97 protein-coding genes and 2 pseudogenes (2 of these 99 only partly in view) are annotated in these 115343 nt (G+C 41.1%); 17 read left to right on the top strand and 82 right to left on the bottom strand.

The window, feature by feature from the left end; all coding sequences use genetic code 11:
• Both BN997_RS03165 and BN997_RS22400 read left to right on the top strand, forming a co-directional pair.
• A protein-coding gene (locus tag BN997_RS03165) for a DUF2922 domain-containing protein (RefSeq protein ID WP_042529620.1) crosses the window boundary here: on the top strand, nucleotides 1-203 show its 3' portion. 10 nt of this gene lie to the left of the window's left edge; 203 of the gene's 213 nt are visible here — the last part of the coding sequence; its start codon lies beyond the left edge, outside the window; its stop codon occupies nucleotides 201-203.
• A 137-nt stretch (nucleotides 204-340) separates the two neighbouring features.
• On the top strand, nucleotides 341-481 hold the full coding sequence (locus tag BN997_RS22400) for a YvrJ family protein (protein WP_084612819.1): 141 nt from the start codon (nucleotides 341-343) through the stop codon (nucleotides 479-481).
• A gap of 72 nt (nucleotides 482-553) precedes the next feature.
• Here the strand turns inward: BN997_RS22400 and BN997_RS22065 are convergent, their stop codons facing one another.
• From BN997_RS22065 to BN997_RS03150, 3 genes are all read right to left on the bottom strand, one after another.
• A complete protein-coding gene (locus BN997_RS22065; RefSeq protein WP_052484876.1) occupies nucleotides 554-3313 on the bottom strand; it encodes an N-acetylmuramoyl-L-alanine amidase in 2760 nt (919 codons plus the stop codon).
• 489 nt (nucleotides 3314-3802) lie between these two features.
• Nucleotides 3803-4525, bottom strand: a complete 723-nt coding sequence (locus BN997_RS03155) for a GntR family transcriptional regulator (protein WP_042529617.1) — start codon at nucleotides 4523-4525, stop codon at nucleotides 3803-3805.
• Between the two features lie 114 nt (nucleotides 4526-4639).
• Nucleotides 4640-6319, bottom strand: a complete 1680-nt coding sequence (locus BN997_RS03150; RefSeq protein WP_042529615.1) for a YheC/YheD family protein — start codon at nucleotides 6317-6319, stop codon at nucleotides 4640-4642.
• Nucleotides 6320-6762: 443 nt separating this feature from the next.
• Here BN997_RS03150 and BN997_RS03145 point away from each other — a divergent pair, with 443 nt between their 5' ends.
• From BN997_RS03145 to BN997_RS03120, 5 genes and pseudogenes are all read left to right on the top strand, one after another.
• On the top strand, nucleotides 6763-7137 hold the full coding sequence (locus BN997_RS03145; protein ID WP_042529612.1) for a hypothetical protein: 375 nt from the start codon (nucleotides 6763-6765) through the stop codon (nucleotides 7135-7137).
• 27 nt (nucleotides 7138-7164) lie between these two features.
• Nucleotides 7165-8321, top strand: a pseudogene (locus tag BN997_RS23045) (IS3 family transposase).
• Between the two features lie 131 nt (nucleotides 8322-8452).
• Entirely contained in the window at nucleotides 8453-9157 is a 705-nt protein-coding gene (locus BN997_RS03130) for a YheC/YheD family protein (RefSeq protein WP_084612817.1), read from the top strand.
• A 153-nt stretch (nucleotides 9158-9310) separates the two neighbouring features.
• Nucleotides 9311-10087 (top strand): YheC/YheD family protein, encoded by a 777-nt coding sequence (locus BN997_RS22060; protein ID WP_052484874.1) that lies wholly within the window; start codon nucleotides 9311-9313, stop codon nucleotides 10085-10087.
• 37 nt (nucleotides 10088-10124) lie between these two features.
• Nucleotides 10125-11150, top strand: coding sequence for a YheC/YheD family protein (locus BN997_RS03120; protein WP_042529607.1), 1026 nt, complete (start codon nucleotides 10125-10127; stop codon nucleotides 11148-11150).
• Nucleotides 11151-11365: 215 nt separating this feature from the next.
• On the opposite strand, the gene BN997_RS03115 is transcribed toward BN997_RS03120, so the two are convergent.
• The 12 genes from BN997_RS03115 to galU all read right to left on the bottom strand — a co-directional run bounded on the left by BN997_RS03115 (nucleotide 11366) and on the right by galU (nucleotide 28266).
• Nucleotides 11366-13015 (bottom strand): acylphosphatase, encoded by a 1650-nt coding sequence (locus BN997_RS03115; protein ID WP_042529606.1) that lies wholly within the window; start codon nucleotides 13013-13015, stop codon nucleotides 11366-11368.
• A gap of 35 nt (nucleotides 13016-13050) precedes the next feature.
• Nucleotides 13051-14673, bottom strand: a complete 1623-nt coding sequence (locus BN997_RS03110) for an acylphosphatase (protein WP_042529604.1) — start codon at nucleotides 14671-14673, stop codon at nucleotides 13051-13053.
• A gap of 44 nt (nucleotides 14674-14717) precedes the next feature.
• Nucleotides 14718-16052 (bottom strand): ATP-grasp fold amidoligase family protein, encoded by a 1335-nt coding sequence (locus tag BN997_RS03105; protein ID WP_244882325.1) that lies wholly within the window; start codon nucleotides 16050-16052, stop codon nucleotides 14718-14720.
• On the bottom strand, nucleotides 16039-18171 hold the full coding sequence (locus BN997_RS03100; RefSeq protein WP_084612816.1) for a glycosyltransferase family A protein: 2133 nt from the start codon (nucleotides 18169-18171) through the stop codon (nucleotides 16039-16041). Before BN997_RS03100 ends, BN997_RS03105 begins: the two co-directional genes overlap by 14 nt.
• Complete coding sequence (locus BN997_RS03095; protein ID WP_042529600.1) at nucleotides 18152-20107, bottom strand: glycosyltransferase family 2 protein; 1956 nt, start codon at nucleotides 20105-20107, stop codon at nucleotides 18152-18154. The genes BN997_RS03100 and BN997_RS03095 overlap by 20 nt, the downstream gene beginning before the upstream one ends.
• 310 nt (nucleotides 20108-20417) lie before the next feature.
• Nucleotides 20418-22037, bottom strand: coding sequence for an ABC transporter ATP-binding protein (locus tag BN997_RS03090; protein ID WP_042529597.1), 1620 nt, complete (start codon nucleotides 22035-22037; stop codon nucleotides 20418-20420).
• Between the two features lie 155 nt (nucleotides 22038-22192).
• The gene (locus BN997_RS03085; protein WP_042529596.1) at nucleotides 22193-22969 is read right to left on the bottom strand and encodes an ABC transporter permease; all 777 of its coding nucleotides are present in this window, start codon (nucleotides 22967-22969) and stop codon (nucleotides 22193-22195) included.
• Between the two features lie 439 nt (nucleotides 22970-23408).
• Nucleotides 23409-24194, bottom strand: coding sequence for a glycosyltransferase (locus BN997_RS03080; protein WP_042529594.1), 786 nt, complete (start codon nucleotides 24192-24194; stop codon nucleotides 23409-23411).
• Between the two features lie 15 nt (nucleotides 24195-24209).
• Nucleotides 24210-25334: a glycosyltransferase gene (locus tag BN997_RS03075; RefSeq protein ID WP_042529592.1), complete on the bottom strand. Its 1125-nt coding sequence runs from the start codon at nucleotides 25332-25334 to the stop codon at nucleotides 24210-24212.
• Nucleotides 25335-25365: 31 nt separating this feature from the next.
• Entirely contained in the window at nucleotides 25366-26490 is a 1125-nt protein-coding gene (locus BN997_RS03070; protein WP_042529590.1) for a glycosyltransferase, read from the bottom strand.
• A gap of 560 nt (nucleotides 26491-27050) precedes the next feature.
• Nucleotides 27051-27179, bottom strand: coding sequence for a hypothetical protein (locus tag BN997_RS23655; RefSeq protein ID WP_264299304.1), 129 nt, complete (start codon nucleotides 27177-27179; stop codon nucleotides 27051-27053).
• A gap of 208 nt (nucleotides 27180-27387) precedes the next feature.
• The gene (gene galU / locus BN997_RS03065) at nucleotides 27388-28266 is read right to left on the bottom strand and encodes a UTP--glucose-1-phosphate uridylyltransferase GalU (protein WP_042529587.1); all 879 of its coding nucleotides are present in this window, start codon (nucleotides 28264-28266) and stop codon (nucleotides 27388-27390) included.
• A 151-nt stretch (nucleotides 28267-28417) separates the two neighbouring features.
• On the opposite strand from galU, the gene BN997_RS03060 reads away from it, so the two are divergent.
• On the top strand, nucleotides 28418-29728 hold the full coding sequence (locus BN997_RS03060; RefSeq protein WP_042529585.1) for a nucleotide sugar dehydrogenase: 1311 nt from the start codon (nucleotides 28418-28420) through the stop codon (nucleotides 29726-29728).
• 45 nt (nucleotides 29729-29773) lie between these two features.
• On the opposite strand, the gene BN997_RS03055 is transcribed toward BN997_RS03060, so the two are convergent.
• On the bottom strand, nucleotides 29774-30883 hold the full coding sequence (locus tag BN997_RS03055; RefSeq protein ID WP_042529583.1) for a glycosyltransferase family 4 protein: 1110 nt from the start codon (nucleotides 30881-30883) through the stop codon (nucleotides 29774-29776).
• Between the two features lie 388 nt (nucleotides 30884-31271).
• On the opposite strand from BN997_RS03055, the gene BN997_RS03050 reads away from it, so the two are divergent.
• The 3 genes from BN997_RS03050 (at nucleotide 31272) to BN997_RS03040 (ending at nucleotide 33138) form a co-directional block, all read left to right on the top strand.
• Nucleotides 31272-31685, top strand: a complete 414-nt coding sequence (locus tag BN997_RS03050) for a hypothetical protein (RefSeq protein WP_042529581.1) — start codon at nucleotides 31272-31274, stop codon at nucleotides 31683-31685.
• A 159-nt stretch (nucleotides 31686-31844) separates the two neighbouring features.
• A complete protein-coding gene (locus tag BN997_RS03045; RefSeq protein WP_042529579.1) occupies nucleotides 31845-32597 on the top strand; it encodes a threonine/serine exporter family protein in 753 nt (250 codons plus the stop codon).
• 97 nt (nucleotides 32598-32694) lie between these two features.
• On the top strand, nucleotides 32695-33138 hold the full coding sequence (locus tag BN997_RS03040) for a threonine/serine exporter family protein (RefSeq protein WP_042529577.1): 444 nt from the start codon (nucleotides 32695-32697) through the stop codon (nucleotides 33136-33138).
• Nucleotides 33139-33273: 135 nt separating this feature from the next.
• On the opposite strand, the gene BN997_RS03035 is transcribed toward BN997_RS03040, so the two are convergent.
• The gene (locus BN997_RS03035; RefSeq protein WP_244882324.1) at nucleotides 33274-34182 is read right to left on the bottom strand and encodes an Rpn family recombination-promoting nuclease/putative transposase; all 909 of its coding nucleotides are present in this window, start codon (nucleotides 34180-34182) and stop codon (nucleotides 33274-33276) included.
• Between the two features lie 489 nt (nucleotides 34183-34671).
• Here BN997_RS03035 and zwf point away from each other — a divergent pair, with 489 nt between their 5' ends.
• Nucleotides 34672-36147 carry a glucose-6-phosphate dehydrogenase gene (gene zwf / locus BN997_RS03030; protein ID WP_042529575.1) on the top strand — a complete coding sequence of 492 codons (1476 nt, stop codon included), beginning with the start codon at nucleotides 34672-34674 and terminating at the stop codon, nucleotides 36145-36147.
• Nucleotides 36148-36211: 64 nt separating this feature from the next.
• Here the strand turns inward: zwf and BN997_RS03025 are convergent, their stop codons facing one another.
• The 3 genes from BN997_RS03025 to BN997_RS03015 all read right to left on the bottom strand — a co-directional run bounded on the left by BN997_RS03025 (nucleotide 36212) and on the right by BN997_RS03015 (nucleotide 40620).
• Entirely contained in the window at nucleotides 36212-36505 is a 294-nt protein-coding gene (locus tag BN997_RS03025) for a hypothetical protein (RefSeq protein WP_042529572.1), read from the bottom strand.
• 173 nt (nucleotides 36506-36678) lie between these two features.
• Nucleotides 36679-39750, bottom strand: a complete 3072-nt coding sequence (locus tag BN997_RS03020) for an efflux RND transporter permease subunit (RefSeq protein ID WP_256705200.1) — start codon at nucleotides 39748-39750, stop codon at nucleotides 36679-36681.
• A gap of 3 nt (nucleotides 39751-39753) precedes the next feature.
• Entirely contained in the window at nucleotides 39754-40620 is an 867-nt protein-coding gene (locus BN997_RS03015; RefSeq protein ID WP_042529570.1) for an efflux RND transporter periplasmic adaptor subunit, read from the bottom strand.
• A 713-nt stretch (nucleotides 40621-41333) separates the two neighbouring features.
• Between BN997_RS03015 and BN997_RS03010 the strand changes: the two genes are divergently transcribed.
• The 3 genes from BN997_RS03010 to BN997_RS03000 all read left to right on the top strand — a co-directional run bounded on the left by BN997_RS03010 (nucleotide 41334) and on the right by BN997_RS03000 (nucleotide 44538).
• Nucleotides 41334-42329 (top strand): ABC transporter substrate-binding protein, encoded by a 996-nt coding sequence (locus BN997_RS03010; protein WP_042529569.1) that lies wholly within the window; start codon nucleotides 41334-41336, stop codon nucleotides 42327-42329.
• A gap of 143 nt (nucleotides 42330-42472) precedes the next feature.
• Complete coding sequence (locus BN997_RS03005; protein ID WP_042535688.1) at nucleotides 42473-43330, top strand: ABC transporter permease; 858 nt, start codon at nucleotides 42473-42475, stop codon at nucleotides 43328-43330.
• Nucleotides 43330-44538 (top strand): quaternary amine ABC transporter ATP-binding protein, encoded by a 1209-nt coding sequence (locus BN997_RS03000; RefSeq protein ID WP_042529566.1) that lies wholly within the window; start codon nucleotides 43330-43332, stop codon nucleotides 44536-44538. The genes BN997_RS03005 and BN997_RS03000 overlap by 1 nt, the downstream gene beginning before the upstream one ends.
• Nucleotides 44539-44689: 151 nt before the next feature.
• Here BN997_RS03000 and BN997_RS02995 read toward each other — a convergent pair whose 3' ends face one another.
• The 42 genes from BN997_RS02995 to BN997_RS02785 all read right to left on the bottom strand — a co-directional run bounded on the left by BN997_RS02995 (nucleotide 44690) and on the right by BN997_RS02785 (nucleotide 89983).
• The gene (locus BN997_RS02995) at nucleotides 44690-44914 is read right to left on the bottom strand and encodes a hypothetical protein (protein WP_042529564.1); all 225 of its coding nucleotides are present in this window, start codon (nucleotides 44912-44914) and stop codon (nucleotides 44690-44692) included.
• A 122-nt stretch (nucleotides 44915-45036) separates the two neighbouring features.
• The gene (fabZ, locus tag BN997_RS02990) at nucleotides 45037-45456 is read right to left on the bottom strand and encodes a 3-hydroxyacyl-ACP dehydratase FabZ (RefSeq protein WP_042529562.1); all 420 of its coding nucleotides are present in this window, start codon (nucleotides 45454-45456) and stop codon (nucleotides 45037-45039) included.
• 678 nt (nucleotides 45457-46134) lie between these two features.
• Nucleotides 46135-46464 carry a DNA-directed RNA polymerase subunit beta gene (locus BN997_RS02985; RefSeq protein ID WP_042529560.1) on the bottom strand — a complete coding sequence of 110 codons (330 nt, stop codon included), beginning with the start codon at nucleotides 46462-46464 and terminating at the stop codon, nucleotides 46135-46137.
• Nucleotides 46465-46563: 99 nt separating this feature from the next.
• Entirely contained in the window at nucleotides 46564-47382 is an 819-nt protein-coding gene (locus BN997_RS02980; RefSeq protein ID WP_042529558.1) for a flagellar hook-basal body protein, read from the bottom strand.
• 13 nt (nucleotides 47383-47395) lie between these two features.
• Complete coding sequence (locus BN997_RS02975; protein WP_042529556.1) at nucleotides 47396-48202, bottom strand: flagellar hook-basal body protein; 807 nt, start codon at nucleotides 48200-48202, stop codon at nucleotides 47396-47398.
• An 83-nt stretch (nucleotides 48203-48285) separates the two neighbouring features.
• Nucleotides 48286-49287, bottom strand: coding sequence for a rod shape-determining protein (locus BN997_RS02970; RefSeq protein ID WP_042529553.1), 1002 nt, complete (start codon nucleotides 49285-49287; stop codon nucleotides 48286-48288).
• 251 nt (nucleotides 49288-49538) lie between these two features.
• On the bottom strand, nucleotides 49539-51104 hold the full coding sequence (locus tag BN997_RS02965; protein ID WP_042529551.1) for an ROK family protein: 1566 nt from the start codon (nucleotides 51102-51104) through the stop codon (nucleotides 49539-49541).
• Nucleotides 51104-52198, bottom strand: coding sequence for a DUF917 domain-containing protein (locus BN997_RS02960; RefSeq protein ID WP_042529549.1), 1095 nt, complete (start codon nucleotides 52196-52198; stop codon nucleotides 51104-51106). Before BN997_RS02960 ends, BN997_RS02965 begins: the two co-directional genes overlap by 1 nt.
• A gap of 43 nt (nucleotides 52199-52241) precedes the next feature.
• Nucleotides 52242-53528, bottom strand: coding sequence for a purine-cytosine permease family protein (locus tag BN997_RS02955; protein WP_042529547.1), 1287 nt, complete (start codon nucleotides 53526-53528; stop codon nucleotides 52242-52244).
• 901 nt (nucleotides 53529-54429) lie between these two features.
• A complete protein-coding gene (locus tag BN997_RS23650) occupies nucleotides 54430-54552 on the bottom strand; it encodes a hypothetical protein (RefSeq protein WP_256705208.1) in 123 nt (40 codons plus the stop codon).
• Between the two features lie 40 nt (nucleotides 54553-54592).
• A complete protein-coding gene (locus tag BN997_RS02945; protein WP_042529543.1) occupies nucleotides 54593-55180 on the bottom strand; it encodes a TetR/AcrR family transcriptional regulator in 588 nt (195 codons plus the stop codon).
• 210 nt (nucleotides 55181-55390) lie between these two features.
• The gene (gene spoIIID, locus BN997_RS02940; protein ID WP_042529541.1) at nucleotides 55391-55720 is read right to left on the bottom strand and encodes a sporulation transcriptional regulator SpoIIID; all 330 of its coding nucleotides are present in this window, start codon (nucleotides 55718-55720) and stop codon (nucleotides 55391-55393) included.
• Between the two features lie 500 nt (nucleotides 55721-56220).
• Nucleotides 56221-57087, bottom strand: a complete 867-nt coding sequence (locus BN997_RS02935; RefSeq protein ID WP_042529539.1) for a stage II sporulation protein SpoIIQ — start codon at nucleotides 57085-57087, stop codon at nucleotides 56221-56223.
• 271 nt (nucleotides 57088-57358) lie between these two features.
• Nucleotides 57359-58579, bottom strand: coding sequence for a stage II sporulation protein D (spoIID, locus tag BN997_RS02930; RefSeq protein ID WP_244882323.1), 1221 nt, complete (start codon nucleotides 58577-58579; stop codon nucleotides 57359-57361).
• Between the two features lie 572 nt (nucleotides 58580-59151).
• Entirely contained in the window at nucleotides 59152-60183 is a 1032-nt protein-coding gene (locus tag BN997_RS02925; RefSeq protein ID WP_042529536.1) for an ABC transporter ATP-binding protein, read from the bottom strand.
• A 4-nt stretch (nucleotides 60184-60187) separates the two neighbouring features.
• Complete coding sequence (locus BN997_RS02920; RefSeq protein WP_042529533.1) at nucleotides 60188-61123, bottom strand: C40 family peptidase; 936 nt, start codon at nucleotides 61121-61123, stop codon at nucleotides 60188-60190.
• A 1-nt stretch (nucleotide 61124) separates the two neighbouring features.
• Entirely contained in the window at nucleotides 61125-62246 is a 1122-nt protein-coding gene (locus BN997_RS02915) for a mandelate racemase/muconate lactonizing enzyme family protein (RefSeq protein WP_042529531.1), read from the bottom strand.
• A gap of 39 nt (nucleotides 62247-62285) precedes the next feature.
• Nucleotides 62286-63200 (bottom strand): S66 peptidase family protein, encoded by a 915-nt coding sequence (locus BN997_RS02910; protein ID WP_042529529.1) that lies wholly within the window; start codon nucleotides 63198-63200, stop codon nucleotides 62286-62288.
• Between the two features lie 165 nt (nucleotides 63201-63365).
• Complete coding sequence (locus BN997_RS02905) at nucleotides 63366-65057, bottom strand: peptide ABC transporter substrate-binding protein (RefSeq protein ID WP_042529527.1); 1692 nt, start codon at nucleotides 65055-65057, stop codon at nucleotides 63366-63368.
• A gap of 15 nt (nucleotides 65058-65072) precedes the next feature.
• On the bottom strand, nucleotides 65073-66077 hold the full coding sequence (locus BN997_RS02900; protein ID WP_042529525.1) for an ABC transporter ATP-binding protein: 1005 nt from the start codon (nucleotides 66075-66077) through the stop codon (nucleotides 65073-65075).
• A 9-nt stretch (nucleotides 66078-66086) separates the two neighbouring features.
• Nucleotides 66087-67043 carry an ABC transporter permease gene (locus BN997_RS02895; RefSeq protein ID WP_042529522.1) on the bottom strand — a complete coding sequence of 319 codons (957 nt, stop codon included), beginning with the start codon at nucleotides 67041-67043 and terminating at the stop codon, nucleotides 66087-66089.
• Nucleotides 67040-67978, bottom strand: coding sequence for an ABC transporter permease (locus tag BN997_RS02890; RefSeq protein WP_042529520.1), 939 nt, complete (start codon nucleotides 67976-67978; stop codon nucleotides 67040-67042). The genes BN997_RS02895 and BN997_RS02890 overlap by 4 nt, the downstream gene beginning before the upstream one ends.
• A gap of 160 nt (nucleotides 67979-68138) precedes the next feature.
• Nucleotides 68139-68963: a M55 family metallopeptidase gene (locus BN997_RS02885; RefSeq protein WP_042529518.1), complete on the bottom strand. Its 825-nt coding sequence runs from the start codon at nucleotides 68961-68963 to the stop codon at nucleotides 68139-68141.
• Nucleotides 68964-69619: 656 nt separating this feature from the next.
• Nucleotides 69620-70894, bottom strand: a complete 1275-nt coding sequence (gene ltrA, locus BN997_RS02880; RefSeq protein ID WP_042528596.1) for a group II intron reverse transcriptase/maturase — start codon at nucleotides 70892-70894, stop codon at nucleotides 69620-69622.
• A gap of 571 nt (nucleotides 70895-71465) precedes the next feature.
• Nucleotides 71466-72797, bottom strand: a complete 1332-nt coding sequence (murA, locus tag BN997_RS02875; protein ID WP_042529516.1) for a UDP-N-acetylglucosamine 1-carboxyvinyltransferase — start codon at nucleotides 72795-72797, stop codon at nucleotides 71466-71468.
• Nucleotides 72798-72833: 36 nt separating this feature from the next.
• Nucleotides 72834-73631 (bottom strand): YwmB family TATA-box binding protein, encoded by a 798-nt coding sequence (locus BN997_RS02870; RefSeq protein ID WP_052484873.1) that lies wholly within the window; start codon nucleotides 73629-73631, stop codon nucleotides 72834-72836.
• Between the two features lie 48 nt (nucleotides 73632-73679).
• Entirely contained in the window at nucleotides 73680-73931 is a 252-nt protein-coding gene (locus BN997_RS02865) for a DUF1146 family protein (RefSeq protein WP_042529514.1), read from the bottom strand.
• 465 nt (nucleotides 73932-74396) lie between these two features.
• Nucleotides 74397-74795: a F0F1 ATP synthase subunit epsilon gene (locus BN997_RS02860; RefSeq protein WP_042529512.1), complete on the bottom strand. Its 399-nt coding sequence runs from the start codon at nucleotides 74793-74795 to the stop codon at nucleotides 74397-74399.
• Between the two features lie 82 nt (nucleotides 74796-74877).
• A complete protein-coding gene (atpD, locus tag BN997_RS02855; RefSeq protein ID WP_042529510.1) occupies nucleotides 74878-76275 on the bottom strand; it encodes a F0F1 ATP synthase subunit beta in 1398 nt (465 codons plus the stop codon).
• A 33-nt stretch (nucleotides 76276-76308) separates the two neighbouring features.
• Nucleotides 76309-77169 carry an ATP synthase F1 subunit gamma gene (gene atpG / locus BN997_RS02850; RefSeq protein ID WP_042535684.1) on the bottom strand — a complete coding sequence of 287 codons (861 nt, stop codon included), beginning with the start codon at nucleotides 77167-77169 and terminating at the stop codon, nucleotides 76309-76311.
• Between the two features lie 80 nt (nucleotides 77170-77249).
• Complete coding sequence (atpA, locus tag BN997_RS02845) at nucleotides 77250-78761, bottom strand: F0F1 ATP synthase subunit alpha (RefSeq protein ID WP_042529508.1); 1512 nt, start codon at nucleotides 78759-78761, stop codon at nucleotides 77250-77252.
• Between the two features lie 18 nt (nucleotides 78762-78779).
• On the bottom strand, nucleotides 78780-79325 hold the full coding sequence (locus tag BN997_RS02840) for a F0F1 ATP synthase subunit delta (RefSeq protein ID WP_042529506.1): 546 nt from the start codon (nucleotides 79323-79325) through the stop codon (nucleotides 78780-78782).
• Entirely contained in the window at nucleotides 79322-79849 is a 528-nt protein-coding gene (locus BN997_RS02835; protein WP_042529504.1) for a F0F1 ATP synthase subunit B, read from the bottom strand. The genes BN997_RS02840 and BN997_RS02835 overlap by 4 nt, the downstream gene beginning before the upstream one ends.
• 189 nt (nucleotides 79850-80038) lie before the next feature.
• A complete protein-coding gene (atpE, locus tag BN997_RS02830; RefSeq protein ID WP_040978261.1) occupies nucleotides 80039-80251 on the bottom strand; it encodes a F0F1 ATP synthase subunit C in 213 nt (70 codons plus the stop codon).
• 46 nt (nucleotides 80252-80297) lie between these two features.
• Entirely contained in the window at nucleotides 80298-81020 is a 723-nt protein-coding gene (gene atpB, locus BN997_RS02825; protein ID WP_042529502.1) for a F0F1 ATP synthase subunit A, read from the bottom strand.
• Nucleotides 81021-81066: 46 nt separating this feature from the next.
• Complete coding sequence (locus tag BN997_RS02820; protein WP_042529500.1) at nucleotides 81067-81465, bottom strand: ATP synthase subunit I; 399 nt, start codon at nucleotides 81463-81465, stop codon at nucleotides 81067-81069.
• Between the two features lie 906 nt (nucleotides 81466-82371).
• Nucleotides 82372-84591, bottom strand: a complete 2220-nt coding sequence (locus BN997_RS02810; protein ID WP_042529496.1) for a S8 family serine peptidase — start codon at nucleotides 84589-84591, stop codon at nucleotides 82372-82374.
• A 170-nt stretch (nucleotides 84592-84761) separates the two neighbouring features.
• On the bottom strand, nucleotides 84762-85391 hold the full coding sequence (upp, locus tag BN997_RS02805) for a uracil phosphoribosyltransferase (protein WP_042529494.1): 630 nt from the start codon (nucleotides 85389-85391) through the stop codon (nucleotides 84762-84764).
• 444 nt (nucleotides 85392-85835) lie between these two features.
• Complete coding sequence (gene glyA, locus BN997_RS02800; protein WP_042535682.1) at nucleotides 85836-87071, bottom strand: serine hydroxymethyltransferase; 1236 nt, start codon at nucleotides 87069-87071, stop codon at nucleotides 85836-85838.
• 70 nt (nucleotides 87072-87141) lie between these two features.
• Nucleotides 87142-87690, bottom strand: coding sequence for a TIGR01440 family protein (locus tag BN997_RS02795; RefSeq protein WP_042529492.1), 549 nt, complete (start codon nucleotides 87688-87690; stop codon nucleotides 87142-87144).
• A gap of 91 nt (nucleotides 87691-87781) precedes the next feature.
• Nucleotides 87782-89164 carry a methyl-accepting chemotaxis protein gene (locus BN997_RS02790; protein ID WP_042535680.1) on the bottom strand — a complete coding sequence of 461 codons (1383 nt, stop codon included), beginning with the start codon at nucleotides 89162-89164 and terminating at the stop codon, nucleotides 87782-87784.
• A gap of 219 nt (nucleotides 89165-89383) precedes the next feature.
• Complete coding sequence (locus BN997_RS02785) at nucleotides 89384-89983, bottom strand: low molecular weight protein arginine phosphatase (RefSeq protein ID WP_042529490.1); 600 nt, start codon at nucleotides 89981-89983, stop codon at nucleotides 89384-89386.
• A gap of 269 nt (nucleotides 89984-90252) precedes the next feature.
• On the opposite strand from BN997_RS02785, the gene BN997_RS02780 reads away from it, so the two are divergent.
• Nucleotides 90253-91719, top strand: a complete 1467-nt coding sequence (locus tag BN997_RS02780; protein WP_042529488.1) for an alpha-amylase — start codon at nucleotides 90253-90255, stop codon at nucleotides 91717-91719.
• A gap of 191 nt (nucleotides 91720-91910) precedes the next feature.
• Here BN997_RS02780 and BN997_RS02775 read toward each other — a convergent pair whose 3' ends face one another.
• From BN997_RS02775 to BN997_RS02740, 8 genes are all read right to left on the bottom strand, one after another.
• Complete coding sequence (locus BN997_RS02775) at nucleotides 91911-92459, bottom strand: manganese efflux pump MntP (RefSeq protein WP_042529486.1); 549 nt, start codon at nucleotides 92457-92459, stop codon at nucleotides 91911-91913.
• 115 nt (nucleotides 92460-92574) lie between these two features.
• Nucleotides 92575-93603 (bottom strand): L-threonylcarbamoyladenylate synthase, encoded by a 1029-nt coding sequence (locus BN997_RS02770; protein WP_042529484.1) that lies wholly within the window; start codon nucleotides 93601-93603, stop codon nucleotides 92575-92577.
• A gap of 474 nt (nucleotides 93604-94077) precedes the next feature.
• Entirely contained in the window at nucleotides 94078-94479 is a 402-nt protein-coding gene (locus tag BN997_RS02765; protein WP_042529482.1) for a hypothetical protein, read from the bottom strand.
• A 76-nt stretch (nucleotides 94480-94555) separates the two neighbouring features.
• Nucleotides 94556-95149 carry a stage II sporulation protein R gene (gene spoIIR, locus BN997_RS02760; protein ID WP_042529480.1) on the bottom strand — a complete coding sequence of 198 codons (594 nt, stop codon included), beginning with the start codon at nucleotides 95147-95149 and terminating at the stop codon, nucleotides 94556-94558.
• A gap of 126 nt (nucleotides 95150-95275) precedes the next feature.
• Complete coding sequence (prmC, locus tag BN997_RS02755) at nucleotides 95276-96139, bottom strand: peptide chain release factor N(5)-glutamine methyltransferase (protein ID WP_042529478.1); 864 nt, start codon at nucleotides 96137-96139, stop codon at nucleotides 95276-95278.
• A gap of 3 nt (nucleotides 96140-96142) precedes the next feature.
• Complete coding sequence (prfA, locus tag BN997_RS02750) at nucleotides 96143-97213, bottom strand: peptide chain release factor 1 (RefSeq protein WP_042529476.1); 1071 nt, start codon at nucleotides 97211-97213, stop codon at nucleotides 96143-96145.
• A 257-nt stretch (nucleotides 97214-97470) separates the two neighbouring features.
• Nucleotides 97471-97725 (bottom strand): hypothetical protein, encoded by a 255-nt coding sequence (locus tag BN997_RS02745; protein ID WP_042529474.1) that lies wholly within the window; start codon nucleotides 97723-97725, stop codon nucleotides 97471-97473.
• A 320-nt stretch (nucleotides 97726-98045) separates the two neighbouring features.
• Entirely contained in the window at nucleotides 98046-98456 is a 411-nt protein-coding gene (locus tag BN997_RS02740) for a hypothetical protein (RefSeq protein WP_042529472.1), read from the bottom strand.
• Between the two features lie 135 nt (nucleotides 98457-98591).
• On the opposite strand from BN997_RS02740, the pseudogene BN997_RS02735 reads away from it, so the two are divergent.
• A pseudogene (locus tag BN997_RS02735) lies at nucleotides 98592-99647 on the top strand (RNA-guided endonuclease InsQ/TnpB family protein); the annotation flags it as partial.
• Between the two features lie 385 nt (nucleotides 99648-100032).
• Here BN997_RS02735 and BN997_RS02730 read toward each other — a convergent pair.
• The 12 genes from BN997_RS02730 to BN997_RS02670 all read right to left on the bottom strand — a co-directional run.
• Nucleotides 100033-100656 (bottom strand): thymidine kinase, encoded by a 624-nt coding sequence (locus BN997_RS02730; RefSeq protein WP_042529470.1) that lies wholly within the window; start codon nucleotides 100654-100656, stop codon nucleotides 100033-100035.
• 222 nt (nucleotides 100657-100878) lie between these two features.
• Complete coding sequence (locus BN997_RS02725) at nucleotides 100879-101124, bottom strand: type B 50S ribosomal protein L31 (protein WP_042529468.1); 246 nt, start codon at nucleotides 101122-101124, stop codon at nucleotides 100879-100881.
• 162 nt (nucleotides 101125-101286) lie between these two features.
• Nucleotides 101287-102570: a transcription termination factor Rho gene (gene rho / locus BN997_RS02720; RefSeq protein WP_042529466.1), complete on the bottom strand. Its 1284-nt coding sequence runs from the start codon at nucleotides 102568-102570 to the stop codon at nucleotides 101287-101289.
• Nucleotides 102571-103618: 1048 nt separating this feature from the next.
• Nucleotides 103619-104905 carry a UDP-N-acetylglucosamine 1-carboxyvinyltransferase gene (locus BN997_RS02715; protein ID WP_042529464.1) on the bottom strand — a complete coding sequence of 429 codons (1287 nt, stop codon included), beginning with the start codon at nucleotides 104903-104905 and terminating at the stop codon, nucleotides 103619-103621.
• Between the two features lie 112 nt (nucleotides 104906-105017).
• On the bottom strand, nucleotides 105018-105659 hold the full coding sequence (gene fsa, locus BN997_RS02710) for a fructose-6-phosphate aldolase (protein ID WP_042529462.1): 642 nt from the start codon (nucleotides 105657-105659) through the stop codon (nucleotides 105018-105020).
• 131 nt (nucleotides 105660-105790) lie between these two features.
• Nucleotides 105791-106645, bottom strand: coding sequence for a class II fructose-1,6-bisphosphate aldolase (gene fba, locus BN997_RS02705; RefSeq protein WP_042529460.1), 855 nt, complete (start codon nucleotides 106643-106645; stop codon nucleotides 105791-105793).
• 102 nt (nucleotides 106646-106747) lie between these two features.
• A complete protein-coding gene (locus BN997_RS02700) occupies nucleotides 106748-107113 on the bottom strand; it encodes a response regulator (RefSeq protein WP_042529458.1) in 366 nt (121 codons plus the stop codon).
• 566 nt (nucleotides 107114-107679) lie between these two features.
• Entirely contained in the window at nucleotides 107680-109284 is a 1605-nt protein-coding gene (locus tag BN997_RS02695) for a CTP synthase (RefSeq protein ID WP_042529456.1), read from the bottom strand.
• Between the two features lie 441 nt (nucleotides 109285-109725).
• Nucleotides 109726-110232 (bottom strand): DNA-directed RNA polymerase subunit delta, encoded by a 507-nt coding sequence (gene rpoE / locus BN997_RS02685; RefSeq protein WP_306432762.1) that lies wholly within the window; start codon nucleotides 110230-110232, stop codon nucleotides 109726-109728.
• 740 nt (nucleotides 110233-110972) lie between these two features.
• The gene (gene icmF, locus BN997_RS02680) at nucleotides 110973-114203 is read right to left on the bottom strand and encodes a fused isobutyryl-CoA mutase/GTPase IcmF (RefSeq protein WP_042529449.1); all 3231 of its coding nucleotides are present in this window, start codon (nucleotides 114201-114203) and stop codon (nucleotides 110973-110975) included.
• A 59-nt stretch (nucleotides 114204-114262) separates the two neighbouring features.
• On the bottom strand, nucleotides 114263-114868 hold the full coding sequence (locus BN997_RS02675) for a TetR/AcrR family transcriptional regulator (protein ID WP_042529447.1): 606 nt from the start codon (nucleotides 114866-114868) through the stop codon (nucleotides 114263-114265).
• 32 nt (nucleotides 114869-114900) lie between these two features.
• On the bottom strand, nucleotides 114901-115343 hold the end of the coding sequence (locus BN997_RS02670; RefSeq protein ID WP_042529445.1) for an acyl-CoA dehydrogenase. It continues 697 nt past the right edge of the window; the window shows 443 of its 1140 coding nt (coding positions 698-1140); the start codon falls outside the window, past its right edge; the stop codon is at nucleotides 114901-114903.

Below are 115343 nucleotides of genomic sequence, written 5' to 3'. Positions count from 1 at the left end.
TTGAATTGAAATTTGTAAATGAAGAAGGCCGTGTGGTAACCTACACACTCGATCATCCTGTGGAACCAGCAGATCCAGCAGCTGTTCAGCAAGCAATGGATACCATTCTTCAGCAGGATGCCCTGTATTCCGCAAGCGGCGGATTAACTGAAATCCACAGTGCCCGTATCGTGGAACGTATTGTGGAAGATATTGAATTATAATCCTTTTATCGTAACAAGACTTTGGCCCGTGAGGAGAGTATCCTCACGGCATTGTCTTTTATTCTAGAAAATTCTTCTGTTTTTCGTCTGAAAGCTTGTTCTTAAAATTTATTTAAAAATCAAAGGTGGTGAATACGATGGAGGCATGGATTTCTCTATTAACCGATATTGGGTTTCCTGCTGCGGTAACCTTCTACTTGTTACACCGGGTTGAAGGAAAACTGAATCAGTTGATTGAGTCCATCTACTCGATTTCTATTCCAAAACGATTACACTAAAAAAAGAGGATTTTCCACTGATTTAACAGTGGAAAATCCTCTTTTTTATTATTCTTGGAAAAATGCTGTTTCTTATCTTCTTTTCAGATTATAAGATTGTGCAATGGCATCTGCTGTATATTGTGCCAGCTGCTTTTTATAGCTGTCACTTTTCAGCAATGCGTTTTCTGTGAAATTATCGATAAACAGGTATTCAATAAGAATCGCCGGCATATCTGTGTTCCGCAGAACATTAAAGTTCGCTGACTTTTGTCCTCTGTCGGAAACATTTAAACGGGAAGAAATATACGAATGAATGTCATTTTGTCTATTTCTTGTTTCCTGAGAAACGCCCCCATTGTAGATATACGATTCAAATCCGCCTGTTGACCCATTAAAGGCGTTGTTATGGAAACTCACAAAATAATCAGCACCCCATCTATTCGCATGGTTTGCCCGTTCGGTTAATTCAACAAAAACATCTGATCTTCTCGACATTTCTACTTCAACACCCTGATACTTACTCGTAAGTATCCGCTCTGTTTCCAGTGCAATGTCCAATACAACGTCTTTCTCATTTAATCCATAACCTTGGCCGCCTGGATCATGCGCTCCATGGCCTGGATCAAGAAAGATTTTTACATTAGTTAATTTTTTTACTTCTTGGTCAATTTTAATTAATGTAATCTCATCAGCAATCCCGCTTTGAGCTAACCCATTATCTTTTTGGAATGCTTTAACAGCATTTGCTGTTTGAACACCATAAAAATTATTTGGATTTGGTAAGTTTAGATATCCTAATCTTTTCAAATTCTCTTTTAATTGTTTAGAAGACGCATTACTCTTTCCACTTTGAAGCGAACTGTTTAGCACTTCTTCTATCTTCGCTAAGGTTGCTTGATCTGCTATGCCATTTACGGTTAGACCAAACTGTCTTTGGAAATTTTGGACGCCTCTTTCCGTTTGTACTCCAAAATAGTTATTTGGATTTGGAAAGGATGTAAATCCTAAACGATTTAGGTCTTCTTTTAGATTTTTTACTTCTTCCGTGCTTGTTCCTTTTTGCGGAACTTTATTCACCTCGGTTTTTATTTTATCCAAAGTGACTTCATCTGCAATTCCGCTTTGGGCTAATCCATTATCTTTTTGGAATGCTTTGACTGCATTTGCTGTTTGAACACCATAGAAATTATTCGGATTGGCCAAATTTAAATAACCTAAGCTTTTCAAATTCTCTTTTAACTCTTTTGAAGAGGCATTACTTTTCCCACTTTGCAGCGGACTATTTAACACTTCTTCTATTTTTGCTAGAGTTGCTTGATCTGCCATGCCATTTACGGTTAAACCAAATTGTTTTTGAAATTCCCGGACACCTTTCTCCGTTTGTACTCCAAAATAATTATTTGGGTTTGGAAAGGATGTAAATCCTAAACGATTTAGGTTCTCTTTTAGGGTTTTTACTTCCCCCGTCCGCGTCCCTTTTTGCGGAACTCTATTCAATTGCTTTTTTATTTGGTCCAATGTCTTTCTATCTGCAATTCCACTTTGTTCCAGTCCATTATCTTTTTGGAATGCTTTGACTGCATTTTCTGTCTGAACACCGTAGTAATTATTTGGATTAGGTAACGTTAAATAGCCTAAGCTTTTCAAATCTTCTTTTAGTTTTTTTGCCTGTTCAGAGCTTGTTCCTTTTTGAAGATTACTAGATTGTGTAGAAAATAATTGGACCTGAACATCTTTAGTATTATCTGCTTCTGAGTTATCTTCTCCCTCAGCTTCCGTTCCTTCTTCTGCTTCCGGGCTTTCTTCTCCCTCAGCTTCCATTCCTTCTTCTGCTTCCGGACTTTCTTCTCCCTCAGCCTCGGTACCTTCTTCTGCTTCCGGGCTTTCTTCTCCCTCAGCTTCCATTCCTTCTTCTGCTTCCGGGCTTTCTTCTCCCTCAGCCTCGGTACCTTCTTCTGCTTCCGGGCTTTCTTCTCCCTCAGCCTCGGTACCTTCTTCTGCTTCTGGGCTTTCTTCTCCCTCAGCTTCCATTCCTTCTTCTGCTTCCGGGCTTTCTTCTCCCTCAGCCTCGGTACCTTCTTCTGCTTCTGGGCTTTCTTCTCCCTCAGCTTCCGTTCCTTCTTCTGCTTCCGGGCTTTCTTCTCCCTCAGCCTCGGTACCTTCTTCTGCTTCCGGACTTTCTTCTCCCTCAGCTTCCATTCCTTCTTCTGCTTCCGGACTTTCTTCTCCCTCAGCTTCCGTTCCTTCTTCTGCTTCCGGGCTTTCTTCTCCCTCAGCCTCGGTACCTTCTTCTGCTTCCGGGCTTTCTTCTCCCTCAGCCTCGGTACCTTCTTCCGCTTCTGGGCTTTCTTCTCCCTCAGCTTCCGTTCCTTCTTCCGTTTCTTCTTTTTCCATCTCAAACTCTTCAGGTTTACTGAACTCCAGATGCTCATCTCGCTCAAATGAACCTTCTGATAAAATGTCTTCTATTTTTTCTAGTGTGTCTTCATCTGCAATTCCAGTATCTTCTAGGTTATAAAATTCTTGAAATGCTATTACAGATTTTTTAGTATGTAAACCAAAATAGTTTGTAGGGTTATCCAATGTAGCAAATCCAAGTTCTGTTAAATTCCCTTTTAACTCTTGGATTATTTCATCTTCATCCCCTAACTGAAATATTAATTCTTCGGATTCCAGTTCATCTATCAAAACATCTTGTTCAGCACCTGTTTTGTTGTCTTCTACATTCTCACTATTTTCTTCCGAACTTTCGGATTGTTTATTATCCATAGCATATACTTCACTCACCGACGAAAACGGGGAAACAATAAGCAGAATTATCAACAAAAAAGGAATCCACTTTTTCCTCAAAAATTCTCACCTCCAAATTTTATTATGACTTACCTTATTTTTATCGGCAAGGGTTAATAGAATATTAAGTAAAACTTTGATAATTTGAACTAAATTCTATTAAATTTCGGAATTTGATTAGTAAAATTGGTATAATAAAATTTCATAAAACACAAATTTAAAATCATTTATACCTAAATAAGATAAATAAAAAGAGTAAAAAGACTGAATAAAGTATATAAATTTCCAATAATATTATCCTAGGTTAGCAGACAAAAAACTCAAATACCGAGGAGAAAATTAATCGCATTCCCCTTGGTATTTGAGTGTTCTTCAGGCACTTTTCTTGGCATTACTACTAAATTATGTTCTTTATTTACGGAGCACTACTTGTTTTTATTCAGCAAATGATTTCGTCTTTCTTATTCATCTCTATAACCTATATATCTTCAATAGAAATTTTCTTTATTTTAATTAGATTTTTATTCAATATAACGAATCCTTCTACTTTTATTTACTGTTTCTTGATAAAGTTATCTTGAAAGAGTACATATCCGCTCGATAGTGTGCCCTCTCAAATTCAACAAAGTCCCCATGAATATCGGTAATTTTTCTTTCTGCAATAATAATGCTCGCTCCCTCAAGAATATGTAAGAGTTTCGCATCATTCCGTGTAGCTGCTCCAGCTTTAATTTCCTGCTCTGCCTGAAAGGTCTTTACTTTTAATTCTTTTTCCAGCAGTTCATAAAATGCTTCCTGATCTAAATTGTATTGAGATAACTTTTTCCCTAATCCAACAGGATAATAATGTCTTTCAATCCCCATTGGAATATCATCTGCATACCTTACCCTTTTAAAATGATGTGCCTTATCTAAACCAGTAACATCTTTTAATCTGCCAAACACCTCTATTTCTTGGGATGCTACTAACTTAGCTCCTGGAGCCATTCCCATTTTTTCAATATTTTCTGAGGTGCTGTGAAGGCTGCCAAGCCAGTCATTAATCGTTCTAATTGCGACAAAAGTCCCTTTTCCCGGTTTTCTTTCCAATACCCTTTCCCGAACCAGCTGTTCGATACTTTGCCTTACTGTACTTCTGCTCACATAGTATTCATCCATTAGTTCGCGCTCACTGGGGAGTTTCTCTGTATAATAGCCATTATATATTTGTTGTTCTAATATTTTTTTTAGCTGAACATGAAGCGGGATAGAGTTTGTATAGTCTAAGCTCATTTAAATCCCTCCAATTATAAATAATCGGAATAGATAGGTACAGACCCAAATCTATTCCGATTACCGATTAAAAGTTAAATACTGTTTTATCAAATTTGATTTACGGCAGCACTATTAATTAAGATCTTTTTCAATTTCCATTCCTGTTTCATCACCTAATGGTGAAATTTCCTCTATTACAAACCCTTTTAAGGTATATTTACTTTCACGGGCTTTATTTATAAATTTATTTAAAAGGGAAGATTCTCCTTCTATTTCTATTCTAATTATAAACTTTGAAAATTTATTGATTGTTCCTTTAAGACCCATGTCCTCTGCTAATGATTTAACATATTTTGAGTAAGATTTAGGTTTCAACGGAACACCAATGTGCATTAAATATCTTAATTCCTCTCCCTCTTCCAATATGAAATTATCATTAGAATTGCTTACATGATAATATTCATTTACATCCTTATCACTAAAGCCAGCCAAGTATTTGGAATAAAGCATATTCTGTAACTTAATTTCATGGTGCATTTCTTCATTTTTAGTTAATCCTTTTAGTATCGTATCATTTGGGTTTTGGTTATTTACTTCAATAATCCATATTTGTTTATTTGTATCAATAGCAATATCAAACGCTAATTTACCAAAACTATAACCAGTCTGGTCTAATCTAGCTGCTGTAAGGAGTGCTATTTCTTTTAACTTCTCTTCAACTTCTGTTGCTTCCTGTTCCGAATAACCATAAAACTGTTTTAAAGCATCTGTTGGATAGGCAACATATCCCCCTGATGTTGCAACATTACTGACAATACTATTTTCCCCGCTTATTCTAGTGACAAACATATTATTTTGCCAATTACCACTTTGATTTTTATCTAAACCGATTCTAAAATCAATGGATCTGTTTTCAACCTGCAAATCAAGCGTTTCTTGTATTAAATACCTGTTTGTTTTAAACGTTTTTTTAATAAACTTTGTTAAATCTGTTTCATTCTCTATAACAAGCTCTATATTTTCTCCTTCTTCTCTTGAACGTATATAAATTGTATTGTTATCTTTTACAATATTATAAATACCTCTCCCTCGGTTGCCTCCAAGAGGTTTCACATAAATATCCTTATATTCATTTAAAAAATTAATGATATCTTTGCTTGTTTTATACAATCCAGTTTTAGGTAAATATCTCTCTAACTCCGGGAATTGAGACAGCCTATCATAAATTCCCCATTTATCAATTGGCTTATAGTTAAAAATTCTATCACCATATATTGATTTAAAATATTCTCTCTCTTCTTGATTTAAGGAACTTCTCTTTAATATCGAAGATGGATAAGGAATTGTGCTTTTTTCCCATACACCTTTTTTATAATTATAAATAATTCCTTCTACAGTTAAATCATTTTTATTCATTTCATCCAATGTAAAAGCACAAATTAAACCACCTATTTTTTGATAATGTCTCACATGATTTTCTAAAAGCCTTATTCTCTTATATAATACTTCGTTTGTTTGCCCGACTAAAATTCCAATAACAGGACCTAATATTAACTCATTGTTTACAGTTTTCAATTGGTAGTCAGCAAAAGCAGGAATCATCATTTTCTTCATTATATTATCAGATATCAAAATTGTATTATTATCTAAACTCTCATTTATCTCAATGTCACACTCTGCCGTTTTGATTCCAAACCGAAGAATTGTTTCTCTTAAATAAGCCACCTTGTTTTCTTTTGCAAAAAATTGATTTAAAACGATTGTATTCTGTTTATTTTCAGATATTTGAATTTGTAATGTATTATTCTCCATTTAGCAATCCATCCTTTTCTTAATTCAATATATATTCCGATAAGATTTATTAACAAAACATAATAATATAAACCTAATTGTTGAATACTTCTTTTATTATTTTACTATAACACAACAGATATTACATCTCCCTGATTCTCAATTAATAAAAACTGTTATGCAGTATATACTCTGCTATATTTATGCTACAATTACTCCAAGATTATTTATAGTATACAAAATATGAGGAATACATATTACTAATTGGCTACTTAAACTGCAATAACCGCCTGCACCTTTAGCAATATAGTTATAAACCTATAGAAAATTTTCATGTTAAATATAATAATTTTCAGGGTTACTTAACATGACAAATGTAAAGAATTTAAAGTATATGCAAATTGACTAGCAGCAGCAAATAACATAAACATTCATAAACTATTTTTCAAGGGGTGAGATAAAAAATGGAAGTTGGATTGCTTAGACACTATACAAAACCAACATTTTTAGCGAGATTTATTTCTTTAGTAGCAAAAGCTAAAGGAATCGATATCATCTACTTTCGAGCAGGAGATGTTGATCAAGAAAATCATAAAATTAATGGGAAAATTTTCATTGATAATGAATGGGTGGATGTCGTTACTAATATCCCGAAAGTGATTGATGTATACACTTTCCCCTTAAAAAGCAGAGAAACGATTGCTTATTTAAATAACCACTCATTATTAACAAACAGCGGTAAAAATATAATGAATAAATCTACACTTCAAAAGAAATTAAATAATGATCTTGATGTTAGTCTAATAATTGGACATACCAAATGGGGATTTTTATACTAAATATAATAATCTTTAGGAGTGTCCAGGATGGTAAAACGATATGATAAAGAATTTAAAGTATATGCAGTAAAATTGGTAGTGGAAGATGGAAGAAAAGCAACCGAAGTAGCAAGAGAATTAGACTTAGTACCCCAGACGCTGCACAAATGGGTAGCCAGGTACAAGGAAGAACAAGAGGATAGTTTTGTAGGTAGCGGAAACCGCAGCCCCAAAGATCAAGTGGAATATGAAAAAGATAAGCGAATCCGTGATTTGGAAGAGGAGGTAGCTATCTTAAAAAAGGCAATGGGCATCTTCGCCAAAAAGTAGAGGTAATCTATGCATTTATCCATAAACACCGCCACGAATTTCGTGTCGAGAAGATGTGCCAAGTATGAGGTGTTTCCAAGAGTGGCTATTATGAGTGGAGAAATCGTCCTGTCAGCGATCGAGCCAACCGTAAACAAAAACTGACGGCCCGAATAAAACGTGTATTTATTGAGTCGAAAAAAAGATATGGAAGTCCTAAAATCACGCAGGTTTTACGTGGTGAAGGGACACCTGTTTCCCAAAAAACAGTGTCTCGTATTATGAAAGAAAATGGCTTGCATTCGAAAACGGTGAAGAAATATAAAGCGACAACGAATTCCAAGCATTCGCACCCTGTCTATCCGAATTTACTAAACCAAAATTTCCAGGCAGATAAACCAGGAAAAGTATGGGTAAGTGATATAACTTACATTTGGACCAAAGAAGGATGGCTGTATTTAGCGACCGTAATGGATTTATTTTCTAGAAGGATTATTGGCTGGGCAATGAGTCATCGGATGACCAAAGAATTAACACTCACAGCTTTAAGAAGGGCTATTAATCAGCAAACGCCGCAAGAAGGCTTGATTCATCATTCCGATAGAGGCAGTCAATATGCAGCTAAGGAGTATCAAGCACTAATAAGAAAACATCATATCATCACAAGCATGAGCCGGAAAGGCAACTGTTATGACAATGCTTGTATCGAATCATTTCATAGTGTGATTAAGAAAGAATTAATCTTTCATGAAGATTATCAAAGCCGAGAAGAAGCAAAGCGTAGTATCTTTTCTTACATCATGACATTTTATAATTCCAAGCGAATTCACTCAACGATTGGATATATATCACCAATAGCGTATGAGAAAATGTATCTGCGCAAGATAGCTTCATAGAAGAATATCATTAGCCTCTGTGTTAAAGGAAGGGGCGTACTTTCCCCTTCCTTTAACACAGAGGGGAGCAAGCGGAGCGCGGTAGGAAATTAAAAAATTCACCATTTCTATTGTCCAATTTATTGACATAGATCCATCTTCATTTTAAAAAGTATCTTATTCCATTTGAAGATTGCACCTCTTTTTCAGTAGTAGAAGAGTTTTTAAACCTATATCGTACAGTTATTATTAAACCAGCTAATGGACAAAAAGGACAGGGAATTTATAAAGTAAGTAAACAAAATGAAAACCAATATGAACTTAGTTATCAACAAGATAAAAAAATTGTTTCTTTGGACAAACTTAATCAATTTTATACCCAAGAAATAGTATCTAAGAGGAAATATATTGTCCAAAAATTTATAAATTCCACAACACCAAATGGAAATCCTTTTGACTGTCGGGTACACCTTGAAAAAAATAGAAAAGGAGAGTGGACTATACCTGAAATAGTTATACGCATAGGCCTTGGTCAAAAAGTAACTTCGAACGTCAGCCAAGGAGGAGGCGCTTCAGATCCCGATGTTTTTTTCAAAACATACTATAAAGAAAAAGCTGATGATATCCTTGAAAGGTTAGAGAAATTGGGATACGAAATTGCAATTAAAGTGGAAGAATTAAGAGATACTAAATTAATGACAATGGGTATAGATTTTGGGGTGGATACCAACGGCGACATATATTTATTTGAAGTTAATGGAGCGCCAGGCATACAAAAAATGAGAACTGATGCAGTTTTATTACGAACAGATTATTATAAGTATTTATTATCAAAAGCATCCAGACTTAACAAATAAGTTTCTATGATTTTTTTGCAAGCATAATTATACCCGAAAAAAGCGTATCTTGCTTGAAGATTATAAAAGTTTCTAAATACGCATACTCTAACCTAATTATGCTATAATTACCCCATGATTAATTATAATTCACAAAATCGGAGGAGTATACAAATGCTAGTTGGCTACATGCATAACTATAACAAACCTACATCTTTAGTAAAAATTATTTCTTTTATTGCTAAAGCTAAGAATATAAATGTAGTTTATTTTAATTCAGATGGTATCGACTTAAATACTGATAAGATTACTGGGTCTATGTTAGTTGGAGATAAATGGAGACAAACTGAAATGAAAATACCTTCTATTATTGATGTCAACGCTTTTGCCTTAAAGCACGAGTCAGAAATTAATCATTTGTCACAGCATGCTTATTTAACAGATACAGGAAATAATCGTTCAAAAGAACTTATTCATAATGAATTACAAAAAGATCAATCATTAAGTCAATATTTTTCACCAGAAAGAATCTATTCTAAAACGAATAATGGTGACCCATTTGATTGTAGAATACATTTAGAAAAAAATGGTCAAGGAGAATGGGAAGTTGCTAAAAATTATGTTCGTATCGGCTTAGGAGAAAATGCTGTTGAAAATGTGAAAAAAGGTACAGGAATTGCGGAAGGAAAAGTTTTCTTTAAAGCGAATTATCCAGATAAAGCTAAACAAATGCACCATAAACTAAAACAATTAGGATTAATATTTGCAAAGAAAGTCGAGGAAATAAGGGGCGTTGAGTTAGCTACGCTCGGACTTGATGTAGATATAGATGAGAGTGGAAATTTATTTGTATCCAATATTAGCAGTGCTCCAGCTCCCAGTTTATTATCTGCTGAAATAGCAATGTTAAGATCAGATTATTATAATTTTCTATTGCATAATAGACGTTAATTTTATGCAAAATAATTTTCAAGGAGTGATCTAACAAATGGAAGTTGGACTGCTTAGACCTTTTATACAACCAACATTTATGTCTAAATTTACTTCTTTAGTAGCAAAAGCTAAAGGAATCGATATTATCTACTTCCGAATAAGAGATATTGATCAAGAGAATCATAAAATTAACGGGAAAATCTTAATTGATGATGAATGGGTAAATATAGTTACCAATATCCCAAAAGTTATTGATGTTTCTGCTTTTACTTTAAAACATAAAGAAGAAATCGAGTATTTAAATAAACGGTCTATTTTAACGGAAAATGGAAAGAAGAGAATGACTAAAGCTACTCTTCAAACAAGATTATACGAAGATGAGCATTTTAAAAAATATATCATTCCATCTGAAGATTGTTCTTCTTTTTCAGTAGTAGAAGAATTTTTAAATTTATATCATACAGTTATTATTAAACCAGTCAGTGGTCAAAAGGGCCAGGGAATATATAAAGTAAGTAAACAAAATGAAAATCAATATGAGCTTAGTTATCAACAATCCAAGAGAATGGTTTCTCACCAAGAATTAAATGAATTTTTCACGCAGGATATTCTAAGTACTGAGAGAAAGCATATAGTTCAAAAATATATCACCTCTACCACACCTGACGGAAGTCCTTTTGACTGTCGTGTACATCTTGAAAAAAATAGAAAAGGGGAATGGACTATCCCTAAAATATTTGTACGCATCGGGCTTGGTCAAAAAGTAACCTCTAATATCAGCCAAGGCGGAGGCAGTTCAGATGCTGATGTTTTTTTCAAAACGTACTATAAAGAAAAAGCTGATGATATACTTGTACAGTTAGAACAATTGGGGTATGACATTGCTGCTAAAATTGAAAAATTAAGATCTACTGAACTCATGACAATGGGTCTGGATGTCGGAGTTGACGCTGATGGCGAGTTATATATCTTTGAAGTGAACAGCGCACCTGGTACTACAAGATTGAGATCTGATGTAGTCTTATTGCGAACCGATTATTATAAGTATTTATACTCAAAGAAACGTCCAAATAAGCAATAAATAACTAAAAAAGTGTCCAATTAATTTAATTACTGTGTAAACAGACATGCAGATTATATGTCTGTTTACACAGTTTTTGTTTATAAAAAAGCCTTAGGAATTAAATGATAATGTATTTCCTAAGACTTTTAAATATATTATAGCAATCTGAATGTAACATCATATTTTAAAATTACGTAGTTTATAATACCTTAACCATGGAATCACCGTCTATATTACGAACTTCCATTTTCCTTCGATTTCAATTTACGCACCGGCCCGGTCATCTTCCAAGAAGTACTATTCAAAATATGTCTAACGTCCTTATCCGCTCTGTCTTTTTTCTTTCTAAGTTCCTGCAAATCTTTATCCATTCGTCTTAAAGCATGCTGCACGGATTTTATATTATTGGTATTATACCGCTCGGAAATTTCAAAGCCGACCGTAATAAAGCTGTCATAATCTTCTTCTTTGATACGGGTTACTTCCGACCCCTGCGGGTAGCCTTTGATAACTTCTTTAAAGCCTTCCACTGCTTTTTGATCCGTTCCAGCTACAACGACTTCAATTTCATCAAAGACCATGCTTTTCACATAACCATGCAGATTTTGTGCAAGTGCTTGTCTCTTCAGCCATTTATGGTAATTGTATCGCTGCACATTTCCATTCACGATATATTTCCGGATATAAAGCTCTCCGATTGGTGCAGGGGCTACTTCTACTTCCAGTGCTGCTCTATTTTCAAGCGGCTCCAAAACATTGATTAAGTTAAAAGAGACTCTTGATTTTGTAGTGTCTACCTTCCCTTTGGTTTCCGGGAAATAATAGTCTATAATCGCTTTCGGAATGTCTCTTGCTTTTCCTTCGATTGGGAAAAGCGCCCCGCCAATTTGTGCGGTAGGATTTAATTCAATAACCACGGCTTCTCCTTTAAGGTCTTCCCGGTCATTGACAATAATATCTACGCCGCCTTGCGGAAAATCATCAATTGCTTTTAATGCATTGATGGCAATGTCCTTATATTCCTGCGGCAGGGTGTCTGTTACATCAACAGGATCTCCGCCGGAGGATACATTCGTTTTCTCACGCAAATAAATTACTTTGTCCTTCTCCGGGACACTTTCCAATGTATAGCCGGCTTCCTGAATAAACTCAAGAATTTCCACATCCATGTGAATCAGACAGCTGTTGAGACGTGCATTTTTTCTTCGTATCGCGTTCTTGATATCAATCAATTCTTCAATGGTATGTTCTCCATCACCCATAATATTGGCAGGTACACGGTTGTATGCCGCAACCACTTCGTCACCCACGACATAAACACGGTATTCTTTCCCGCTGACATATTGCTCCAGCACGACTTCTTCATACTCTAATTCCCGGCGGACATAATGGATCGCCTTGATTAATTGTTCTCTATTTTTAATATTGGTTACCACACCATTTCCAAGACTCGCGTTGGTTGGTTTGAGAACTAATGGAAAGCCGACGGTATCCGCAAATTCGATAATCTCTTCATTGGTCGCCTCTGCTTCAAAGCCTTTTCCCTTTGGTACAGGCACGCCTGCTTTGCCGAGATAGATTTTGGTATCATCCTTCTCTGATCCAATTTCTACTGCTTCGCTGGAAACCAGGTCTCCTCTTGTTCTAAAGAAGTAATGTGTCTGCTTCTCTGAGGTTAATGAAAATAAACGTCCGGGCGGGTTCACTCCAAAAATAACCATATTCTCAAAGTGCTCGGAATCCTTCGTGTACCATTTTAGCTTCAGACCTCTTCTCCATCCTTCTAATGCAACAGAAAATGCGTCCAGACGTGTTTTTCGCGCATTTCGTACAATGTCATTATTCAGATGTGGAAGACTTATCCCTAACTGATTGTCTTTCATATTCATATCCTCCTGTAGCTTCTTTCAACTCATCATTATCCCTTAAACTTCTTAAAGATCGACCCAACCGCCCGGATTGGCGAGGTTGCCTTCCAAGAGACGCTTTCGTAGTACTTTCTCCGTTTCAACTCGGCTTTTTTCAAGGCCAGCTCGGTTTCTTCCAGTTCACGCTTGTACCATTTTAATTCTTCTACTTGTGTTTTTAAATCTGTTTTTATCTCAAAGCCGACTTTCACTGCTTCATCGACATCTTCTTCTAATACTTCCATCACGGTTGCTCTTTCTTCATCTTCCCAGATACCGTGTTTAAAGTCTTCTACCATTTCCGGATCTGTACCGGCTACGACGATTTCGATATCGCCGATTTCCTTCGTCATGATATATCCATGCAATTCCCGTTCAAATGCCTGCTTGCGAAGGCCGCGGTGGTAACCGATATCTAAGACATCGCCGACCACGATATATTTCTTCATATAGACCTTTTGCTGCGGACATGGGGTGACAGTGGTCACGGTTGCGTCCCGATTTTGGAGCGGGTCCAGTACATCATGGAAATCAAAGAATGTATTGATTTGTGCAACATTCTTGTCCTTTGTTTCTGGAAAATAAAAGTCTATGATTGCTTTGGGAATATCTCTTGACTTGCCCTCGATTGGATATAATAGCCCGCCCAGCTGTGCGGTAGGGTTTAATTCTAATACATAGGCTTTGTCATCCTTCTCATTGATAATGATATCGACGGCCCCATGTGTCAATCCTGCAACGGACCGCAGCGCTTTAACTGCTGTGTCCTTCACTTCCTGGGACAGGCTGTCTAATACATCAATTGGATCGCCGCCAAGTGAGATATTTCCTTTAAAGTTTAAATAGATCAAATCATCTTTTTCAGGAATGGAAGAAAGCGTATGACCCTTTCTCGCGATAAAATCTGTTAATTCATCATTTACGATAATTGGACAGCTTACTAAACGCGGATTTTTTTCTCGCTCTGCATTTTTTAATTGAATCAACTGTTCTATCGTATGTACACCATCTCCGACAACGTTTGGCGGCTGGCGGTGCATTGCTCCGACAACTTCATCTCCGACAACATATAGGCGGTAATCTTTTCCGGCGATATATTGCTCGATAATGATGTCATCGGTGGTTCCCAGCTCTTTGGTGTAGTCATAGCATGCTTCTAATTCTTCTGTGCTGGTAATGTTGACAAAGACGCCGCGGCCAAAGCTTCCATCCTTTGGCTTCAGCACAACGGGAAACCCGATTTTACTGCCGCATTCCAGAACTTCTTCTTTGGTGTGTTCGCTGGTGAATATTCCTCCCTGCGGCACTGGAATGCCGTGCTCGCTTAAGTGCTGTTTGGAACTTCCTTTATCTTTTCCAATAGATACAGCTTCATTGGTTACTTTATCTCCTCTGGAACGGAAGAAATAATGTGTCCTGCTATCTGAACTTAATGAAAATAATTGTCCAGGTCTCTCGGTGAACCATGTAACCATTTCACTGAATTTCTCTGAATCTTCAACATGCCACCTTAATTTCAGACCTCTCCGCCAGCCTTCCAGCGCAATTACGTATGCGTCTAATAAACTTCCGTGTACATCAGAAATAACTTCTGATGATAAATGCGATAGCCATTCAGCATTATTCTCACTCATGCCTGATCCTCCTGATTAATCCATTTTAGTACGTTATTCTGCATTTATATTTTAAATGTTTTTCCTTGAAGCAGGTCTCTATCTAACTTCCCCTGTGCTTCGATAAATAAATTTCCTAAATATGTGTCTATTTTATCATTGAATTCATCATAATTGCCCGGTTTTGGTGTAAATTCTCCAAAAACCAATCCATTTTCGGATCGCAGAAAATCGATTCGCATAAAGGGGCTGGGAATCAGACTGCTGATTCTCTCTGCCATGTCGATTTCTTCCTTGGAGACTCCTTTGCCTTCGAAGGCTTTGTCCTCATATTTTCCTGTCTGGATGCGTTTCCCCTGTCCATCCCACCAGCAGTATTTCATCTCTGGCGTGCGGATGATTTCCAGGATAACGCCGACCTTGCCATAGAAGCAATAAAACTTCACATCGCGTCCAGAAACCTTGTTGGCCGTATCCTCGAGAATTAATTCTTCGATGCGCCAGGCATCCTGATCCACTTTATTTTCTTGCAGATCCTTTTCCATGCGATGCTTGAGTAAAGACCAGTTCGCCAATTTCTCTCCTGTCTTTACACTTATTATATCACTAGATGCATATACAATGTAAACTCCACGTCCTCCAGCGCCATTTGCCGGCTTGATAACAATATTTTCTTCCTCCGGCAGGGATTCTATCGTGTAGATATCCTCCGGGCTGCCAGGCGTGCGTATCGCTTGTTTTTCCATAAAGCGATACGCTGTCTGCTTATCGTCTAATTCGTATTCTGGGAGCGTTCCTAACAGCTGATATTGTCTGACACGCATATTCATGCAGGCGCGATAGGAAGCGACGTCCGCCAGGCTGACAGGGTCTTCCGTAAGTCCTGCGCGTGCCATGAATTCAGAAGCATGCCCTTTGGCTCCGGCTAATACTTTGGTGAAAATCCGCTGTTTAAAGGCAGTTTCTTCCTGCTGGAACTGCCGTGCAGCTGCCTCCAGCAAATCCCGGAAATGACGGTCTTCTAATTTTTTCTGCTCGATGCGTTTATCTAATTCCGCAATGATTTTTCCTTTGTCTTTCTTTTCTTTGATATATCTCCAAAGGGTATTATAATCAAATTGCTCGAGCGCTTTTTCGCGTTCTGCTAACTGCTCCTTCAACAAAACGGTTTCCGATTGATAGTGAAGAAGCTGTTCTTCCAGATAAGCGATATAATTATCTTTTTCTTTTCCGGAAGGAAGGAGTTTGCGAATAGAAGCTGTTTTTTGATACGTATTGCTTTTCATGATTTTTTTAATTTGTTTATCTGTCTTGGCAATACTTGCTTTGGTATCATCTACCTGCGCTTCTTTTTCGATAAGCTGATCAATCAGTTCTTCATACGATTTATCCTCTGGCATCTTCATGCCCTCCTTCCTTCCATTTGCCTGGAACGACAAAATTATCTTTCAGCATCTTTCTAAAGGCCTGCTCTTCCTCTATCCAATTGGATGCCGCCACTGGATAATAGCGGAGGCTATGGCTCTGTTCCTCAATCAGCTGTTCTCTGATTTCTATGCTCGCCGGATACCATGCGGCTGCCTGTCCCAGATAGCGGTGCAACCTCATTGCACATTGGCGCATATTGTATTCCGGATTATTTTTCTTCGGTATTTTATTAATAATGACCTTGGCTGCGGTTGTCTTGAGCTCCGGCACATAGCGCTGCTTCTCCTGAAAGATAAGTGGATTTTTGATAATAGTGAGCTGCGCTTCTGCTTTTTCTCCGTAAACGAGCATGCATACCTGCTCTCCATCTACGAAGTCCCTTACCTTGTGATGGATAAACTTGGATTGCTTCAAATCATATATCCCGCGCTGGATCAAACCAACCGTAAAGCCATTTTCCTTCAGCCATTTGATTTCCTTGCCTATCTCCGCATCATATTGGCGAAAATCTGCTATATACGCAACATCCACCTGATGCCGGGCTCCTTTTTCAAGCATCGGCTTCGGCACGGCAAATGGACGCTTCTGCTGCTGATACGGAAAATATATACCCTTTGCTTGCTGATGCATCCGGTTATGTGCCTCGGCATATTCCTTGCGTGCTCCCATAAGAAAGCCGTTATAGCCAAAGGAGGAATTCCCCGTTAACGAACCAGAGGATTGCATCGGGAAGGAAAGCGGCCCAGTCGGCAGATCCTTCACCTGCTCTGTTCCAAAGGTGAGCGCCAGCCGCTTTTTAAATTCACTGTCTGCGGCGAAACGCACCGCATCCCAATAGCCGACCTTCTCTAAAACTGGAATTCTCTGAAACATAATGGATGACATATTGGAAAAAATATATTTTCCCGGCATCCCCCTGCGATACAGATATAAATCCTCTGTCAGCCTGGCATGCTCCGATGTATTGGCGATAACAGATGGATTTTCCAGCAAATGTCGTGCCTGGATTTCTATTTTTTGCGGATGGGACCAGTCGTCCGCATCATTAATGGTCACGAATTCTCCTGTTGCTTGCTGGAGTGCGATATTTCTGGCTACGTACGGTCCTGAATTTGTTTCGGTTTGTAAGAGCTTAATTCTGCCATCCTGCTGCATCCATTCTTTGACCACAGCTGCGGTATGATCCGGACTGCAGTCATCGACAACGATGATTTCCAGATTTGTCCACGTTTGCTTTGTCAATGATCTTAATGCAACAGAAATGCCCGATTCCGAATTGTATGCTGGAATGATGACCGTAATTTTAGGCTGTTCATTCTGCTCTTCTTTTATCTGAATCGGGTGGGTGTCTAATTGATCATAGAGATAAGCGCCTGAGATTTCGTTATTGATATAAAGCGGCTCCAGCTGATACGCATGCAGCACTTCATTGATCCAATACAGGCGGTCCTCCTGTTTTCGGCACAGGTTGGCCAATGCCAGCAGTAAATCGGGATGCTGCGCTTGTTTCAGTGCTTCTTTAATCAGCTGTATCCCTTTTGCATGCTGCCCCAGTATTTTATAAGCTTCGGCAAGCAGGATGATAATACGACGGCGCACGTCTATATTCTGCTCTCCCTCGAGCGCAATTTCCAGATAGATGACGGCTTGCTCTGCACTGTTTGGAGTCAGTTTATTGGCAAACCAAAACCCCAGCTCCCATGCAGCTGCTTTGACAAGATACTTATTGTTGGATTGATACAGCATATCCTGTAAATTGCTGAGAGCGCGTTCTTCAAAGCCGAGGTCATATAAATAAGTTTTGACCGGCTTCAATTGGTTGATGGCGTCCTTCTGCTTATAAGAAGTGCTGTAGAGCTTTTTGATATTTCTCCGTCCCAGAGCATAGGAAGGCACTGCTTTTGCCAGCGAGATACCGTCCTTCTTCCAGCCGGCAGCCTTTTGCTTTAAGGTTTCTGCAAACAAAAAGGCAGACTTATAGCGTCTATAAGTCTCCTTTAATGCTGCTTCTTCTTTTCTTTTGGTATCGAGCTCTTCTTCTGCGTGCTGCAGACGTGTGTGAAGCTCGGTTTTATCGATTGGTTGTTTCATTTTCTAGACAACTCTTTTCCCATACACGGTCGGCATATGCCTGTTTGATTTCCGTTGCTGGAATAGTATTTTTGATTTCCTGCTGTATCTGTTCATCCGCCGGGAACCATGCTCCCAGCTGACCAAAGTATTCTTCGATATGCTTGGCGGCATTGTTTAGAGCTGCCTGATTGTCAGGTGCTTCTGTCAGTACAACCGCCAACTGCTTCGTCGTCAAGGTTGGCAGGTACTTCTGCTGATATTGGTACACGGTCGGCTTGATGCATACGGTTTTCTCCGCATCAATCTTTTCTCCATACACCAGCATCTGCAGACGATCTCCATCTAACTTTTGACGAATGCCTTCGTCGATTTTTTTCGGAAGCGCGAAATCATAGGCGTTGATTTGCACCAGGCCGATTCGGGTCCCTGTCGCTTGTAAGCAGTCGTTGAATACCTGCCAATCTGCTTCGTTCAATGCCCGAAAATCTGTGGCAATAACGACATCAAACTTCCGGAAACCCTCTGTTTTTTCTTCCTTGGCCGGCCACATTGGCTCCGGCACGGGATATGGCCGTTCCGTCATTGGATAAGTGTAGCGGACATCCTCTGCCCGTTGATGATGATTCTCCAATGATTCCACATACTCCTTGCGCACACCCATAAAGAAGCCGTTATAGCCAAAGGCAGAGCTTCCTGTTAAGGAGGTGACAGCTTGTCTTGGCAGGGATAACGGACCAGAAGCTAAGTCAACATAAGTCCGTGTGCCAAAGCTTTTTAACAAACGGCGTTTAAACTCGCCATCTGCGGCAAAACGGACACTGTCCCAATATCCGACTTTTTCTAATACAGGCTCCCTGCGGAACATAATCGATGACATATTTGGGAAGATGTATTTTCCTGGCGTTCCCCTGCGGTACAACGTCATCTCTTCGGTAATTCTCGCATGCTCGGAGGTATTGGCAACCACCTCTGTATTTGCTAATAGATGCTTCGCCTGAATCTCTAATTTGGAGGCATGCGACCAATCATCTGAATCATTCACGGTCACAAATTCGCCAGCCGCTGCTTCCAGGGCAATATTGCGTGCAATGTAAGGACCGCTGTTTTGCGGGGTCTGCATGACTTTAATCCGGCTGTCTTTTGCTGCATATTCCTGTACGATTGCTAATGTGTTATCCGGGCTATGGTCATCGACAATAATCAATTCGATGTTCTGCCATGTCTGCTCCAGAATTGATTCAATTGCTACCCTGATTCCATCCCCGGCATTATAGGCAGGAATAATGACAGAGATCAGCGGTCCATCTGAAATATTTTCATGTGTTTTGATGGTATGGAGGCCGTCATATTGGCCTGTTTCATCGGTGGCAATGTTATCCAGGTCATAGAGAGAGAATGCTTTATTGATATAAACAAATCGATCCTTGATATCCGCTTCTAAATTTGCTAACGCCAGATAGATATCTGCGTGTTCTCCTGCTTTTAAAGCGTCCTGTAAGACGTTTCTGGCTGTTTCACGCTCGCCCGTTTCATCCAGCAGCTCTGCTTTGATAATAGCGATACGGCGCTGCTGGTCCGGCTGCACTTCGCCTTCTTCGGCAAGCGGAAGATATTCTAATGCAATCGCCGCATCCTTTTCATTATATTGATTGGCATGCCAGAGTACTTTTTCCCAGGCTGCTGTTCTTTTTAAGGATGGATCGTTTGCTTCCTGTATATAGGCTTCTAAATCGGCTAAGCCTTTCTCGATAAAGCCCAGATTATATAAATGGAACTTGATTTGTTTCAGGCGCTGTCTCTCTGCTTCTTTTTTGCCGAGCAAGACGCGTTTGATGGCGTCTTTCTGCTGGTTGCTTAAGATGTTTAAGAGGTATTTGCGCTGTTTCTCTCCTAAAACCGAGTAGATAAACCAATCTACTGGTTCTGCCACTATTTTTTTTATAACTCCTGCCATTATGACACCACCATTTTTCTTCTATCCGTTGAATTTATTGCGAAAGATTTAACCTGTATAAGTTTAAAATTATATTTTACCTTCTAGCTGTCGCTCCGGAAATACACTACGCTTTCCATGGGCTTGCGCTCAGCCTCCTCGGTAAAAAGAAGAGCACTTTTTCCCTGCGGGGTCTTCCCACTGCGCTTTCCCATAGGAGTCTCCGTGTATTTCCTCCGCTGGATAGAGTGCTTAACTATAGAAAAAATAATTTATTTTATTAGATGAGAAAGATAAAATAAATAAATTTAAATTATTTTATACCACTGCTTTATTTCTGTTCTGCGCTTTTTGTTTTTGCTGCGTTTGCTTTGACTGGTTGTTTGGCGTTGATGACTTTTGGTTTTTTCTTTGCTGGCTTTTTTTGGACGCCCATGGCTTCGCGGTATTTTGCGACGGCTTCTTCTGCGGTGCCGTCGAATTTCACTTGGCCCTGTTCCATCCAGATGCCTCTGGTACATACTTTTTCGACAAAGCCCATGCTGTGGGATACGATGATGACTGCTTTGGCGTGGTCCATCATCTCTTGGATGCGGACACTGGCTTTTTCCTGAAAGGCAAGGTCGCCTGTTGACAGGGCTTCATCGACGATAAATACATCGGGCTTTAAAATTGCTGCGATACTAAAGCCGAGGCGTGATTTCATTCCTGCTGAATAATGCTTTACCGGCTTATCGATTGCTTTCCGGATACCGGAGAATTCAATGATTTCATCATATTTTTCATCCACACGTTCCTTTGGGATTCCTAACAGCATCGCATTTAAATAAATATTGTCTGTTCCTGTTAATTGTGCGTTAAAACCTGTGCCGTAGCCGAGCAGGGAAGATGTCTGGCCATTTACCGTCAAGGTTCCCTCATCGGGTCTGAGTATGTTTGTAATGGCTTTACAGAGTGTACTTTTCCCGGCGCCATTATGCCCGATGATGCCGACGACTTCTCCTTCTTTAATATCGAAGCTGACATTTTTTAATGCCCAGTAGTCTTCTTTTTTATTTTGAAGCTTGAAGGATATGCCGACATTCTCTGCTTTTACGATCGATTCCTTACCGACATTTGTTTCTGTCTTAGTCACATTCAGACTGCGCTTTTGCCTTCTTTGACGCGCAACGGGAGGGACCGTTTCTTTATAATGCTCAATGACGGTTTTTGGATCTCCAATTTCTTTGACATAGCCATTGTCCAGCCAGATCAAGCGATCGCAGTTCTTTTGGGCATAACGCAGACTGTGGGTAACAATCACTACCATTTTCGCATTCGCAACCAGCTCCTTGAGCTTTGCAGCTGCCTTGCTGCCAAATTTCACATCTCCTGTGTTCAATGCCTCATCCAAAATGAGGATTTCCGGCTGAAGGTGAGAAGCGACACTGAAACCGAGCCGCGCCTTCATCCCGCTGGAATAGTATTTCATCGGCTGGTCAAAAAACTGGCCAATCTCCGAGAATTCATGAATATCTTCAATATAATCATTAATTAATTGCTTATTAATGCCGAGCATCATTCCGTTTAAATAGACATTTTCTCTGCCTGTCAGCTCTTTATTAAAGCCCATGCCGAAAGAGAAAAGAGCTGTTACATTTCCATCGACGTTCATTATTCCTTCATCCTGTGTAAGAATGCCGGTAATGATTTTGCTCAACGTCGTTTTACCGGCACCGTTTGAACCGATAATTCCTAAAATTTCTCCCTGATAGCCGGTAAATGTAATATCCTTTAACGGCCATACCTTTTCCGATTTCTTCTTATTTTTTTTCTTCTTGAAAAGGTTCGTCAGGGTGGATTTTAAATCATCGGCATGCCGGTTATCATGAAAGGATACGGCTATATTTTTCGAAACAACAACCTCTTCTTTCGACTGTTTATCGATTTTTTCATTATCATGATTTGACATAATAAAACCTCTTTTATCGCACGATAGCTTTTTATCTGAACCATGAGGTCATGCTCCAGTATTCTGTAAAACCCTCTCCCCTAAAAAGAGAGAGGGAATTTTCATCCTATGCTGCGTGCTTGATTCATTCCATTCTGCTAAAGGCGCATCATGGATTACAATGCTTTAATAATCTTGTGTTCGTTCTTACTGTAATAATAAATCATATAGACACATATTGCTAAGCTTCCAACAAAAATGATGCTCAAGCCTAGAAAGTCCGGTGCCCGATGAAACATTAAAATATCACGGTAGGATGTTACCAGTATCGCAATCGGATTAATATCGACAAAGAAACTGTATTCAGGAGGCAAGCGTCCGCCTTCCCAAATGATTGGTGACGCGTAGAAAAAGAGTCTCGTCACATAGCTGAGTAAATTATCAATATCCCGAATAAATATTGTAGCGTATCCTAATACAAGTCCCAGCATTAAGTGGAAGGTCAGCTGTATCAGGATTAGCGCTGGCAAATAGATAACATGCCAATCCGGAAAGACACCATATGCTATCAAAAATCCTGCAATGACAATTAATCCAAATCCAAAGTTAAATAATTGCGTCAGCGTAAAGGATATCGGAAATAATGATTTTGGCAAATAGACCTGATTAATAATCGAGCTGTACCTTAAAATCGATTTAGATGCTGAGTTCATGCTTGTCGATACCCATCTCCAGACAACTAAACCGACTACCAGGAATAAACCGAAATTTGGCCCTCCGCGATCTAAGATAATAACGACTAAGAAATAAAATACGAGTACGTTTAACAGCGGATCGAGCAGCCACCAGAAGTAACCGAGGTAGCTGTTTCGGTGCTCCGCTTTGAGTCCGGATTTTACGAGGTAGAAGAGTAAATCTTTTCTCCGTAAAATCTCTTGTATATAGTTTTTCATTATAATTTGACACCGCCTAATTGTTTCAACACTTTCTGTGGACATATTGTAAGTTGTCCTTTATGGAAAGTGGCTTTTTCAATCATATCTTTATCAGGTTCCCTTATTAGAAGGTTTCCTGAGCTTAATTACTATTATACACCAAAATTATATTGTTTTTTTAATAGTATACGTTGAACTACATGGTTTCACTTATTCTCTTTGCTTTTGGAGTCATATAGCTTCCTGGCAACCGCTGCGGAAAAACACTACGCTTTCCATGGGCTTGCGCTCAGCCTCCTCGGTAAAAAGAAGGGCACTTTTTCCCTGCGGGGTCTTCGCACGGCGCTTTCCCATAGGAGTCTCCGTGTTTTTCCTCCGCTAAGGAAATGTTTATACTTTCAATCCTGAAATATCAACTATTCTGTTGTATTAATCTGTTATCACATTTTAACTATCCCTACTTCTTCGCATTCCATTTCAGTAAATCCCGGAGTGAGCGGGTTACGTAGTGGGAGAAGTAGTATAGGGTTTTGGGAAGGGTTTGTTGTTCTACTTCCCGGAATACGTACCAGTTTCGTTTGGCTGCTTTCCATTTGTTGCTGGAAATGGAGTTGCCTACGAGGCGGTACCTTGCGAGCACTTCTGAAAGTCCATATGCAAAGTGGCCGTTTCTGGTGATTTCCAGCCAGAAAGCGTAGTCTTGTCTGGTACGGATATTGACCATGCGCCGTTCGCCTATTCTTTCGCGATCTAACATGACGGTCAGGCAGCCGATGACGCAGCGTTTCATTAAATCCTCATACGTCACGGTTGCAGGGGCTGTGCTGATTGCACCGGTATCTGTGCCGTCTTCATTCATACGCACATACTGTGTGAATGAAAAGGCAACCCCGTTGTCTCGCATAAAGGCGAGCTGTTTTTCCAGCTTTTCCGGCAGCCATAAATCATCGCTGTCTAAAAAGGCAATATAGCGTCCTTTCGACTGGTCCATAGCTGTGTTGCGTGTGATTGCCGAGCCTTGATTCTTATCTAATACGGTTAGATGGATACGTGCGTCTTTTTCGGCATAGCTTTTCACAATTTCTGCCGTCCGGTCTGTCGAGCAATCATCCACAATATTCATTTCCCACTCTGAAAAAGTTTGTGCCTGCACCGATTCAATGGTTTCTGCAATAAACTGCTCGGAGTTATAGGTTGGCGTAATGACAGAGACTATCGGTTTGCTATCTCCCAAGTTGTTCACCTACTTCACTTCGTCCTATTTGTTTCCTAAACGCTGGTAAATGGCAATCAATTTTTCTTCTTCCGCTCTCCAATTCAATTGTTCCTGGACAGCTTTTTTCCCGTTTTCGCCCATCTGCTTCGCTGCATCCGGATGATTTCTTAAATAATCCAGCGCATCCTTTATTTCTTGGTCATTATGCGGATCTACAGTGATACCGCATCGATATTGATTGATAAACTGCTTCCAGACAGGGAAGTTGGAACAAATAATTGGAATACCGGCATTCATATACTCAAAGAACTTGGTTAATTCTTTCTTCATATAATGCTCTGTTTCCGGAAAAATCGCAACCCCTGCCAGCCAATTATGCTTCAAATAAGCTTGTTCAATTTCTTCTTTGGGAATGTATTGGTTCACTCCCTTGATTTGAATCCGGTCTGACTGGCTGCGAGCGATGCGGTAAATCTCATCTGCGAATTCTGTGGAGCATTTACCAATATAATTCATGGTGACTTTCTCATCTATTAAAGGCAATTTTGCATGCAGAAATGCACCGCGCACATCTGTTACATTGCCCGTATAAATCAATTTATCTTCTATTTCCCCTTTGCGCTGATGCTTTATAAAGGCCGTATTTACCATCGGATAATTTAACACACATTCCCCATCCGGATAAATATCCTTATAATACTTTTCAGCAAGGATTAGTTCCATCTTTTTTGTAAAAAACTGCTCCATTTTCTTATATGCTTTGGCAGCAAATTTACGAAGCGGCTTCGGTACATATTCTTTTTGCAGCATGCTCGTGATGTAGTCTTCATGAATATCATATATCACATGATTCCGGCGATTTTTAAGCAGCCATGCGACTGGCAGCAGCTCCGGGTCATGAAAATGATACACATCCGCTTTTAATTTTTTCGCCTGCTTATAAAGTGTCCAGGCGCCCTTGGTCATGCGTTCCCATCTGCTTGTGTAATCTTTGATTGGGATATGCTTGATGCCGCTCTCTCTATCTATTCCTGTTTCTGTTTCTTTGGCAATTAAGTATACGTCGAATCCAGCTTTTTTTAATGATTTACATTCCTTATGATAAATTCTCGGATCATGAGGATGATGTACTGTTGTTAAATGAACAACACGTTTTTTTTCATTCATTGCAGCTGTCCTCTCTATTGGTTATTCATCGTTATTGATCAATCGTTTGTTTAAAGAGCTTCTCATATTCTTTGACAATCTTCTCTGCACGGAAGGATACCGCTCGTTCCCAGCCTTTTTCCGTGACCTGGTTTCTTTTTTCATCATCCCAATGTAAAGCATCTTCCATTTGTGCAGCTAGTGCATCTGCATCTCCTACCGGTGTAATCACACCATATTTACCATTATCCAGGACTTCTGCTGCGCCCGGTCTGGCGTCGGTGGAGATAATCGGGATTCTGGCGGCGAGCGCTTCTGTCAGCACATGCCCGAACCCTTCTCTTTTGGAAGACAATACAAAAATATCTGCCTGATTAAAATAAACATATGGATTTTCCTGAAAGCCTGCAAAAAATACAGCGTCCTCTAGATGCAATGCTTTTACCTGCTTTTTCAGCTTCTCTTCCAGCTCTCCCTCACCAAGAATGACAAGGCTGGCTGAAATATTTTTACGTACTTTAGCAAAAGCTTGAATCAATGTCGCCTGGTCCTTATCGTCTACCAAGCGTCCTGCTGTAATAATCACTTTTTCTTTCGGGTCATGAAATATAGATTGATACTCCTCGGCAATTTCTCCTTGCTTCATCAAGGATTCTATATTTTCCACATCGACCGGGTTATAAATAACCTGTACCTTTTTCGGGTTTACTTTGTAGTTTTGAATGATATTCTGCCTTACCCCTTCAGAAAGAGCAACGACTTTTTTCGAAAATCGATAGGCCAATCCATATATTTTCAGGTTCGTATTTCTTTTTCCTTCTGTTCCTAATAACGCTGCTTCCCGGACAATATTTTTAGCTTTGTGACCGGACAGCAGTCTTGCTGCAATGGCAATGAGGTTATAGTTAGGAATGGTACTGAAGACAATATCGGGTTTTTCCTTTTTAATTATTTTGGAAAAAGGGATGATTCCCGAACGCAGTCTTCTGGTCGGCAGCTTGATAAAGGTGATTTCTTTTTTTAAGTATTTTTCATAATCGCCTTCATAATTCAAGGTAATCAATGTCGGCTCAAACTGCTCCAAATCCATGTTATTTAATAAATTGAGCATCGTTCTCGCCGCACCGCCGGAACCCAACTGATATATAAAGAAAAATATTTTTTTCTTTTCCCCCATTTTTTTCATTCCCCTGCAAAGTAATTTGTCGATATTTTACCCAGAAGCATTATAACATAGGGGTGCGGATAAATAAATTTTCGACAGTGACTATTTTGTGAAAAAAGGCTTGAGGACGGTTGCTGAAGCAGAAAAAATGAAACAAAGGGATGGAGGGCTTTGTTTCATTAGAAAGGAGGGCTTATTTGGGATGATGACTTTATAGCTTATGAATGCTATCATCGAAGAGCACTGGATCTTGAAAAGTATTTTCTCTTTTTCCTTGTAAATTTGTGATTCAATCTAGTTAGCAGAATGACAGCAAACTAAGCTTGTGCTATTTTAAAATAACATGAATAAAAAGCGCTCTACAGGGAATAGATATATATCACCCTTATTAAGAAATAGATGCTTGCTTGCATGAATATTATTTGACACAAAGCATTGATTGCTACTATAATAAGGGTGTAAAGAAATATTGTGCGATTTTCGCTTCAAGGGCGAATAAAAAAGTTGGGGTGGTTCCCAGCTTTTTTTTTGAAAAAACGCCCTCATTTATGAGGACGAAAAAATATTTTTATTTACGACAAGCACAACTTAATCAGAACAACTATATCTTTTGCAAGGGTGGTCAGACCTTTGATTATAGCTATTCTTTTTTGTTGCCTTTCTCGCTTTTTCTTCATTGTGCGATTTTCTTTTTGCCCCAAGGGGTTCACCTCCTTTCAGTTAGCTACTGCCAACTTGGGGAAGTTTTTGATTGCATAAGATACGTGCTTGCCCGCCTTATGCTTTTATAATTCCACCACAAAATATTAAGAAAAGTCCCAATGTTTTGTTTGAAAATAAGAAGTTATTAAATTTACCTGCATATAATAAAGAATGCAGACCACTATAAAGCCCGCATCCCCCTTCTACTTACTCTTCTTCTAATTTCCTTTTCATATACGCCAGCACATCTGCTTTTAAATCCGGTCTTCCCAGCGCAAAATCAATCGTTGCTTCAATAAAACCAAATTTATTGCCCACGTCATATCGATCACCTTCAAAATTATAAGCAACGACATCCTGTGTCTGATTGAGTTTCTTTAACGCATCTGTCAGCTGGATTTCATTATCCTTGCCTGGTTCAAGCGTCTGTAAAATAGAAAAGATTTCCGGTGTCAGAATATACCTTCCCATAATAGCCAAGTTGGACGGCGCTTCCTTCGCATCCGGTTTTTCAACTAAATCATGAACAAAGCTGGTTCTGCCTGTCGTCTCTTCTTTGTTTTTCGGGTCGATGATTCCATATTTCGATACATCCTCCCATGGAACGGAATGTGCGCCTATTACAGCCGCATGGTGTTCCTCATGGACATCAATCAGCTGCTTTAAGCATGGTTTTTCGGACACCACAATATCATCGCCAAGCAAGACAGCGAAGGCTTCATTGCCGATAAATGAACTGGCACAGCCAATGGCATGCCCGAGGCCAAGCGGTTCCTTCTGGCGGATATAGTGAATGTTTGCGAGTTTAGAGATGCTTCTGACCTGTTCTAATGTCTCCCAATCCTGCTTCTGCTCTAATTTTTCTTCTAATTCATATGATTTATCAAAATGGTCTTCAATCGCGCGCTTGCCTCTTCCAGAAATAATAATGATATCCTCTATCCCGGAGGCCACTGCTTCCTCAATAATATATTGAATCGTCGGTTTATCTACAATGGGAAGCATTTCTTTTGGCTGCGCCTTTGTTGCTGGTAAAAATCTTGTTCCAAGTCCTGCTGCGGGGATAATTGCTTTTTTTACTGTCATACGGCATCCCTCCAGTGTATTTTAATGAAATAAATCGCTTAGGTTACAATAAGTCTAACTACCATTTACTATACATCTAATTTAGATAATTGTATAATATGGAACAAGTAGATGTTACATGAATTTACATTTAAAAAGGCAGGCTAAATAAATGAATCTATTTCAACAAATTCAAGATAGAAAAGCTAAGATTTCCGTCATTGGTCTGGGTTATGTAGGACTGCCCCTGGCAGTGGAATTAGCAAAAAAATATGATGTGGTCGGTTTTGACCTGAATGAAGCAAAGGTTGCGCAATATCGAAAAGGCATTGATGTAACAGAAGAAGTCGGCAGTGAGGCGCTAAAGGAAACTACCCTGGAATTCACAAGTGCGCCGAGCGATATCAGCGATTGTACCTTTCATATCGTCGCTGTGCCGACACCGATCAATTCGGATAAAACGCCGAATTTAAAACCTGTGATTTCAGCAAGTGAGACAGTTGGACAACACCTTACGGAAGGCTCAATTGTTGTTTATGAATCAACGGTTTACCCGGGGACAACGGAAGAGGTTTGCATTCCTATTTTAGAGGAAAAATCTCAATTGACTTTCGGAAAGGATTTCAAAGTAGGCTACTCTCCGGAACGAATCAATCCCGGCGATAAGGTGAATACCCTTGTCACTATCCAAAAGATTGTGTCTGGCTCAGATGAGGAAGCATTAAAGGAAATCTCCGCTTTATACGGTTCCATTATTCAAGCTGGTGTCTTTGAAGCAAAATCCATCAAGGTTGCAGAAGCGGCAAAGGTGATTGAGAATTCACAGCGGGATATCAATATCGCCTTTATGAATGAGCTTTCCATGGTTTTCAATAAGATGGATATCGATACGAAGGATGTGCTGGAAGCGGCCGGCACGAAATGGAACTTTTTGAAGTTCACTCCTGGTCTTGTCGGCGGACACTGCATCGGCGTGGATCCTTATTACTTTACCTATAAAGCAGAGCAGCTCGGCTATCATTCGCAGATTATCCTAGCGGGAAGAAAAATCAATGATGATATGGGCAGATATATTGCCAGCAGCATCATCAAGAAAATGATTAAGTCGAAGCTGCAGGTGGATGGCGCGCGTGTTGCCATTCTCGGACTGACATTTAAAGAAAATGTTGCAGATGTACGTAATACGAAGGTCAATGATATCGTGGATGAATTAACGGAATACGGTGTCGATGTGCTGGTTCATGATCCAAAAGCAGAACCTGAGGAAGTCAAAGAGGTTTTCGGATTTGAATTGGTTCAGGATAATCAATTAACCGATTTGGATGCGGTTGTTTTAGCTGTACCGCATCAGGAATATCAGGAATACCAGGTAAGTGATTTCCATCCAATGTACCGGACGGATGAGAAGGTATTTATCGATATTAAGGGAGCTTACGGCAGAGATGCGCTGGAAGCTGAAGGCTTTAAATACTGGAGCTTATAAGGAAGCTTGATTATAGCGGAACATCAAAAAAGCAGTGACATGCGATTAGTCACTGCTTTTTCTTGATTTCTTCTTTTTCTTAAACGGTTTAAATATAAATGACTTTATCCGCCGGAGGATAGTGACAATAGGTCTTCTCCCTCCCATAACCAGTCCGGCGAGTTCCGCAAAAATATGTAATAGAAATATCATCACAGCTGTGAAAACAAGGGAAATGGCCAGATCCGCTTCGGAAAAGAGAATCCCGATCACCCCGAACAAGCCGCTGAACAGATAGATAATCACCACTGTTTTCCGGTGGCTGTAGCCGGCATCGATTAATTGATAATGAATATGGCGGCGGTCTGCTGTCATAATGCTTTCTTTATTATAAAGCCGGCGAATCATTGCTACCAGTGTGTCAAAAATAGGCACTGCCAAAATCACAATCGGAATAATAAAACTAAAGAAGGTAATGTTTTTAAACAGACCTAAGATCGAAATAATTGCAATGATATAGCCCAGCAGGTTAGATCCGGTATCCCCCATATATATCTTGGCGGGGTAAAAATTATGGTATAAAAAGCCGATATTCGCGCCAATAAAGGTAATGCATAAGTAAGCAACCAGCACCTGCGTGTCCACAATCGCCATGGCGAAGATACTGATCATCGCAATTGTTGTCACTCCCGTGGCCAGTCCGTCCAAGCCGTCAATTAAATTAATGGCATTGGTGATTCCGATAATCCAAAAGAAGGTCAGCACCGGACCTAAAAAGCCTAGTTCCACAACGCCCAAAAGCGGAATGGTGATTCGTTCAATAATCAAACCCGCATAAATCAGCAGACTCGCGGCAATGACTTGTCCTGATAATTTAATTAAAGGGCGTATCGTATATTTATCATCCAGCGCTCCGGTAATCAAAATGATAAGCGAGCCAATCAAAATTTCATCTATGAAGACATGTCTTGGCTGCAAATACAGCATACCTAATAAAGCACCTGCAAAAATAGCTAATCCACCTAATCTTGGTGTGACACTCTGATGTATTTTTCGATGGTTTGGTTTATCCATTGCTCCTATTTTTACTGCCAGCTTTTTCACTGGATAGGTAATCAGCAAAGCTGAGATGGCAGAAATTAAAAAGGCGATTGTTAAATCTACATAGTTTAGCATAGTATTCTCCTAAATATTACAAGTCACATACTCCTAAAAAGAATGGCTTTCATTTGGTCAGCAGCAGGGTTGAAGATAGGTTGATTTTCCTATTCTGTTCCCATTGCGTTTCTTTTTGCTCATCTGGCTTCAAGTGCCAGACTTTAAAGGTTCCATGTCGAAATTTGTATGTTTATTTTTCCCTTATTTCGACATCATTTCCTGTGGACTTCTTTAAATTATATAGGACTCTTCCTATATTGCGCAATGATTTATCCGTTTATTCTTTGGGAATCTTTCATGGCGGGGATTTTGCTGGAATAGAAATAGGTAAAGCGCATCTTTTTTTAAGGCTGCGGCTGTGGTACATTCATTAGGAATATCAGCTTGTAAAAAGGAGGTGCCTCATATGTTTTTATATCTTTATGTATTAGCAGCTGCTATCGCTGTGTTTGGAATGATTGTTGTATTCCGTTCCACCATGGATAACATGCTGACAGAGCCGGAAAAGTTCCCGCAGCATTTAAACCGTTTTTTTACCAAATTTTCTATTCTTGAAATCTTGCCAATTGCGATGATTGTGCTGGGATTTATCTTCCCGCCAAGTGAACAGCTGGACATGTCGGATGCGCTGATTCCAATTGTCATTATTGCCCTTTTAATGATTATTCATATTTTTTATATCTTCTCGCAGCGTTCTCCTGCAGGTAATGTCGAAAAAGAGCTCAAACAGCGGATCCAGCCATTTATATTTATGGCGATGGCTTTAGGAAATGCGGTTCCTATTATTGCAATTGTTTTTATTCTGTTAATCGTCAGCTAATCTATCCTGATGTGTTTCTTGCACATCGGGTTTTCTTTTTGCATTTACATCCACCAGGATAAGAAGACTTCTCAAAAAAAGTTTAGGTTTATACCTTTCTTTCGGGGACTGCTTTACCTATAATAGAACTTAGTTTGAACCGGATGCGGAGGTTATGTTTTGAGCAAGCAATCTGTTACTGTAGAAAAAATATGTTTATTAGCCGGAAAGATTATGCTGGCTTCTGGAGCAGAGACGTATCGGGTCGAGGATACCATGGACCGGATCGCACAGTCTTATGGGGTAGAAAACCCTCAAAGCTATGCTACATTAACCGGACTGCACTTCTCGCTCGATTATACTGAAAGCAGTTATTTCTTACGGATTACCAAACGCGCTACAGATCTACATAAAATTGATGATGTGAATCAGCTTTCCCGGGAAATTGTCGCGTATCAGCTTCCCTTGGAGACAGCTTATCATAAATTAAAAACGTTAGAAAAAAATGTACCGACCTTTTCTTTAAGCTTCCAAGTGCTTGCAGCCACACTGGTCAGCGGGTGTTTTTCCTTAATGTTCGGCGGTACGTGGGCTGACTTTTTACCAGCCTGTCTTGCAGGAAGTATCGGGTACTCGACGATGATTCTATTTGATAAAATGATTGAAATCCGCTTCCTCGCAGAATTTATCGGATCATCGTTCATTGGTTTAACAGCTGCGATCTGTTTTTTGCTCGGCTTTGGCGGAAGTCTGGAAATGATTATTATCGGCGCGGTTATGCCGCTTGTTCCCGGGCTCCCAATTACGAATGCCATTCGCGATTTAATGGCGGGTCATCTTGTTTCCGGTGTTTCCAAGGGAATCGAGTCACTGCTTACCGCTGTAGCGATTGGAGCCGGAATTGCGATGGTTTATGGGTTTTTTCCAGTTTAATTGCTGTCATCCGAAAATAACAAGGCAGCTCTCATCGGTGTGGCAGACGCAGAAGTCGTCACACTCTGCGAATGCTTAAATGGAGGATAGAATACAAATGTTTGATATTATTGTTCAACTTGCTGCCAGTTTTATTGCATCTGCAGGCTTTGGTGTTTTATTTAATGCACCAAAAAAATCATTGATTCCATGCGGTCTTGTCGGAATGCTTGGCTGGATTCTCTTTTACACCCTCAGAGAATTTCATGTCGATATCGTTGCTGCAACCACCTTTGCGGCAATTCTTGTCTCCATCCTCAGCCAAGTTTGTTCCCGTATTCTAAAAAGGCCAATCATTATCTTCACGGTATCCGGCATTATCCCGCTCGTGCCTGGAGGCGTCGCCTATAATGCCATGCGAAACTTTGTTGAAAATGATTATAATACGGCAATTCAGCTTTCAGCCCAAGTGATGCTTCTGGCTGGAGGCATTGCGATTGGTCTAATGTTTTCCCAGGTTATTAATCAGATTATGATGAAGCTGCAGAAGACAAAGCCGTAATTTTTTCATTTTCATTGAAGTGACCAATCCTTCGTTGATAAAAGCTTTGCTTCGTACAATTCTAAAAGGGAGACGGTATATTTTTAAATGTCTCCCTTTTTTGTCTTATGAAAATTGTTTGTTTCTTCGTTTTATTTACTTGCCTACCAGCTTTTTAATTTCTTCTTTACTTAATTTTGTGATCTCTGCTATTTGGTTGACTGGCATGCCTATTGCCAGCAATTCTAAAGCTATTTCTTGTTTTCCTTCTTGTTTTCCTTCTTGTCTCCCTTCCTGCTTCCCTTTCTCCAATCCTCTCTCAAAATAAGAATTCGGCAGCTGCAAAACCATGTCTTTTTCCTCCTCCGGCAAGTTCTCCATTTGCTCCATCATTTGCGCTTCCTCCTCTTTGTTTAGTTTTAGATAAGTTTCGAAATAACCATACAGGAATTCCATTTGCGCCGGGTTGATTTTCATCCGGGTGATCATGCGCAGAAACTCCAGCTTCACCTGAACCCGCTCATGCGCTTCATACCCCATCTGACTGAGCAAGGCTGCTGCGGCCGGGTTGTCTGATTGAATATAAGTTCTCCAGTTTTTCTTGATTAAGTGTAATTGTAAAAAGTTAAATTGAAGGACGTCTTGGATGGGTGTATTAATTCTGAATTGCGTAGGTTCTTCTTTTTCCCTATTATAACTCAAAACAGCGATGGGTTGAATGGGTTTGCGGTGTTTGGCGTAAAGGTAAGAAAAATAGAGAAACATTCTTTCAGGAAAATTTGCTTCACGGGTCGATTGTGCTTCCGTATGAATATGCAGGATTTTGTCTTCATGATTCAGCTTAACTTCGGCGAGGACGTCTATTTCTTTCTTGCGGCCATTGAGGTAATCCAGATAGACTTCCTGTTCGAGGAAGGTCACGTTGGAGAAATCAATGTAGGGATAGAGATTGGGGAAAAATGCTTCGATAAACTCTTCAAAAAACTCTTGAATCAGCTTTTTCGTCAGCCGATCATGCTTCATGTAGTCTGCTTCTTCTTCGAGAATAACTGGTGCTGTAAGCAATAGACCACTTCCTTTCTTTGAATTGTCTATATTTTACCAATCATTTTAAAATAAAGCCAGTCTTTTTTCAGATAAACTGGGTAAATATTTACTGCAGATGGTTTTTATAAATTCCATCAAGCTAAGCAGTTGTATATACTCCCCCCTCTTTTTTTATAATAATTCCATTATATCCAGTTCACTCCAAACAAATTCTGAAAAATTAATTTATTAACTCCATTTTAGAGGTAAATAAATTGACAAAGCCACCTTTCATTCTGTAAAGTAAATGATTAATCCCCTTCTATCTTTAGGGAATTTTTAATGTGTTTGTGCGTGTTCCAAAGCTTCCCTGTAAAATGTGCCTTTCAATCCAAATTGGCGCGGTCAAAACCTTGATGGATTTAGTCTGTTGGACATTTCCATCTGTTTTCAAATCAGCATTTTAGAGGATACTTACACGCATTTTTTAACATCTTTACAGAAACTAAAGAATTGAGGAACCTAATCATGAGTGAAACTATACAACCAAAGGCAACGATTGTGATTTTTGGAGCAACTGGAGATTTGGCGAACCGTAAATTATATCCTTCCATTTATCGCCTTTATAAGAGCGGTAAACTAGACGAGAATTTCGCGGTTATCGGGCTTGCCCGCCGTGGATGGGATAATGACATTATACGTGAGAAGGTAGAGCAGTCTATCCAAGGGTTGACTTCCGAGGATGAAGATATATCTGAATTCACTTCTCATTTTTATTATAAATCATTTGATGTTACATCGACAGATTCCTATACTGACTTAAAATTTATGGTGGAATCTCTTGAACGGGAATATCATACGGAAGGCAATCGCCTGTTTTATTTAGCGATGGCTCCTGACTTTTTCGGGACCATTGCCAATCAGCTGAAAGACCATGGCTTAAAAGAAACGTCTGGATGGACGCGTTTAGTGATTGAAAAACCTTTTGGGCATGATTTACCTTCTGCCAAAAAACTGAATAAAGAGCTTCAAGCTGCTTTTGATGAAAATCAAATCTATCGAATCGACCATTATCTAGGAAAAGAAATGGTTCAAAATATCGAAGTTATCCGTTTTGCGAATGGAATCTTTGAGCACTTATGGAATAACCAATTTATCAATAACATTCAAGTAACAAGCAGTGAGACACTTGGTGTTGAAGAACGCGCACACTACTACGATGCATCAGGTGCAACAAGGGATATGATTCAAAACCATATGCTGCAAATGGTTGCTCTGCTTGCTATGGAGCCGCCAATCAATCTCAGCACCGAAGAAATTCGTTCGGAAAAAATCAAGGTATTGCGTGCTCTGCGCACCATCAAAGAAGAGAAGGTTCACAAGTATTTTGTCCGCGGTCAATATGGTCCCGGGGAAATCGACGGAAAAAAAGTCAATGGTTATCAGGATGAAGCTGAAGCATTAAAAGACTCCACAACAGAAACCTTTGTTGCTGCAAAGCTTGTTATTGACAACTATCGCTGGGCCGGCGTTCCTTTCTATATTCGTACAGGAAAACGAATGAAAGAAAAATCAACCAAAATTGTTGTGGAATTTAAAGATATTCCAATGAACCTTTATCATAAAAAAGATGATTTACGAAATCCTAACCTGCTCGTTATTAACATTCAGCCAAATGAAGGGATTACACTTCATTTGAATGCGAAGAAAACAGGGAATGGTAATTTAACAGAGCCTATTCAGCTGGCTTATCACCAAGATTCAGAATCTGGTATCAATACTCCAGAAGCATATGAAAAGCTTATTTACGATAGTATGCTTGGTGATGCAACGAACTTTACACACTGGGATGAAGTTGCATTGTCATGGGAATTTGTTGATCGTCTTTTAGCGAGCTGGGCAAATACAAAACCGGATTTCCCGAATTATGAATCTGGTTCGATGGGTCCAAAAGCTGCAGATGAATTGCTTGAAAGAAATGGCTTTCATTGGTGGCCGGAATAAACTATATATTACTCCTATCAAAAATAAGCCTCCTGCTTTCTTAATGTAGCAGGAGGCTTATTTTTTAATATCTTCTTGGTTGAAATACGGAAATAATCAATACAATACATGTAATCCAATGCAATGTCATGCCAACAAGTGGGATAAAGCCAATAATACTTGTTACAATTCCTAAAACACTGCCCGCTATCCATCTTCTATCCCGGCTGGCGAGGAGTAATGTAATAATATGAAGAATCAGCATGACGAATAATGGCGTATAGCCCGACCCCATGATATAAATACCGCCAAAGACTGGAATACCCAATAATCCTTCAAAAACACCGGTGATTAACTGCATTACTTGGGATATTACCATTTTATCTACCTTCTTTCGCTTTTCTTTGTCTTTATCATACCCGATTTTCGACATGAAATGAATTCTAGCCTGTTGTTAATCAAAGAAAATTATTTATGTCATGAAAAGGGCAGCTCGGCAAATGAGATGATTGTCTCTCTGCCAAGAGCTGCCTCATTTTTCATTACTTACGTTTACTTTTTCGCTGCTTTCTTCCGCTTCCTTCTTCCCCTTACTTTCTTCGTTATGTTATCAAAGATCAGATAAATAACAGGAACAAAGAATAAGGTAAAGATGCTGGAAATCGTTAAACCGAAGATTATCGTTACAGCTAATGGCTGCTGCAGCTCGGCCCCTTCACCAATTCCCAGCCCTAGCGGAACCATCGCCAGAATCGTGGTAAGGGATGTCATCATGATTGGGCGCAGTCTGGAGCGTCCTGCTTCAATAATAGCTTCTATCTGGTCCATTCCTCTTCTGCGCAGAATATTGATATAGTCTACAAGTACAATCGAGTTATTAACCACTATTCCGGCAAGCATAATAATGCCGATAAAGCCGGCTACGCTTAAGGATATATTTGTCACAAATAGTCCGCCAATAACACCAATAATGGTTGTCGGCAATGCAAACATAATAATAAATGGCTGCAGGAGATTTTCAAATTGTACAGCGAGTACGATATACACTAAGAAAATCGAGAATATCAGCGCTACGCCAAGCTCCATAAAGGCCTCTTCCATATCTTCTGCCTGGCCGCCAATGCTATAGCTGTAGCCTTCAGGAAAGTCCATTTGACTTAGCTTCGTTTCAATATCGGATACGACACTTCCTAAATCGCGACCGACAACTCCCGAGCTGACATTCATTTGTGCCTGCTGATTTTCTCTCAGGAGCGTCTGTGGTCCTTCTGCCTGCTCGATCTCAACAAGTTCATCCAACGGAACCGTTGCTCCTGAAGGGGATTGAATACTGCTGTCTAACAGGTCTTCAATACTTGTGCGAGTATCTTCTGGATAGGCAATGGTAATATCGATTTCCTGTCCTTCTTCCCGATATTGGCCGACCACCTGTCCGGAGAATTTCATTTCCAGCTGGCTGGTGATTTGCGACCCTGACAGCCCATAGCTGGAGGCTGCGTCCTCATCTACCCTAATTTCCATTTGCGGAATGCCATCTTCTGCTGTAGAGGTTGTATTGGTTACTCCTTCAACCTCCTCCATTTCAGCAAGGACCTGTTCGGATAAATCAATCAGGGTATCATTTTCAGGGCCATTTAATTGAATCGTAATCGGGTCTCCCATTTCCATACCGCCATCCATCGCAGAGGCTGCAATATCAGCACCTGCAATATGCTGCACACGTTCATCGATCTCTACCATAATCTGTTCCGTTGACCGGTCCCGCTCTGATGCAGGTATTAATTGCAGCGTATAGGTTGATTCATTCATACTGCCAGTAAAGTCAGCAGATCCGATGGTTACATAGCTGACATCCATATATTCCTCATAGTCTGCTAAAATGTCATCCACCTGTTCTGTCATGCCGATCGTATAGTCTAAGCTGCTTCCCGGCGGTGTCTCTACCGTGATCTGCGCTTGTCCCTGGTCGGCTGATGGCATAAACTCCATCCCGATACGCGGAATGAGAAAAAGGCTGCCGATAATCGCTAATATCGTTACCAGGACGGTTGTTTTTCTAAATCTCAGTACTTTTTCTAATCCTTTTCCATAACGTGTTTTCAACCAATTTAAAAACCTGTCAAACCAATACCTTTTTCCCGATCCTTCCATGACATTTGCCAACAGCTTCGAGGAGAGCATTGGTACTAATGTAATCGCAACGACTAAAGATGCGACTAAGGAGAAGGAAACAGCCAGTGCTAATGGTGTAAATAAGTCGGATGACATTCCTTCTACAAAAACAATTGGTAAAAATACGACTAATGTCGTCGTTGTTGAAGCAATAACTGCCGGTGCTAATTCAATCGATCCCTTGGTTGCCGCCTCAAACAGGCTGTAGCCTCTGCGCCGGTAGGAATAAATATTTTCTAAAATAATAATGGAGCTGTCCAGCATCATTCCAATCCCTAAAGCCAATCCGCCCAGGGAAAGTACATTCAAGGTCTGACCCGTAAAGTACATTAATACAAAGGTTGCGATAATCGCAATTGGTATCGATAATCCAATCACAATGGTTGCACGGATGCTCTTTAAAAACAGGAGCAGAATAAGAAAGGCGATTGCCCCTCCAATTAAAATATTATTCATGACCGAATCAATCGACATCTCAATAAATTCAGAGGTATCAATGATGGTATTTAAACCCATTCCTTCTGGTAAATCTTCCATCATTCCCGGCATCGCATCTGTAATATTCGATGCAACCTCTACCGTATTCGCATCTGTCTGCTTCATTACAGACAAGACAAGTGCATGCTCCCCGTTCACCATCGTTTCGGAGGAAGTCTCTTTAAAATCGTCCTGCACGTCTGCAATATCCGAAATACGGACAACGCCGCCTGCCTCTGATTGAATCTGTGTATTTTCAATATCCTCTATGTTGTCAAATTCACCAATGACGCGAATCTGTAAATCCTGATTTCCCTGTTCTACCGTACCGATGGAGGAAGAGCTGTTCTCGCTTCCCAGTGTATCCATGACACTTTGAGGCGAGATGCCATATTGTTCTAAGCTCGCTTCATCTAATTCAATTTGAATCTCTCTTTCTAAGCCGCCTTCAATCGTGACTGAGGCTACCCCTTCTTGTCTTTCAAAGAAAGGAACAATTTGCTGGTCTGCGATTTCGGTCAGCTCGGCTAAATCATCGCCCGTTAACCCGAGGTACATAACCGGAAGTGAATCAGGGCTGAAGCGAAGAATATTCGGGTCCCCTGCTCCATCAGGTAACATTCCTTTTACTTGGTCAACCTGTTCTCTCACATCCAACAGGGCCTGGTCTAAATCTGTTCCATTTTGAAACATCATCATTACCATGGAGGACCCAGATTGTGATTGAGATTGAACCGTATCGATTCCTTCTACTGCACTTACTGCTGATTCCAGCGGTCTGCTGATTAAATTCTGCACATCTTCTGGTGCTGCATCTTGATAATTGGTAGCAACGACGGCTACCGGCAAATCTATTTCAGGGAAAAGATCGACCGCAAGATTTCGCAGGGACATAACCCCTAAAGCAAGAACAGCTAATACAATCATAATGACGCCAATTGGCCGTTTTACTGAAGTTTTTATAAGCTGTTTCAAAATCTATTCCCCTTTCACTACTTCGACAGCATCGCCGTCTTCTAATCCGGATTGACCTGTTATGACGATTTCTTCCCCAGCTTCGATATCTCCCTCGATTGCGGTTTGCCGGGATTGCATCGTAATAACAGAAACCTCGCGCTGCTCTACCGTTTCCTCATCCGTTACCACAAAAACAAAGGACTCCCTTTCACTCTCTACAACTGCTTCTGTAGGTACTAATAAGGCATCCGATTCTACGGTTTCCTCGACGGTTATTTTTGCAACAGCTCCGGAGATAAAGGACGCATCTCCAGCTTCAAATGTAGCCGTAACCGGATATAATCCGGTATCATCCGGAATCTGATCTATATTGGTAATCGCAGCTGTTTTCTCTTCTCCGCTCACAGTCACTTCTACTTCATCATCGATATTCAAAAGGTTCAGCATGCTTTCGGAGGCACTGCCTTCTGCTTTCCATTCATCTGTATCCGCAATCAGCATAAAAGGCTCTTCCGGGTCGATATTCTCGCCTTCACCGGCCTGAATCTGAATGACTTCCCCAGCTTCCGGTGCGTCCACAGATTGTGTATTGCCATCAAGCGTTAATTCAGCGACTGTCTCATCTTCTTCTACCGTATCGCCGACATTTACTTCTAAGGTGTCTACTTCTAAAGGCTGTTCAATCATAATCGGGGTTGTCTGTGAAGGCTCCAGCCGGGCATTAAATGTTCTTTCCCGCGTCAATTCCCCTTCTTCGACCTCCTCTGTCTGTACAGAAGTAATTACCTCCTCCTGTGTTTCTTCAGCGGATTCATTGTCATCCTCTGTACATGCCGCTAAAACAAACAGCATCAAAATCAATCCAATTGCTCCAATACTTTTTTTCATGGTTATGTAGATACCCCTTCCTTATTTTAACTGGCACTTGCCTGCTCTCGTTTTTATACCTTTTTTTCTGTCTCTTTGTTTCGTACGAAAGTGACACGCAATTCGTTTCAAAAAATTCCTCATTTAAGTATATCCCTTTCAAAATACCCAAGCAACGTTTGTCTGCCAGGTGATGAGAGAAGTTATTAAATGCACTTTTTCTATAACATATCCCCTCACGGAACGTCAGATGCAAGTCTTATCTGCTTATTGCCGCATAATAATTCCAGCAACGCTTTTGATGGGACGAGTAATCGCAGTCCCAATGATTTTGGTGGGACGACTAATCGCAGTCCTCCATCATTCTATTTTCCTATCAATCTGACAAGATTCGACTGATTTTTATCAATCATTTTGAAAACGCATACGTATTTTAGAGCATTCTCGACAATTACAAAGATATACACGCCTAAACCTGCTTTAACCTCGTTATACATCGAAATATGCATCTTTATCCACTTTTAAGCGCTTTGTTTAATTTTATAAGTATAAGGTATAATTAAGAATCGAATCATAGCTTATTTCCATCCTCATACATCATTTTCTTTCAGCTTTTGAATAAATAGCTTGATTGATTAACCCGCTGCAAAATTTTTTGTTTTACGCACTATTTTGCTTCTATTTTCACCAAATGATATACCTGAAAATTCCAAAAAAATAAGGGGGACTTAAAAATGAAAAAGTTACTATTTGCTTTGATAACTGCCTCGGTTCTTGTTTTAACTGCATGCGGCGATGCATCAAGCGAGGGAGAAATTGATACGATTGTTTTAGCTGATGCCGGCTGGGACAGTATTAATGTACACAATTATATTGCGGCACAAATCATGGAAGAAGGATACGGCTATGACACAGATATCACTTCTGGTTCGACCGCAGCAACGATGCAGGGGTTAAGTGATGGAGATATCAATGTATATATGGAGGTATGGACAGACAATATCCGCGATCTTTATGAGGAATTAACAGAAGCGGGCGACATTGAAACCTTATCTGTGAACTTTGATGATAATGACCAAGGTCTATATGTTCCTGCCTATGTTATCGAAGGTGATCCAGAAAAAGGGATTGAGCCGCTTGCACCTAATTTACAAACCGTAGAAGATTTGAAGGATTATCCGGAGGTATTTCAAGACCCGGAAGATCCGGAAAAAGGACGCATTATTAATGCGCCGAGCGGATGGGCAGTAGAGGAAGCCATTAATGATAAATTCGACTTCTATGAATTAGATGAGACCTTCAACAACTTTAGCCCGGGCTCTGATTCAGCTATTATTACCGATTTAGCTCGTGCTTATGAAGCTGGAGAAGGATGGGTCGGCTACTATTGGTCACCTACAGCAATCACAGCTAAATATGATTTAGTTCTATTGGAAGAAGCACCTTATGATGAAGCAACCTGGGAAGAGTCAAGAGGAACCGAATTCCCTCCAAATGATGTGGTTATTTCCGTTCATCCGGATTTTCTTGAACAAGCACCTGAGGTTGTGGAATTCTTAGAGCAGTATGAAACAAGCAGTGCTTTAACAGAAGAAGCGTTAGAGTATATGGAAGATAATGGTGCATCGGCAGAAGAAGCAGCTATCTGGTGGATGCAGGAGCATGAAGATATCTGGACAGCCTGGCTTCCAGAAGATATTGCACAGGATGTAGTTGATTCATTGGAATAAAAAAATAAACAATAACGTGGAGTAGCTTGCCACCAGGTTAGCTGCTCTTTCTTTTTTACAACCCGTCATTTCGTTTTATCTTAACTAAAAAATACATTACAGAAAGAGAGGTAAATACTGCTTTCTTAGCAGTTATGATGCTTATGATTCAATTTCCAGACATTACATTCGAAGCTGGAAAGTATGTTGACGAATTTGTCAGCTTTCTTGCCAATAACTTAGAAGTTTTATTTGATTTTATATTTTTCATCACCTCGAGGTCTATCAGTGGACTCACTGATTTTCTAATGATTATTCCGTGGTGGCTGTTTATCGTTATCATCTTTTTACTTGGATGGTATTTTAAATCGCTTTTCTCAGGTGTTTTATACGGCCTCTTTATTTTTCTCATTGGAAGCTTTGGCCTGTGGGAGGAAATGATGATTACGATTTCCATCATTTTAACCGCCGTTATTATTTGCTTAATTATTGGAATTCCGCTTGGGATTGCGATGGCATTTAATAAATGGGTTTCGATGATTTTGCGTCCGATTCTTGATGCGATGCAGACGATGCCAAGTTTTGTGTATCTCATCCCGGCTATTTTCTTCTTTGGGCTGGGTAATGTTTCTGCTATCTTCGCTACATTGATTTATTCCCTGCCGCCGGTCATCCGTTTAACCGACCTTGCTATCCGCGGTGTGGATAAAGAGGTTGTGGAGTCAGCGCATTCGTTTGGCTCTTCCAGATGGCAGACCTTATCCAAAGTTCAGCTGCCGCAAGCATTGCCGACAATTATGGCCGGTGTCAACCAGACGACCATGATGGCATTAGCCATGGTTGTTATTGCATCCATGGTCGGTGCTTCCGGTCTGGGCGAGCAGGTGCTGGTATCGATTAACCGGATCGATATTGCGCTCGGCTTTGAAGCTGGTATCAGTATCGTATTTCTGGCGATTATTATTGATCGTATTACCAATGGTATCGCAGAAAAAGTACAACGTCGTGGAGGTAATCAATAATGTCTGTACAAATACAAGTAAAAAATGTTTCTAAAATATTTGGTTCCAAACCGAAATCTGTCATCCCTATGATCAAAGAAGGATTATCGAAGGAAGAAATTTTGAAGAAAACAAATCATACGGTTGGTGTCTATGATGCGACCTTTGACATTCAAAAGGGAGAGGTCTTCGTTATCATGGGGCTGTCGGGAAGCGGGAAATCCACCTTAATCCGCTGCTTCAACCTTTTAAATAAACCGACAGACGGTTCGATTCTGATTGACGGGCAGGATATTACCAAATGCAGCCGGGACGAATTAAAAAAAGTCCGCCAGGAAAAAATTGCCATGGTTTTCCAGCACTTTGGTCTCTTCAGCCACCGGACGATTTTGGCAAATGTCGAGTATGGATTGGAAATTCGGAATGTCCCAAAAGAAAAACGCAGGGAAATTGCAATGCAAAATATTGAAACAGTAGGGTTAAAGGGCTATGAAGATAAATATCCGGATGAATTATCCGGCGGCATGCAGCAGCGTGTCGGCTTAGCAAGAGCACTCACCAATGACCCGGATATTTTATTAATGGATGAGCCTTTCAGTGCACTTGACCCGCTGATCCGCCGGGAAATGCAGCTGGAGCTGTTAGACATTCAAGAACGGCTGCAAAAGACGATTATTTTTATTACACATGATGTGAATGAAGCCTTTCGAATCGGCGATCGCGTGGCTGTGATGAAGGATGGACATGTGGAGCAGGTCGGGACTCCTGAAGAGATTATCGCCAGCCCTGCCAATGACTATATTTCTGAGTTTATTAAAGATATCGACCGTTCCAAGGTATTTCAGGCAAGTCATATTATGACCAAGCCGAATGCGCTTGTTTCCATCAAGGATGGAATCAATGTGGCTGTCAAAGAAATGCGCGAAAATGGCATCTCCAGCGTATTTGTCGTAGACCGCTCCAGACGGCTTCAAGGGATTGTGACGATTGATGATGCGATACAGGGAATTAAAGAGCATAAACAATTAAGCGATCTGATCAAGAAAGATATTACGGTTGTCGCAGAAGATGAATATATCAATGATTTAATCCCGAAAGCATTGGAGTCCAGCTTTCCTTTAGCTGTAGTGAATGAGGAACAAAAGCTGGCCGGCTATATTTTACGTGTTCATGTATTATCCGGTCTTACTTCCGATGATGTGACGGAAAGTGAAGAATATGTTCATTAAGCAGGCTTCATCATTTCTTAAAAAATAATAAGAAGAAGGTAATGGACGTGGGGGATTTACTCCTATCAGCGTGAGAGAATTTTTATTTCTCTTCTCACTGTAAGAGGATAACCAAAAAGTCATTGCCTTCTTCTTTATTATTTAGAGCGGCTTATTCGTTATTACGAGGCATGTCTTCTTCTCTCTCGTCAAAGTTGTCTTCATCCATGGGATCATCATTACGATTATCGTCGTTACCGTTAAATTCATCTTCTCTTTCTTCATGATCAATGGTCGGGTTATCATCTGCCGGCTCTTCATTATTGGATGTACCGCATCCAGTTACCAGCGTAAGAGCAAGAGCGGAAGCACCAACTTTTAATAATACTTTTTTCATAAAAAATTCCTCCCTTCTATATTAACCTATTGCTCGAAATTAGGTTAACCCAGAAAAGAGGAATCATACATTTCTTATTCATAATCATTTAGGAAATTTATTACATATTGCTGACGAATCCTTTATTTGATTGCAAATGTAATTTCTGCTTCACATGCAACCTCACCGTTAACCGTCGCAACGCCTTTTCCTTTGCCGATTGGCCCCTTCATGCGAATAATCTCAACCACCAGCTCCAGCTGATCTCCTGGCTTCACCTGACGTTTGAAGCGGCATTTATCCACGCCTGCTAAAAAGCCGATTTTCCCTTTGTTTTCTTCGATGCCTAAAACAGCGATTGCGCCTGTTTGTGCCAATGCTTCTAAAATAAGAACTCCAGGCATTACCGGGTAATCTGGGAAATGGCCGGGGAAAAATGGTTCATTTGCTGTGACATTTTTGATGGCTGTCACTTTTTTGCCTTCTTCTATGTCCTTCACCTGATCCACTAATAAAAACGGATAACGGTGCGGAAGAACTTCTTTGATTTGTTGAATATCCATATTTTTTCGACTCCTTTTTTAAAATAAGAATGTTAATAAAATAGCTGAAAACAGCCGCTCTGGAAAAACACTACGCTTTCCACGGGCCCCGAGCTCATCTCCTTTAAAGAAGACTTAGCGATTGGCAAGCCGACAGGCGCAGACAGAGCTAAAGTCGCACTTATGCCCCGAGGGTAGAAAAAAAGAAGTTCGCTTTTTTTCTGCGGGGTCTTCCCTCCGCGCTTTCCCACGACGGACAGGACGTCCTAGTGTCGGTCGTTGGTCACAGGACGTGACCGTTCTTAGCCGACCAGGAGTCTCCATATTTTTCTTCTGGGACTGGGACTGCGGTTACTCGCCCCACCGAAAACCATTGCGATTACTTGTCCCATCAAAAAGCATTCGCTAGTCTCTGTTCTCAATCATCATTTCGTCAATGTTATAAGAAAACAAATGGCTATCTAGTTGTATCAAATATCACATTTAAAAATTCATTAACCTGATAACAATGCTGGCATTACTCGCTCCATCGAAAACCGTCGTAGCGGAGATCTCCTTGGCAAGAACACCGATGATTTAAAGAGCAAGTAGTGTTCTTGTTTTTTCTTATCTGTGCACAAATTCAGTTTTAGTAATAATTTGCTTAACGTACCTATTTAAACTATAGCAAAAACATATTCGTCCATCCTCGAATATGTTTTACTCTGTTTTATTTACAATGTCGATAATATGCTGCCAGGTCTCTAGGCGCAGAACATCTAATGGAGATCCGTCGCCAAGTACAGCAAAACCAATCATTAGGCCAATGATGAAGGCTGCTGCAGCAAAAATTGTGATAACAATGATACGCAGCCAAATCGGAAAAATACGCAAACGCGGTCTGCTGCGTTTCTCCTCACGTTTACGCTGCTGTTTTTCTTTTTTATCTGTTTTTCTAGAAATATCCTGTTGTACTGCTTGTTCCTCACCAGCTGCTGTCTCTTGCTCAGCTTCCTGTGAGGTATTCTGTGAAGATGGATTATTCGTCATTTCGGTAACTCCTTACAAATGGATGTTCAAAAAGAGCAATCAAACAACGCATCCTTCTTGAACACTAACGGTATGTAACTGCCATCGTCTCAACCTGAATCAGGAACGAATGGTATTCACTAACCCAAGCATTTGGTCGCCCATGGTGATGGAACGTGAATTAAATTGATAAAGCCGCTGTGCTGCCATCATATCTGTCATCTGCTGCGACATGTCCACATTTGATTGCTCCAATGACTGCGGATGGATTACAGCGCCCTCACCAGCATATGCTTGTATGATTTCGTCTATATCCGCTGCTCCTGAAACAGTAAAGAAATTATCTCCTTCTGCTTCCAAAGCGCTGGGACGTACAGCTTCCACAACAGCCAATTCAGCTTCTGCCGCCTGTTCACCGTCTCTGGTGACCAACAATTGACCTTGATCATTTAATTCAATGGCATCAAACTCGTCTTGGATTTCAATCGGTCCCTCTGTCCCGATAATAGGGTGACCATCGGAAGTTGTCAAGGCAACGCCCCCTCCTTCAACTGGAGAAAGGAAAAAGGAACCGTCTCTCGTATAGACTGTATCCTGCTGCCCATTTTCTACGCGATTCACTTGAAAAAAAATATTCTCTTCCGTTAATGCAGCATCTAAGCTGCGGTCTGTCTCTATCATGCTTCCCTGCAACTGGTTCAGGTTAATAGCACCTAAACCCGCCCCTGCTCCCACACGTATTCCATCGGGAGTCAGTCTGCCTTCTGCATTTTCAGGAGCATTCAAATTATCAATTTGCTGGCTTAGTAAGGAAGAAAATTCAACTTGTCTGTTTTTATATCCAGTTGTGTTGCTATTGGAAATATTATTGCCAATAACATCAAGCTTGTGCTGGATTTGGTTCATGGTTACTGCTGATTGATTCATAATACGTGACATGTTCAATTTCCCCCTATCCTAATCGGCCAACTTCTGTAACAGCTTTTCCGAGACTCTCATCATATACCCGTAAAACGCGCTGATTACTCTCAAATAACCGATAAGCATTCATCATATCCGTCATGGCTTGTTCGGTATTGACATTCGATTGTTCTAATGCCCCCTGGTGCAATACATACGCTGCATCTGCCGGTACAGCCTCTGCATCCCCTTCAAAAAGATCATTTCCTTCTTTCGTCAGTGTGTTTGCATCCGCTGCATACTGCATACCAATTGTCACATCGCCGCCAGTTGTCGGAATAACGCCCTCTGGGGTAATAGTCTCTATCGTTCCGTCTGTCTGAATGTTATTCCCGTCTTCATCTAAAACATAGTATCCCTGATTCGTCACAAGGAAACCTTCTGCGTCAATCGTAAAATTACCATTTCGCGTATAACGTACATCTCCATCTTCATTTTGAACGGCAAAGAAGATAGCCCCATTTTCATCTGGAACATTTCCCTGCTCGATCGCAACATCTGTCGGCAGTCCCGATTCGTTGATATCCCCTTGCGCAAAATGAGGAATCGTTTCTTGAACATATACGCCTGTATTCATACCGCCCAATTGACGGGATAAAGGAATATTGAAACCTCCTTGCGTGGTCGGGATGGTGTTCCCGCCGCTTTGCTGTATCAATAATTCCGGAAAAGCACGAATTGCCGTTTGATCGGCTTTGTATCCTGGCGTATTTGCATTGGCAATATTATTAGACAATGCTTCCTGCTGCCGCTGCTGCGTTATCATACCACTTGCCGCTCCATATAAACCTCTTAACACAAAGCTTCCTCCTCTGTATGTAAAAGATTAGAGCTGGCAGGGTAATAAAATAAGCAACACATTCTGCCAGCTTCTAATAATGATTAGTTTACACTTCTTTTTTCAAGCTTATCAATATTTTCAAGCATGATTCCCGTTCCCTTTGCAACACAATCCATCGGATCCTCTGCAACAAAGATAGGAACCTTTAATTCTTCCGCCAATAATTGGTCAATTCCATGAAGCAGTGCGCCGCCTCCAGTCAGGATAACGCCCCGGTCAATGATATCTGCGGATAACTCGGGAGGTGTCTGTTCCAGAACTGCTTTAGCTGCCTGAACAATAAGTGCTACAGATTCCATCAACGCCTGTGAAATTTCCTCTGATTCAATCGTTATCGTTCTCGGTAAGCCAGATACCATATCCCGGCCTCTGATATCCATGGATTCTTTACGTGATCCAGGGAACACCGTAGCGACATTGATTTTAATATCTTCAGCAGTACGTTCACCAATAAGCAGTTTGTATTCCTTTTTAATATATTGCAGAATATCCCAGTCAAACTTATCTCCAGCCATTTTAACGGATTGCGAGGTAACAATGCCGCCCATGGACAACACGGCTACATCGGTTGTTCCGCCGCCGATATCTACTACCATGTTTCCGCTTGGCTGATAAATATCCATTCCAGCGCCAATCGCAGCTACTTTAGGCTCTTCTTCTAAGTATATGCGCTTTCCGCCTGACTTCTCTGCTGCTTCTTTAATGGCTTTTTGTTCCACTTTCGTTATGTTTGTCGGGCAGCAAATAAGCATTCTCGGCTTTGACAAAACACCTTTGACATTAATTTTATTTATAAAATATCTTAACATGGCTTCTGTGACATCAAAATCAGCAATAACGCCGTCCTTTAACGGGCGCAGCGCCTCTATATTACCCGGTGTACGTCCAACCATACGGCGGGCTTCTTCTCCAACTTCAAGCACACGGTTCGTATTTCGATCCATGGCAACGACAGATGGTTCATTTAAAACTATTCCTTTTCCTTTTACATGTATCAACACATTTGCGGTACCAAGATCAATCCCAATATCTCTGGAAAACATGAATCTAAATCCTCCTAGCGTTACTATCTTGCACCGTCCTAAGACAAAATGCTACTAGTATACTATTTTACCACAAAACCCGGTAATTAACTGTATGAAAATAAGATTTTTTTATTTTTTTAAGACGCTTCACCAAAATATCCAGAGGACAAACTACTTTAAAATGTGAAAGTGGAGTAATTAAAAAGGCAAAGTTGACATGATATTTCCTATGTCAACTTTGCCTGAACACTTCTTTGTATTTTTTTAGGCTATGCGTTCCGCTGCAGTTCTCCGGCTGCTTTCACTCTAACCCGTGTGGCATTTCCCGGGAGATAAGCTAAAGGAACGTCCTCTACATCAACAATCACAAGAGTCTCCGGATCTGCACCTGCATTTACTGCTGTTGCTTTTGCCTCCGATTTTGCCGATTCCAGTGCATGCTCCCGTCCTACCTCATCTAATAAGTAGATTCTTTCTACTTGTCCGCTGACCTGAGAAATCGCTGAACCAATGGCATTAGCAACACCGGAGTGTTCTGGTCGGAGGACGCGTGAAGCCCCTTTTAATTCAGTTGGTAATAAAATACTCCCGCCGCCGACAAGAATAACAGGAATGGGATCCGCGGTTGTCTTCATTTTGTCAATAGCCTCTTCTACAAGCTCCACCATCTTCTCATAAACTTTATTCAGCCATGACTTATCCAGATGAGCCACTTTGGATGCATCACCTAAATCAACTTTACCAAGCGCTACTGCTACATCTGTTGTTGTCAGTGTATCACCGCCGAAAATCATTGCTTTCTCAGGCAAACGGTACCCGACGCTGTCCGGACCAATTGAAAATGCTTCGTTTTCTTCTGCATGGATAATTGTTCCTCCGCCGAGTCCGATAGAAATTAAGTCAGGCATACGGAAATTCGTTCTTGCTCCTCCAATTTCTACTTCCAGAGAAGATTCCCGCGGAAAAGAATGAATTAACACACCAACATCTGAGGTTGTACCGCCAACATCTACAACAATAGCATCAGACAGGTTCCCTAAATAGGAAGCGCCGCGTAAAGAGTTTGTCGGACCACAGGCAACTGTAAATATCGGATAACGAACCGCGTAATCAACAGACATTAATGTTCCGTCATTTTGTCCAAAAAATACTTTTGCATCAATATTTTCACTTTTTAACGCATTGATGAACCCGTCTGCAGCTGTTTTCGCTACACGGATTACGGAAGCATTCAAGATTGTTGCATTTTCACGTTCCAGCAGACCGACAGAACCAATTTCAGCAGATAATGAAATGGCCACGTCTTCTCCTAATACTTCTTGAAATATTTTCTTTGCTCTCTCCTCATGGTCGGTAGATACAGGAGAAAAAACAGAAGTGATTGCAATAGAATCTACCTCTCCTTTTACTTCATTGGCAATTTTGTATAAATGTGCTTCATCTAAATCAACGATTTCCCTGCCATCAAATTCATGTCCGCCACGTACAAGGTAAACATGCTTTCCAAGCGCCGCACGAAGGTCATCCGGCACGCCTACCAGCGGTTTCACTGCCAATGTAGCCGGGGCGCCAATACGAACAGCAGCAATGTTGTTTAACCCTTTCCGCTCTACAATAGCGTTTGTACAATGCGTTGTCCCAAGCATGGCATAACGGATATGTTCAGGAGACACATTTGCTTTTGTAATCACTTCATGCATCGCTGTATAAATTCCAGTTTCTACGTCCTCTGTTGTGGATGATTTTGTTTCGGAAATCACTTGATTATCCTGATCCAGCAAAACAGCATCCGTATGTGTTCCACCTACGTCAATTCCAATACGATACGTACTCATTATTCCGTCTCTCCTTTACGAACTAATTCTTCCACCGGCGTATATTCGACATCGTAGCCAAAATATTTGGGTCCGACTGTTGCAATCCCTTTTTCCGTTCTCCATTTTTCATGGCATGGTATACCAATAACGACACATCTGGAACCATAACGGATTCCTTCTGTAGTAATTGGCAAACCTGTTTCTGCATCCAGTACGGCAATTAAATCCGGTGTCACACAAAGCAATCGCCGATCTGTTTGAGCAAGAAGATGCTCATTTTGAAAACGAAGCTGAAGCGTTTCTTCTTTATAGTCACCGATTCCTTCAAAGGATGCTGTACCTCTCGCAAAACCAGTTTCTGTTTTCCGATCGATATCTGTTACTTTTCCACGGAATAATTCAAACCCGCCCACTGTTTTCAAAACTTCCTGAATCGCATTGACATTATTTGCTTTAGCAAGGCGAATGGTTTTTCCAATTTCCTCTTCCAACTTTAAAATACCGGCAATTCCGCTATCTTTTAGATTTTTACCTCGCATGGAATACATGGCATTCATTACAGAGCCGCCCATTTGAATGGCAGAGGCGCGGGCAATGCGTTCTGTCCAGACGTTATCAATCGTGGATAACAGCGCTGTATTCCCTTTTTCATCGCCGATTACTGCCGGAGTAGCCTGGATACCATCTAAATAGAATGTAACCATCTGCAGTTCAGGAAATGCTCTTCCCATTCCATCTGCATCAATAACAGGCAATCCCCGTCTTGCAGCGAGCGCAAAAGGCAGCATGGAGTTTACTCCTCCCGCTTCAATCGGAAAAGTTGCATAAATGTCTTCCCCAAGAAATTCTTCCAGTTTCCCAAAAACCTCCATCGCTTCTTCTCCACTGGGAACTTTTTCAAGCATGACCGTGGGAGCCCCCATCATGGAAGAGGGAACAACTAAAGCATCCTCTGGAACTTCATCTATATCCAATAAAGTTACTGGTCCATTTTCTTCGATTGCCTGCAGCGCCATCAGCTTTCCGATATATGGATCCCCGCCTCCTCCTGTTCCAAGCAGTGCTGCACCAACAGCGATATCTTCAATTTCTTGTTTGCCTATTTTTCTCATTTTTTAAGCCTCCATGTTTCCAGAATATAAGTTTTGATTTGTATTATTTCTTTTTTCTAAAGATAAGGGACCCAATATAATAAACGATTCCGCTAATCAATAGCGAGTTAATGGATGGAATACCAATTGTGATGATATACCCTGCAGCAAAACCCGCTGCCCAGGCAATCAGTGTAACAGGATGCATTTTTTCAACATCTGTGGGCAGCGTCCCTTGTTCTCTGGATTCATCCAAACTTTTACGGTGTGTTTTTAAAATAAAGTACTCTACCACCATAATTCCCGCAATTGGCGGAACAAGTACGCCGAGGAACACTAAGAAATCAACAAAATAATCCAGCATTCCAAGCACGGAAAGCACCGTTCCAATAATACCAATCACTAATGTAACCTTTGCACGGTTAAGCTTTATTTTAAATACGGAATCAAAAATATTTGTAAAGCCGAGAGACGAAGAATACAGATTCAAATTATTAATTTTAACTGTAGATAAAACAACAGCAAATGCTCCAAGCCAGCCGGATGCTTGTACCATAATACTCACTACATCATTCGTCCGGGCAGCAAGTGCCATCAATACAGCTATCATATTGATTCCAAGTTCCCCAATCAGTACCCCGATGGTAGCCATCCAGAATACATCTTTACCGCTTTTAGCAAATCGGGTGAAATCTGGTGTAATAACAGCTCCAATGATAAATCCGCCTGCAACCATTGTAGCAGCTGCCCCCATTGTTAAAGGATCACCAGCTGGAGCTGCAGAGAATAATCCATTGATAGAATGCTCACTAAATACATAATAAACACCGACAGCCATTGCTAATAGAAATAATGGTACGGTAATTGTAGCTGTGATACTCAATAATTTAAAACCGAAGATAACGAGTACAGTAACTCCTAATCCTGTAATCGTAGCAGCAGCTGCATGCGGAAGTGCTCCTCCGGTAGCCTGTACCAGACCATCGGCAAACACAGAGTTTTGAACCCCAAACCACCCGATACAGGAAATAGCAATGACGCCTCCGATAATGCTCGATCCGTATCTGCCGAACCCTGTCCATCTTGAAAGCAAACTGGTGGAGAGACCTTCTTTAGCACCTGCATACCCTAAAAGAAAGCTGATAACCTGTAAAATAACACTTCCCAGCATCGTTGCCCAAAAAGCTTGCCAGAATGTCATTCCATAACCTAGCGATGCACCTAAAATAAATTGGGAAATCGTTGCTAATGCTCCTACTCTAATAATCGTAATACTCCAAAGAGACTGCCTTGCCGATCTGGGTACTCTGGATAGTGAATAATCATCTCCAATATTGGTTTTATTCCCCATTTTTTATTCCTCCTTCGTCATTTCATGCTGTTCTTCATGGGGAAGTTGCTTTTCCGCATCTCCCATTGATTCAGCTGTACTTTTTTCGCAGTTTAATTAGCTGGGACTGGGATTGCTCGCCCCATCGAAGGGCTACTATAAGGTTCCCATTTCAAGAAATTCCTTTTATTAATAACTCAACTTTCGCACCTAAGAATAAGCATATACATCTTGCTATTTCAGGGTGAACATGTTCTCCATTACCATGCTTGCATTTTGGTGAGATATCCGGCCTTTTTGGAATTGGTGATGGTGCATAGCTCCGCTCCGGCCAACCACTCCGCTTTCCATGGGGACGGCTTCAGCTAACTTGAAAAGAAAACCGCTTTTCAAGTGGATCTTCAGCTCGCCCTGTTCCCATAGGAGTCTGCGTGGTTGGCCTGCGCTCTGATAGGATTCTACAGCGAATGAAAGAAATAACATTTTAATGAGCTGAATGAAATAGCAGCTTTCGTCTGAATAACCCAATCATGACAGTATGGATATGAAATACAGGGAATCGCTTCCATGCACAGAAAGTACTCTTGGCGGAACATTTTACCATGCAGCATGAAAAAGATGTTCTATCTGATTAAACATCTATTTGGTGAGTTTTTTTCACGTATAGAATATCCTACTAGCGGAGGCGGACCGTTTTGACTCCTGAGGGATCAGCACCATCTGAAGATCCACTTTTGCCAAGTGCTCTTCTTGGCAAAAGTTAGCTGAAGAGCGTGCCCCTAGGAAAGCAAAATGGTCCGCCGCAGCGGTGCTTTACACTTCACCATTTATTCTTTGTCAAGGGTGTTATCGAAGGAACGATCAACTCCTGTTTCTATAGAAACGAAATTACTTTTTAATGTGCGAAAGTTGAGTTAATAACTTATTTTTTAGAAAACTCGGTATATACTTCGCTTGATATTTCATCATTCATGCCTCTGACAGCATTGAGACCTGCGATTACTCGGTCTATTAAAACCGTTGTTGCAATTACTCGTCCTCTCAAAAGGCATTGCGGCTCCTTGCACTGATTAAAATATCGGTGTTTACATGTATTTAAAATGCAATTCCTCTAATAATGATTGCATCAACTGGCTTGCCAGCATAATCTGCTCTTCAAAATCAGCCCCATCGTATAATTTAATCCCCCAAAAGACGCCGTTACCAATCAAAACGAACTGCTTAATAATTCTGTCAATTTCGTCTGCCTGCATCTGCGGATAACTATTTCTTAATATTGAATCTAAGGAGGCAACAAGCCATTCATTATATCGCTTCATATGGTCATATAAATATTGCGAGATTCCCGGTATTGGAGAAGTTACTAATGAAATATAAGCATCCGTTCCTTCCATATCTCCTTTATGGTGGTCTGCAATCCCTTCAAACATGGCAGAAAAAATATTCTGAGCAGGCTCCTCCCGCTTCTCATTCAAAATACTTTTCATTTTATCAAAATGGTTATCCAAAAATTGCTTGAATGCCACGATAAACAAATCTTCTTTATTTTTGTAAAAAAAATAAATAGATGCCGGCTTAATACCAACCTCATTGGCTATTTTCCTCATTGTTGCGCCATGATACCCATTTAAAGCATATTGTTTCAGTGCTGCATCAATTAACTTTTTTTGCAATTCCTCACCACCTAACGATTGTTAGATTATTATATTACCTAACGTTCGTTCAGTCAATGAGTTATTTGATAATTTAATTTAAATAAAATCTTCTCCTAATTTGCATTAATAGGAATCATCCTTGATCTATTCGTGATTCTCCTTTGTACAAAGAAATGGCAACAAAAAACAATCCAACTTTTTGCTAAAAATTGGATTGTCTCTATTTTCCTAGCTTCCTTGTGCTTTTGGCCTGCTGGAGGAAGATAGGAATGTTTGTGTGATTTTTGTTTCAGTTAACGGCCCTTCCGTTGGCGGTGTTTTATACTTCTTTCTTGTTGCTTCTCCCCCGCGTAAATGGCGGATGGCTTTGTGATACTCTAAAATTTCTTTTACTTCCAGTGCCAGTTTGGGATTGATTTCCGGCAGGCGCTCTGTTAAATCCTTATGGACCGTACTTTTGGATACGCCAAATTCTTTTGCAATGGTGCGGACTGTTTTTCTGGTTTCTACAACATGCCTCCCTATTTTAATTGTCCTTTCTTTGATGTAATCATGCACACCGTTCGCCCCCCTAAGTTGTAATTCCGAGGTGTCGTTTGGACAGGGTGTATGTTTTGGGATAGGACTTATAAAAGGATGTTCAAAAAATCCTCAGAAAATGACACATCGAAATTCTACGTTAGCTTGCTATTCCGCTAACGTTGCGTTTTTAGCCGACTCGGTCCTTTTCATCGCACTTTTTTGAACACATACTATAATAAGCGGTTGACTATTTTTATGTAGTCAATAGTATATAAAAAAGGGTTCCACTTTAGATGAAGGATACTTCTAAATCACATGTCTTTTCACCTCAGACAGTTCGATTGCATGGTTTGTAATATCATCATATTAAAAAAAACGTTCCTTTATGCTTAAGTTTTGTACAAATAATTTCCGGGACAAGATGTATTTTCAAAAGTTCGTTCCTGTATTGCTTTAAAGGATGTTCAAAAAAGCCAATAAAAAACCGGCAATGAAGGATTCATCACCGGTTTTTTTGGTTTCCCAAGCATTTTTTATTATTCTTCTGAATTGTCCAATTCTACATCAATTTCTTCATCTGCTTCTTCGTCTTCATCACTTGGTACTTCTTCTTGCTCTGCTTCTTCTGCGTCTTCTGTATCTTCTTCAGGCTCTGTTACATCTTCTCCTGAAGTCGGTTCATCACTTACTGCTTCATCCTCTTCCGCACTCTCTTCTACGACAATGCTGGATGCCGGCTGTTCAAAGTAGCTTTCAGGATTCACTTCTTTGCCGTCTTTACGGATTTCAAAATGCACGTGTGTCCCGTTGTCTTTACCAAACAAGTTTTTTCCAGCTGTTCCCAGCTTGTCTCCTTGTTCAACCTTATCGCTGACAGTGACAGCTACATCTTCAAGACTAGCATAATACGTTTTTAAATCTTCACTATGAGATAAAACAACCACGTTGCCTAGTAATGGGTCTTCCTTCACTTCTTCTACTGTTCCGCTGATAGAAGCCAAAACATCAAATGATTCTGCATCTGCTGCTGCGATATCTACTCCTGTACTTTGATAGTAACGATTGTTGTAAAGTACAAGTGCATTTTCTCTGTCTTCTTGTTCTGCGTTGTAGTCAAAAAATTTAGTTACGATTTCTGCTTCATCTGTGTTTTCAAGCGGCATTCCTACCAATTCCTGCTGGTCAACTACCGGAACGGAATCTTCTTCATTCATTACTGGAAGATATTCTTCCTCTCCATTTCTTTGATCAGCCGGTTCTGAAACATCAGATCCTGCATTTTGATACCAAACGACTGCTGCTAATAAAACAGCTGCGATACTTAAATACATTGCTGGGAAAAACCATTTCTTGCGGAAAATTTGGCTCCATTTATTTTTTGGGCCTTTGAATTCCTCTTTCATTTTCATCACCTCTGCAACCATTGTGAGCAGAAAAAGAGAATTATATACATGGCTATGAAAAAATTTTTTGATTTTCATAATAAGTAGTTTATGCAGAGGTTTTCATAGATAGGTTATTTCCCTTTTATCCTGGTTTAAGATAGAAGGAAAAGCTTCATCGCAGCAGCTTCAAAAGCATCTGATTCTCAAACCATATGAAGCAGTTTTTTGCACATGAATAGAAAAGACATTGATAGGCTTACCCTATTTTTTTGATAAAAAATCCCCCGTCTCAGTTAGAAACGAGGGTTGGTGCTATTTCACCTATCTGGCTGATTTCAACATCTGTGTAATAGTGATGAATGATTTCTTCATAGTTTTTACCTTCTGCCGCCATGCCATTTGCTCCGTATTGACTCATGCCGACACCATGCCCATAGCCTTGTGTTGTAAAAATCAAATGGCTGTCACTCTGTTCAATGGTAAAGTCACTGGATCTTAAGCCCAATTTATCGCGAAAATCCGGACCAGTAAATGCATTTCCGGCAACGGTTATTTCATCTACTCTGCCGCTGTCTGTATGGCTGATCTCCATCGGAATGGCCTTATCATCCTGAAGCGGGATTTCTAAAGCCTCGGATACCTCTGCGACAGTCAGCGTTGTCTGCTGGGTGAATTCTGGTGACGCTTCATCCCAAGGACTCTCTACACTGCGCAGGTAGGCAACCTCGCCTTCCCAATAATCCTCTGAATTTTCCGTGTATCCATTGCTGGTGGAGAAGAAGGAGGCCGTAATCGGCGCACTATTGTAAGTAATAATCTGCCCTTCTGTCTCTTTCACCGCTTGATTTATTTTGTTCATTTTTTCATGATATTCTGCTCCCCACTGTTCTTGGAGCTCCTGTTCACTTTTATATACTTGATGCTGTGTCGAATCGGTCAGGTCATAGCTGTCGTTTTTCTCGCCGTTTAATAAAAAGTTAACTGTAAATGTTCTTGCAGCAATCGCCTGTGCTTTTAATGCCTCCAGTTCAAACTCTGCCGGCATCTCCGAAGAAACCACACCAGCGACATATTGCTCTACCGGAACATTTTCCACTTCTTCATTACTCACGCGCATGACAGAAACATTGAATGGAGAAGCCCCGACTTCTACTGCTTCGTCGCTGGTTGCTGTCTCTTCTGGAGGATTTTCTGGCTCATCCTCTTCATCTGGCTTTGCTTCCTCCTTATTGTCTACCGTCTCTGAGCCTACGCTAATTTGATTCTCTGTCTTAGACATTTGCACAACTACTGTCGGGACAGCAAGAATAAAAATTATCATAACCATAAAAACCGTGATGACTATCTGCTTCCAAGGAGACGGGCGCTGAGGCTTATAATGCACTGATTTCCGATTAGAAAAAGGTACGATTTTCTGCATTGGCTGGTTCGATATCCTGTTTTTCTGCTTTAATTGCTTCATTTTCTTATGAATTGCTGTGTTTTTCCGTTTATATTTTTTGTTATACACGTTCCTCCTCCTTTTCTTAAGAGTGATAAGCTGTTTATATCTATCATGCCTACTATTAAATCTATACATTTTGCCGGCAAAATAGACCTTTTCTTAAGAAAAAATGTAAGAAGTACGTTATGCAAATGGAAAATTAAAAAGGAAGCTTTATTCAGCGGGGAGGTTTTGCGACCCTGCGGAATAAGGGTTAAAAACTTGGTGCGTGACATTCTCGGACCGCGATTACCAATGTTGTCAGGTTAAAACGCCGCTGCGACGGGTTTTGGCGGGGTGAGTAATCGCAACCCCAGAAAAACACTACGCTAGATAGGTTTTATTACTATCTGTATCAAAATTAATAAAATTCACTAATCTAAAAGCATTGCTTCCATTACGCGTCCCATCGAAAACCATTGCAATCAGGCGTTCCGCCAAAAACATTTATGGTATCGTCTATAGTAAAACATCGTATCCAACAAGAAATTTGGACAGGCTTCCATTATCTCACTTATCAAAAAATTTCGCTTTTATGATATACACACAAAAAACCATAGAAGGGCTCTATTGTTTAAGAGTTTCCATGGTTTCTCCTGCTATGATTGGATTTCTTCTTCGACCATTTCTTTTGTCCGCTGCGGTCCTGTTGTCAGGCTGTCTTGATAATTTTTATCATAGAGGTGACAGGCTACACGATGCCCGGGATCTATCTCTTGCCATACCGGCTTGACGTCCTTGCATATCTCCATTGCCATGGGGCATCTTGTTCGAAATACACAGCCAGAGGGCGGGTTGATAGGGCTTGGCAATTCGCCTTCTAAAATAATCCGCTCTCTCTTTTCTTCTATATCCGGATCAGGGATCGGGATAGCTGATAGCAGGGCTTTGGTATAAGGATGCAATGGATTTTCATAGAGCGCTTCTCCGCTTGTTTCCTCTACTAAATTCCCTAGATACATTACGCCGATCCGGTCTGAAAATTGCTTTACCATCGATAGGTCATGGGCAATAAATAAGAACGTCAGCCCTTTTTCCCGCTGCAGCCGCTTCATCAGATTGACGACCTGCGCCTGCACAGAAACGTCCAATGCAGAGATAGGCTCATCCGCAATAATAAAGTCCGGGTTCAGCGCGAGCGCTCTTGCAATTCCGATTCGCTGGCGCTGTCCGCCGCTGAACTCATGCGGATAGCGGTTCACATGATCCCGGCTGAGCCCTACCTCTTCCAACAGTTCATATATCCGGTTCATCAGATCTTTTTTCTTCTTAAAAACCCCATGTACCTCCAGCGGCTCAGAGATAATTTCCCTAATGGTAGACCGGGGATTCAGCGAAGCATAGGGGTCCTGAAAAATCATCTGCATCTTACGGTAGAGAGCGAATTGTTCCTTTTCCGTCAACCCATGGACATTTTCATAATTAAACCAGACATCCCCGCTTGTTTTTTCATATAATCCTAGAATCGTGCGGCCGATGGTAGATTTTCCGCAGCCGGATTCGCCAACCAGCCCATACGTTTCCCCTTTAAAAATATGAAAAGATACATCATTAACAGCTTTTAAAATATCTGACCTCCCGACATCAAAGTATTTCACTAGATTTTTTACTTCCAGGATTTTATCTTCCATCTCCTCACCTCCAGTATCTTCTTGCTGCGCAGAGCTCCTTTTCATACTCGGTCCCTTTTAAAGGCGTGATTTCCACCCCTTTTCCGGTTTGCGGGGAATGCAGCATTTCTCCATTTCCTTTATAGATGCCGACATGATGGATGGCTCCTTTCCCTTCCTGATAGGCAAAGAAAAGCAAATCTCCCGGCTTGAGGGCATCGATTGCAATTTCTTCTCCCGCCCTCGCCTGGTCTCCCGCATCCCGGGCAATCCAGTAACCATTCGCTTTATGTGCAGCATAGGCCAGACCGGAACAATCATAGCCGAAGGAGCTCATCCCTCCCCAGAAATAATCCAATCCGATGAAGGGAAGAGCTGCAGTGACAATATCTGCTCCGCTGCCCTGTTTTATCCCGTCCTCTTTTGCCACGGTGACTGTTTTTTCTTTGGCGATCTGCTGCTTTCCGGATGGTGTTTGTACATAAACATGTGCTTCCCTCTCCCCTAAATAAGGCAGTATCGTTAAATAACTCAGCTGGATGCGCGTGTCTTTCGCCGGGTCTTCCAGCCAGGCATTGTCTGTCTTCACCACAATATATTTATCCTGAAGCCATGCTTCTTTATCCACGCTTGTCAATTGCCGGAGAGGGATATATCCAGGATAGCCTCTGGAATCTTTTTTGGACGGCTGGAACGGAGCAATCACATGCGCCCAGTCTCCCTCTTCTTCTAAAACGATAACAGGCTCGCCATATAGCGTTTGCGATTGTACGCGATTTTCATTACATAGTGCCAAGCTTTCCTCATAGGTTAAGGAATTGACCCATTTTAATATATCTGTAGGATGGGAGGTTCCATCTTTATCCTCTGCTCTGGCTGCCTGCGGATTGGTCCAAATTGTTGCAGCCTGTACATTTGTTACATGGAATGTTTTCGGAAGCTCCTTCAACAACTGCTGCATTCTACCAGCTCCCTTCCCTTTTGATTGTTTGCAGATAAGCTTTCTTCACTGATTTTATCCCGAGTCCGGATTGATTTGAAAACGTAATTTGATTTCCCTTTCCCTGATACTGGATACCGCCTTCCAAAATATCATCGGACAGCATCAGCGGCGCATCAAAATCAAAGCGGGTCACCGCCGGATGACTGGCTGCAAAATGAGCTGCTGCGGTAATGCCCAGCTTGGTCTCTATCATGCTTCCGACCATACATGAGACACCAAAATCCTGAGCCAGGTTCGCGATTTTTATAGCCTGATGGATTCCGCCGGACTTCATTAATTTAATATTGATTAAATCTGCCGCCCCCATTTCCAGCACACGGCATGCATCCTGTGTGGAAAATACCGCTTCATCAGCCATAATTGGTGTTGTGGTACGTTCGGTAATATATTTGAGCGCCTGCACATCATGTGCCGGCACAGGCTGCTCTACCAATTCCAAATTTAATCCCAGCTCTTCCATTTGTGTAATAGCTTTCACAGCCTCTTTCGCCGTCCAGCCCTGGTTGGCATCTAACCGTATCAGGACATCCTCTCCTGCAGCTTTCCTGATAGCAGCTACCCGTTCTATATCTTTTTCTGCCGGGTCCTTGCCTACTTTCACCTTTAAAATCCGAAACCCATTCTCTTTATATAATTTTGCATCCTGCTCCATCTGTTCCGTCTCATTCACGCTGACCGTATAATCATTTTCAATCTGCGAACGATAGCCTCCCAGGTATTGATATAAAGGCTGTTCGGCTGCTTGAGCAAGACAATCATACAATGCCATATCCACTGCAGCCTTGGCGCTTGTATTGCCTGTAATTGCTTTCTCTAAACGGGCAAATACAGCTGCATAAGAACATAATGATGCATCGATTATAACCGGACGGAGCACTTTATCCATTGCATAATGGATGCTCGCCAGGCTTTCCCCTGTAATAACATGTGTCGGCGGGGCTTCTCCCCAGCCAGTGATGCCATTATCGCAGGTTATTTTCACAACTATACTTTCCGCAATGGTTACTGTGCGCAACGCTGTTTTAAATGGGGTATGCAATGGAATCGAGCTATGATAAAGTTCCAAATCAACAATCTTCATGCTAAACAGCCCTTTCTATGTGGGTAATTCTCTCTTTCATTAACGGACTCCCGGCGACAGCTGAAGTGTTTTCGTTCTGCTGGATAACGTTGCTTTTGCCCCCAAAGGAATAGAGAAATGCGGAAAACAGTGGCCAATTCGGAAACCGGCAACAACCGGCTTGGTATAATTTCTAAAATAATGTTTCCAGACTTCCTCCATCCTCAGACTGGGCTGGACTTTCGGTTCAGCTTCCGCAAAGTCGCCAATAATGATACCGGCAGCATCCTTTAGTTTCCCAGCCAGACGAAGCTGGTTCATCATCCCGTCAACTCGATACGGCTCCTCTCCAATATCCTCGATGAACAGCAGCTTATCCTTTGTTACAATTTCATAGGGCGTTCCGATTGTCTGCACCAGGAGAGAAAGATTTCCACCGACAATGCTGCCCGTGGCTTCTCCTTCTCGATAGACAGTCAGCGGAGAAATGCTTTCCGAATAAATGAGATTGGTCGGCCCGAACAACTGTCTAAACAGCTGACTGGAAAGCGTATCGAAGTCTTTTTTCACCATATCCGATGCCGGCATCGGGCCATGGAACGTAATCAGGCCTGTTGCTTGCCGGATAGCTGTATGTAAAAATGTAATATCGCTGTATCCCCAGATAATTTTGGGATTTTTTTTGATTAATTTCATATCTAATTTATCAATGAAACGCCCCGTACCGTATCCGCCTCTGGCAAAAATGATCGCTTTGATGTTCCGGTCGGCAACCATCTGATGAAAATCTGCTAACCGATGGGTATCCTTTCCTGCTAAATAGCCATATTGATCATAGACATGCTGTCCAAGCTTTATCCTTAAACCCATATTTTCAAAAAAGGAGAAGGATTGCTCCAGTTTTTCTTTTTTTACAGGACCGGCCGGCGCAATCATTCCGATGGTGTCCCCAGTTTTCAAACGATAAGAAAGCATCTATATATCCTCCTTTTTTGGCAGTTAAGAAAGTATAAACTTTCTTACTGCATAAGTGTAACTAAGGTTGTCATCTAAGGGCTTAGTGACAACCAAGTTTTCTAAAAACAGAGACAGGCTCATATATGAATGAGCCTATCCTGTTTACCGCAGTTCCCCTGTACCTTACTCCGTCTTATCTGCGTATTTCAAATCAAAGTATCCTACCGGGTGGCGAAGGATTCCCTCCACGCCATCTGCTTCCAGAACAACCACGTTATAGTAGCGGATTGGCATGGCAATCATTTCTTCAGCCAGCATTCTTTCTGCTTCGTATAGATATTCATAGCGCTGCTCTTCATCTGTTTCGCTTTTACCTTTTTGAATCAGCTCGTCATATTCTTCACTTTCAAACCCGGTACGGTTCATATAAGAATCTGAGACAAAGCTTTCTAAGAAGTTGACTGGATCAGCATAATCATTGATAAATGAGCTTCTGGAGAATTGCAGTTCCAGATTTTGCTGCGCTTCTGCAAACACATTCCATTCCTGGTTCTCCAGTGTGACCTCCACGCCTAAGTTTTCACTCAACATATTTTGCATGGCTTCTGCAATCGCTTGAATAGTGTCGCTGGTATTAAAGGATAGTACAATCGGCGGCAGCTCATCATAGCCTTCTTCCTTCATTCCTTCTGCGAGCAGCTCTTGGGCACGTTCCGGATCAAATGCTACTAAATCGCCGTTTTCTTCACGGAAATCGTTTCCGTCCGGTGCGGTAAAGCCAGGTGATACAAAACCGTATGCAGGCTCTACCCCTTGTTTAACGACGTATTCCGCAATATCATCGCGGTTAATAGCGTATGAAAACGCCTGTCTGATTTTCTTATTTTGGAACGGTTCTTCTGTCAGGTTAAAACGAAAGAATTCCAGTCCGCCATATTCCCCGATAAATACATTATCTCCATCTATCAATTCATCAGATAGCTCTGGAGGCACGCTCGCTGTATCCAGCTCGCCTGTCTGGAACATTTGGTATTGTGTATTTGAATCGTTAACCATGGAAAAATGAACATAATCCAGGTTAACAGCATCTGCATCCCAATATTCTGGATTCTTTGCAAAAATCATTTCACTATCATGATCCCATGAATCTAACATGTATGGACCATTTGCTACAAACGTATCTGCTTCAGCATGCCAGTCTGGCGTTTCTTCAGCAACCTGATGGTTGATTGGGAAAAATGCCGGGTTGGTAAGCAAATCCAGGAAGAATCCAGTCGGCTGAATTAAAACAACTTCCAATGTCTTATCATCAATGGCTGTGACATTGACATCATCGGCCGAACCTTCCCCGCTGTTGTATTCTTCTCCGCCTTCAATGTAGTAAGCTAAAAATGCGGCAGCAGAAGCTGTATCAGGGTCCAGCATATGCTTCCAGGCAAAGACAAAATCTTCTGCAACCACAGGGTCTCCATTAGACCAATTGGCATCCTCCCGCAAATGGAATGTATACGTCAATCCATCCTCAGAAATATCCCAGCTCTCTGCCACCCCTTCTGCTGCTTCTGAATTCTCATCCAGACGTGTCAACCCTTCCATCAGATTATTCAAAGGATCCCAAGATACCTGATCAAAACCAATGGATGGATCGAGGGAGGTCGGCTCTTGACCGTTGTTGATATATAATGTCTTTCCATCCAGATCCGGCGTTTCTTCTGCAGCGGCATCCTCTCCGCCCTCCTCGCCTTCCGCTTCTTCTGCTGTATCCGTGTCCGCATCATCCGGCTCTTCTCCTGCATCCTCGCCCGCTGTACATGCAGCGAGAACAAATGCTGTAAAAAGTACCAGGAGTACCCATAAAAGCTTCTTTCTACTCATTGTTTTGCCCCCTTTTTAAGTTTGTAAGACATTTGCAGCTAACAGCCGCTTGGCCCGCTCATCTTGCAGCCAGCAATCCACATAATGTGTATCGCTGATTTTTTCTGGAGCGGGGTAAACTTTATCACACACCTCCATCGCAAATGGACATCGCGCTGTAAAAGGACATCCCTTTGGAGGTGAGAATAAATCAGGTGGTGTACCAGCAATCGGCTTTAATTCTTCCTTGGCATCTAATCTGGGAACAGAATGGAGCAGCCCTTGTGTGTATGGATGCTTCGATTCGTAGAATATTTCCCGTTTGCTGCCGGATTCAATAATTTTCCCAGCATACATCACAACAATGCGGTCTGCTATCTTTGCGACCACGCCCAGGTCATGCGTAATCAAAATAATCGATACCCCAGTCCGCTCCTGGATGGTTGCAAACAATTCCAAAATCTGTGCTTGAATGGTCACATCCAGTGCAGTCGTCGGCTCATCCGCTATCAGCAAATCCGGATCACAGATTAGAGCAATTGCAATCACAATCCGCTGACGCATTCCCCCGCTAAACTGATGCGGATATTGTTTTAAACGTTCCTCCGGGTTAGGAATTCCGACCAGGTTCATCATTTCAACCGCTTTTGCCTTCGCTTGTGCCCCCGATATTTTCTTATGTTCCTTTAACCCCTCCATCAGCTGTGTGCCAATGGTCAAGGTTGGATTAAGTGCTGTCATTGGATCTTGAAAAATCATTGAAATATCTACTCCGCGGATGGATCGCATTTTCTTCTCCGAATATGCTGCCAGATCCTGCCCTTTAAAAATAACGGAGCCTTTCGTGATTTTCCCTGGCGGATCCGGAATCAGCCGCATAATGGCATTGGAGGTAACACTTTTTCCGCAGCCGGATTCCCCGACGATTGCTAAGGTTTCTCCTTTATCCAAGTGAAAACTGACGCCCCGGACAGCTTGGACTGTCCCTCCATACGTAGTAAAGGTCACATGCAAGTCGTTTACCTCGAGTATTCTTTCCAAGTTGCCCACCTACTTTCTTAATTTCGGATCAAGTGCATCCTGCAGACCGTCCCCCAAGACATTGAAGGCAAACATCGTAAAAGAGATAAAAAATGCCGGGAAGAACAAAGTCCACCAGTTTCCGGATAAAATCGCTCCTAATGAATCGTTTGCCATCACTCCCCAGCTGGCAAACGGGGCTTGAATCCCAAGACCGATAAAGCTTAAGAATGCTTCGGCAAATATTGCAGACGGCACGGTTAAGGTCATTTGAACAATAATGGGTCCCATCGTATTCGGAAGGAGGTTCTTCCGGATGATCCGCGATGTTTTCGTACCAAATGATTTCGAAGCGAGGACAAATTCATAGTTTTTAATTTGCAGCACCTGTCCCCGCACAATTCGGGCCATCCCTACCCAGCCGGTAATGGTCAAGGCCAGAATAATCGTTCCAAGACTCGGCCCGAGTACAACTAAAAGTAAAATAACAACTAATAGATAAGGCAAGCCATATAACACTTCAATCATACGCATCATCACATTATCCGTACGGCCGCCCTTGTAACCGGAGATTCCTCCCCAGATAATCCCGATGGTGACGTCAATCAAGGCAGCTACCAGACCGACAAATAAGGAAATACGGGCGCCGTACCACGTCCGTGTAAACACATCTCTCCCTGCATTATCCGTGCCAAACCAATGCTCCATCGAAGGCGGCTGATACTGATTCGGAAGGTCTTGTCTGTTTACTTCATAAGGAGAAATAACCGGACCGAAAATAGCCATAATCGTCAGTAAGACGAGAAAGATCAGCCCAAGCATGGCCATCTTATTTTTCACCAGACGCCGCCAGGCATCCTGCCAATACGATAAGGATGGACGGGACACTTCCTCCATTTTTTCTTTATCCTTTTCTTTCCACGAAAACCATTCATCAGGGATAGCGGCCGGTGTCTCAAAATGCTCCATTTCTTTCTCTGGTTTCATCTTGATCTGCCCCCTTTCTGATGCATCTTGATTCGTGGATCAAGTATTCCATAGACAATGTCCACCAGGAAAAGCATAATAATCAAGAAAGCGCTGTAAAAAACAGTGGTCCCCATAATTACCGGGTAATCACGCTGGTTAATGCTTTCCACAAAATATCTTCCCATTCCCGGTATCGCAAAAATCTGTTCAATCACAAAGGTTCCTGTCAAGATCCCTGCAAAGAGGGTTCCCATAATCGTTACAACTGGCATTAACGCGTTCCGGAGCGCATGCTTGAAAATGACCTTCCAAGGCGACAGTCCTTTTGCCTTTGCCATTTTAATATAATCCTGTGTCAGCACCTCCAGCATTGTAGAGCGTGTCAAACGGGCAATAATTGCCATTGGTCCTGTCGCAAGCGCAAGGATAGGAAGCACCATGTGAGCGGGGCTTCTCCAGGTGGCTGCCGGAAATATTTCCAAATTTACCGCCAGCTGCTGAATAAGAATCGTAGCTAAAATAAAGTTTGGTATCGAGATGCCTAAAACAGCAATCCCCATAGTTAGATAATCAAGAAAGCCGTTATGCCGCAGCGCTGCAATTATTCCAATCAATACGCCGGAAACGACTGCCAGGGCAATCGTGATGATTCCCAGTTCAAAGGAAATGGGAAAACCCCGTGATAAAAGGTCATTTACTGTCTGATTAGGCTGCTTGATAGAAGGTCCGAATTCAAAGGTGACAATGGATTTAATGTAAAGCAAATATTGTATGTAGTAAGGCTGATCTAAATTATAATGCGCCTCCAGGTTAGCCTGTACCGTTGCATTTGATGACTGATCTGTGTTAAAAGGAGATCCTGGTATATTTACCATTAATACAAAAGTAAGGGTAATGATCACCCATAGCGTAACAATCATAATAAGTAAGCGCTTAAAAATGTATTTCAGCATACCTTTCACCTCACTATCATATCTTTTTATAAAAAAACATTCCGTATATAAAGAAAAGAAAAACGAACCTGTTAATTAAAAAGAATAAATCAGCTTGTTACTAATGATAAATATGTTTGTTTCTTGTATTCATTACACTTTAAGAGGTGGTTTAGAAGCTTTAGGAAAATGTTGTCTGCATGGCCAGTTCCGTCATAACCAGCATCGCTTGATAGGCTTCCTTCATATCTTTTGCCTGGAAGCGCACTTTGGTTGTGCCGGGAATCCATAGCGTGCCGGGCATTAAATTGGCCCATTCTGCCTGTCCGCTGTTATTAAATTCGATCGTCAGCTCTGGATTTTCTGGAGGAATCAATGGGGATACAAGCTTGCGGTTATCCAGAGCGAGCTTTACTTTTTCTTTAAGCAACAGACCTGCTTTTTTAGGTGTTAAACTTTTTACGGAGGATCTCGAGATTGTTTCCTTTACAACAGCAGTGGTGACATGCGGGATTAATTTCTCTGCTTCTGCCGCTGCCTGGTCATCTCCTGCTACAAATAAAACAGGTACACCAAAGTATCCGGCAAGATATGCATTCATTCCCATCTCCCCGATACAATGATCATTCAGATAAAAGTTACGGATAGCGTGTATCATTGAGTGTGACATCACCCCGCGCTGCCCTGCTCTTGCATGATAACCTACAAAGAAAACACCGCTATAGCTGTCATTTAATCCTTGCATCATTGAAAAGGGCTTGACCTCTCCCGTTATTAATAAGGCATCCGGATGAATCTCATCAATAAGTAAATTGTTCATCTTGGAATGGCTGTCGTTCACTAATACTTCTTCTGCTCCTTCATCAAAGGCAGCTTGAATCACGTAATTTGCTTCATCCGTCATTATTTTGCGGGCTCTTTCATAATTATGCTTCCGCCAATCCACAAAGCTGGCGTCGGGAAGTCCTGTTATTCCTTCCATATCCACAGAGATATACATTTTCATTTTCATCACCCAATCGAAATATTAGTAATTTTCTCAAATATAGCATGTTTCATGAAAAGTGAGAAGAGAAATATTGTAAAAAAATGAATTATCACTCATTTCTTTTTCTAACATTTTATTTCGAAAAACGAATAGACTGCTGATTTAACGTAACTTGTTACTAACCATATCTATTTAATAAGATTTGAAAAAATAATTCTTTGTACCTATATGCTTTAAAATGAAGGTTTTACCTTCTAGCTACCGCTACAGAAAAACACTACGCTTTCCGTGGGCTTGAGCTCAGCCTCCTCAAAAAAAAGAAGTTCGCTTTTTTTCTGCGGGGTCTTCCCTCCGCGCTTTCCCACAACGGACAGGACGTCCTAGTGTCGGTCGTTGGTCACAGGACGTGACCGTTCTTAGTCGACCAGGAATCTCCGTGTTTTTCTTCCGCTAGATAGTTTTTTACTACTTTTCTGTAGCAAATGTACTGTAACAAATATAATATTCATTAAAATTAATTAACCTGATAACATTGCTGCGATTAGTCGTCCTATCAAAAACTGTCGCTTGTTATAGAGGTTAATTACAGAAAAATCGAGTAGAGGGAAAAGCTAAATAACTTTTCGCCCCTCTCACACCACCAGTACATACGGTTCCGTATACGGCGGTTCAATTTATATTTCAGTGTGTACTTTTAGATAACGGTCTAAGGCAAAGGGGATACCTCTTTGCTTTAGTCTTTTATTAGACAATGCTCTCTGAACAACTTTCGACAACCCAGTAAATCGGAAACCTTTCCTACAATAGGTTAGCCCCTTGGCTTCTTCCTTTGGTATACCAAGTTGTATGAGAGATTTAATTCTCTTTTTGTTGTTCTTCCATTGTTTCCAGATAATTACTCTTATTCTGGAGCGCAACTTCGCATCTATAGACTCTAAAACGCTCTTCATATTAGCTACCCTAAAATAGTTGACCCAACCATACATGACCTGTTTTAACTTGATGATTCTGTCGTTTAAGGAAATACTCCAATTTCGCTTTGTTAATCGGCGCAGTTTCCTTTGGAATTTTTGAACCGACGTTTTACTGGGTCTCGGTTGAAATTTCCTCTTATTTGAGTCATAGTAAAAACCAAAGCCTAGAAATGTTGTTTTCGTAGGGCGTGAGATTTTACTTTTCTCCATATTTACCTTTAGCCCCAGTTTCTCTTCGATAAATGTTGTAATGGAAGTAAGAACTCTATTTGCCGCCTTTTCACTTTTGACAAAGATAAGGCTATCGTCTGCGTATCTTACGAAACGCAGACCTCTTGCCTCCAGTTCCTTATCTAACTCATTCAACATAATGTTACTTAGAAGTGGACTAAGGTTGCCTCCCTGTGGGGTTCCTATAGTTGTATCTTCATATTTCCCATCGACCATCACACCACTTACGAGGTATTTTCGTATCAGAGAAATGACATCACCATCTTTGATTGTGTGCGAGATTATTCGCATTAACTTATCATGATGGACAGTATCGAAAAATCGTTCCAGGTCAATATCCACTAACCACTGGTATCCGTCATTGATATATTCCAATACTTGCGTGATTGCCATTTCGCAACTTCTTCTTGGTCTGAAACCATAACTGTAGTCACTGAATTGTTTTTCAAATATCGGGCTGAGCACTTGACTAATTGCCTGTTGGACAACTCTGTCAACCACTGTTGGAATACCCAATTTGCGCATCTTTCCATTTTCTTTCGGAATTTCTACGCGCAGTGCTGGCATTGGTTTGTATTTTCTTTTCTGGATTTGCGTTCGCAATTCCTCTTTGTGTTTCCTTAGGTATGCTTTCAGTTCATTTACTGTTACGCCGTCTACCCCACCTGCACCTTTGTTTCGGTACACTCGAAGATAGGCTTCGTTCATATTTTGATCGCTTAAAATCTTTTCTAAAATTTCCACACTCGTTTCTTCCTTTCCTTTCATGTGACGGAGAACACTTCTATTTTGACTATCCTCTGAGATACGCTCATACTTTCATCATTAACACATTCAGAAGTTTATTCTTCGTGCATTCATGGCGTAGAAACACTATAAATTGTTCAGCCCTTCATGATTTTCATCACTACTACGGCATCGGCTGACTTCTCACGATAAACCTTTTTCGACCAGCTTTCTTTTTAGGGGACTCCTCAGCTGTCCGTGAGACCTCCCAGGGTAAGACAACTATCTTTCCTCTTTTACTCGCCTAATTTACTCTGCAGGGTTACGCACATCTTTTGGATTTTGACTTGTTATGGAGCCTTATCCGCCTACAGAGCCTTCGTATCAGATTTCTGTTCGTCGAGCCAAGATTTTGATACACGCTTCCTTCAGCCTTTACCTCACGATAAATGCTTTGCGCTTCTCTAGTGGTTGGTCGATGTGTACCTCCACAGTGGATTTCCACCACCTAGATAGTCGCCATGCCTGGCGCACATAAAAAAGACGCATCTCCATGAGATACATCTTTTTTGAAAGGATTGCGATAGTATTATTCCGTTACAAATTCACTTAATTCGACATTTTCTTCTACACCTAATGGCTGTAATACGACACCATTTTCATCAACGCGTCTAATGTCTGCGCCAAGATTCGCTAATTTTCCTACGATATCAACATATCCGCGATCTAAGTGCTTCAGCTCTGTAACCCGTGTATAACCGTCACTTACAAGTCCTGCTAAAATCAGTGCTGCTGCTGCGCGTAAATCTGTCGCTGCCACTTCTGCACCCTGTAATTTAGAAAGACCTTCGATAATCACACTGCGGCCTTCAATTTTAATATTCGCATTCATACGGCGAAATTCTTCTACATGCATAAAACGGTTCTCAAATACGGTTTCAGTGATAACACTGGTTCCCTTCGCACATAACATCAATGCCATCATTTGTGATTGCATATCTGTCGGGAAACCTGGATGCGGCAATGTTTTTATATCTGTAGATTGCGTCGCATCAGAACCAATAACCCGTAATCCGCCATCTTCATCAATCACTTGCACGTTCATCTCTTCCAATTTCGAAACCACTGAACTTAAATGTTCACGCACAGCATTTTCAATTAATATATTTCCTTTTGTAATTGCTGCTGCAACCATAAATGTTCCTGCTTCAATACGATCTGGAATCATGATATGCTCCGTTCCGTAAAGCTTTTCCACACCGTGGATACGGATGGTTTCAGTACCAGCTCCAACGATTCTTGCGCCCATTTTATTTAAGTAGTTAGCTAAGTCAACGATTTCAGGTTCTTTCGCTGCGTTTTCAATCACTGTTTTTCCATCTGCTAATGCAGCGGCCATCATGATATTTTCTGTAGCACCAACACTTGGCATATCTAAATAAATTTTCGCGCCATGCAGGCGGCCATTTGATTTAGCTTCTACAAAACCATTACCAACGTGAATCTCTGCTCCCATAGCTTCAAAACCTTTTAAATGTAAGTCAATTGGACGTGATCCAATTGCACATCCTCCAGGCATAGCTACCTTTGCGTGTCCATAGCGGGCTAATAATGGTCCCAGCACAAGCACGGATGCACGCATTTTTCTTACATATTCAAACGGGGCTTCTGTCTCCAGCTTAGCAGAAGCATCAATCATTACTGTTTTTTCTGTTGAATCAAATTCCACATTGGCATTTAAGTTGCGAAGCACTTCATTAATTGTGTATACGTCTGCTAATACTGGTACTTCTTTAATAATACTTTTTCCTTCACTAGCTATTAAGCTAGCAGCAAGTACAGGCAGGACTGCGTTTTTAGCACCTTCAACACGCACAGTGCCTTCTAACTTTCGTCCGCCACCAACGATGATTTTTTCCATGTCATAAATCCCCTTCAGAATCTAATTTCCCTATTATTAATATTCATTGATTAGGATAGGTGTTCCTATCATAAAACTCTTTTCCCCTTGACGATCTGCAACAGTGGTAATTTGCACATTTTTTGGGTCATTTTCCATGAAATAAAACTGCTCCCATGTTTTTGTATACCCGTATGTACTTTTTTCAATCCTAGAATTTTCTATATTGTCATTTTTAGTCGAAATATGTTCTATATTAAAATATGTCGCTGCTTCATTTAAAATTACATCGTGATTCATTATATCACTATCTTGTATAGATAGACAAGTATATAGTTGTGTCTCTTTTGTTAAATAATTCTTTTGTACAGCTCTTTTCTCTTTTTGATACTTTTGGCTTATTTGGTTATTCCAATCAGTCCCATGCATAACAACAATTACTTCTGCCGGCTCTTCCTTATCCACAGGAAGAATCACATTATATATTACGTAAAAGGGGTCCTCTTTGTGACGACTCTCAAAAGTATACTTTATCCGGTTTTCATCCTTATCCTCCTGTAGCGTATACGTTGCTTCCAGCTGCTGAACAAGATGTTGTGCCTCTTCTGCTGCCATCTGTTCCTTCATCGTTACCTCCCAAAAGTCGATATTCCAATCGTTCGACATCGCAAATGCACCTAAGTCCTGCATTTCATCCTCCTGATAAGGCTGGCTGAAGGCCTGGTTAACAAAAAAGCAAATAAGCAGCAAAAAACAAATAGCCTGTTTGTTTCGCTGACCTCGATTTTGGAATGCCTGAAGGGGGCTTGCTTGGGTAAAAGGGAAATTAGAATGAAAAAGAATTTTATGAAACATAAAAAAACCTCCTATCAAATCTATTAATCTCAGTTTTGACAGAAGTTTTCATATCAATACATGTATGGAAGAAAAAAGATATATTAAATCACCAGACCATTGTAATATATCAAGAAAGAACCTGCTTACACCTGTTCCAATCATAATCGTAATAAACAGAAGAAACACTCTTGCTTCTGCTGATCTTCCTTTTTTAAATATCGTTTCAATCCGGATGGCAGTAACTACTTTCCAAGTCAGATAAATAAACATGATATGGGAGAAGATACTGAGCAAAGCTAATTGTCCTGCTGAAAACATAACAAAATCCTTTCTTTATATGCTGAAATATTATTTTTTAAATGATTGTCGGATTTATACCTGCCGCTATAATGGTTATGGCGGTGGTCAGTAATCGCACCCCACTAAAAACGTTCGCTGATTACTCTTTTCAATCACCATCTCGGCATTATTATAAGAAAACAAAATTCTAATTTCTTACTTTCATTTATATATACCATTCCACTTTTATTTTTTGTCTTATATTGTGGAATAATATTTTCAATGCATCATTTCCCGGGAAATTATAACATATTTCGTTTTATTTCCTTGGTAAGAAGTACTTTTGATATCGATAACAGCCAATATGAATTATTTATTATTCAACTGTTTGCTCCCTTCTTAAAACAATTTTATTCAGAGGGAGTCCTGCAGTCAGTTACACTGCGATAAAATAAACTCCCTATCCATCATTTAGGCAGGGAGTTTATTTATTTAAAACTTATATTATGAATTTGCGATTTCCAGACGATTAATTGCCCGTTTTAATGCAAGTTCAGCACGATATCTATCTACTGTATCGCTTTTATCCTGAAGACGTTTCTCTGCACGTTCTTTTGCTTGCTTTGCACGCAAAACGTCGATATGATCAGCAGTTTCCGCAGACTGTGCCAGGATAGTTACTTTATCAGGCTGTACTTCCATAAAGCCTCCGCTGATTGTAACCTGCTTCGTATCGCCTGATTTCTTCAAGCGGACAATACTAATCTGCAGTGGCGAGACAAGCGGAATATGCTTTGGCAGGATTCCAATTTCACCAGTTTCCGCTTTACAGACAACCATATCAAAGCTATCTTCCAGAATCGGACCTTCAGGAGTGACGACACTTACTTCTAATGTACTCAATGTTTACCCCTCCTACAGCTGGCCTCGAAGCCATAAGGATGATACATTGGTCTTTCATTTATGAATCATCCTCTGCTGTCTATTATTCCGAAGCTTTTGCTTTTTCAACTACTTCTTCGATACGTCCAACAAGACGGAAGGCATCCTCTGGAAGGTCATCGTACTTACCTTCAAGAATTTCTTTGAAGCCTTGAACCGTTTCTTTTACCGGAACATACGAGCCAGGCTGCCCAGTGAACTGCTCAGCAACGTGGAAGTTTTGCGATAAGAAGAATTGAATACGGCGTGCGCGGGAAACTACCAGCTTGTCCTCATCACTTAACTCGTCCATACCAAGAATTGCAATAATATCCTGCAATTCACGGTATTTTTGAAGTGTTTGCTGTACTTCTACCGCAACACGATAATGCTCCTCGCCAACCACTTCCGGGTCAAGTGCACGAGAAGTTGATGCTAATGGATCCACGGCAGGATAGATACCTTGCTCAGAAAGCTTACGATCTAAGTTTGTCGTTGCGTCCAAGTGAGCGAAAGTAGTTGCCGGCGCTGGATCAGTATAGTCATCGGCCGGTACATAAATTGCTTGAATTGATGTTACAGAACCTTTATCCGTTGAAGTGATACGCTCCTGTAATCGTCCCATTTCTGTAGCAAGTGTCGGCTGGTAACCTACGGCTGAAGGCATACGTCCAAGAAGTGCGGATACCTCCATACCTGCTTGGGTAAAACGGAAGATATTATCAATAAACAATAATACGTCCTGACCTTGTTCATCACGGAAATATTCTGCCATCGTAAGACCTGTCAATGCCACACGCATACGGGCACCAGGCGGCTCGTTCATCTGACCAAATACCATCGCTGTTTTTGCAATAACTCCAGAGTCGCTCATTTCATAGTAAAGGTCATTTCCTTCACGGGTACGTTCTCCAACACCCGCAAATACAGAAATACCGCCATGCTCTTGAGCAATGTTATTGATTAATTCTTGAATTAATACGGTTTTACCTACACCGGCTCCGCCAAACAGACCGATCTTACCACCCTTGATATATGGGGCAAGCAAGTCTACAACTTTAATACCTGTTTCCAAGATCTCTGTTTCTGTAGAAAGATTCTCAAAATCCGGTGCTTCCCGGTGAATTGGATCTAAGCGGGTGCCTGCTGGAAGCGGCTCATCTAAATCAATTTTTTCACCTAAAATATTAAATACTCGTCCTAATGTAACATCTCCAACAGGGACAGAAATCGGTCGACCTAAATCTTCTACTTCTGCTCCGCGCTGGAAACCATCTGTTGAGGACATTGCAATTGTACGAACACTATGATCACCAAGGTGAAGGGCTACTTCAAGCGTTAAATCTTCACCTGACTGTTTACTGCGTACTACTAATGCATTGTTTATAGCTGGGAGCTGACCATCTTCAAAACGTACGTCAACGACCGGTCCCATCAGCTGTGTTACGCGTCCTTTCGTCATCTGTTCCCCTCCTAACTTAACTTACCTGCGTGCCTATTCAAGCGCTGCTACACCACCGACGATTTCGGTAATCTCTTGGGTAATCGCTGCTTGACGTGCACGGTTATATGAAAGTTCTAAATCACCAATCAATTCATTTGCATTATCTGTTGCACTGCGCATTGCTGTCATACTTGCAGCATGCTCACTTGCTTTTCCGTCAAGTAATGCGCCAAAAATCAAGCTCTCTGCATATTGAGGTAAAAGTACTTCCAGAATCTCCTCCTGATTCGGATCAAATTCATAATCAGAGGCAGAAGCGCTTTGTTCTTCTATATTTTCAATCGGCAGAAGCTGTTTATTTGTGACTACTTGAGAAATCGCACTTACATAATGATTATAAATAATATGAAGTTCATCAATTTCCTCATCAGCATACATTTGCACAGCTTCAGAAGCAAGGTCTTTCACATCTGCAAATGAAGGATGGTCTGACATTCCTAATATACTCTGGGCAACTGGAAGTCCGCGTTTACGGCAAAAGTCATATCCTTTTCTCCCAATCACAATAAGGGTATATTCATCTTTTGAGGAATGATTCTGTTCAATTTTATTTATAAGGTTTTTTAAAATATGACTATTATACGCTCCAACTAAACCACGGTCAGAAGTGATGATCAGATAGCCTGTTTTCTTCACTTCCCGCTTCGTAAGCATCGGATGCTGTAAGTCTGTATTGGAATTTGCAATACTGCTAACTACTTCCTGCAGCTTCTCTGCGTATGGAACAAATCCGCGGGCATTTTGTTCTGCCTTAGACATTTTAGATGCCGATACAAGCTCCATTGCCCCTGTGATTTGTTTTGTTTTCTTCGTTGAGTCAATTCTTCCTTTTAAATCTCTCAGTGATGCCAAGCTTTTCACCACACTTTCCTATAAGGAATGCGGACCGAAGTTATTCGCTATTCAGTCCTTTTACTTTTATCGCAGACATCTTATTGATTAGATGGCAAGAATGTATTTTTGAAGCTTTCAATTGCTCCGCTGAATTCTTTATCATCTGGAAGAGCACCAGTTTCGCGAATTGTTGTGAAAATATCATTTTGGTTATGCTCGATCCAAATATTCATTTCTTCTTCAAAACGCTGAATATCTTCCACAGGAATATCATCTAAGAAACCTCTTGTTAAGGCATAGATAATCGCAACCTGTTTTTCAACGCCCATTGGTTTATGAAGACCCTGCTTCAATACTTCCACTGTACGTTGACCGCGGTTAAGTTTCGCTTGTGTTGCTTTGTCAAGATCAGAACCGAATTGCGAGAATGCTTCCAGCTCACGGAATGATGCCAGGTCAAGACGAAGCGTACCAGCAACTTTTTTCATCGCTTTGATTTGTGCGGATCCACCTACACGGGATACAGATAAACCAGGGTTAATCGCCGGACGTACCCCTGAGAAGAATAAGTCGGATTGTAAGAAAATCTGACCATCTGTAATCGAGATAACGTTGGTAGGGATATACGCAGAGATATCTCCTGCTTGTGTTTCAACAAAAGGTAGTGCTGTTAACGAACCGCCGCCTTTTGCGTCACTTAGTTTAGCTGCACGTTCTAATAAGCGTGAATGCAGATAGAATACATCCCCCGGGAATGCTTCACGGCCTGGCGGACGACGAAGTAACAGAGAAAGTTCACGGTAAGCAACTGCCTGTTTTGATAAATCATCATAAACAACAAGCACGTGTTTGCCGTTATACATGAACTCTTCACCCATCGCTACACCAGCATATGGTGATAAGTATAATAATGGAGCCGGGTCAGATGCACCTGCAGATACAACGATTGTGTAATCTAATGCACCATGTTTACGGAATGTTTCTACTGTCGAACGGACAGTGGATTCTTTTTGACCGATGGCAACATAGATACAAATCATATCCTGATCTGCCTGGTTCAAAATTGTATCTACTGCTACCGTTGTTTTACCAGTCTGACGGTCACCGATGATCAACTCACGCTGTCCGCGTCCGATTGGTACAAGCGCGTCAATCGCTTTTATACCTGTTTGTAATGGCTCATCAACGGATTTACGATCCATTACACCTGGTGCCTGTGCTTCGATTGGACGCATTTTTGACGTTTCGATTGCGCCTTGTCCATCGATTGGCTGACCTAACGGGTTCACCACGCGGCCTAAAAGTTCCTCTCCAGCCGGTACTTGCATGATACGGCCTGTACGACGAACTTCGTCACCTTCTTTGATTTCCTCGTAAGGTCCAAGAATAACGATACCTACATTGCTTTCCTCTAAGTTCTGAGCCAGGCCCATTACTCCATTAGAGAATTCAAGCAGCTCTCCAGCCATTGCATTATCAAGTCCGTGTGCACGTGCAATCCCGTCCCCGATTTCAATAACTGTTCCTACATCAGTAACTTCTATGTCTGAATCAAAATTTTCAATTTGCTTTTTTATCAGCGTACTGATTTCTTCAGCATTAATGCTCATACCATTTCACCCCTATCATCATTTATTAGCAGATACAATACTACGGGAGATTCGATTTAGCTTCCCTTTTACCGTACCGTCATAAATCGTATTTCCAACTCTGATTTTGATTCCGCCTAAAATCGACGGATCGACGATATTGTTAAGTTGAACTGCACTTTTTCCTAATCGGACAGCAAAAGAGCGTGCTAAATGACTCTTTTCATCATCCGTTAAATTTCTTGTCGAATAAACTGTAGCATCTGCCATTCCTTTTGCATCATTTACTAAAGAAATGAATTCATCGATAATGGTTGGAATGATCGATATTCGATGGCGATCCACCAATAATTGAAGTGTATTCAATACAATCGGGTCTACCCCTTGAAAACCTTCAACTACCAGCTGTTTCTTTTTTGCATTATCAATCTTTGGATGCGTCAGGAATTTAGCTAATTTTTTATCATTCTTAAAAACAGGCTGCACGACTTTAAAGTCTGCTGTAAGCTGTTCTAATTTTTGCTGTTCTACTCCAAGTCTGAAAAGAGCATCTGCGTATCGTTTAGCAACTACTACATTACTCATCGCTCTTCTCCTACCTCTTTAATGTATTCGTTGATTAATTTCTCTTGATCCTGCTCCGTTAATTCTTTCTCAATCACTTTGCTGGCAATTAATACAGATAGAGACGCCACTTTATCCTGCAGCGCTTGGATAGCTCTTTCTTTCTCGTTTTGGATATCTGCCTGGGCAGCTTCTTTCAGACGCTCTGCTTCTTTCTTCGCAGCTGCAATAATCTGTTCTTCTTGCTTGCTGCCTGCTGCTTTTGCATCTTCAATCATTTTTTGAGCTTCCGCTCTCACTTGATTAAGCTGCTCAGCTGCTTCTTTAGAAGCTTTTTCTGCATCAGCTCTGCTTTTTTCAGCTTCTTCGATTTCATTCGCTACGTATTGCTCACGCTTTTCCATCATATTCATCAATGGACCCCAGGCGAACTTTTTCAATAATGCCAGAAGTACAAGGAAGAAAAATAGCTGAACGAGCATGTCTACCCATTGCAAGCCGCCGATTTGGGCTCCAACTATCAATAAATCAGTATATGAATGCACGAATTCCACTCCTTTCGCTAAGACCTTGTTCTAAAATAGAGCGCATACCGCTGCTGCTCAGCCGGGCTGCCTGCTCTATTTCATTTATTACATACAAAACGTCGTATACCTTTTAGAATGAACACTGTTGCATAAAGGAATGGCGAAGATTCTCCCTGAGATAAACTTCGCCATTATATTTCTGAAAAATTAGCCGCCAATTACCATAAATGCGATAACTGCTGCGATGATCGGAATCGCCTCAACAAGTGCTACCCCGATAAACATTGTTCCTTGAAGCGGTCCTCTTAGTTCTGGCTGACGAGCGATTCCCTCTACTGTTTTACTTACGATCATACCGTTACCAAGACCAGCACCTAATGCTGCCAGTCCAATTGCGATTGCTGCTGCTAAAGCTCCCATGAATAATTTCCTCCTTTTTATGTGTAAAAAAATATAATAGTTTTATTTAATGGTCCTCGCTCACTTTATGAGACATGTACACCATTGTTAACATAACAAATACATAAACTTGAATTGTACCGATAAAGAGTTTGAAGCCCATCCACGCAAGTGTCGGGATCGCTGCTCCGAAAAATCCGAATACAGATGATGTTGCCAGTCCAATAAGTAGACCTAATAAGATTTCACCTGCATAAATGTTACCGAATAAACGAAGACCTAATGTTAAAGTATTTGTGAATTCTTCAACAATTTTAAATGGCAACATAAGCGGCACGGGACTTACGAATGTTTTTAAGTATGCCTTGGTGCCCCGGATTTTTATACCATAGTAATGCGTTAATAAAATAACCATTACAGATAGTGTCAATGTCATCACTGGATCTGCAGTTGGAGATTTCCACCATAAGTCATGTCCAACCACGCCCACAGTTGCTACACCCACAAGGTTACTTACTAAGATATAAAAAATAAGCGTTAAACCAAGCGGAAGAAATAGTCTCCCTGTTTTCCAATCCATATTGTCTTTTATAATGCCTTTGACAAACTCTACTGCCCATTCCATAAAGTTCTGTATGCCTGTAGGCTTCATCTGCAGTTTTTTGCTTCCCCACACACAAAAAACAAACACAATGAGTGATACAATAACAGTCATTAAAAGATTGGCAAGGTTTAAATCCGCACCTGGTATCCCAAAGACATCATGTACTATCGGACTTTCGTGATCCAAAATTATCACCCCTTTACTAAAACTATTTGTAAGTAAAAATGGAATACTAGAGTGGTCTATCTTCTCCTCGTTTGTATACGATAATCTGATAGAAAATAAAATCCAGCGCCATAATCACATAAGAAGATACAATTCCAAAGATTACAGCATATAAATGGAAATACGCTTCAAATCGCATCGCGATGACAACAGCTAAAATGGCGGCTGTCATCCTGGAGAATGTACCTAAACCGCTTCTAGCCTTCCTGCCTGCTGCAATTGTTTCGCCAAGTTGATTGGACTTGTATTGCAGTAACCACAAGTTATAAAGACTAACACTACTACCTAAGATTAGACCGAGTAAAATTCGGGTATAGGGTAGGAATCCAGCGCAAAGAACTAAAATTGCTAACCAGTAAAGCATCCACTTCCGCTGACGGATAATCATATTATCAAAATTAGACATCAATGCTATTTCACTCCTAATGCCCGTCAACTTAGATACTTGTGTTAGGAAAATAGATTTGCATCCGTTTTCAATCAAGTTGGGGAACTTCTTGCTGGGTAATACTACTTGTAGTCTTAGATGCGGAGGTGTTACATACTATTTGCATCTATGTATAGAAGGCAGAGAAATGCATTTCGCATATTTTTCAGAAAGCATCGATTTTTAATGGGCTTTTACCGCTCTCTCCTTTTCTCCACACTAAGTAAGTTTACAATACGCCTGTAAGAGTTGTCAACGTGTACCAAGCAATATACTGGGTATTTTTAAAACCGTCATAAAACCCTTCAAATCAAGCGTATTCCTATAGTATAAGGGTTTGTGAAATGTTTTACAAGGTCTCTTCCACACAAATACTTCCAATCGATTTGACATTTTTGTGAACAAGCTTTTTTTTACTAGATAAAAAAGGTAGAAATCAGAGATTTTTTCATCTTATTTTAGCTGAGATAAAATAATACATTTTATTATCATACATGGATGTTCAGAAAGACCAAGAACACCAATAGGTCTTTACAACCTCGGTGTTCTTGCCAAAGAGATGTCCGCTGCGACGTTTTTCGATGGGACGAGTAATTGCAGGTTAATGCGACCGCTGCGGAAAAACACTACGCTTTCCATGGGCTTGTGCTCAGCCTCCTCGAAAAAAAGAAGTACACTTTTTTTCTGCGGGGTCTTCACCCTACGCTTTCCCATAGGAGTCTCCGTGTTTTTCCTCCGCTAGATAGGTTTGAGTACTATCTGTATAATATTTAATAAAATTCATTAACCTGACAACATTGGTAATTGCAACCCACATCCCGCCGAAAAAAGCCTATCCGTACTTCTTGCGTGCTGTGTTTTACAGAAATCCTTGCCCGCAGCTTATTACTGAGGGACATTTTGAACATCTTCTATAAAAACCATCGTTTCCACCTGCTCAAACTCACCGTCTTCAAGCTCTGCTGTGATTAATGCCAGGTAATAACCAGGTGCTCCTGCTTCTTCTTTGCTGATAACTCCCTCATGACGCCCTTCCTCCAGTTCTGCTTCTTCCAGCAGTTTCCGTTCAAACAATAATGTCTCTGGGTGATATAAACTGACATCCAGGCTTTTAACAGGTTCTGTTACAAAGAATTGATACTTATAATCCGCATTTTCAAACGGTTCCAAGTAGAATTCAAAGCCTGCCGTTTTAGGCTGATCTGCCTCCTGATTGACAATGATGTACGGCAAAGCATAGCTTCTTTCATCTTCTTTCAGTGTCAGCCAGCCTTCATGCACTCCTTCTTCCAGACGCTCCCGGTTCATTGACAGCTCTATCGTTACTTCCTCTTGTTCTCCCGGTTCGATTGTAAAGGATTGCGGGATGCTCCATACTAGACCATCTTTTCGCTCCGGCGTTTCAAAATAATACGTTTGTTCTTTCTCTGTTTTATTTTCAATAGTAACTGTTTCTGTAAATGATTCCTGATACTGATTCAGCTTCCCAAACTCCAGCTGCGGGTCAGAAATAATGGCAGGGGTATCTACTGCCGCATCCAGCTGCATCAGTCCCATCCCTTGCGTAGTAGCATTAAGCCGGACTTCCTGTTCTTCAAAAGGCTGTGCTGTTGTTTTAAGTGCGCCAATCAGCTGTGTATTCGTCCAGTCTGGATGCGCCTCCTTTAAAACAGCAAAGGCTCCTGCCACATGCGGAGCGGCCATACTCGTCCCGTCCATTGCCTGATATCCTCCGGGAACCGTGCTCCATATGGCAGCTCCCGGTGCAGAAATATCCGGCTTGATTGCCCATTGGACAGTCACCGGCCCACGTGAACTAAAGGGTGCAATCGTCAATAACGATTCTTTTTGAATAGAATCTATAAAATAATTCCCTTGATTTATTTGCGTCTGCAGCCATTCTCCTTCTTCTTGCTGGATAGAAGCAACCGGAATTGTTACAGGCTGACGGTTATTCTCTACCGATGCCTGCAAAGGTCCAGGTTCTGAATTATAAATAATCAAGGCTTCTGCACCCAGACTTTCTGCTTGTAATGCCAATTCAAAAAAGGGAATCTCTTTTCGTTTCGCAACTGCTATTTTTCCTTGTAGAGATTCTCCCTGCTCCAGATTGTCCATATCCGCCAGCTCATAGGAGCGGTCCAACTCCCATGGTTCAGCTCCGATTGCTTCGATTAAAGGAATTTCCTTTTCCTCAAACGTATCTGCAAGCACAGGCTCTTTTTGGGGTGTTGTGGATGCTCCCACAGATACAGACTTGTCTGCTGTTGCCGGCGATCCGACTGTCCATGCATCCGGTCCGCTGTTTCCATTTGCAATAACAACAATCATGCCAAGCTCGCTGGCACGGTTTACAGCCATACTCGTCGGGTAATCCGGAACATTGACATCATTGCCCAAGGACAGGTTGATAATATCCATCTCATCCTCGATTGCTTTTTCTATAGCAGCCAGCACTTGAACAGAGGAGCCTGAACCGCCTGGCCCAAGAGCACGATAGGAGTAAATCTCTGCGTCTGGAGCTACCCCATTTATCTCCCCATTGCCTGCAATGATTCCTGCTACATGGGTCCCGTGTGCAGTTGGCTGCCCTTCCTCCGGTGTGGTTTCCATTGGATCATCATCGAAATCAACCAGATCATAGCCGCCTTGATAATTCTTTTGTAAATCATTATGGTTATAGTCAATTCCAGTATCAATCACACCTACTTTAACACCGTCCCCTGTAAAAGGAGTTGTATTCAAATCTTGCGGTTCTGGTGCAGAGAAATCCATTTCTTCCGTTACATCGGCGCTATTTGTCTGTTGAGGCAGGGTTTCGTATGTCTGCACCTGGTGGAATGTCTTCACCTGCTCAATGGAGCCAAGCTCTGCCAGCTGCTCTCCTTTTCCTTCGACAGCAAGTCCGTCAAAAACAATATCGTATACCGCTACAACCTCCACAAATGGATGATAAGCTTCTATTTCTTCTTTTACTTCATGCGGGTCTCCCTCTACTTCTATAATCAGAGTCTGCTTAGGATTATCAGCATGATACACTGTTATGGTTTGCAGCTGCATCAAAAACAAGCAGATTACGAGAGAGTACAACACCTTTTTCCACATAACATCTCCACCTTTGTAGAGTAGTTTTCGTGGATAAAGGTCATTTTATACAATTTTTAACGGGGGTAAATTTATCACACGGTTCTTTTATGGTATTCTGTGTTATCCCCAGTCTTCTTTTTAACATGAAAAGCAGACTAGATATGATATCCAGTCTGCTCTTCATTCTCTTATTTTGTTCCGAATAGACGATCTCCTGCATCTCCAAGGCCAGGAACAATGTAACCATGGTCATCCAGACGTTCATCTAGTGCTGCTAAGTAAATATCTACATCCGGGTGTACTTCTTGTACTGCCTTCACGCCTTCTGGTGCCGCTACCAGACACATCAAGCGGATATTTTTCGCGCCGCGTTTTTTCAAAGCACCAATGGCATCAATTGCCGAACCGCCTGTTGCCAGCATCGGGTCAATCACAATCAGTTCACGTTCTTTAATATCATTGGGTAATTTAACATAGTATTCTACCGGTTTTAGTGTTTCTGGGTCACGATATAAACCAACATGTCCAACTTTTGCTGCCGGAATCAGTTTGCGTACGCCGTCAACCATGCCTAAGCCTGCACGAAGAATCGGCACCAGTCCAAGTTTTTTACCAGCTAATACTTTTGATTTTGATGTGGTAACTGGTGTTTCCACTTCTACATCAGATGTTGGTAAATCTCTTGTAATTTCAAATGCCATTAACATCGCTACTTCGTCTACAAGCTCGCGAAATTCTTTTGTTCCTGTATTTTTATCGCGAATATACGTTAATTTATGTTGAATTAACGGATGATCAAATACAAATACATTACTCACGTGACCACTCCTTAAATTTATATATCGTTCAAATTGTACTGAAAATCAGGTATGCTTTCAAGTGAATTTTCTTTGCTGAATGAATAATAGTTTATTGCAAAAATTATAATTTTGTTTTTTATTATCTCGCTGATTCCTGAAGAAATCAAGTTGGTTTTACTATAAATCAAATAATAGATATGCTTTGGAATAAAAAAGATTTCCTGGCTGTCGCTCCAGAAATACACTCCGCTAGTTATAATATCTGACTAAAGATTATTCACGTCTATTATAAAAGAAAAGTATATAATTTAATAATTCACCTTATGCATCTTTTAAATTTAGAGAATATTTCTATACTAACCAACAGAAAAAAATAAATATAGAAATCCACAGAGCACCTAACTCTGTGGATTTCTATTGTCCTGCTTTAAACGTATAAAGTTTATCCACAGTGGGGATATCTTATTTATAAAGCGGGAATTTTTCTGTTAATGCTTGTACGCGTTCTTTTGCTTCGTTTAGTTTTTCTTCGTCTTCGTAATTTTTTAAGGTAAGTGAGATAATTGCTGCTATTTCGTTCATTTCTTCGATTCCGAATCCGCGTGTGGTTACTGCTGCTGTTCCAATACGTACGCCGCTTGTAACAAATGGGCTTTCGGTATCAAAAGGGATGGTATTTTTATTTGTAGTTACGCCCACGTCATCTAATGCTTTTTCTGCTACTTTTCCTGTCAGATTTAATGGCGTAACATCTAATAATAATAAATGATTGTCTGTTCCGCCTGAAACAATACGGATGCCTTCTTTTTGCAGTGCTTCTCCAAGTGCTTTTGCATTCTCAATGATATTTCCGGAATATGCTTTGAAATCATCGGATAATACTTCTTTGAACGAAACCGCTTTTGCTGCAATAATATGCATTAAAGGTCCGCCTTGGATTCCAGGGAAGATGGCTTTATCAATTTTCTTCGCATATTCTTCTTTACAAAGAATCATTCCGCCGCGTGGACCGCGTAATGTTTTATGCGTTGTGGTTGTCACAAAATCAGAATATGGAACCGGATTTTCATGGTGACCTGTCGCAACCAATCCGGCGATATGTGCCATATCCACCATTAGATAAGCACCGACAGCATCTGCAATCTCTCTGAACTTTTTAAAGTCGATGCTTCGGGAATACGCACTTGCACCAGCAACAATCAGTTTCGGTTTGACTTCTTTTGCTTTTTCCAGGACAGCATCATAATCCAGCTGCTCTGTCTCTTTATCCACACCATAGTCAACAAAGTTGTACAACCCGCCGCTGAAGTTGACCGGGCTTCCATGCGTTAAATGTCCGCCGTGATTTAAATTCATTCCTAATACGGTATCTCCTGGCTCCAGAAAAGTAAAATATACGGCCATATTCGCTTGGGAACCGGAATGAGGCTGTACATTGGCATAATCCGCGCCGAATATTTCCTTCGCACGTTCTCTGGCAAGGTCCTCTACAATATCAACATACTCACAGCCGCCATAATAGCGTTTATCCGGGTAACCTTCCGCATATTTATTCGTAAGTATGGACCCCATTGCATCCATAACCGCCTTGGATACAAAGTTTTCTGAAGCAATCAGCTCAATCTTATTTTGCTGACGCTCCTTCTCTTGCAACATCGCCTGAAAAACTTCATTATCTGCTTGTTTTACATATTCCATCATTACTGCACAGCCTCCTATATAGGGTAAAAATTTATTATTATTTGTTGTTCAAACGAAAAAGAATGACTTATCTCACTGCGTTTTCTCCGTAATATGCCCGGTGGCCGCCAATCAATTTCGGACGGGTCCGAGCTGCCCTGACTCTGGCGTGGCCAATCGTACGCTGTTCCAATTTCAAGGGAACCGCTACTGGCTTCAAATGCATGCCTATCATGGTTTCGCCAATATCTATCCCGGCATGGGCACGAATATTCTCCACAACAACAGGATGCTCCAGTTGCCTATAGACATAGCTCGCCATTGATCCACCTGCTTCTGGAACAGGCACCACAGCAACTTCCTCCAGACCATACTGCACAGCTGTCTGTTGATCTACGACAAGAGATCGGTTTAAGTGCTCACAACATTGAAATGCAAGATGGACTCCAGTTTGCTTCTGAAGCTTTGTCATCTGCTCGTAAATACTTTTAGCAATTTCCGTACTCCCGCTTGTCCCGATTGGCTGACCGGCTACCTCACTTGTAGAGCAGCCAATAACAACGATTTCGCCTTTTTGCAGGCTGTTTGTCGCCAGCCATTGATCAATAACTTGTTCTAAGTCTTTTGTTATCATCATGACACACCCTTACTGCTTATCATCCTTCTGCGTCTTCGTTTAACACAGCAAATAATAGAATCATTTATAGCATACCATGATTTTTTTAAAATTACGATACATCTTGATGCCTGTTTTCCTCTAAACCGCCCCTGCTGCTGTCAGAAGGCTCCATGGATATCACGCTGCCAGAATCCGTTTCTTGCTTCACATTAAATTGCTTAATCTGTTCTCTTAGATTTCCGGCATGCTCCTCCATCTGGCCTGCTAATTGGTCCACTTGTTCCATTGTTCCAATCTGCTCTTGAACCGCAGCATTGACCTCCTGTGTACCAGCAGATGTTTCCTCGGCAATCGCTGCTACTTCCTGCGATTGATTGGCTGTATGTTGAATCGATTGCAGCTGCTGCTCCACCAATTCATAAATCGTATCGACCTGCGTGGCGGTCTCTGTAACTGTTGTCCCCATTTCCATAATCGTACGATTCGTGTCCTCTCCACGACCGACTTCTTTCCGCGCGGATGCCGCATTGGTATTCATTTTTTCTGCTAATTGCTTCACATCTGTCTGGATGGAAAGCAGGAGCTCGGAAATATCGTTCACTGCCTTTCCGCTTTGGTCGGCTAGCTTCCTCACTTCCTCTGCAACCACCGCAAAGCCTTTTCCATGCTCCCCAGCCCGTGCAGCCTCAATGGAGGCATTTAATGCCAGTAAGTTGGTTTGTTCTGCAATCTCACCGACTAAAGTAATGATCCCTTCCACTTCCATCGTGCTTTGGCGCAAATGATTGACATCTTCCATTGAAACTTCCTGCTCTACAGCAATACGCTCGATTCCGGCAACTAATTGTTTCACCATGTTCTGGCCTTCCTCCAGCATATGAATCATAGCATGGGACTGCTTTTTGGAGGTCTCTGCTTTATTTTGTACTTCGTTCGCCAGCTCTGTTGCAATTTCAATCGATCCGACCGTCTCCTGTGTCGCACGTGATGAATTCTCGGCACCATCTGAAATTTCGCTGATCGAATCACCAATCGCAGCAGCATGCTTTGTAGCCGTATTCGAAGCTTCCTTCAATTGATGGACGGTTGTATTTGTTTCCTCAAAATGCTGGTCAATATTTATTACCATTTTATTTAAACTCTGCAGCATACTGTTTACCGCAACAGATAACGATTTGATTTCATCATCCGATTTCGGGATTTCCACCCGCATCTCTAAATTTCCTTTGGCTGCTTCCCCTGTAATTTTCTCCAGTTTCTGCAAAGGCTTTGTAATCCATCTCGCAGCAAAAAAAGCTAGAATCCCGGACCACACCACCCCGGCCAGCAGCGTGCTGATAACAAAAACCTGCTGAGATATATTGACCCGGGATTGCACATAGTCATATACAACATAAATAAAAAATGCGCTTGTTGAGTATGTAATAAGCGCTAAAAAAGTAGTAAACACAACCAGCTTTAACCTAAGACTAAACCGATACCTATTCCCCATTAAACTTCCACTCCCCCAATTAAAATTTTCATCGCTGCGGTTATAAGACTTGCATGCTGTACAGCGGAAATCTGATGAAAATACAGCAAGCAAAACATGCAAAAACTCCGGCACAAGCGCTTTCAAGAAAAAGCAAATTTTTTCGCTTTCCCTTTCACTGCAAAGATTCCACGGAGTTTTCACAGACTGCCATCCACTGCCTTCTTCATTGCTGTCTTTTTAAGATGACAGCCAACGATCAAGACAGGCTTCAATTTCTTGTTTTGTCTTCAAATAATGCGCTGTTGACCCGCCAAAAGGATCGGCAATATCAGAATGCGTCAGCTGTCTTTTTAAATCACGAATTGTTTCCATCTCTTCCTGACCTATTTCATACAGCCGCTGGCGCTGTTCTATCGGATCCATTTTAGAATCAAACTGCTTGACGCAGCGCTTTCTTTTTTCTTCTAAATTCGCATAGGCTTTTTCTATTTGCTCCCATATTTTTATATCGGCATGTAGTGCAAATTCTTTAAGTGTATATGTTTTTTTTCTTTCTTCGGGATATTCGGACCAGATTCTTTCTTTATGGGAAGCGGTCATAGTCAGGATCACATCGGCCCATTGTACCAATGCGGCGCTGATTGGGGCGGATTGATGATTGATTTCAATCCCTTCCTGTCTCAGGACCTCTTCTGTCTGACTGCTCGCCGGCGCTCCCGGCATCGCACTGATTCCGCAAGATTTCACCTGTATATCTGATTGTGCGCGCTGCTTCAACAAGGCTTCTGCCATTGGACTGCGGCACGTATTTCCCGTACATACAAATAATACATTCATAAGATGAATCCTCCTGTTCTTATCACGGTAATATTTATCAAACGTATTCTTTTTTACATCATATCATGATTAAATCAAAAACGCAGACTGCCCTTTAAAAGAGATATGAGGTTTCGTTTCTCTTCATAAGGTGTATCTACTACTTAGTATGGTAGAAATAAATTATAAAAATGAACAGCTCGCATGAAAAGAACAATTACGCAGCTGGGACAAAGGGAAGATACACCCTTTCTTTAATAGGTTTATTAATAGAAACGAGGAGAAATAATATGAAGCGAAATCACACTATGATTCAATTTTTCGAATGGCATGTAGAAGCAGACGCTCTCCATTGGAACCGGCTGAAGGAAACAGCTCCTGAATTAAAAAACAGAGGCATCGACGCTGTTTGGATTCCGCCTGTTACAAAGGGCATGTCACCTGAAGATAATGGCTACGCTCCCTATGATGTATACGACTTGGGGGAATTTGATCAAAAAGGGAGCACCGCTACAAAATACGGCACAAAAAAAGAGCTGCAGGAGGCGATAAAAGCGTGTCATGATGAAGATATCCATGTGTATACGGATATCGTGATGAATCATAAAGCCGGAGCAGATGAAACAGAAGTATTTCAAGTGATTGAAGTAGATTCGAATGACAGAACAAAAGAGATTTCAGAACCCTTTGATATAGAAGGTTGGACAAAATTCACCTTCCCTGGACGTGGTGACACGTATTCTTCTTTCAAATGGAGGTTCGAGCATTTTAATGGGACAGACTACGACGCGAAGGAGGACAGAACAGGTATATTCCGAATTGTAGGCGATAATAAAACATGGAACGAAGCGGTAGATGATGAATTCAGCAATTACGATTATTTAATGTTTGCGAATATCGACTACCATCATCCAGAAGTCCGGGAAGAAATGATCCGCTGGGGCAAATGGCTAGTAGATACGCTACATTGCAATGGTTTTCGCTTAGACGCAATGAAACACATTAATCACGATTTTATTAACGTGTTTGCAAAAGAGATTGCCCAAACGTACGGCGAGGAATTTTATTTCGTCGGCGAGTTCTGGAAGCATGATTTGGAAGCATGCCAGCAATTTTTAGAACAAGTTGATTACCATATCGATTTATTTGATGTCGCGCTGCATGATAAGCTGCATGAAGCTTCTAAAGCCGGCAACGATTTTGATTTGACAGCCATTTTTGACGATACACTGGTTCAATCCTATCCGCATCATGCTGTGACCTTCGTGGATAACCATGATACACAGCCTGATGAAGCACTTGAATCCTGGGTCGAGGATTGGTTTAAACAAAGTGCTTATGCCCTTATTTTACTGCGGGAAGGCGGATACCCATGCATTTTTTACGGTGATTATTTTGGGATTGGAGGAGAAAATCCAATCGAGGATAAAAAAGAAGCCATTGATCCGCTTCTCTATGCTCGCTATCATAAAGCGTACGGTGAACAGGAAGACTACTTCGATCACCCTAGCACGATTGGCTGGGTTCGCCGCGGCTCCCCGGAAATAGAACGATCAGGCTGTGCCGTCATTATCTCAAACGGAGATGATGGCGAGAAAAGAATGTATGCAGGAAAAGATCGTGCAGGAGAAGTCTGGGTCGACCTGACCGGAACAAGAACCGAGCATATCTCCATTGAAGAAGATGGCTTTGCCGTTTTCCCTGTCAATGGAGGCAGTGTGTCCATATGGGCGCTTCCAAAAGAAGACGTCGAATAATTTAGTCCCATCAAGCCGTAACTAGGTGTTAAAAAGGTTAAAACCTGTGCAATTCGGGGTTTTAGCCTTTTTGTAATAGGGTGGCGTGTGCTTTTTTCATCTGTGATTGATATGGAATATATCGTTTTATCCCTATCCCCGTTCTGAAAATTCGGCCGCCAGCACTTTTTATTTCGATTCATCATTTACGCTCAGCTGAATAACATATAAAGCCCAAAGCATGAAAGAATAATCCCTCCAAAAATTTCACTGTATATCCCAAGGAAGCCCTGCAGCCGTCTGCCTAATAATAAGCCAATCCATGTAAAAAGACAGCTTACAGCCCCAAAAATAAGGAGCGTAAAAATAATCGTGACGCCAGAAATACCAAGGCTGAACCCAACTGTAAAGCTATCGAGGCTGACGCTGAACGCAAGCATCCACAATCCGAGGCCGACCGGCTGCCATCTGTACTCCTCGGATGTATGAAAGGCGGAGAAAAACATATGGGCGCCGATAAAGAACAGCAGGATTCCCGATGCCAGCGCTGCCCATTGTCCGACCTGTTCTGATAACGCATGTCCAAGCAGCATGCCTGCCATCGGGAAAAGCATGTGGAGACTGCCGATTACCAGGCCAATAATAGCAATCCGTTTCAATCGCATTTTATTCATTCCTAAGCCCAAACTGATAGAGAATGCGTCCATACTTAAACCAACGGCAAGCAAGGCCAGTGAAAGTAATTCGGTAGAAAAAAACATTCATACGTCCCCCTTTGAAGCATGCTTGTACACTTTATGCTTCCAAACAGGATTATATGAATGTTTTCAGAAATATTCGTGACGACCAATGTGGATATCTCTACTATTAAAAAGATTATTCTTTTATAATTTGATCTGCCGCCTTTCGCAGACGATTCATGACTGCTTGACCAATTCCTTGCTCCGGAAATGTCTCGCAAACAATCTTATCCACATTGGCATGCTTAAAGAACCGCAATCCATCATATAAGGAAGAAGCGATTTCTTCTATCGTCCCGCCAAGCAGATGCACTTTTGTGCCGTCTGGAAAAATTTCAGCACTTTGATTGGATGCCAGGACGCCTATTCTGTTCCCTGCCTGCTTTTCCTTATCCACAAATGCACTAAAAGCCTGAAGATTTCCTTCAAATAAATAAAGCGGAACCTCTGGTGCATAGTGTTTATATTTCATTCCAGGAGCTTTGGGACGGTCCGCGGAGGATGTAACAAGGCCAGGGTCGATCATCACAGTGCCCGCTTCCGCCTCTAATTGTTCCTTTGTCACTCCGCCGGGCCGTAAAATAACCGGTATTTCTCCCGTGCAGTCAATGACCGTTGATTCCAATCCGACACCAGTCTGCCCGCCATCAATCAGTCCGCTGATTTTTCCGTTTAAATCCTCATATACATGTGCCGCTTGAGTCGGGCTGGGTTTTCCGGACACATTTGCACTGGGAGCCGCAACAGGTTTTCCTGCTGCCTGTAATAAAGCAAGCGCAATAGGGTGACTCGGGATTCGCACCCCGATTGTGGATAAACCCGCTTTTACATTCTCCGCACAGAAATCATTTGCTGGTAAAATATATGTTAAAGGGCCCGGTGAAAAAGCCTCCATCAATGGATACACATAATCTGGAATATATGTGACAAGCTCTTTTAACTGCTCCGCTGACGCAACATGGGCAATCAATGGATTATCCTGCGGGCGTCCCTTTGCTTCAAATATTTTTCGGACAGCTGCTTCGTTCGTCGCGTCTGCGCCCAATCCGTATACCGTTTCTGTAGGAAAGGCGACAACCTCTCCTTCTTTTAACAGATTTGCTGCCTCTTGAATCTCTTTGTCTATGATAGTGGTTCCATTCTTTTTCCATACTTTCGTGTGCATAACTTTTCCTCATTTCCCGCAGTGTAACAAGCTGGGAGATCGATTACCAATGTTGTCAGGTTAATAAATTTTATTGAATATTATATTTGTTACAGATAGGTAGTAAAAAACTGTCTGGCGGAGGAAAAATACGGAGACTGCTATGGGAAAGCGCAGTATTTTTCCGTAGCGGCTTTTAACCTGACAATATTGCTTCGATTACTCTTCCCACCGAAGGGCTTTTGTAAAACTCCCACTGCATGAAGTTTCACTTTATACGTTTCTATTTTAGTCGATACACAACGGAAACGCAAAAAAGCAGTATTTTTACAAACTTATGCACATTATTCACAGTTTTTATCCACAAAATGACGATAATTCACATATATCCCCTAATTATACACACCCTGTTGTGAATAGTGTGTATAATTTTCACTTGACAAATTACGAAATAAACTATGCTAGTTATATCAAGCTTCTCTCCTTTTTAAGAAATTAGGATACCTGATACGCCCACCAATTCCCTGTTTTTTCTGAATTTATATTTTTAAATGTGACATCGCTTTCTCTTTTGAATTGTAAAGACTCTAATAAGATATCCACAACCGGGCTTTGATTATGCACATATACACATTTTACGTTATTTTTTCTAGATATGACGAGAACAGATTCAAATACAACAAATAATTTTTCTACATGCTCTTTATTTAAATATAATTGCTTCAGCCAATACGTTGATTCATCTACCATATCCAGATTAAAGCAGCCTTCCATACTTCCGTTGATTTCTACAACATAGCTCTCCTTTGTTAATTTTTTGCCGAAAAGCGTTCCGTTCTTTTCCATAAATTTCTCTATCAGCTCTAGTTTTGCTTCTTTAACTTGGTAGATTTGCATTTTTCCATCCTCCATTCTTTTTCTTGATTAAACTTAAGCTACGCTTTACTATCATCGTATGCCTCTATGAACAAATCTATGACAAGCCTAACCATTTAAATAAAAAGAATTCTACTTCGGCCTCTTCTTCCTCTTCTGCTTCTGCTGCATCTCCATCCGCTACAGAGGTGCCGTTAAAGAAATCTAAAAAGCATAATGGCGGGAATAGGACACACCACCAGTTGGCGCCAGAACCTTCTCCTATCGTTACTAAAATCGCTTCATATTCCCCTGCCGGATAAAGGTAGTCTCCATATAATTTCGCAGGAAATGATACATCCTCCGCAAATTCCAGTTCAAAGTCATCATCGCTATTTTCTTTCTCCAGTGTATCTCTGACTACTTCTTCTAATTCCGGAAGCCGGTCATCGATCAGCTGTCTTGCCTCTTCAATATCATCAATGTCCTTCACCCATTCTGTGATGACTTCATTCACTTCATCACGGACCTTATGTTTTACATCTTGGTCCTTCTCGCTGTCACTATTTGCCAGAATACGCAGCCGGATCGCTTCGTCCGGGATAACCTGATAGTCAAGCTCTTTATTTTGCAATTCTTTTGCTATACTAACTACTGGAATAATCGATAATAATAAAAATATAAGTGCCATTGCCATCCATAATTTTTTCATAAAAAAATCTCCCTTCCATCTATCTATGAGATAGTTTGGACAAGGAGATTTCTGCTTATACAAGTTTGATAGAAATATATATTTGAAAACCGGGTATACTTTTTCGTTATTCTGGCTATGCAGACATCAGTTTAAATGGCTCGCAAATACCATTCGATCTTTTCCGTTGATATCTTGTTTGATTTCCACATGGCTGCCTGGAAAAACCTGCTGTATCCGTTTCTTTACAGATTCCCCCTGCGTATGGCCAATTTCAAAAGCCAGCAGTGTATCTTTTTTTAAGGGCAGCTCTTTCACTTGTTCGATAATCATATGATATGCTGCCAATCCATCCTCTTCTGCAAAAAGCGCCAGCTCCGGGTCAAAATCACGGACGGTATCACTAAGCGCAGCTGCTTCTGATTTCGCAATATACGGCGGGTTGGAAACAATCACATCAAATGGCGTGGTTTCATGAATAACCGGAGATAAAAAATCTCCCTCCAGAAATGATACATCTGCCTCCCATTGATCGGCATTCTGCTTGGCTATTTGAAGCGCCTCAGCTGAAATATCGGTAGCAAAGACTTCTGCATGATTTAATTCTAATGCCAACGTAATCGCAATAACGCCGCTTCCTGTACCTATATCAACCACCCGTACAGGTCCGGTTTGCGCAGCAAGGTAATCCTTTATAGCAAGCACCAGCTCTTCCGTTTCCGGTCTGGGAATTAACACATGCTTATTCACTTGAAAGATGCGTCCATAAAATTCCTCAGATTCCGTCAAATGCTGGACGGGAATTCCAGTTTCAGCATGCTTTTTTATATCTGCTTCAATCTGTATTTGTTTTTCTTCAGATATGGGGTCACGCAAAGCAAGCAGCCATTCCTGTCTGGATAACCCTAAATGATGTCTGATTAATATTTCTGCCACTTTTGGTTCTCTATTTGCCTTTTCTAAAAAAAGAGAAGCCCGGTGAAGGACTTCATGAATTTTTGTTTGGGTCATTGATTATTCCCCAATCTGCTCTAATTTTTTCGCTTGCTCTTCCATGACAAGCGCATCGATAAACTCATCCAGCTTGCCCTGCATAATCTGGTCCAGCTTTTGAATGGTCAAACCGATCCGATGGTCTGTCACACGGTTCTGTGGATAGTTATACGTACGGATACGCTCTGAGCGGTCTCCTGTACCAACCGCTGATTTACGATTTTCATCATATTCTGCTTGTGCTTCCTGCTGGAATTTATCATAAATACGAGCCCGTAATACTTTCATTGCTTTTTCTTTATTCTTAATCTGTGATTTTTCATCCTGAATCGATACCACAATCCCAGTAGGCTCATGCGTTAAACGTACTGCTGACATCGTCGTATTTACGCTTTGTCCCCCCGGTCCGCTGGAAGCAAAGGTATCCACACGAATATCCTTCTCATGGACATCTATCTCTACCTCTTCCGCTTCAGGCAGCACCGCAACAGTTGCAGTGGATGTATGAATCCGTCCGCCAGACTCTGTTTCCGGAACACGCTGTACGCGATGGGCGCCATTTTCATACTTCAGTTTCGAATAAACGTCTGATCCATTGATCATAAAGATGATTTCTTTATAACCGCCAACGCCTGTGGAGCTAGCCTCCATCACATCGATTTTCCAGCCCTGCGCTTCTGCATAACGAGAGTACATCCGATATAAATCACCTGCAAATAAAGCAGCTTCATCTCCCCCGGCAGCACCGCGAATTTCCATAATAACGTTCTTATCATCATTCGGGTCTTTAGGAAGCAAGAGAATCTTCATTTGTTCCTCCAACTCTTCTTTTCTGGACGATAATTCAGATACTTCCATCTTCGCCATTTCCAGCATTTCATTATCTGATTCATCTTCCAGCATTTCTTTCGCATCTGCCAGTTGTGATGTAACTTCTCTATACTCACGGTGAGCCTGGACAACGTCCTCCAGTCCAGCCTGCTCTTTCGAATACTCACGCAGCTTTTTTGTATCACTGATTACTTCCGGGTCACTTAACATTTCATTTAATTTATTATACCGATCTTCTAGTGCTTGCAAACGATCTAACACAAGAATACACCTCTTTCTCCATAACAGTCTTATTATATTATAAGGGAGCATCCGGGTCAATTGCACACCAGATGAGCAGTAATGGCAGGGTTGCCAATAAACAAAAAAATACCCATAAACTCGGCACGTTTTATACATGACCTGTCTATAGGCATTCTTTCTTGATTTCTTCTTTATTTAATTTAATATACAGCATCCGCTTATTTTCCCTTCCAATTCCGTATCTTTCTAAAAAGAAAAGTTTATTTTTTTAACCTTTATCTGATACTTATTTCTTTTTTCTGCATGATATTGGGATTTTTCCGGCTTGTATGAAGCACATATACCTCTCTTCCTAAATTGTATCGGTGAATCTCCTGACAAATTTTCATTGCCTCTGGAGAGTTGGAGAATTTTTTCAAAGGGTCCATGTCTTCTAAAATGCGTTCACTGTGCTCATTAGTATGCGCCTGAACTACTTCAATTAAAACCCATTGTTCCGGAAATGCGTCGCGCACTTCTTCCCATTTCAATGTATTCACCTCCAGAATGATACATAGTATATTTATATTGTATCATGAGAAGGAATAGCGTAATAGCACTTGTGCAAAAATTACGATAACTTTCACAATTTCTTTGAAAAAGAATTTGTCCAGAAAGAAGACCCTTTTTATCAAAAAGAAACCCAAGCTAATTTGGATTTCTTTTGTGGTATACGAATCTGATGTAAAATATTGCACCTGCAATTATCGTATTGTTATTTATTTTTTTAATAAATGTTACCTTTTCCTCCGCCTGTATTATTCATCAGCCTTACTCCTATAACAACGTTTTAAAAAACGGCCAAGCGTTATCACATCCGTACAATAACAGCTCCGCCGCCACTTCCTTGAATACATTTGGTATCTTCTTGCTCATGCATAAATTGCAGCAGTCGATTGTTCTGTGCAATCAAGTAGTTAAGCTGCTCCAGCTGGCTTCTTAAATCCATCATCATCTGCATCATGTATTGCATATCCGGTGATGCATCATGATAAGAAGCGGAATGGGCTTTATATAGATTGCTTCCCGGTCTTTGGCTGGCTGTATCCTGAACAGGAAGTTCATAGCCTGATCCATAGTTATCACCTTGTATTTGCGTTTCCACACCTGCGTCCTGTGCGCTATTGCTCCGTTGGCTCTGATATTCCTTTTGCCGGGTATACCCTCCCTGATTTTGACGATAAGGGTGCCAGCCGGGCGAATAGGGATAGTGAAAAGACATCCGTTAACCTCCTCTCATCCTATATCCAGTGTATTTGCCCGTTCTTTCCATGTGTGCAACGACCTGAAATTGATTAATTAGCCCGATTTGTGAATTATTTTTCCTCAATAATATTAGGATTCTGACGGTTAGTATGAAGAACAGGAAAAAGCCAAATCAGAACAAACGGAAATCAAATGTCATTTATTTGAGATGGCCTCTAAGGATCATCCATATATCCCGTACCCTTTTTTGAATGCTTTGTTTAAATCGATGAAACAGAACGATTATCAATCCTTACCGATTCAATCGAGTCAAGGCATTATGAAAATGGTCTTTCAAAATTGGAGATCTTTTTATGGCAGCTTACGGGAGTATAAAAAGAATCCCGTAAAATTTAAAGCACGTCCTAGAATACCAGGATATTGTCGTTCCAAAGAAAAAGAAATAACCTTTTCCAATCAGGATTGTATGGTAAAAGATAATAAATTCTTGAAGTTCCCTAAAACAAAAGCACGCCTGAATATAGGGAAGTTAGGTTATTCGGAAGGAAGGCTCAAACAAGTTCGAGTCGTTCCCAAGTACGGTCAATATGTCGTGGAATTAGTTTTTCAAATTCCTGCAAAAGCAGAGAAAAAAGAATCCAAGAACCGTTTTATGTCTGTTGATTTAGGTATGGATAATCTTGCAACCATTGTCACGAACACAGGCAAAAGGCCAGTTTTAGTGAAGGGCAAAAATATCAAATCCGTCAATCAACGCTATAATCAGCTAAAAGCCTATTATACAGGGATCTTCCGTCAAGGAAAAAATACAAACGAGGGGCCGTTTACATCCAAACGTTTGGAGAAAATCAGCCAAAAACGATTTCTTCAAATCAAAGATCTCTTTCATAAAGCCAGTTTTCAAATCGTGAAAATCGCCTTGGAAGAGGATATTGGTACCATCATCATCGGGCAAAATAAAGACTGGAAACAACACGCCGCTATAGGAAAAAGGAATAACCAATCTTTTACAGCTATCCCGCACAGCCTGCTTATTCAAATGATCACATACGAAGCAGAAAAGCATGGGATAACGGTGATGTTGACAGAAGAATCTTATACGTCGAAAGCAAGTTTTCTTGATAACGATGAAATCCCTATTTATGACCAAAAGAGTCAAAGCGTTGTATTTTCAGGGAAGCGTATCAAACGCGGGCTTTACCTTTCGAAAATGTGTTTACTATGTATCATGATTATACCAAGAATTATTACACTTCCATTTCGATACATGCTTATATATGTAAGAAGAAATTTCGTTAAATTATTCCAACTCCATTTACCACAATATAACTGAATGTTTGGCGTTCACTCCAAAATAAGTAAAATATCATTTTTAAACAGGAAATCCAACAACAAGTACCAACACGATTCACTCAACTGCCAATGGTTTTAATTGGGTAAGTAATCGCAAAAGCCATTCTATGGAAGAGAGTAATCAATGCGCCTTTCTCCAACTCTAACCTAATCCTGCAAGGTGGCGAGGAGGAATCGCAACAAAATGAGGTTTCATTATATAAAAAACTGCCGAATATATAGATTCGGCAGTTTTCGTATTAACTATTTGCTTGTTTTACAACATTTTGTGCTACATTTACTTCTGGTTTATTAGGTACTTCATGATGATGACGGCAGCGCGGTTCATAGGATTCTGAAGCTCCTACCAGAATGACAGGGTCATCGTAGGAAGCAGGTTTTCCATCAATCAGCCGCTGCGTTCTGCTGGCAGGCGAACCGCATAATGGACAGATGGCGTTTAATTTCGTCACCGATTCCGATAAAGCCATCAGCTGCGGTACGGGTTCAAAAGGAACCCCACGAAAATCCATATCCAGGCCGGCAACAATGACACGGATATCCCGGCGAACAAGCTCCTCGATGACATCAATGACATTGTTATTGAAAAATTGCACTTCATCAATCGCCACAATCTCTACATCGGGCTTTATTTCCTCTAAAATTTCAGCCGCATCCTTGATTGATTTTGCAATAGTAGTTCTGCCATCATGAGAAACAACTGCTGTTTCATCATAACGGTTATCAATAGCCGGTTTAAATACACATACATCTAGATGCGCATACGTTGCTCTTCTGACACGACGTATTAATTCTTCTGATTTCCCGGAAAACATGCTTCCGCAAATTAATTCTACCCAGCCATTTCGCTTCATTATATGCATTTGGAGAAACTCCTCTCGCGAATAAGTATAACTATTTTTAATGAGAAGCTCAGGCAGCACTCTCAACTATCTTCTATTATATGATAAATGAAAAAAACTTATTTTTCATATTTTATCTCATTAAAAGTAAAAAAACAGGCAAAATGAGACATTTTGCCTGTCCTTTCCAAATTCCATTCCTTATAAAAATTCTTTTTAACCGATAGACGGTTCATCAGAAAATTAGTTAAGGTTATATTTTTTCTTAAAGCGATCCACACGGCCGCCGACTTTGTCAGCTTTTTGCTTACCAGTGTAGAATGGATGTGAATCAGAGCTGATTTCAACTTTTAATAGAGGGTATGTGTTTCCATCTTCCCACTCAATTGTTTCGTCTGATTCTTTTGTAGATCCGCTTAAGAACTTGTAATTCGTGCTAGTATCAAGAAAAACTACTTTTCTGTACTCTGGATGAATTTCCTTTTTCATGTTCTTCTACTCCTTTTTGCCCTGAGTCCCTTGGAAACAGAGTTATTCGAAGAGTCGTTCGCGATGCAATGCACCCTACCTAAACTCACATAGAAAGATTATAACAGTGTATAGAATGAAATGCAATAGAAGTTATTAACAAAAGACAAGATGCATCTGATTCTATTGACGATTCATTCCTTTTCGTTTCATTTCTTCGTCCATCAGCTGCAGGAATTCTTCATTATTCTTAGAATTCTTCATCCGTTTTAAGAAGCGGTCTAAGAAATCATTGGAATCCTGCATGGTTTTCCGCAGCAGCCACATTTTATCTAAATGTGCTTTATCTACCAAGAGCTCTTCTTTACGGGTTCCTGAACGCAGAATATCGATAGCAGGGAAGATTCGGCGGTCTGCAAGATGACGATTCAGGTGCAGCTCCATATTCCCTGTTCCTTTAAATTCTTCATAAATCACATCATCCATACGTGAACCGGTGTCTACCAGCGCTGTCGCTAAAATGGTAAAGCTGCCGCCTTCTTCAATATTTCTTGCCGCACCAAAGAATCGCTTTGGACGGTGGAAGGCTGCCGGATCGATACCGCCGGATAAGGTACGTCCGCTTGGAGGAATAACTAAGTTATACGCCCGGGCCAAGCGTGTAATGCTATCCATCAGAACGATGACATCACGCTTGTGCTCGACAAGACGCATAGCACGCTCTAACACAAGCTCCGACACTTTGATATGGCTCTCAGGAACTTCGTCAAAAGTAGAGGAAACGACATCAACGTCCGGACCTACAGAACGTTCAATATCGGTTACTTCCTCTGGACGCTCATCCACCAGTAGAATAATCAGTTTGGCATGCGGATGGTTTTGAGAGATGCTGTTTGCAATTTCTTTAATCAGCATCGTTTTCCCAGCTTTTGGCGGCGCGACAATCAAACCGCGCTGTCCAAAACCGACTGGTGTCATTAAATCCATAATACGTGTAGATAACTGGTTTGTTTCTGTTTCTAATCTGATTGGCCGATTTGGGTAAAGTGCTGTTAAAGCTGGAAAATGGACACGTTCTTTGGAAGAATCCGGGTCTTCATCATTCACTGCATCGACATGCAACAGACCGTAATAACGTTCGTTTTCCTTTGGCGGACGTACCTTTCCGGATACTTTATCTCCATTTCTCAAATCAAAACGACGGATTTGGGAAGCAGAGATATAGATATCCTCTGCACTTGGAGAATAGTTGATTGGACGCAGGAAACCAAATCCTTCAGAAGGAATAATTTCTAAGATTCCATCCATAAATAAAAATCCATCTTTTTCCGCCTGCGCTTTTAATATTGCAAAAATTAGCTCTTTCTTTGTCAGCTTTGCGTAATATGAAATTTTATAATCTTTCGCAAGTGCATAAATCTCTTTTAACGTCATTGTCTCTAAACTAGAGATTGTCAGTGTTGCCATTAAATCACCACGCCTGTTCTAGGTTCTTTTATATATTTTAATAGGACGAATAAACATTGTCCCATCTTTTCATACAGCTTCTGTATTTTATGATAAATAATTTGATGGAGTACACCATCTCTATCTTTCTCCATAGCTGATCGTTTGGTTACCTATTGCTGTCTTATCGTGTATACGCTTCATTAGAATTTCATCCGCTAAAGATTTTAATCAAATGGAGAAAAAACGGATGATTGATTCGTTGACAGCTTATCATTCGTTTCCTATTTTTCGGAAACGATATGTATCTGGTATTATTTTTAAATCTTTCTAACTTCCTTTTTCATCTATCATCGTCTTGACTGTAAAAGTACCATTTTCGTCATGGTATGCAAAACGGATTTCCTTATAATGATATGGAAGGAGTACTAAGAAGACCTGCTCCGGCTGAGAGAAGCAGTTAGAAGCTGTGATATTGCTGCAGATGTCTGGAGATAACAGACACAATCCATGTTATTTATTAGACTGACAGTACTTTTCAGGAAGGCGGGTCATCAGAGTTGCGTATTTTGGTAAGAATACGATATCTCTGTAAAATGAAACTTCCTTTTCTATTTCCCTGTCAGACTTTTATCAAATTGCTTGGTTTGACTAAACATCTATTATCATACTCTTTTACGAATAAAGATTCAATAGACTTTTTTGTCAAAAATAGAGGAATTTTATCATGTTAACTATGACTTTTATCTATGATTCTGAAGTTATCGAAAATGTACTCATCTTGCAGGCTTTTTCGACAATAGAAGTTATTTGAGGACAGGTGTATCTTTTCTATCACTGCGTTTAAAAATATTCAGGAAAACGATACATCGATAAGAAGTATTTGCCAGGCCGCCCGAATACCTCAAAACATGCTATATAATAAAAGAGAAGGAAGCCGCTTCTCTTTTAGAGGATGTTTAAAAAGCAAATAAAAGGACTTGCCGGCTTAAATTACAGCAGTTGGAGGATGGCCCCCGCGCTGTAAAAATTCGATGTGTCCTTTTATTCCGCTTTTTAACCGTCTCTTTTACGTATTCTGATCTTGGTAAATTTCTGATTCAGTCATTTCTTCCCGCCAAATGGTTGCTCCGAGAGAAGAAAGCTTGTCCGTCAAATTCTCATAGCCGCGGTCAATATGATCCAAACCGGTAATCTCCGTTACGCCATTTGCAAGAAGTCCGGCAATTACCAGAGCTGCTCCGGCACGAAGGTCACTGGCTTTTACCTTTGCACCTTCTAATTGAGTCGGACCAGAAACAATCACGGATCCGCCCTCCACTTTTATTTCCGCATTCATCCGGCGGAGCTCATCAATATGCTTTAATCGTGCAGAATAAATGGTATCGATAATCACACCAGAATACCCCGCTTGTGTTAATAGTGTTGTAAGCGGCTGCTGCAGGTCAGTCGGAAAGCCAGGATAAACCAATGTCTTGATATCCACACTGCTTAATGATTTTGTTCTGGCAACATATAATTGGTCATTGTGTGATTCAATATTTACATTCATTTCCCGCAGTTTTGCAATCAATGATTCCATATGCTGCGGAATAACATTGTCAATAATCACTTCTTTCCCCATTGCAGCGGCTGCAATAGCATACGTACCCGCTTCAATACGGTCAGGAATAATGGTATGCGTACAACCATGTAAGGAAGGAACCCCGTCGATACGAATCACATCTGTTCCAACACCTTTGATTTTGGCACCCATATTGGTTAATAGCGTCGCAACATCAATAATCTCGGGTTCTTTTGCAGCATTTTCAATGATTGTTTGTCCTTTTGCCTTTACCGCGGCCAGCATAATATTAATGGTAGCCCCAACACTGACGACATCCAAATAAATGCGTGCACCGCGCAGCTCTTTGGCACGTAAATAAATCGCACCCTGCTCATTTGTCACCTCAGCACCTAATGCTTCAAATCCTTTAATATGCTGGTCTATTGGGCGCGGCCCCAGGTAGCAGCCTCCAGGCAAACCAATAACTGCTTTATTAAATTTTCCAAGCATGGCACCCATGAAATAATAGGATGCACGTAATTTTTTGACTCTTCCGTTCGGCAATGGCATGGCAATCATTTTCTCTGGATGGATCGTCATGTCCTGACCATCCCGGGATACTGTCCCGCCAATTTCTTCTAACAGCTGACCTAACGTATCTACATCCGAAATATCCGGCAATCCTTCAATCGTTACTGTAGAATCTGCAAGAATAGCTGCAGGCAATAAAGCTACTGCACTATTTTTTGCACCGCTGATATGAACTTCTCCAGATAATTCATGCCCACCCTCAATTAATAACTTTTGCATGTAAAAACCTCGTTCCTATGGAAGTTATGATCCACAAGTTGTTTTTGTTTATTCAGATGCATATCATCTTTACCCTTTTCTTATTGTCTGTCTTTTTTCCAACTCTATGCAATTATTTTTGATTATTCCAGTCTGCTAAGAATTTTTCAATTCCCTGATCCGTTAATGGATGCTTGACTAAGGACGACAGAACGTTGAATGGAATGGTTGCAATATGCGCTCCGTTTAATGCAGCATCTGTAACATGAATTGGATGACGGATAGATGCAGCAATGATTTCAGTCTGAATCTGATGACGGTCAAAAATAGCTGCAACATTAGCTATCAATTCCATTCCATCCTGTCCAATATCATCTAATCTTCCCAGGAAAGGAGATACATAGGTTGCTCCAGCACGTGCTGCAAGCAATGCCTGATTCGCATTAAAAATCAATGTCACGTTGGTTTTGATATTTAAATCGCTGAACACCTTAACCGCTTTCAAACCTTCAAGGGTCATCGGTACTTTTACCGTAATATTTGGTGCGATGGCTGCCAGCTCTTTCCCTTCTTCTATCATGCCTTCTGCGTCCTCAGCAATTACTTCTGCACTGACTGATCCAGAAACTTCTTCTGTGATTTCACGCAAGCGGTCATGAAAAGAAACCCCTTCTTTTGCTACAAGGCTTGGGTTGGTTGTAACACCAGCCAGTATCCCAAGCTTATTCGCTTCTTTGATATCTTCAATATTAGCTGTATCAATGAAAAATTTCATTTAGATTACCTCCCTGAGATTTTGCAGCAAAAGCTGCACCATCGGTACAGCTTTTGCCTGATATATTTTTATTGATGTGATTAAAAAGTTTCTTATCTGCTCTTTTTAACACATATTTTTAATGAAATCAATTATGCATTATTAGAAGAACCAAATTCACGCATTTTACCGATTACGGTTTCTTTAATCGCTGCAGTACCTGGTCCTAAATATTTACGCGGATCATATAAATCCGGCTTTTGTGCTAATGTTTCACGAATTGCTTTCGTCTGGGAAATTTGATTCTCTGTATTCACATTGATTTTAGCAGTTCCTAATGAAATTGCTTTTTGAATATCTTTTGTAGGAATTCCTGTACCGCCGTGAAGTACTAATGGCACATTAACTAACTCCAGGATTTCTTTCATTTCTGTGAATCCTAAGTTAGGCTCTCCTTGGTATGGACCATGAACGGAACCTAGTGCTGGCGCCAGGCAATCTACTCCTGCTTCTGTCACAAGACGCAGACATTCTTCTTTATCTGCATAGTTGATTCCGCCGATAACACCATCTTCTTCTCCACCTACAGTACCAACCTCTGCCTCAACAGATACACCATGGATATGAGCAAGTTCAACCACTTTCTTTGTTACTTCGATATTTTCTTCGATCGGTGAGTGCGATCCGTCTATCATGACAGAAGTAAATCCTGCATGGATTGCTTCTGCACAGCTTTTAAAGCTGGACCCGTGATCTAAATGAATGGCAACAGGCACGGTTGTACCATATGAATCCATTAAAGATTTTACCATAGCAACTACGACATTGTAGCCGCCCATATATTTTCCAGCACCCTCAGAAACACCAAGAATTACTGGTGACTTTTCTTCTTGAGCTGCTTGGAGAATACCTTGGATATATTCCAGGTTGTTAATATTAAACTGACCTACTGCATATCCATTTTCTTTTCCTTTTTCGAGCATTTCTTTCATTGATACTAAAGGCATACCAAGTTCCTCCTTCAAATTGTCCGCATGAATTTCTGACAACATTCATTACAATATAAGAATACCAATTTCAAGACTTTATCGCAACAAAGTAGCAGTGATTCATTCGTTTTTCTTCAAAATTTCTTCCACAACATGACATAGTTTTGCAACATTGAATGGCTTCGAAATAATTTCCTCAGGTAAGTTTTCCCCCAGTTCCTGTTTTGCAACTTCCGGCAGTCCAGTAATGATGATAGTTTTTGCTTCTACCCTCATCTGCTTTATTTTTTGCATGACAGCCTTTCCGTTGTAAACAGGGATATGATAATCCAGAACTACCAAATCGCAAGGGGACTCTGATAAATGTTCAACCGCTTCTTTTCCGTTCTTTGCAAGTGAAGTACGATAACCGGCTGTTTGAAAAACTTCTTGAAGCAACATGCGAATTCCTATTTGGTCATCAACAATGAGGATTGATTGTGTCATACTTACCCTCCGATATATTTAATTTTTGTTTTAAATTTAAAATTCGATATATTTATTTAAATTCCTGCTTATTTATATAGATTTGTTTTTTACCCCCTATTTTAACAAGAATCATTTTACGGCTAAAACTGCAGACCTGATGGCAGTTTCCACCATTCATTTAGATGTGTATTCACAAGCGAAAATTATACACCACCGCTCATCGTTCCTCCCGGCCTTTTGCCAGCCAAAGCAGCCATTGTCTCGATGAGATTCAGCTCCTTTCGCTTTTTTTCAATAAACCTTATTCTTCCAAAAAACAGGGGATAAGATTTACATAACACAATGGTGAATCAGCCGTTTTTTCTCCGGCACTATGGGATAGTATAGATGCAATTGCTTCTGTGATGTATTTCTGCCCACGGAAAATACTTTAACCATACTTTAGCATAGATGTCGAGGAAATTGTTCCTATATTTTATTTTGATAAGCGATTAAAGTACTTATACTTGCTGTTTAACCCAGCGTGAATACAAAAAAAGATACTCATCTGTGATAGATGAATATCTCCTTTTTGCTTTTATCATTTATTTTTTATTTTCCACAGCCGCACCGATAAATCCTTTGAACAATCCTTGCGATCTGGTAGGGCGAGAAGTGAACTCCGGATGGAATTGGCAAGCAATAAACCAAGGATGATCCTGAATTTCAATTGTCTCTACAAGGCGTCCATCCGGGCTAGTCCCAGAGAAAACAAGCCCTTTTTCTGCCATTTGCTCCCGATACACATTATTAAATTCATAACGATGACGATGTCTTTCTTCCACTACTTCTGCACCGTCATACGCTTCTTTTGTTTTCGTGCCTTCTGTTAAATGGCATGGATATAATCCAAGACGCAATGTACCGCCTAAGTCTTCAATATCCTTTTGCTCTGGAAGCAGGTCAATAATCGGGTATGGCGTTCCCGGATTAATTTCTGCAGAATGTGCGCCTTCTAAGCCTGCTACGTTTCTGGCAAACTCCACAGTAGCCAGCTGCATGCCTAAGCAAATTCCAAAGAACGGGATTTTGTTTTCACGCGCGTAACGAATCGCATGGATTTTTCCATCGATACCACGGTCACCGAATCCGCCAGGAACGATAACCCCGTCTACTTTCGATAATGCTGTTTCAATCTCTGCTTCTGATAATAATTCAGAGTTGATCCAATGTATATTGACATTCGCATCAAAATCATACCCGGCATGCTTTAAGGATTCGACAACAGAAAGATAAGCGTCAGGAAGTTCTACATATTTCCCGACCAGCCCAATCTCGACTTTTTTAGAAAGGTTACGAACCTTATTAATAAGTTCCTTCCAGTCGTCCATGTCTGCATCTTGGCAATCTAACCCAAAATGGTTGCAAACAATCTGATCCATATTTTGCTCCTGTAAAGCAATAGGAACTTGATACAGCGTATCTGCATCCATCATTTCAATAACCGATTTTTCATTAATGTCACAGAATAAAGCAATCTTTTCTTTCATTTCCTTAGTAATTGCCATTTCGGTACGTAATACAATCACATCTGGCTGGATTCCAAGAGAACGGAGCTCTTTTACACTATGCTGTGTCGGCTTCGTTTTTACTTCGCCTGCAGCTTTAATGTAAGGAACAAGCGTACAGTGGATGTACATCACACTATTCCGGCCAACATCACTTTTAATTTGACGGATAGCTTCTAAGAATGGCAGTGACTCAATATCGCCGACAGTTCCGCCGATTTCTGTAATAACAACATCTGCGCCAGTAGCTTCACCTGCACGGAATACCTGGTCTTTGATTTCATTGGTAATATGCGGAATAACCTGTACTGTTCCGCCAAGGTAATCGCCGTGACGCTCTTTGCGGATGACACTGGAATATACTTTCCCTGTTGTAATATTGCTGTATTTATTTAAGTTGATATCGATAAAGCGTTCATAATGTCCAAGGTCTAAATCTGTTTCAGCGCCATCTTCGGTCACGAATACTTCCCCATGCTGATAAGGACTCATTGTCCCAGGGTCTACGTTGATGTACGGATCAAATTTTTGAATCGTTACTTTTAATCCGCGGTTTTTTAATAAACGTCCTAATGAAGCTGCTGTAATCCCTTTTCCAAGCGATGATACTACGCCGCCAGTTACAAAAATATACTTTGTCACTTGTTCTCATCCTTCTTTCTTTATTTTATGTTATGCATTGATTAAGTGATTTAGGGAGTTAGCGCCCGTTATCTCTCGCCCGAATACATTTATTTTGAGGCGGAAGGTTTACGGAGGCTTCTCCGTGATAAAATTGGCCGTTCTTTGGAATGATTGTCCTGTCCGTAGCATTTACATAGATGGTAAAAGCTATCACACAAAACTATTTCAATTTATTTCTCTATCTAACAAGAAAAGCGTTTCCCCTCTCATCTCTCAGGGGAAACGCTTTGTAATTATATTCAAAGAGCCCAATAAAGATTCTACTGTTAGTCTATGTAAATGTCAAGCACTGAAAAAAACATGTTTTTTTCCTGTCACGTTCCCGCTTTATTACAAAAAGCTGGAGCAAGTCGAATGATGATCAACTTGCCCCAGCTTATCAACTTTGTACATTAATGATTAACGATCGTCTTCATTATCGTAATCTAATTCATCGAGATCGTCCTTGCCGATAACGTCGTCTACTTCATCTTCAATTTCTTCCAGATCCGCATCTTCTACGTCATCATCGAAATCATCCAGCATATCATCGATGTCTTCATCAGTTATGTCTAAATCATCATGGATATCTTCTGTGTCTTCCACTGCAGCTTTCTTCTTTTTCTTACGCTTTTTCGGTTCTTCCGTAATTTCTTCTTCTCCCTGTTCGACCGAATACCAGCTTTTTAGTCCCCATACACCGGAACCTAATGTTAAATAACGTCCGTCAACATTCATGTCTGTATAGAATTGTGCAATCAAATTTTCTTTCTGTTCTTCGGATAAGTTTTTTAACTCTGCTATTTGAGAAAATAAATCTTGAAAAGGGATTGCTTTATTTTTTTCTTTTAGAATGAGGGAACCTAATTCAATCATGGATAAATCGTCAATTTGCTCTTGTGTTAATTCTTTCAAACTCACGCTCATGCACTCCTTTTAGAAAATAATCATACCCATCTATGCTATCAATGATTATTATATATGCTATTTTGAGATCGACACCAAAATCTATGGTTTATAAATAGATGTTATCATGACTCATAGTGACCGCTACGGAAAAGCACTACGCTTTCCGTAGGCCCCGAGCTCATCTCCTTTAAAGAAGACTTGCTGATTGGCAAGCCGTCAGGCGCAGACAGAAGCATAGTCGCACTTATGCCCTGCGGGTGAAAAGAAGACTTGCTGATTGGCAAGCCGTCAGGCGCAGACAGAAGCATAGTCGCACTTATGCCCTGCGGGTAGAAAAAAGAAGTACGCTTTTTTTCTGCGGGGTCTTCCCTCCGCGCTTTCCCACAACGGACAGGACGTCCTAGTGTCGGTCGTTGGTCACAGGACGTGACCGTTCTTAGTCGACCAGGAGTCTCCGTATTTTTCCTCTGGGACTGGGACTGCGATTACTCGTCCCACCGAAAACCATTGCGGTTACTCGCCCCATCAAAACCGTCGCTAGCTAGTATCGCCAACATAATTATTCACTTATATCAACCAATGATTTGGATGAACATCCCCATTTCTTCACAATAAATCTATTTTACATTATAAACACATTTGATTGCAATTATCCAGTGAAAGTTGTTCAGATCTACGCTGGATTTAAACATACCATTTCTTCTGCTTCTAAAGGAGCACGAGCTGGTATTACAAATGCCGAGACGGGTTTCTGGATATTACATGTTCCGTCTGTATTGCCCGCCGACTTCATAGAGTGCTCTGGTGATTTCTCCAAGGCTTGCGTGGCGGACGGTGTGCAGCAGTTCTTGGAAGATGTTTCCGTCTGTTACTGCTGTCTGTTTTAATCGTTTTAGAGCTTCTTCTACATGATCTTTATGCTCTGATTGAAAACGACGCAGTTCATTAATTTGATGCATTTTTTCCTCTTCGGTTGCCCGGGCAAGCTCCATGGAATCAATGTCTTCCTCTGAAGGCGGGTTGGGATTTAAATACGTATTCACCCCTACGATCGGCAATGCTCCCGAATGCTTCTTTCCCTCATAATAAAGCGATTCCTCCTGAATTTTCCCGCGCTGATATTGGCGTTCCATCGCTCCCAGGACACCACCGCGGTCATTCATCTGTTCAAATTCCTGCAGAACCGCTTCCTGCACGAGGTCGGTTAATTCTTCAACAATAAAGGATCCCTGTAAGGAATTCTCATTTTTCGCCAGGCCAAATTCTTTATTAATAATCATCTGAATCGCCATCGCTCGGCGGACAGATTCTTCTGTCGGGGTCGTGATTGCTTCATCATAAGCATTGGTATGCAGGGAATTCGTATTATCCTGAATAGCTAATAATGCTTGCAATGTGGTGCGGATATCATTAAAATCAATCTCCTGCGCATGCAGGGACCGCCCTGAGGTCTGCACATGATACTTCAGCTTTTGGCTGCGTTCATTGGCACCGTATTTTTCCTTCATGGTAATTGCCCAGATTCTTCTCGCTACCCGGCCTATCACGGTATATTCCGGATCTAGCCCATTCGAGAAGAAGAAGGAGAGATTCGGTGCAAATTTATTAATATCCATTCCGCGGCTTAGATAATATTCTACATACGTAAATCCATTTGCTAACGTGAACGCCAGCTGGGTAATCGGATTCGCGCCGGCTTCTGCAATATGATAACCAGATATGGAAACAGAATAATAATTACGTACCTTATTCTCTATAAAATATGCTTGAATATCCCCCATCATCCGCAGGGCAAATTCAGTTGAAAAAATACAGGTATTCTGCCCTTGATCCTCTTTTAAAATATCTGCCTGCACGGTCCCTCTGATGACAGAAACAGTATCTGTCTGAATTTGACCAAATTCTCCACTGGTTGGCGGCCGTCCCTGCTCCTCGGTAAACTTATCCACCTGCTGGTCAATGGCCGTATTAAAATACATCGCTAAAATAATAGGCGCCGGACCATTGATTGTCATCGAGACAGATGTTAAGGGGTCTGTTAAATCGAAACCGCTATAGAGCTTTTTCATATCCTCTAATGTACAAATGTTTACGCCGCTGTTGCCAACCTTCCCGTAAATATCCGGACGTTCTGCAGGGTCTTCTCCATATAAAGTAACTGAATCAAATGCTGTAGAAAGTCGTTTTGCTTCCTCCCCTTTAGACAGATAATGGAAGCGGCGGTTGGTCCGTTCCGGTGTCCCCTCACCGGCAAATTGTCTGGTCGGATCTTCTCCCTTTCGTTTAAATGGAAATACGCCTGCTGTATAAGGAAAGGCTCCGGGAACATTTTCCCGCATTAACCAATAAAGGCGGTCTCCCCAATCCTGGTATTTCGGCAGCACTACTTTCGGAATCTTTAATCCCGAGAGAGACTCTGTTGTTAAATCCATCGTAATCTCTTTATCTCTTACTTTAAACGTAAAGGTATCCCCAAGATAGCTTTCTTTTAATGTCTCCCAATTTTCCAGCAATTGTCTGGAGTTTCCGTCTAATTGCTGTTCATAGCTTGTAATGATTTGATCCAATGAAGCCGCAATAGCTTCCTCCGCATCTTCCTTAGCTCCGGTTAATCGATAAAGTTTAGAAGCAATTTTCTGCTGCTTCCCGGCGCGCTTATCATAATTCCGGACATAGGAAGCAATCTCCCGTAAATAATGCCTGCGCTCATTCGTAATGATTTGATTTTGCTTTTCGGAGATAACATGACGCGGAAAGGAGACCTCTGCTTCCCACTGATAATCGGCTTTTATCCGGTCAATCAAAGACGCAAACAAAGCATTCGTTCCTTCATCATTAAACTGGCTTGCTATTGTGCCGAAAACAGGAAATCGGCTTTTATCCTCATGAAACAGCATATGGCTGCGTTCGTATTGTTTCCGGACTTGATTCAGCGCATCCTCCGATCCCTTTTGCTCAAATTTATTAATCACAATAAAATCGGCATAATCGATCATATCTATTTTTTCTAATTGCGTCGGCGCCCCAAACTCCGCTGTCATCACATACATGGATAAATCCGTAATATCTGTTACCGCAGCATCACCCTGCCCAATCCCGCTCGTTTCGACAATAATCAGGTCATAGTCTGATGCGCACACGACATTTATCGCATCCTGAATGGAATCGGAAAGCTCTGTTCCAGAATTTCTGGTCGCCAGCGAGCGCATATACACCCGCTCTGAAAAAATCGCGTTCATACGGATACGGTCACCAAGCAATGCTCCACCTGTTTTTCGTTTGGATGGATCGATAGATAAGATAGCTATTTTCCGCTCTGGAATTTCATTTAAAAAGCGGCGGATAAGTTCATCTGTCAGCGAGCTTTTCCCTGCTCCGCCTGTTCCTGTAATTCCGAGAACAGGGATTTTCTGTTTTTGCTGCTCTGAAAGTTTTTTTAATACCTGCTTTTTCGTTTCTTCCTCCCCATTCTCCATCAAGGTAATGAATTTACCGATTGCTAAGCGATCTCCTTCTTTTAACCGCTCCATATCTTTTTCAATATCAATCGGCGGAAGAAAATCACATTTTTCCAGCATCCGGTCAATCATCCCCTGCAGACCATACTTTCTCCCATCCTCGGGAGAAAAAACCTGAGCTACGCCATAATCATGAAGCTCTTTGATTTCACGGGGGAGAATCGTCCCTCCGCCGCCGCCTAACACTTGAATATGAGCCGCATCCAGTTCTTTCAACAGGTCAATCATATATTTAAAATATTCCACATGCCCGCCCTGATACGATGAGATAGCAATCCCCTGCGCGTCCTCCTGGATTGCTGCGTAGACGACTTCTTCTACGGAACGGTTATGTCCAAGATGAATAACCTCGGCACCGCTCGCCTGCAAAATGCGCCGCATAATATTAATGGAAGCATCATGCCCGTCAAACAGGCTCGATGCCGTTACAAAACGAATAGGATGCTTTGGCGAATAACGTTCTTCTGTCATGCTTATCCCCCTCTTTTAGTCAGCTCTTAACATAGTAAAATCCCTAATCCTCCCTATAGTTACAGCCAGCAATCCACTTGCTTCATCTGCAGCTCGACATACTCATCGAGGGTAAATTCCTTTTGAATGAGCCAGCGGCGGAAACACCACATATGCCCGCTGACGACAATATGATTAGCCAGAAAATGAATTTCTTTCGCACTCCGCTTTTCTTTTAAACAAACATTCAACAATTCCTCCATCATTCCGACAACCTTCTGCTCCTGCCCCAAGACAAATTGACGTTTTTCTTTATTTAATGATTTTGTTTCCTGATAGAGCATTAAAATTTCAGGCTGAATCGTGTCCATAAAGTAAAGATACTGCCGAATCGCCTGACGCAGACTTTCCATTGTCGGATTTTCTACAGAAATCGTTTCTGTCAGCTGATCGCGAACCCGGTCATGCACAAATTCGCAGACGAGAAAAAGCACATCCTCTTTTGTTCTGATATACTCATATAATGTGCCAATGCTGAACCCGGATTCTTTCGCAATTTCTCTGGTCGTTGTACGGTGAAAGCCTTTCTCCTGAAACAGCCGCATGGCGCCTTCAATAATCTGCTTCCGGCGCCGCATCACAAGCTCCTGATCTTTTACAGAAGAGCGGATTTGATCTTCACTCATTTTTTCAGCCTCCTTTTAAAAGAGATTGTGCTTTATTTTGTTACCATCCGCCCAATAACAAGCCGCTGAATTTCATTCGTCCCCTCATAAATTTGCGTTATCTTCGCATCACGCATGTAGCGTTCTACCGGATAGTCTTTTGTATATCCATAGCCGCCGAAAATTTGCACTGCTTCGACGGTAATGCGCATTGCTGCATCTCCTGCAAATAATTTGGACATGGCGGATGCCTTTCCATATGGCTTCCCTGCTGATTCCAGCCATGCTGCCTGATAGGTCAACAGACGGGCTGCTTCAATCTCCGTTGCCATATCCGCCAGTTTAAAAGAGATACCCTGATTTGCTGCGATTGGTTTGCCGAATTGTTCTCTTTCCTTCGCATATGCTGCAGCTGCATCCAGTGCGCCCTGTGCAATTCCTAAAGCTTGTGCAGCAATCCCATTTCTGCCTCCATCTAAGGTCGTCATGGCGATTT

This window comes from Oceanobacillus oncorhynchi (assembly GCF_000821065.1).
Taxonomy (GTDB): Bacteria; Bacillota; Bacilli; order Bacillales; family Amphibacillaceae; genus Oceanobacillus; species Oceanobacillus oncorhynchi.
The sequence above is the reverse complement of the archived record's forward strand: the minus strand, read 5'-3'. Positions and strand labels throughout refer to the sequence as shown.

Coding starts and splice junctions, on each gene's coding strand:
- BN997_RS22400 (WP_084612819.1), top strand. CDS start 341: ATGGAGGCATGGATTTCTCTATTAACCGATATTGGGTTTCCTGCTGCG.
- BN997_RS03155 (WP_042529617.1), bottom strand. CDS start 4,525: ATGAGCTTAGACTATACAAACTCTATCCCGCTTCATGTTCAGCTAAAA.
- BN997_RS03150 (WP_042529615.1), bottom strand. CDS start 6,319: ATGGAGAATAATACATTACAAATTCAAATATCTGAAAATAAACAGAAT.
- BN997_RS03145 (WP_042529612.1), top strand. CDS start 6,763: ATGGAAGTTGGATTGCTTAGACACTATACAAAACCAACATTTTTAGCG.
- BN997_RS22060 (WP_052484874.1), top strand. CDS start 9,311: ATGCTAGTTGGCTACATGCATAACTATAACAAACCTACATCTTTAGTA.
- BN997_RS03120 (WP_042529607.1), top strand. CDS start 10,125: ATGGAAGTTGGACTGCTTAGACCTTTTATACAACCAACATTTATGTCT.
- BN997_RS03115 (WP_042529606.1), bottom strand. CDS start 13,015: ATGAAAGACAATCAGTTAGGGATAAGTCTTCCACATCTGAATAATGAC.
- BN997_RS03110 (WP_042529604.1), bottom strand. CDS start 14,673: ATGAGTGAGAATAATGCTGAATGGCTATCGCATTTATCATCAGAAGTT.
- BN997_RS03105 (WP_244882325.1), bottom strand. CDS start 16,052: ATGCCAGAGGATAAATCGTATGAAGAACTGATTGATCAGCTTATCGAA.
- BN997_RS03100 (WP_084612816.1), bottom strand. CDS start 18,171: ATGAAACAACCAATCGATAAAACCGAGCTTCACACACGTCTGCAGCAC.
- BN997_RS03095 (WP_042529600.1), bottom strand. CDS start 20,107: ATGGCAGGAGTTATAAAAAAAATAGTGGCAGAACCAGTAGATTGGTTT.
- BN997_RS03090 (WP_042529597.1), bottom strand. CDS start 22,037: ATGTCAAATCATGATAATGAAAAAATCGATAAACAGTCGAAAGAAGAG.
- BN997_RS03085 (WP_042529596.1), bottom strand. CDS start 22,969: ATGAAAAACTATATACAAGAGATTTTACGGAGAAAAGATTTACTCTTC.
- BN997_RS03075 (WP_042529592.1), bottom strand. CDS start 25,334: ATGAATGAAAAAAAACGTGTTGTTCATTTAACAACAGTACATCATCCT.
- BN997_RS03070 (WP_042529590.1), bottom strand. CDS start 26,490: ATGGGGGAAAAGAAAAAAATATTTTTCTTTATATATCAGTTGGGTTCC.
- galU (WP_042529587.1), bottom strand. CDS start 28,266: ATGACAGTAAAAAAAGCAATTATCCCCGCAGCAGGACTTGGAACAAGA.
- BN997_RS03060 (WP_042529585.1), top strand. CDS start 28,418: ATGAATCTATTTCAACAAATTCAAGATAGAAAAGCTAAGATTTCCGTC.
- BN997_RS03055 (WP_042529583.1), bottom strand. CDS start 30,883: ATGCTAAACTATGTAGATTTAACAATCGCCTTTTTAATTTCTGCCATC.
- BN997_RS03050 (WP_042529581.1), top strand. CDS start 31,272: ATGTTTTTATATCTTTATGTATTAGCAGCTGCTATCGCTGTGTTTGGA.
- BN997_RS03040 (WP_042529577.1), top strand. CDS start 32,695: ATGTTTGATATTATTGTTCAACTTGCTGCCAGTTTTATTGCATCTGCA.
- zwf (WP_042529575.1), top strand. CDS start 34,672: ATGAGTGAAACTATACAACCAAAGGCAACGATTGTGATTTTTGGAGCA.
- BN997_RS03025 (WP_042529572.1), bottom strand. CDS start 36,505: ATGGTAATATCCCAAGTAATGCAGTTAATCACCGGTGTTTTTGAAGGA.
- BN997_RS03015 (WP_042529570.1), bottom strand. CDS start 40,620: ATGAAAAAAAGTATTGGAGCAATTGGATTGATTTTGATGCTGTTTGTT.
- BN997_RS03010 (WP_042529569.1), top strand. CDS start 41,334: ATGAAAAAGTTACTATTTGCTTTGATAACTGCCTCGGTTCTTGTTTTA.
- BN997_RS03005 (WP_042535688.1), top strand. CDS start 42,473: ATGATTCAATTTCCAGACATTACATTCGAAGCTGGAAAGTATGTTGAC.
- BN997_RS03000 (WP_042529566.1), top strand. CDS start 43,330: ATGTCTGTACAAATACAAGTAAAAAATGTTTCTAAAATATTTGGTTCC.
- BN997_RS02995 (WP_042529564.1), bottom strand. CDS start 44,914: ATGAAAAAAGTATTATTAAAAGTTGGTGCTTCCGCTCTTGCTCTTACG.
- fabZ (WP_042529562.1), bottom strand. CDS start 45,456: ATGGATATTCAACAAATCAAAGAAGTTCTTCCGCACCGTTATCCGTTT.
- BN997_RS02985 (WP_042529560.1), bottom strand. CDS start 46,464: ATGACGAATAATCCATCTTCACAGAATACCTCACAGGAAGCTGAGCAA.
- BN997_RS02980 (WP_042529558.1), bottom strand. CDS start 47,382: ATGTCACGTATTATGAATCAATCAGCAGTAACCATGAACCAAATCCAG.
- BN997_RS02970 (WP_042529553.1), bottom strand. CDS start 49,287: ATGTTTTCCAGAGATATTGGGATTGATCTTGGTACCGCAAATGTGTTG.
- BN997_RS02965 (WP_042529551.1), bottom strand. CDS start 51,104: ATGAGTACGTATCGTATTGGAATTGACGTAGGTGGAACACATACGGAT.
- BN997_RS02960 (WP_042529549.1), bottom strand. CDS start 52,198: ATGAGAAAAATAGGCAAACAAGAAATTGAAGATATCGCTGTTGGTGCA.
- BN997_RS02955 (WP_042529547.1), bottom strand. CDS start 53,528: ATGGGGAATAAAACCAATATTGGAGATGATTATTCACTATCCAGAGTA.
- BN997_RS02935 (WP_042529539.1), bottom strand. CDS start 57,087: ATGAAAGAGGAATTCAAAGGCCCAAAAAATAAATGGAGCCAAATTTTC.
- BN997_RS02925 (WP_042529536.1), bottom strand. CDS start 60,183: ATGGAAGATAAAATCCTGGAAGTAAAAAATCTAGTGAAATACTTTGAT.
- BN997_RS02920 (WP_042529533.1), bottom strand. CDS start 61,123: ATGCAGCAGTTGTTGAAGGAGCTTCCGAAAACATTCCATGTAACAAAT.
- BN997_RS02915 (WP_042529531.1), bottom strand. CDS start 62,246: ATGAAGATTGTTGATTTGGAACTTTATCATAGCTCGATTCCATTGCAT.
- BN997_RS02910 (WP_042529529.1), bottom strand. CDS start 63,200: ATGCTTTCTTATCGTTTGAAAACTGGGGACACCATCGGAATGATTGCG.
- BN997_RS02905 (WP_042529527.1), bottom strand. CDS start 65,057: ATGAGTAGAAAGAAGCTTTTATGGGTACTCCTGGTACTTTTTACAGCA.
- BN997_RS02895 (WP_042529522.1), bottom strand. CDS start 67,043: ATGAAACCAGAGAAAGAAATGGAGCATTTTGAGACACCGGCCGCTATC.
- BN997_RS02890 (WP_042529520.1), bottom strand. CDS start 67,978: ATGCTGAAATACATTTTTAAGCGCTTACTTATTATGATTGTTACGCTA.
- BN997_RS02885 (WP_042529518.1), bottom strand. CDS start 68,963: ATGAAAATGTATATCTCTGTGGATATGGAAGGAATAACAGGACTTCCC.
- murA (WP_042529516.1), bottom strand. CDS start 72,797: ATGGAAAAAATCATCGTTGGTGGCGGACGAAAGTTAGAAGGCACTGTG.
- BN997_RS02870 (WP_052484873.1), bottom strand. CDS start 73,631: ATGTTTCATAAAATTCTTTTTCATTCTAATTTCCCTTTTACCCAAGCA.
- BN997_RS02865 (WP_042529514.1), bottom strand. CDS start 73,931: ATGTTTTCAGCAGGACAATTAGCTTTGCTCAGTATCTTCTCCCATATC.
- atpD (WP_042529510.1), bottom strand. CDS start 76,275: ATGACGAAAGGACGCGTAACACAGCTGATGGGACCGGTCGTTGACGTA.
- atpA (WP_042529508.1), bottom strand. CDS start 78,761: ATGAGCATTAATGCTGAAGAAATCAGTACGCTGATAAAAAAGCAAATT.
- BN997_RS02840 (WP_042529506.1), bottom strand. CDS start 79,325: ATGAGTAATGTAGTAGTTGCTAAACGATACGCAGATGCTCTTTTCAGA.
- atpE (WP_040978261.1), bottom strand. CDS start 80,251: ATGGGAGCTTTAGCAGCAGCAATCGCAATTGGACTGGCAGCATTAGGT.
- BN997_RS02820 (WP_042529500.1), bottom strand. CDS start 81,465: ATGTCTAATTTTGATAATATGATTATCCGTCAGCGGAAGTGGATGCTT.
- BN997_RS02810 (WP_042529496.1), bottom strand. CDS start 84,591: ATGTGGAAAAAGGTGTTGTACTCTCTCGTAATCTGCTTGTTTTTGATG.
- glyA (WP_042535682.1), bottom strand. CDS start 87,071: ATGGAATATGTAAAACAAGCAGATAATGAAGTTTTTCAGGCGATGTTG.
- BN997_RS02795 (WP_042529492.1), bottom strand. CDS start 87,690: ATGATGATAACAAAAGACTTAGAACAAGTTATTGATCAATGGCTGGCG.
- BN997_RS02790 (WP_042535680.1), bottom strand. CDS start 89,164: ATGGGGAATAGGTATCGGTTTAGTCTTAGGTTAAAGCTGGTTGTGTTT.
- BN997_RS02785 (WP_042529490.1), bottom strand. CDS start 89,983: ATGAATGTATTATTTGTATGTACGGGAAATACGTGCCGCAGTCCAATG.
- BN997_RS02780 (WP_042529488.1), top strand. CDS start 90,253: ATGAAGCGAAATCACACTATGATTCAATTTTTCGAATGGCATGTAGAA.
- BN997_RS02775 (WP_042529486.1), bottom strand. CDS start 92,459: ATGTTTTTTTCTACCGAATTACTTTCACTGGCCTTGCTTGCCGTTGGT.
- BN997_RS02770 (WP_042529484.1), bottom strand. CDS start 93,603: ATGCACACGAAAGTATGGAAAAAGAATGGAACCACTATCATAGACAAA.
- BN997_RS02765 (WP_042529482.1), bottom strand. CDS start 94,479: ATGCAAATCTACCAAGTTAAAGAAGCAAAACTAGAGCTGATAGAGAAA.
- spoIIR (WP_042529480.1), bottom strand. CDS start 95,149: ATGAAAAAATTATGGATGGCAATGGCACTTATATTTTTATTATTATCG.
- prmC (WP_042529478.1), bottom strand. CDS start 96,139: ATGACCCAAACAAAAATTCATGAAGTCCTTCACCGGGCTTCTCTTTTT.
- BN997_RS02740 (WP_042529472.1), bottom strand. CDS start 98,456: ATGTCTTTTCACTATCCCTATTCGCCCGGCTGGCACCCTTATCGTCAA.
- BN997_RS02730 (WP_042529470.1), bottom strand. CDS start 100,656: ATGCATATAATGAAGCGAAATGGCTGGGTAGAATTAATTTGCGGAAGC.
- BN997_RS02725 (WP_042529468.1), bottom strand. CDS start 101,124: ATGAAAAAGGAAATTCATCCAGAGTACAGAAAAGTAGTTTTTCTTGAT.
- rho (WP_042529466.1), bottom strand. CDS start 102,570: ATGGCAACACTGACAATCTCTAGTTTAGAGACAATGACGTTAAAAGAG.
- BN997_RS02715 (WP_042529464.1), bottom strand. CDS start 104,905: ATGCAAAAGTTATTAATTGAGGGTGGGCATGAATTATCTGGAGAAGTT.
- fsa (WP_042529462.1), bottom strand. CDS start 105,659: ATGAAATTTTTCATTGATACAGCTAATATTGAAGATATCAAAGAAGCG.
- fba (WP_042529460.1), bottom strand. CDS start 106,645: ATGCCTTTAGTATCAATGAAAGAAATGCTCGAAAAAGGAAAAGAAAAT.
- BN997_RS02700 (WP_042529458.1), bottom strand. CDS start 107,113: ATGACACAATCAATCCTCATTGTTGATGACCAAATAGGAATTCGCATG.
- rpoE (WP_306432762.1), bottom strand. CDS start 110,232: ATGAGCGTGAGTTTGAAAGAATTAACACAAGAGCAAATTGACGATTTA.
- icmF (WP_042529449.1), bottom strand. CDS start 114,203: ATGACAGAAGAACGTTATTCGCCAAAGCATCCTATTCGTTTTGTAACG.
- BN997_RS02675 (WP_042529447.1), bottom strand. CDS start 114,868: ATGAGTGAAGATCAAATCCGCTCTTCTGTAAAAGATCAGGAGCTTGTG.